The sequence below is a fragment of the Allomuricauda sp. CAU 1633 genome, assembly GCF_017313225.1.
Classification (GTDB): Bacteria; Bacteroidota; Bacteroidia; order Flavobacteriales; family Flavobacteriaceae; genus Flagellimonas.
In genome coordinates this window covers 456,034-571,376 of record NZ_JAFLNE010000003.1, presented here as the reverse complement: position 1 = coordinate 571,376, position 115,343 = coordinate 456,034, and the positions used below count along the sequence as shown (strand labels likewise).

At 41.9% G+C, this 115,343-nt stretch carries 104 protein-coding genes, 1 tRNA gene and 1 pseudogene (2 of these 106 only partly in view); 67 read left to right on the top strand and 39 right to left on the bottom strand.

What is annotated here, in order from left to right:
* From J0X14_RS12020 to J0X14_RS11945, 17 genes and pseudogenes are all read left to right on the top strand, one after another.
* Positions 1–930: the 3' portion of a SusD/RagB family nutrient-binding outer membrane lipoprotein gene (locus J0X14_RS12020; RefSeq protein ID WP_207098019.1), read on the top strand. Its footprint begins 486 nt before the window's first position; only the last 930 of its 1,416 coding nucleotides appear in the window; its start codon lies off the left edge, out of view; its stop codon occupies positions 928–930.
* A 239-nt stretch (positions 931–1,169) separates the two neighbouring features.
* Positions 1,170–1,796, top strand: a pseudogene (locus J0X14_RS19250) (S10 family serine carboxypeptidase-like protein); the annotation flags it as partial.
* Positions 1,797–2,160: 364 nt separating this feature from the next.
* Positions 2,161–2,253 carry a hypothetical protein gene (locus J0X14_RS19245; RefSeq protein ID WP_410548706.1) on the top strand — a complete coding sequence of 31 codons (93 nt, stop codon included), beginning with the start codon at positions 2,161–2,163 and terminating at the stop codon, positions 2,251–2,253.
* 526 nt (positions 2,254–2,779) lie between these two features.
* A complete protein-coding gene (locus tag J0X14_RS12010) occupies positions 2,780–4,330 on the top strand; it encodes an amidohydrolase family protein (RefSeq protein ID WP_242528018.1) in 1,551 nt (516 codons plus the stop codon).
* A gap of 130 nt (positions 4,331–4,460) precedes the next feature.
* Complete coding sequence (locus J0X14_RS12005; RefSeq protein WP_207098016.1) at positions 4,461–5,645, top strand: proline dehydrogenase family protein; 1,185 nt, start codon at positions 4,461–4,463, stop codon at positions 5,643–5,645.
* 366 nt (positions 5,646–6,011) lie between these two features.
* The gene (locus J0X14_RS12000) at positions 6,012–6,545 is read left to right on the top strand and encodes a sigma-70 family RNA polymerase sigma factor (protein WP_207098015.1); all 534 of its coding nucleotides are present in this window, start codon (positions 6,012–6,014) and stop codon (positions 6,543–6,545) included.
* 95 nt (positions 6,546–6,640) lie between these two features.
* Positions 6,641–7,810 (top strand): FecR family protein, encoded by a 1,170-nt coding sequence (locus J0X14_RS11995; protein WP_207098014.1) that lies wholly within the window; start codon positions 6,641–6,643, stop codon positions 7,808–7,810.
* 273 nt (positions 7,811–8,083) lie between these two features.
* Complete coding sequence (locus tag J0X14_RS11990; protein WP_207098013.1) at positions 8,084–11,446, top strand: SusC/RagA family TonB-linked outer membrane protein; 3,363 nt, start codon at positions 8,084–8,086, stop codon at positions 11,444–11,446.
* Between the two features lie 10 nt (positions 11,447–11,456).
* The gene (locus J0X14_RS11985) at positions 11,457–12,992 is read left to right on the top strand and encodes a SusD/RagB family nutrient-binding outer membrane lipoprotein (RefSeq protein ID WP_207098012.1); all 1,536 of its coding nucleotides are present in this window, start codon (positions 11,457–11,459) and stop codon (positions 12,990–12,992) included.
* A 32-nt stretch (positions 12,993–13,024) separates the two neighbouring features.
* A complete protein-coding gene (locus J0X14_RS11980) occupies positions 13,025–14,524 on the top strand; it encodes a mandelate racemase/muconate lactonizing enzyme family protein (protein ID WP_207098011.1) in 1,500 nt (499 codons plus the stop codon).
* 113 nt (positions 14,525–14,637) lie between these two features.
* On the top strand, positions 14,638–15,591 hold the full coding sequence (locus tag J0X14_RS11975) for an RraA family protein (protein WP_207098010.1): 954 nt from the start codon (positions 14,638–14,640) through the stop codon (positions 15,589–15,591).
* Positions 15,588–16,040, top strand: coding sequence for a nuclear transport factor 2 family protein (locus J0X14_RS11970; RefSeq protein ID WP_207098009.1), 453 nt, complete (start codon positions 15,588–15,590; stop codon positions 16,038–16,040). The genes J0X14_RS11975 and J0X14_RS11970 overlap by 4 nt, the downstream gene beginning before the upstream one ends.
* A gap of 50 nt (positions 16,041–16,090) precedes the next feature.
* Positions 16,091–17,026, top strand: coding sequence for an RraA family protein (locus tag J0X14_RS11965; protein WP_242528005.1), 936 nt, complete (start codon positions 16,091–16,093; stop codon positions 17,024–17,026).
* A gap of 16 nt (positions 17,027–17,042) precedes the next feature.
* Complete coding sequence (locus J0X14_RS11960) at positions 17,043–18,323, top strand: mandelate racemase/muconate lactonizing enzyme family protein (RefSeq protein WP_207098008.1); 1,281 nt, start codon at positions 17,043–17,045, stop codon at positions 18,321–18,323.
* Positions 18,324–18,343: 20 nt separating this feature from the next.
* Positions 18,344–19,453: a bile acid:sodium symporter family protein gene (locus J0X14_RS11955; protein ID WP_207098007.1), complete on the top strand. Its 1,110-nt coding sequence runs from the start codon at positions 18,344–18,346 to the stop codon at positions 19,451–19,453.
* A 127-nt stretch (positions 19,454–19,580) separates the two neighbouring features.
* Positions 19,581–20,627: a sugar kinase gene (locus J0X14_RS11950; protein ID WP_207098006.1), complete on the top strand. Its 1,047-nt coding sequence runs from the start codon at positions 19,581–19,583 to the stop codon at positions 20,625–20,627.
* A gap of 11 nt (positions 20,628–20,638) precedes the next feature.
* Entirely contained in the window at positions 20,639–21,310 is a 672-nt protein-coding gene (locus tag J0X14_RS11945; protein WP_207098005.1) for a bifunctional 4-hydroxy-2-oxoglutarate aldolase/2-dehydro-3-deoxy-phosphogluconate aldolase, read from the top strand.
* Positions 21,311–21,318: 8 nt separating this feature from the next.
* Here the strand turns inward: J0X14_RS11945 and J0X14_RS11940 are convergent, their stop codons facing one another.
* Positions 21,319–22,161 carry a hypothetical protein gene (locus J0X14_RS11940; protein ID WP_207098004.1) on the bottom strand — a complete coding sequence of 281 codons (843 nt, stop codon included), beginning with the start codon at positions 22,159–22,161 and terminating at the stop codon, positions 21,319–21,321.
* 198 nt (positions 22,162–22,359) lie between these two features.
* Positions 22,360–23,163: a hypothetical protein gene (locus J0X14_RS11935; RefSeq protein WP_207098003.1), complete on the bottom strand. Its 804-nt coding sequence runs from the start codon at positions 23,161–23,163 to the stop codon at positions 22,360–22,362.
* Between the two features lie 58 nt (positions 23,164–23,221).
* On the opposite strand from J0X14_RS11935, the gene J0X14_RS11930 reads away from it, so the two are divergent.
* The 9 genes from J0X14_RS11930 to J0X14_RS11890 all read left to right on the top strand — a co-directional run bounded on the left by J0X14_RS11930 (position 23,222) and on the right by J0X14_RS11890 (position 33,639).
* The gene (locus J0X14_RS11930) at positions 23,222–24,103 is read left to right on the top strand and encodes a helix-turn-helix domain-containing protein (protein ID WP_207098002.1); all 882 of its coding nucleotides are present in this window, start codon (positions 23,222–23,224) and stop codon (positions 24,101–24,103) included.
* 101 nt (positions 24,104–24,204) lie between these two features.
* A complete protein-coding gene (locus J0X14_RS11925) occupies positions 24,205–25,731 on the top strand; it encodes a serine hydrolase domain-containing protein (protein WP_207098001.1) in 1,527 nt (508 codons plus the stop codon).
* A gap of 5 nt (positions 25,732–25,736) precedes the next feature.
* Positions 25,737–27,197, top strand: a complete 1,461-nt coding sequence (locus J0X14_RS11920; RefSeq protein WP_207098000.1) for an amidohydrolase family protein — start codon at positions 25,737–25,739, stop codon at positions 27,195–27,197.
* Between the two features lie 325 nt (positions 27,198–27,522).
* On the top strand, positions 27,523–28,458 hold the full coding sequence (locus tag J0X14_RS11915) for a DJ-1/PfpI family protein (RefSeq protein WP_207097999.1): 936 nt from the start codon (positions 27,523–27,525) through the stop codon (positions 28,456–28,458).
* A 2-nt stretch (positions 28,459–28,460) separates the two neighbouring features.
* The gene (locus J0X14_RS11910; protein ID WP_207097998.1) at positions 28,461–29,774 is read left to right on the top strand and encodes a sialidase family protein; all 1,314 of its coding nucleotides are present in this window, start codon (positions 28,461–28,463) and stop codon (positions 29,772–29,774) included.
* Positions 29,775–29,911: 137 nt separating this feature from the next.
* A complete protein-coding gene (locus J0X14_RS11905) occupies positions 29,912–30,655 on the top strand; it encodes a TolB family protein (RefSeq protein WP_207097997.1) in 744 nt (247 codons plus the stop codon).
* Between the two features lie 159 nt (positions 30,656–30,814).
* Positions 30,815–31,273 carry a DoxX family protein gene (locus tag J0X14_RS11900; protein WP_207097996.1) on the top strand — a complete coding sequence of 153 codons (459 nt, stop codon included), beginning with the start codon at positions 30,815–30,817 and terminating at the stop codon, positions 31,271–31,273.
* Positions 31,274–31,589: 316 nt separating this feature from the next.
* Positions 31,590–31,979: a response regulator gene (locus J0X14_RS11895; protein ID WP_207097995.1), complete on the top strand. Its 390-nt coding sequence runs from the start codon at positions 31,590–31,592 to the stop codon at positions 31,977–31,979.
* Between the two features lie 202 nt (positions 31,980–32,181).
* Complete coding sequence (locus tag J0X14_RS11890) at positions 32,182–33,639, top strand: sensor histidine kinase (RefSeq protein ID WP_207097994.1); 1,458 nt, start codon at positions 32,182–32,184, stop codon at positions 33,637–33,639.
* Here J0X14_RS11890 and J0X14_RS11885 read toward each other — a convergent pair.
* From J0X14_RS11885 to J0X14_RS11875, 3 genes are all read right to left on the bottom strand, one after another.
* Positions 33,631–34,578 carry a threonine/serine dehydratase gene (locus J0X14_RS11885; protein WP_207097993.1) on the bottom strand — a complete coding sequence of 316 codons (948 nt, stop codon included), beginning with the start codon at positions 34,576–34,578 and terminating at the stop codon, positions 33,631–33,633. The two genes, J0X14_RS11890 and J0X14_RS11885, sit on opposite strands and share 9 nt — an antisense overlap.
* Before the next feature lie 54 nt (positions 34,579–34,632).
* Positions 34,633–35,538 (bottom strand): universal stress protein, encoded by a 906-nt coding sequence (locus J0X14_RS11880; RefSeq protein WP_207097992.1) that lies wholly within the window; start codon positions 35,536–35,538, stop codon positions 34,633–34,635.
* Between the two features lie 83 nt (positions 35,539–35,621).
* Positions 35,622–36,257 carry a Crp/Fnr family transcriptional regulator gene (locus tag J0X14_RS11875; protein ID WP_242528004.1) on the bottom strand — a complete coding sequence of 212 codons (636 nt, stop codon included), beginning with the start codon at positions 36,255–36,257 and terminating at the stop codon, positions 35,622–35,624.
* Positions 36,258–36,431: 174 nt separating this feature from the next.
* On the opposite strand from J0X14_RS11875, the gene J0X14_RS11870 reads away from it, so the two are divergent.
* The 9 genes from J0X14_RS11870 (at position 36,432) to J0X14_RS11830 (ending at position 46,448) form a co-directional block, all read left to right on the top strand.
* Entirely contained in the window at positions 36,432–38,816 is a 2,385-nt protein-coding gene (locus J0X14_RS11870; RefSeq protein ID WP_207097990.1) for a heavy metal translocating P-type ATPase, read from the top strand.
* 59 nt (positions 38,817–38,875) lie between these two features.
* Positions 38,876–39,085 carry a cbb3-type cytochrome oxidase assembly protein CcoS gene (gene ccoS / locus J0X14_RS11865; protein ID WP_207097989.1) on the top strand — a complete coding sequence of 70 codons (210 nt, stop codon included), beginning with the start codon at positions 38,876–38,878 and terminating at the stop codon, positions 39,083–39,085.
* A gap of 2 nt (positions 39,086–39,087) precedes the next feature.
* On the top strand, positions 39,088–41,286 hold the full coding sequence (gene ccoN / locus J0X14_RS11860; RefSeq protein ID WP_207097988.1) for a cytochrome-c oxidase, cbb3-type subunit I: 2,199 nt from the start codon (positions 39,088–39,090) through the stop codon (positions 41,284–41,286).
* 95 nt (positions 41,287–41,381) lie between these two features.
* A complete protein-coding gene (locus J0X14_RS11855; RefSeq protein ID WP_207097987.1) occupies positions 41,382–41,570 on the top strand; it encodes a CcoQ/FixQ family Cbb3-type cytochrome c oxidase assembly chaperone in 189 nt (62 codons plus the stop codon).
* Between the two features lie 4 nt (positions 41,571–41,574).
* Complete coding sequence (locus tag J0X14_RS11850; RefSeq protein ID WP_207097986.1) at positions 41,575–42,531, top strand: cbb3-type cytochrome c oxidase N-terminal domain-containing protein; 957 nt, start codon at positions 41,575–41,577, stop codon at positions 42,529–42,531.
* A gap of 52 nt (positions 42,532–42,583) precedes the next feature.
* The gene (ccoG, locus tag J0X14_RS11845; protein ID WP_207097985.1) at positions 42,584–43,993 is read left to right on the top strand and encodes a cytochrome c oxidase accessory protein CcoG; all 1,410 of its coding nucleotides are present in this window, start codon (positions 42,584–42,586) and stop codon (positions 43,991–43,993) included.
* Positions 43,994–44,004: 11 nt separating this feature from the next.
* Positions 44,005–44,451 (top strand): FixH family protein, encoded by a 447-nt coding sequence (locus J0X14_RS11840; protein ID WP_207097984.1) that lies wholly within the window; start codon positions 44,005–44,007, stop codon positions 44,449–44,451.
* Positions 44,452–44,453: 2 nt separating this feature from the next.
* Entirely contained in the window at positions 44,454–45,164 is a 711-nt protein-coding gene (locus J0X14_RS11835) for a sulfite exporter TauE/SafE family protein (protein ID WP_207097983.1), read from the top strand.
* 15 nt (positions 45,165–45,179) lie between these two features.
* Positions 45,180–46,448: an acetyl-CoA hydrolase/transferase family protein gene (locus J0X14_RS11830; protein WP_207097982.1), complete on the top strand. Its 1,269-nt coding sequence runs from the start codon at positions 45,180–45,182 to the stop codon at positions 46,446–46,448.
* Between the two features lie 94 nt (positions 46,449–46,542).
* On the opposite strand, the gene J0X14_RS11825 is transcribed toward J0X14_RS11830, so the two are convergent.
* Together J0X14_RS11825 and hemN are read right to left on the bottom strand one after the other, a co-directional pair.
* Positions 46,543–47,364 (bottom strand): universal stress protein, encoded by an 822-nt coding sequence (locus tag J0X14_RS11825; RefSeq protein WP_207097981.1) that lies wholly within the window; start codon positions 47,362–47,364, stop codon positions 46,543–46,545.
* An 18-nt stretch (positions 47,365–47,382) separates the two neighbouring features.
* Entirely contained in the window at positions 47,383–48,741 is a 1,359-nt protein-coding gene (gene hemN / locus J0X14_RS11820) for an oxygen-independent coproporphyrinogen III oxidase (protein WP_207097980.1), read from the bottom strand.
* Positions 48,742–48,902: 161 nt separating this feature from the next.
* Between hemN and J0X14_RS11815 the strand changes: the two genes are divergently transcribed.
* Together J0X14_RS11815 and J0X14_RS11810 are read left to right on the top strand one after the other, a co-directional pair.
* Positions 48,903–50,747, top strand: a complete 1,845-nt coding sequence (locus J0X14_RS11815) for a CBS domain-containing protein (protein ID WP_207097979.1) — start codon at positions 48,903–48,905, stop codon at positions 50,745–50,747.
* A gap of 2 nt (positions 50,748–50,749) precedes the next feature.
* Positions 50,750–51,925: a succinylglutamate desuccinylase/aspartoacylase family protein gene (locus J0X14_RS11810; RefSeq protein ID WP_207097978.1), complete on the top strand. Its 1,176-nt coding sequence runs from the start codon at positions 50,750–50,752 to the stop codon at positions 51,923–51,925.
* A 56-nt stretch (positions 51,926–51,981) separates the two neighbouring features.
* Here the strand turns inward: J0X14_RS11810 and J0X14_RS11805 are convergent, their stop codons facing one another.
* The 3 genes from J0X14_RS11805 to J0X14_RS11795 form a co-directional block, all read right to left on the bottom strand.
* Positions 51,982–52,707 carry an energy transducer TonB gene (locus J0X14_RS11805; RefSeq protein WP_207097977.1) on the bottom strand — a complete coding sequence of 242 codons (726 nt, stop codon included), beginning with the start codon at positions 52,705–52,707 and terminating at the stop codon, positions 51,982–51,984.
* Between the two features lie 89 nt (positions 52,708–52,796).
* On the bottom strand, positions 52,797–53,519 hold the full coding sequence (locus tag J0X14_RS11800) for a DUF2490 domain-containing protein (protein ID WP_207097976.1): 723 nt from the start codon (positions 53,517–53,519) through the stop codon (positions 52,797–52,799).
* A gap of 90 nt (positions 53,520–53,609) precedes the next feature.
* Positions 53,610–54,587 carry an ROK family protein gene (locus J0X14_RS11795; RefSeq protein WP_207097975.1) on the bottom strand — a complete coding sequence of 326 codons (978 nt, stop codon included), beginning with the start codon at positions 54,585–54,587 and terminating at the stop codon, positions 53,610–53,612.
* A 194-nt stretch (positions 54,588–54,781) separates the two neighbouring features.
* Between J0X14_RS11795 and J0X14_RS11790 the strand changes: the two genes are divergently transcribed.
* The 6 genes from J0X14_RS11790 to J0X14_RS11765 all read left to right on the top strand — a co-directional run bounded on the left by J0X14_RS11790 (position 54,782) and on the right by J0X14_RS11765 (position 61,451).
* Positions 54,782–55,573 (top strand): universal stress protein, encoded by a 792-nt coding sequence (locus J0X14_RS11790; RefSeq protein WP_207097974.1) that lies wholly within the window; start codon positions 54,782–54,784, stop codon positions 55,571–55,573.
* 27 nt (positions 55,574–55,600) lie between these two features.
* On the top strand, positions 55,601–57,436 hold the full coding sequence (locus J0X14_RS11785; RefSeq protein WP_207097973.1) for an SLC13 family permease: 1,836 nt from the start codon (positions 55,601–55,603) through the stop codon (positions 57,434–57,436).
* Between the two features lie 18 nt (positions 57,437–57,454).
* Positions 57,455–59,071 (top strand): phosphoenolpyruvate carboxykinase (ATP), encoded by a 1,617-nt coding sequence (pckA, locus tag J0X14_RS11780; protein ID WP_207097972.1) that lies wholly within the window; start codon positions 57,455–57,457, stop codon positions 59,069–59,071.
* 12 nt (positions 59,072–59,083) lie between these two features.
* Positions 59,084–60,403, top strand: coding sequence for an ATP-dependent 6-phosphofructokinase (locus J0X14_RS11775; RefSeq protein WP_207097971.1), 1,320 nt, complete (start codon positions 59,084–59,086; stop codon positions 60,401–60,403).
* Between the two features lie 78 nt (positions 60,404–60,481).
* Complete coding sequence (locus J0X14_RS11770) at positions 60,482–60,781, top strand: HPF/RaiA family ribosome-associated protein (RefSeq protein ID WP_207097970.1); 300 nt, start codon at positions 60,482–60,484, stop codon at positions 60,779–60,781.
* A gap of 40 nt (positions 60,782–60,821) precedes the next feature.
* On the top strand, positions 60,822–61,451 hold the full coding sequence (locus J0X14_RS11765) for a hypothetical protein (protein WP_207097969.1): 630 nt from the start codon (positions 60,822–60,824) through the stop codon (positions 61,449–61,451).
* A gap of 247 nt (positions 61,452–61,698) precedes the next feature.
* Here J0X14_RS11765 and J0X14_RS11760 read toward each other — a convergent pair whose 3' ends face one another.
* Complete coding sequence (locus tag J0X14_RS11760) at positions 61,699–63,090, bottom strand: sugar porter family MFS transporter (RefSeq protein ID WP_207097968.1); 1,392 nt, start codon at positions 63,088–63,090, stop codon at positions 61,699–61,701.
* Positions 63,091–63,122: 32 nt separating this feature from the next.
* Complete coding sequence (locus tag J0X14_RS11755; RefSeq protein WP_317194447.1) at positions 63,123–64,367, bottom strand: 3-deoxy-D-manno-octulosonic acid transferase; 1,245 nt, start codon at positions 64,365–64,367, stop codon at positions 63,123–63,125.
* A gap of 79 nt (positions 64,368–64,446) precedes the next feature.
* On the opposite strand from J0X14_RS11755, the gene J0X14_RS11750 reads away from it, so the two are divergent.
* From J0X14_RS11750 to J0X14_RS11735, 4 genes are all read left to right on the top strand, one after another.
* On the top strand, positions 64,447–65,601 hold the full coding sequence (locus tag J0X14_RS11750) for a DegT/DnrJ/EryC1/StrS family aminotransferase (RefSeq protein WP_207097967.1): 1,155 nt from the start codon (positions 64,447–64,449) through the stop codon (positions 65,599–65,601).
* A 1-nt stretch (position 65,602) separates the two neighbouring features.
* Positions 65,603–66,619: a UDP-glucose 4-epimerase GalE gene (galE, locus tag J0X14_RS11745; RefSeq protein ID WP_207097966.1), complete on the top strand. Its 1,017-nt coding sequence runs from the start codon at positions 65,603–65,605 to the stop codon at positions 66,617–66,619.
* Between the two features lie 131 nt (positions 66,620–66,750).
* Positions 66,751–68,028 (top strand): metal-dependent hydrolase family protein, encoded by a 1,278-nt coding sequence (locus tag J0X14_RS11740; protein ID WP_207097965.1) that lies wholly within the window; start codon positions 66,751–66,753, stop codon positions 68,026–68,028.
* A 32-nt stretch (positions 68,029–68,060) separates the two neighbouring features.
* On the top strand, positions 68,061–68,417 hold the full coding sequence (locus J0X14_RS11735) for a hypothetical protein (RefSeq protein WP_207097964.1): 357 nt from the start codon (positions 68,061–68,063) through the stop codon (positions 68,415–68,417).
* An 8-nt stretch (positions 68,418–68,425) separates the two neighbouring features.
* Here J0X14_RS11735 and J0X14_RS11730 read toward each other — a convergent pair whose 3' ends face one another.
* On the bottom strand, positions 68,426–69,526 hold the full coding sequence (locus J0X14_RS11730; protein WP_207097963.1) for an acyltransferase family protein: 1,101 nt from the start codon (positions 69,524–69,526) through the stop codon (positions 68,426–68,428).
* 209 nt (positions 69,527–69,735) lie between these two features.
* Between J0X14_RS11730 and J0X14_RS11725 the strand changes: the two genes are divergently transcribed.
* A complete protein-coding gene (locus J0X14_RS11725; RefSeq protein WP_207097962.1) occupies positions 69,736–72,534 on the top strand; it encodes a 2-oxoglutarate dehydrogenase E1 component in 2,799 nt (932 codons plus the stop codon).
* 22 nt (positions 72,535–72,556) lie between these two features.
* Complete coding sequence (gene odhB, locus J0X14_RS11720) at positions 72,557–73,774, top strand: 2-oxoglutarate dehydrogenase complex dihydrolipoyllysine-residue succinyltransferase (RefSeq protein WP_207097961.1); 1,218 nt, start codon at positions 72,557–72,559, stop codon at positions 73,772–73,774.
* Positions 73,775–73,884: 110 nt separating this feature from the next.
* Here odhB and J0X14_RS11715 read toward each other — a convergent pair whose 3' ends face one another.
* A complete protein-coding gene (locus J0X14_RS11715; RefSeq protein ID WP_207097960.1) occupies positions 73,885–74,325 on the bottom strand; it encodes a retropepsin-like aspartic protease in 441 nt (146 codons plus the stop codon).
* Positions 74,326–74,447: 122 nt separating this feature from the next.
* On the opposite strand from J0X14_RS11715, the gene J0X14_RS11710 reads away from it, so the two are divergent.
* The 11 genes from J0X14_RS11710 to J0X14_RS11660 all read left to right on the top strand — a co-directional run bounded on the left by J0X14_RS11710 (position 74,448) and on the right by J0X14_RS11660 (position 81,405).
* Entirely contained in the window at positions 74,448–74,978 is a 531-nt protein-coding gene (locus J0X14_RS11710; protein ID WP_207097959.1) for a hypothetical protein, read from the top strand.
* 44 nt (positions 74,979–75,022) lie between these two features.
* The gene (locus J0X14_RS11705) at positions 75,023–75,790 is read left to right on the top strand and encodes a TatD family hydrolase (protein WP_207097958.1); all 768 of its coding nucleotides are present in this window, start codon (positions 75,023–75,025) and stop codon (positions 75,788–75,790) included.
* Positions 75,791–75,792: 2 nt separating this feature from the next.
* Positions 75,793–76,824 carry an asparaginase gene (locus J0X14_RS11700; RefSeq protein ID WP_207097957.1) on the top strand — a complete coding sequence of 344 codons (1,032 nt, stop codon included), beginning with the start codon at positions 75,793–75,795 and terminating at the stop codon, positions 76,822–76,824.
* 67 nt (positions 76,825–76,891) lie between these two features.
* A tRNA-Ser gene (locus J0X14_RS11695) sits at positions 76,892–76,979 on the top strand.
* Positions 76,980–77,057: 78 nt separating this feature from the next.
* Complete coding sequence (locus tag J0X14_RS11690) at positions 77,058–77,786, top strand: MotA/TolQ/ExbB proton channel family protein (protein WP_067037742.1); 729 nt, start codon at positions 77,058–77,060, stop codon at positions 77,784–77,786.
* A 26-nt stretch (positions 77,787–77,812) separates the two neighbouring features.
* Positions 77,813–78,250, top strand: coding sequence for a hypothetical protein (locus tag J0X14_RS11685; protein WP_207097956.1), 438 nt, complete (start codon positions 77,813–77,815; stop codon positions 78,248–78,250).
* Positions 78,251–78,262: 12 nt separating this feature from the next.
* Positions 78,263–78,868 (top strand): ExbD/TolR family protein, encoded by a 606-nt coding sequence (locus J0X14_RS11680; protein WP_207097955.1) that lies wholly within the window; start codon positions 78,263–78,265, stop codon positions 78,866–78,868.
* Between the two features lie 14 nt (positions 78,869–78,882).
* On the top strand, positions 78,883–79,365 hold the full coding sequence (locus J0X14_RS11675; RefSeq protein ID WP_207097954.1) for an ExbD/TolR family protein: 483 nt from the start codon (positions 78,883–78,885) through the stop codon (positions 79,363–79,365).
* A gap of 161 nt (positions 79,366–79,526) precedes the next feature.
* Positions 79,527–80,147 (top strand): ExbD/TolR family protein, encoded by a 621-nt coding sequence (locus tag J0X14_RS11670; protein ID WP_207097953.1) that lies wholly within the window; start codon positions 79,527–79,529, stop codon positions 80,145–80,147.
* A 12-nt stretch (positions 80,148–80,159) separates the two neighbouring features.
* A complete protein-coding gene (locus tag J0X14_RS11665; protein ID WP_207097952.1) occupies positions 80,160–80,633 on the top strand; it encodes an ExbD/TolR family protein in 474 nt (157 codons plus the stop codon).
* Positions 80,634–80,754: 121 nt separating this feature from the next.
* Positions 80,755–81,405 carry a porin family protein gene (locus tag J0X14_RS11660; RefSeq protein WP_242528003.1) on the top strand — a complete coding sequence of 217 codons (651 nt, stop codon included), beginning with the start codon at positions 80,755–80,757 and terminating at the stop codon, positions 81,403–81,405.
* Here the strand turns inward: J0X14_RS11660 and J0X14_RS11655 are convergent.
* From J0X14_RS11655 to pyrH, 6 genes are all read right to left on the bottom strand, one after another.
* Positions 81,400–82,002 carry a hypothetical protein gene (locus J0X14_RS11655; protein WP_207097950.1) on the bottom strand — a complete coding sequence of 201 codons (603 nt, stop codon included), beginning with the start codon at positions 82,000–82,002 and terminating at the stop codon, positions 81,400–81,402. The two genes, J0X14_RS11660 and J0X14_RS11655, sit on opposite strands and share 6 nt — an antisense overlap.
* Positions 82,002–83,459 (bottom strand): RNA polymerase factor sigma-54, encoded by a 1,458-nt coding sequence (gene rpoN / locus J0X14_RS11650; RefSeq protein ID WP_207097949.1) that lies wholly within the window; start codon positions 83,457–83,459, stop codon positions 82,002–82,004. Before rpoN ends, J0X14_RS11655 begins: the two co-directional genes overlap by 1 nt.
* A 46-nt stretch (positions 83,460–83,505) precedes the next feature.
* Entirely contained in the window at positions 83,506–84,939 is a 1,434-nt protein-coding gene (gene asnS, locus J0X14_RS11645) for an asparagine--tRNA ligase (protein ID WP_207098060.1), read from the bottom strand.
* Between the two features lie 90 nt (positions 84,940–85,029).
* Positions 85,030–87,426: an efflux RND transporter permease subunit gene (locus J0X14_RS11640; RefSeq protein ID WP_207097948.1), complete on the bottom strand. Its 2,397-nt coding sequence runs from the start codon at positions 87,424–87,426 to the stop codon at positions 85,030–85,032.
* A gap of 74 nt (positions 87,427–87,500) precedes the next feature.
* Positions 87,501–88,055 (bottom strand): ribosome recycling factor, encoded by a 555-nt coding sequence (gene frr, locus J0X14_RS11635; protein WP_207097947.1) that lies wholly within the window; start codon positions 88,053–88,055, stop codon positions 87,501–87,503.
* Between the two features lie 42 nt (positions 88,056–88,097).
* Positions 88,098–88,805 carry a UMP kinase gene (gene pyrH / locus J0X14_RS11630; RefSeq protein ID WP_207097946.1) on the bottom strand — a complete coding sequence of 236 codons (708 nt, stop codon included), beginning with the start codon at positions 88,803–88,805 and terminating at the stop codon, positions 88,098–88,100.
* Between the two features lie 188 nt (positions 88,806–88,993).
* Here pyrH and J0X14_RS11625 point away from each other — a divergent pair, with 188 nt between their 5' ends.
* From J0X14_RS11625 to J0X14_RS11610, 4 genes are all read left to right on the top strand, one after another.
* A complete protein-coding gene (locus tag J0X14_RS11625; protein WP_207097945.1) occupies positions 88,994–89,521 on the top strand; it encodes an RNA polymerase sigma factor in 528 nt (175 codons plus the stop codon).
* Positions 89,518–90,315: a HEAT repeat domain-containing protein gene (locus J0X14_RS11620; RefSeq protein ID WP_207097944.1), complete on the top strand. Its 798-nt coding sequence runs from the start codon at positions 89,518–89,520 to the stop codon at positions 90,313–90,315. The genes J0X14_RS11625 and J0X14_RS11620 overlap by 4 nt, the downstream gene beginning before the upstream one ends.
* A gap of 62 nt (positions 90,316–90,377) precedes the next feature.
* Entirely contained in the window at positions 90,378–91,241 is an 864-nt protein-coding gene (locus J0X14_RS11615; RefSeq protein ID WP_207097943.1) for a DUF4097 family beta strand repeat-containing protein, read from the top strand.
* A 12-nt stretch (positions 91,242–91,253) separates the two neighbouring features.
* Positions 91,254–92,054 (top strand): DUF4097 family beta strand repeat-containing protein, encoded by an 801-nt coding sequence (locus J0X14_RS11610; protein WP_207097942.1) that lies wholly within the window; start codon positions 91,254–91,256, stop codon positions 92,052–92,054.
* A 69-nt stretch (positions 92,055–92,123) separates the two neighbouring features.
* Here the strand turns inward: J0X14_RS11610 and tsf are convergent, their stop codons facing one another.
* The 4 genes from tsf to rplM form a co-directional block, all read right to left on the bottom strand.
* Positions 92,124–92,948: a translation elongation factor Ts gene (gene tsf, locus J0X14_RS11605; protein ID WP_207097941.1), complete on the bottom strand. Its 825-nt coding sequence runs from the start codon at positions 92,946–92,948 to the stop codon at positions 92,124–92,126.
* Between the two features lie 76 nt (positions 92,949–93,024).
* Positions 93,025–94,200 (bottom strand): 30S ribosomal protein S2, encoded by a 1,176-nt coding sequence (gene rpsB / locus J0X14_RS11600; protein ID WP_207097940.1) that lies wholly within the window; start codon positions 94,198–94,200, stop codon positions 93,025–93,027.
* Positions 94,201–94,410: 210 nt separating this feature from the next.
* Positions 94,411–94,797: a 30S ribosomal protein S9 gene (rpsI, locus tag J0X14_RS11595; protein ID WP_067746428.1), complete on the bottom strand. Its 387-nt coding sequence runs from the start codon at positions 94,795–94,797 to the stop codon at positions 94,411–94,413.
* Positions 94,798–95,253 (bottom strand): 50S ribosomal protein L13, encoded by a 456-nt coding sequence (gene rplM, locus J0X14_RS11590; protein ID WP_207097939.1) that lies wholly within the window; start codon positions 95,251–95,253, stop codon positions 94,798–94,800.
* 339 nt (positions 95,254–95,592) lie between these two features.
* On the opposite strand from rplM, the gene J0X14_RS11585 reads away from it, so the two are divergent.
* A complete protein-coding gene (locus tag J0X14_RS11585) occupies positions 95,593–98,148 on the top strand; it encodes a DUF5916 domain-containing protein (RefSeq protein WP_207097938.1) in 2,556 nt (851 codons plus the stop codon).
* A gap of 164 nt (positions 98,149–98,312) precedes the next feature.
* Here J0X14_RS11585 and J0X14_RS11580 read toward each other — a convergent pair whose 3' ends face one another.
* The 6 genes from J0X14_RS11580 to hppD all read right to left on the bottom strand — a co-directional run bounded on the left by J0X14_RS11580 (position 98,313) and on the right by hppD (position 104,555).
* Complete coding sequence (locus J0X14_RS11580) at positions 98,313–99,413, bottom strand: pyridoxal phosphate-dependent aminotransferase (RefSeq protein WP_207097937.1); 1,101 nt, start codon at positions 99,411–99,413, stop codon at positions 98,313–98,315.
* A gap of 23 nt (positions 99,414–99,436) precedes the next feature.
* A complete protein-coding gene (locus tag J0X14_RS11575) occupies positions 99,437–99,862 on the bottom strand; it encodes a c-type cytochrome (RefSeq protein ID WP_207097936.1) in 426 nt (141 codons plus the stop codon).
* Positions 99,863–99,872: 10 nt separating this feature from the next.
* Positions 99,873–100,742: a flavin reductase family protein gene (locus J0X14_RS11570; RefSeq protein ID WP_207097935.1), complete on the bottom strand. Its 870-nt coding sequence runs from the start codon at positions 100,740–100,742 to the stop codon at positions 99,873–99,875.
* 144 nt (positions 100,743–100,886) lie between these two features.
* Complete coding sequence (gene fahA, locus J0X14_RS11565; RefSeq protein ID WP_207097934.1) at positions 100,887–102,107, bottom strand: fumarylacetoacetase; 1,221 nt, start codon at positions 102,105–102,107, stop codon at positions 100,887–100,889.
* Between the two features lie 92 nt (positions 102,108–102,199).
* Positions 102,200–103,357, bottom strand: coding sequence for a homogentisate 1,2-dioxygenase (locus J0X14_RS11560; protein WP_207097933.1), 1,158 nt, complete (start codon positions 103,355–103,357; stop codon positions 102,200–102,202).
* A 64-nt stretch (positions 103,358–103,421) separates the two neighbouring features.
* Entirely contained in the window at positions 103,422–104,555 is a 1,134-nt protein-coding gene (hppD, locus tag J0X14_RS11555) for a 4-hydroxyphenylpyruvate dioxygenase (RefSeq protein ID WP_207097932.1), read from the bottom strand.
* 177 nt (positions 104,556–104,732) lie between these two features.
* Here hppD and J0X14_RS11550 point away from each other — a divergent pair, with 177 nt between their 5' ends.
* The gene (locus J0X14_RS11550; RefSeq protein ID WP_207097931.1) at positions 104,733–105,182 is read left to right on the top strand and encodes a MarR family winged helix-turn-helix transcriptional regulator; all 450 of its coding nucleotides are present in this window, start codon (positions 104,733–104,735) and stop codon (positions 105,180–105,182) included.
* A gap of 47 nt (positions 105,183–105,229) precedes the next feature.
* Here the strand turns inward: J0X14_RS11550 and J0X14_RS11545 are convergent, their stop codons facing one another.
* Together J0X14_RS11545 and J0X14_RS11540 are read right to left on the bottom strand one after the other, a co-directional pair.
* Positions 105,230–106,909, bottom strand: a complete 1,680-nt coding sequence (locus J0X14_RS11545; protein WP_207097930.1) for a sulfatase — start codon at positions 106,907–106,909, stop codon at positions 105,230–105,232.
* 42 nt (positions 106,910–106,951) lie between these two features.
* Positions 106,952–107,701: a sulfite exporter TauE/SafE family protein gene (locus J0X14_RS11540; protein WP_207097929.1), complete on the bottom strand. Its 750-nt coding sequence runs from the start codon at positions 107,699–107,701 to the stop codon at positions 106,952–106,954.
* Positions 107,702–107,874: 173 nt separating this feature from the next.
* Here J0X14_RS11540 and J0X14_RS11535 point away from each other — a divergent pair, with 173 nt between their 5' ends.
* Positions 107,875–108,438 (top strand): hypothetical protein, encoded by a 564-nt coding sequence (locus J0X14_RS11535; protein WP_207097928.1) that lies wholly within the window; start codon positions 107,875–107,877, stop codon positions 108,436–108,438.
* A 46-nt stretch (positions 108,439–108,484) separates the two neighbouring features.
* Here the strand turns inward: J0X14_RS11535 and J0X14_RS11530 are convergent, their stop codons facing one another.
* From J0X14_RS11530 to polA, 7 genes are all read right to left on the bottom strand, one after another.
* A complete protein-coding gene (locus tag J0X14_RS11530; protein WP_207097927.1) occupies positions 108,485–109,231 on the bottom strand; it encodes an SDR family oxidoreductase in 747 nt (248 codons plus the stop codon).
* A gap of 67 nt (positions 109,232–109,298) precedes the next feature.
* Positions 109,299–109,868, bottom strand: a complete 570-nt coding sequence (locus J0X14_RS11525; protein WP_207097926.1) for a Crp/Fnr family transcriptional regulator — start codon at positions 109,866–109,868, stop codon at positions 109,299–109,301.
* 32 nt (positions 109,869–109,900) lie between these two features.
* A complete protein-coding gene (locus tag J0X14_RS11520; protein WP_207097925.1) occupies positions 109,901–110,497 on the bottom strand; it encodes an SET domain-containing protein in 597 nt (198 codons plus the stop codon).
* A 169-nt stretch (positions 110,498–110,666) separates the two neighbouring features.
* Positions 110,667–111,308: a DMP19 family protein gene (locus tag J0X14_RS11515; protein WP_207097924.1), complete on the bottom strand. Its 642-nt coding sequence runs from the start codon at positions 111,306–111,308 to the stop codon at positions 110,667–110,669.
* A gap of 86 nt (positions 111,309–111,394) precedes the next feature.
* Positions 111,395–112,561: an MFS transporter gene (locus J0X14_RS11510; protein ID WP_207097923.1), complete on the bottom strand. Its 1,167-nt coding sequence runs from the start codon at positions 112,559–112,561 to the stop codon at positions 111,395–111,397.
* Between the two features lie 19 nt (positions 112,562–112,580).
* Positions 112,581–113,243 (bottom strand): hypothetical protein, encoded by a 663-nt coding sequence (locus J0X14_RS11505; RefSeq protein ID WP_207097922.1) that lies wholly within the window; start codon positions 113,241–113,243, stop codon positions 112,581–112,583.
* Positions 113,244–113,278: 35 nt separating this feature from the next.
* Positions 113,279–115,343: the 3' portion of a DNA polymerase I gene (polA, locus tag J0X14_RS11500; protein WP_207097921.1), read on the bottom strand. 770 nt of this gene lie beyond the right edge of the window; the window shows 2,065 of its 2,835 coding nt (coding positions 771–2,835); the start codon falls outside the window, past its right edge; the stop codon is at positions 113,279–113,281.

Below are 115,343 nucleotides of genomic sequence, written 5' to 3'. Positions count from 1 at the left end.
ATCTATGCAGATTTAATCTCCAGATTAACCACTGCGGTGGGGGCTTTGAATGCATCTCAAGGATCCTGGGACCAAGACCTATTGTATAATGGAGATGTGGCTAGCTGGACCAAGTTTGGTAACTCCCTACTTTTACAAATGGGAATGCGTGTTATTGATGCCGACCCAACTTTGGGAGAACAGGCCGTAACTACTGCATTGCCCAATGTATTTACTTCCAATGAGGATACTGCGGATATGGAAATGTTGGCTTCTCAGCCCAATACTTCTGAGCTATATGTGGACATTGCTGTTGGAAATAGAAGGGACCTTGTGGGAAGCGAACCCTTTGTGAACTATATGAATGACCTTGAAGATCCCAGAAGAGCAATTTACTTTCAGGAAGTGGATGGAACCGACGGTGTTTACTTGGGATCCCCATCTGGTCTTACGGTAGCTTATTTCGATTTCTCCAGATATGGGACTTTGTTCTACGAACCCACAACAGCGGTGATATTTTTGGATTATGCATCTGTTGAGTTTTTTCTTGCAGAAGCTGCTGAAAGGGGTATCGGTTCTGTAACGGATGCCGAAGCACACTATAATGCAGCCATTTCGGCTTCTTTTGAATATTATGGCGTGGATGGTATAGATGCCTATTTGGCACAACCTGAGGTTGCTTACACTACAGCTGAAGGTACGTGGGAGCAGAAAATTGGAATGCAAAAATGGTTGGCACTTTTTAACCAAAGTCCAGAGGTGTGGACAGAATACAGGCGTTTGGATTATCCAGAGCTTACCGCACCACCTGAGTCTTTTGTTCCAACCGTTCCGGTGAGATTAACATATCCTATTTCAGAACAGACGTTGAACAGGGCCAACTACGAAAGTGCAGACGCTTCCATAGGTGGAGATTTATTGACGACCAAGCTGTTTTGGGATGTGAACTAAACGTATAATACTTTGCTCAAGAGTAGTTTAATTTTCAAGTTGTTTGTTTTTAATAATTGTGGTTTAGTTTGAGTTAGCTAACGTGAAAGGGCAAAAGTATGGTTGTTGTATGCAATTGTCTTTTGCCCTTCACAATGCTAGCTTATAATAAATGAATAAAGCAAATTTTAAAATCTTTGAAGACCCCCTTACCGAATAAAATAATAATTGTACAAAAAACTGAACTATACATAAATCACATGAAAATGAATCGAATTTTAGCAATTGCCCTGCTGTGCCTTGTTTTTCCTTTACAGGCACAACAACTCAACACCGATATGGATTCCACCGTTACCACCTATGGGCAGGTGACCATAAAGGGAACCCCGGTTAAGTACAAAGCCGTTACGGGGAAACAACCCGTATGGGATGAAAAAGGAAAAATTATAGCCGGTCTCTTTTTTACGTATTATGAAAGAACTGGAATCAGCAATAGAGCAAAAAGACCTTTGGTCATTTCCTTTAATGGAGGCCCGGGTTCGGCATCGGTTTGGATGCACATTGCCTATACGGGTCCCAAAATTCTTTCCATTGACGATGAAGGCTACCCTGTGCAACCTTATGGGATTAAAGACAATCCTTATTCCATTTTGGATGTGGCGGATATCGTATACGTCAACCCAGTAAATACAGCATATTCCAGGGCCATCGATAGTATGGACAGTAAAGAAGTATCAAAGCGATTTTTTGGGGTAAACCCAGATATTGAGTATTTGGCAACTTGGATCAACACCTTTGTGACCCGTCAAAACCGTTGGGAATCCCCAAAATATTTGATCGGGGAGAGCTACGGTACACCTCGTGTTTCAGGGCTTTCATTGGAACTCCAAAATTCCCATTGGATGTACTTGAATGGGGTCATTTTGGTATCGCCCACCGGTTTAGGGATTGAACGAGGAACGGCAGTGGAGCCAGCCAACTACCTTCCCTATTATTCAGCAGCGGCATGGTTTCACAAAAAGCTGCCGTCGGATCTTCAATCCAAAGATTTAACCGATATGCTGCCGGAAGTTGAAAAATATACGGTGGAAGAGCTTATTCCCATTATGGCCAAAGGAGGGTCTATTTCCGAAGCCGATCGAAAAGCAACAGCAAGTCGTTTAGCACGGTACACCGGACTCTCAGAGAAGGTGATTTTGGAACATAACCTAAGAATTCCAAAGCGATTTTTCTGGAAGGAATTGCTTCGGGATGAGGGCTATACCATTGGTAGATTGGACTCCAGATATTTGGGATTGGATAAAGAGGATGCCGGGGAGCGACCAGATTATTCCCCAGAGCTGACTACTTGGTTGCATTCTTTTACGCCAGCCATCAATTATTACATAAAAAATGTGCTCAAATACGATACAGATTTGCACTACAATATGTTCGGACCTGTTAGGCCATGGGATAGAAGTGGCAATGAGACTGGTGACAATTTGCGTCAGGCCATGTCCCAAAATCCTTACCTACATGTAATGGTTCAGTCTGGATATTATGATGGAGGTACAGATTACTTCAACTCCAAGTACAACCTTTGGCAAATGGATTTGAGCGGTAAGTTAAAAGATAGGATGAGTTGGATAGGATACCGTAGTGGGCACATGATGTATCTCCGAAAAGAAGACTTGGAAAATGCCAATGAGCATATCCGTGAGTTCATTGAAAAAACTATTCCGGCTGTGGGGCAGCCCGCCCAATATAAAAGATGATTCCAAGGATGAATGCAACAAAAGTAGGTTGTATCTTGACTCAATTATAAAAACTAAAACAGAGTTATATGAAAATTGCAAAGAATGGTTTCCTATCCCTTGTGTGCCTGTTGCTAATGCAAAGTGGTTTTGGACAAATTGAGAAAGCTCCCGAAAGGTCAGAAGGTGAGGGGCCGTGGTCCCAATTGATCATTCGGGGTGCTACCATGATCAATGGAAATTTGGCACCTCCTGTTGGGCCAGTGGATATTGTTGTGGAGAACAATCGCATTGTTGATGTGAAAACCGTGGGGTATCCCGGGGTTAAAATCAAGGATGACAGACGTCCAAAATTAAAACCAGGGGGGAAGGAACTCCAAGCTGAGGGAATGTACATTTTACCTGGATTTGTGGACACCCATGCCCATATTGGTGGGAAAGCCCAAGGTACAACCGCAGAGTATGTCTTTAAACTGTGGATGGGCCACGGAATTACCACAATTGCCGATCCTGGAAGCGGAAACGGATTGGATTGGACACTGGATCAAAAGAAAAAGAGTGCAAGCAATAAAATTACCGCCCCAAGAATAAAAGCCTTTACCTTTTTTGGAGCCGGTTCGGAAACACCTATCTCTACACCAGAGCAAGCTAGGGAATGGGTGCGGGAAAATGCGAAAAGTGGTGCCGATGGCATTAAGTTCTTTGGAGCACCGCCCAAAATTATGCAAGCAGCCCTTGAAGAAAACAAAAAACTGGGATTGCGATCAAAGATGCACCATGCCCAAACCTATGTGGGTGAATGGAATGTATTGAACAGCGCCAGAGCTGGACTTACGGCCATGGAACATTGGTACGGACTTCCCGAAGCCTTGTTCCATGATAGAACCGTACAGGATTATTCCTTGGATTACAACTACCAAAACGAGCAGGACCGTTTTGGTGAGGCAGGTCAGCTATGGGCACAGTCCGCACCTCCATTTTCTGATAAATGGAACAGTGTAATGAACGAGTTGCTCGAACTTGATTTTACACTTTCCCCTACCATGGTCATTTATGAAGCCAACAGGGATTTGACCCGGGCACGAAGGGCCGAATGGCACGAGGAATATACCTTGCCTTCCCTTTGGGAGTTTTACGCGCCGAGTAGAGAATCGCATGGGTCGTATTGGCATACCTGGGGAACCGAAAAAGAGGTGACCTGGAAAAAGAACTATGAGCTTTGGATGACTTTTATCAATGAATACAAAAACCGTGGGGGACGGGTCACTGTAGGTACCGATGCAGGATTCATTTATGAACTCTACGGTTTTGCTTATCCACGGGAAATGGAGCTATTACGCGAAGCAGGATTCCATCCGTTGGAAGTAATTAAAGCAGCCACATTAAATGGGGCAGAGTCTTTAGGGATGGACGATGAAATCGGAACCATAGAACCCGGCAAACTGGCCGATTTTGTGATTGTAGAGGAAAATCCAGTGGCCAATTTGCAAAGTTTGTACGGTACGGGAACCATCAAGCTTACTGATGACAATACCGTGATCCGTGCCGGAGGGGTGAAGTATACCATCAAGGATGGGATTATTTATGATGCCAAGAAATTGCTTTCAGACGTAAAGGCCATGGTAGATAAGGCCAAAGCAGAAGAAGACTATAAAATCGTTCAACCTGGACTAAAAGGATCAGAATAAGCCTTGGTCCCACTTTAAAGTAAACCAACCTAACACTAAATCGTCGGCAAAAAGTGGCATTTGTGTTCTTTTCGTGAATGTCACTTCATTTGTCGATATGTCTGTTCCCAGAAATTATTTTGCAATTGCTATGCAGAACACCCTGAATTTTGAAAACACCCAAATTGCATTTTCATCGAAGTCAAATAGGCAGTTAAAAAAAGCGGAATGGTTATTTTCCGTGGTAAAAAAAGCATGGCTCACCAATTTGGCCAAATCCACAACAAATTTTTTGCTGCGTATTGGATTTCCCATAGAACCCATTTTAAAACATACCGTTTTTGAACAATTCTGCGGAGGTGAAACCATTGTGCAATGTGAAAGTACGGTCAATGATTTGTTTCAAAATGGAGGGGTCCACTCTATTTTGGACTATTCCATAGAAGGTAAGGAAACAGAGGATTTTTTTGATGGCACCTTGGAGACCATGCTCAAAATTTGCGACTATGGAGATGGTTCGCCAGAGGTTCCTTTTCTGGTTTTTAAGCCCACGGGAATGGGGCGTTTTAAAATCTATGAGAAAGTCTCGGCCCATTTGGATTTGGATGCAGATGAAGTGTTGGAGTGGGGAAGAATCCAGAAAAGATTCGATGCCATTTGCAGTGCGGTTGCCACAACCAACTTCCTTAAGATCATGGTAGATGCCGAAGAATCCTGGATACAGGAAGCCATTGATACATTGGTGGAGGAGATGATGGTAAAATACAACACCGAAAGGACCGTGGTCTTCAATACCGTGCAGATGTACCGATGGGACCGATTGTCCTATTTGCAGCGAATGCATTCATTTGGTCAAAAGAACAACATCCGTGTAGGTGTAAAACTGGTGCGCGGCGCCTATATGGAAAAAGAACGGGAACGGGCTTTGGAGAAAGGATATAAAAGCCCTATTTGTGAAGACAAGCGCGCCACGGACCTAAATTTTGATAAAGGAATACACTTTTGTCTGAACCATTTGGATGTGTTCGATATTTTTGCAGGTTCCCATAATGAGATGAGCTGTCAAAAACTTTCCCAAAGCTTAAAAGAGGACGGTATTTCCAAAAATGATGAAAGAATTTGGTTTGGTCAGCTGTATGGTATGAGCGACCATATTAGCTTTAATCTGGCCAATAACGGCTATAATACGGCCAAGTATGTTCCCTTTGGTCCGGTAAAGGAAGTTATTCCCTATTTGTTCAGGAGGGCAGAGGAGAATACTTCTGTTGGATCACAAACTTCACGGGAACTGTTCTTTATCAAAAAGGAATTGCTCCGAAGGAAAAATGAAAAGTAGCTCATAAAGAACTATCCTTATTCTCTTTTTGACCGATAAATCTGTCGGGTTCCATAATTTACGGAATCGTTTGCGTAAACCGTAGGGCAGCTGTGTAACATTACGCCTATAATATGTGAAATTCAGGAAGGTTCGGTCTGCCCTCAAAATTCTTCAAGGCCCTAATGTACATCCTTGTATTACTGCTATTCATTAAAATTGAGTGTGCGGTTAAATTAACATTAAGCGTACTCTTTTTTATGTAAATTTTATGAAATCAAAAATATTTGAATATATTAGAGTGGTTTTTTTAAAATAATCACGCTTATTTTTATGCATTCTTCAATGTAAATAACCCCGGTCAGTACAGATGTATTTTTAAGATCAATGAAGAATCAAACCGAAGATACCATAAGAGGAATATTCATAAAACACTATCAGGAATGGTGTGTTCTTTCTTTCTCATTCCTTCATAGCATGCCCGAAGCGGAGGATGTTGTGCAAGACATCATGGTAAAACTTCTGACCCGAAAAGATGTACACACTATTGAAAACCTTCCATCCTATATTCGCGTTTCCATTAAGAATGCGAGTCTCTTAAAAATAAAATCTGGACAAAAGATTCGCCGATTGGATGAAACAGTGAGTTTGTATGATACTTCCTACGAACAGGAGCTTATTGATAAGGAAGGTCAGGTTGAGGTGCAAAAGGCGCTTAATATTTTACCCGAACAGAGCAAAAGGGTTTTTGAGCTTTGCGTGATTGAGGGACTTCAATATAAAAATACGGCCGATGTTCTCGGAATTTCCACAAACACAGTGAAATACCATCTGAAAAAGGCCTTCAAAATTCTTCGCCATAATCTTAGTAGTTCGTATTTTTTTAGCTTCATTATTATGATTGTCTCTTTTTTTTGCTAAAAAAATTGACATTTTAACAATTCGACACTACCCGTTTTTCCAATTTTGTAATTATATAGGTAAATGGTGGAAATACCACTTAGTCATTTAAGCCTATGGAAGTCGCTTCGCTGATTTATAAAAAACTTACTTCAAAACTTGATGAGTCCGAAAAATTGAAACTCAGCGAGTGGCTGTTGGCCTCTGAAGAAAATCAGACTATATACAATAACATTGAAACCTTCTACAATAAGGGTGGGGATATATCGGGGCTGATGAAATTGAGCGCCCAAGACGCTTGGGATAAAGTTTTGAAAAGCAGTAGGGCGGTCAAGAGACAAAATCGCACAAAACATATTATTCAATCAACCTATAAATATGCGGCCGTGCTCCTTTTTACCCTCATGGCCGGATATGTGTATTGGAATTACAACAACGCATCTGGGTCCATTACAAATGAGAATAGTCAGGATGAAGGCATTGTGATCGTTTTTGACAATGGTGAAAAAATTGAGCTGTCTTCAGATAAGACAAGGGAGCAATTGTTAGACAAGGACGGTAACCAGATAGGGGAAAGAAATGGGGATCAACTGGATTATTCCGGGAAAGAAAACTTGGGCGAGTTGGTCTACAACACATTGTCCGTACCCAATGGAAGACGTTTTGATATTGTTTTATCGGACAATTCACATGTTTTTCTTAATGCCGGATCTTCCCTTCGTTATCCCGTAAACTTTATTCCAGGTAAAAAAAGACAGGTGTTTTTAGAAGGAGAGGCCTTTTTTGAGGTTTCCGAAGACAAGGAACACCCTTTTGTGGTAACCAGCGGGAATATGGACGTTGAGGTTTTGGGAACAAAGTTCAACGTAAATGCCTATCCTGAGGAAACCAATATCAATACCGTATTGGTGGAAGGTTCTGTACAGTTGAATGTGACCGAAGCTGAGAAAAATGCCAATTCTTTATCCGTGTTGTTGGAGCCAGGTCATATTGCCCATTGGGACATAGATTCCAAATCAGCACAGATGGAAGAGGTTGATACCGAATTGTACACCAGTTGGATGCAAGGAAAACTTGTACTTAGGGGGATGCGATTCAAAGATATCATGAAAAAGCTGGAAAGGCACTACGGCGTGTCTATCCAGAATAAGAATAGAGAGCTGGAGAACCGTGTGTTCACCGCCACATTTGATGTGGAGACCATTGAGGAGGTGCTCAACACATTTGTTTCTGAGACCGACTTTGATTATTTGATAGAAAAAGATCAAATAACCATTTTAGAATAAATAACCAAAAAACCAAAATTATACGCCTATGAAATAAATGCACATAAAAAAATCGGGAGATGCTGCAACACCTACCCGATTGAGATTATTAACTCAAAAAATTAAGTTAACTAAAAACATTACAAAGGTATGAAAAATTACATCAAGAGCACTCTGCCTTGTCTAACTAACAACTTGTCGCTGACGGTGAAACTAACTGCACTTTTTTTGATAGTTTCTTTTTTCTCGACACATGCAAATTCCTACTCCCAGAAGACCAAACTAAGTTTGGATATGGAAAATGTAGAGATTGCACAGGTGTTCGAGCAGATTGAGTCTGTTTCAGAATTCAAGTTCTTTTATGACAACAGAAAAGTAAATGCTCAAAGAAAGGTCTCTATTAATGTAGACCAAAAATTGATCACAGAAATACTGGACAAACTGTTCCAGGGAACAAACATTTCTTATCTTTTTAACAAACAACAAATTGTTTTAAAAACCAGTAACGCAATCGATGTCGCTCCTATGGAAGCAAGTCTTTCCTCGCTTCCTGAAGACGATTTCCAAGCCACAATTTCGGGTACAATTACAGACTCCAATGGTGTACCAATACCGGGGGCTTCCGTGGTTGAACAAGGTACTACCAATGGTGTTGCCGCCGATTTTGATGGGGTCTACCAAATTACGGTTTCAAGTTCAAATGCCGTTTTGGTGGTAAGTTCCATCGGATTTGCAAGAAGAGAAGTTCCTGTGGGTGGATCTACTTCCCTCGATATTGTATTGCAAGAAGACACCCAGAGCTTGAATGAAGTAGTGGTAACTGCTTTGGGTATCAAGCAAGAGACCAAAAAATTAGGATATTCCATTGCCCAAGTTGATGCTGATGAGGTTAATGTGAACCGATCCTCCAACTTTATGAACACCCTTCAAGGTAAGGTGGCCGGTGTTAACATTTCTTCATTGAGCTCTGGTCCTGGTGGGTCATCCAAAGTTAGGATTCGGGGTCAATCATCCATTTCAGGAACCAACAATCCGCTCATCGTTGTAAACGGTGTGCCTATTGATAATACTTCTTTTGGTACCAGTCCAGGTAGCTCAAGCTCAGAAGTCGGAACTAATAGTGGTGGTGTTTATTCAGATGGAGGTGATGGTTTTTCCAGTATCAACCCAGACGATATAGAAAGCATGACCATCCTTAAAGGAGCCACAGGTGCTGCACTTTATGGATCTAGGGCAAAAGATGGTGTTATTATGATCACCACAAAATCCCGTGGACGCCAACAAGGATTGGGAGTTACCTATAACATCAACGTTACAGACCATACTCCTTTGGATTTTACAGATTATCAATATGAATATGGGCAAGGTGAAAACGGGGTTAGGCCAACATCTGCCAACCCAACTTCTGGGCAGTGGTCCTTTGGTGAGCGTTTTCAACCAGGAATGACACAGGTTCTTTTTGACGGTGTTGAGGTTCCTTATGTTCCTGTACGTGACAGAATCAAGAACTTTTACAGAAATGGTACCGATATCACCCATTCCATATCCATTTCAAGTGGATCTGAAAAAGGTGGTTTCAACCTGTCCCTTTCCAACTTGGGCAGTAAGGGTATAACCCCCAACAATGAGTTCAATAGGAAAACGGTAAACTTTGGAGCCAACTATGATCTATCGGATAAACTTAGTATTGAATCCCATATCAACTATTCCTATGAGAAAAATATAAATCCACCTAACGTTGGGCAGCAGGATAATACCATTTCGGTTGCTTTGTACAATATGGCAAACTCCATGCCTTTGGATTTATTGGATGAGAAAAAGTTCAATGCCGATGGAAACGAATTTGTGTACAGTAGGTTTAGAAACCGTACCAATCCTTATTTCACACTTTCTGAGCAGTTCAATGAAATTAGAAGAGACAGGATTTTTGGAAACGTTTTAGCTAGATATGAATTTGCCCCTTGGTTGATTGGTCAAGTTCGGGTAGGTCAGGATTACTGGTCACGTGCCCAGCAGTACAATGGGTACCCAACCGGTCAAGCTTCCAGACCATCAGCTCCAGCTCCATTCTTTAATGGAACCTTTACACAAACCGCCAGAAGGTATAGGGAAACCAACGTTGACTTCCTTCTTTCCGGTAATGTTAACGTAAATGAAGATTTGGCCGTAGGGTATAATGTTGGTGGAAACCAGATGAGAAGAAGACAGGATCTAAATCGTGTTGATGTAACCGATTTCGTTATCCGTGATTTGTATACTGTACAGAACGGTAGGGTAAAAAACCCAACTTATTCGTTGTCGGAAAGAGGTATTAATTCCTTGTATGGAGCGGTTGATCTATCTTATAAAGACACGTATTTTTTAAGTGGTACAGCCCGTAACGATTGGTTCTCAACCCTATCCAAAGAAAATAGAAGTATCCTGTATCCTTCGATTTCTGGTAGTGTTCTCTTTTCCAATTGGTTGGAAGGTAAAGCAGAATGGCTAACATTAGGTAAAATAAGAGCTGCTTACGCTGAAGTGGGTAGTGATACGGACGTAAATCCGTATTCAGATGCCTTGTTTTATGACATTAATGCCAACTTCTTCCCTGGGCCAGACGGATCACCTAATCCCGTGGCAGGGGCCAATACGTCAACACTTCCAAACCCTAACCTGCGCCCGATGAGTGTAAAGGAAACGGAAATAGGTGTCGATTTAAGAATGTTTGACAACCGAGTGGGATTGGATTTGGCCGTGTATCGCAAGACAACAATAGACCAGATTATTCCAGCCCAGATTTCCAACTCTTCTGGATTCATAAGCCAGTTGATCAACAGCGGTGAAAGTAGAAGTGATGGTATTGAAATGTTATTGAACCTAACACCTATCCGAAACGATGATCTACGATGGGACTTCAATTTCAATGCGTCTTACAACAAGACCAAAGTAATCAGTCTTCTAACCGATGAAGAAGATGAGAGCATTTTGGTGGGGAACCACATTTTTAATGGATTCCTATACCAAGTTGTGGGAGAGGAAATCGGACAATTGGCCGGTTTTGGGTATCAGTTTGATGACCAAGGAAGACAAGTATTTGCAGATGACGGTAGACCTCTAAGATCAGATGAGATTAAATTCTATGGTAGTGCATTGCCCAAATGGGTTGGAGGTATTACCAATACCGTGAGGTACAAGGATTTCAATCTGTCCTTTTTGATTGACTTCAAATTGGGCGGTAAAATGATTTCCGGTACCAACTTTAATGCCGTTAGACACGGTCTTCACAAGATGACGCTACCTGGAAGGGATACTGGAGTTATCGGAGATGGAGTAAACCAGGCTGGACAGCCTAACACTGTGGCTACAGAATCCCAAACCTATTGGGAAGTTGTGCGTTCGCAGCAGTTAATTGAACCTATTGTGTACAATTCCGGATACTGGAAATTGAGACAAGTGACTTTAGGCTATGATTTTAGGAAGTTTATTCCTGAAGATTCCCCCGTGCAAGGGGTGACCCTTAGCTTGATCGCAAACAATGTGGCTATGCTTAAAAAATGGGTTCCCAATATTGACCCTGATTCTTTTAGCTTCAGTTCCGATAACGTTTCTGGACTGGAATCCACAGGTGTACCGACCACAAGAAGTATCGGGTTTAACCTTAACGTCAAATTTTAAATAAGACATCATGAAAAATATAGGGAATAAAATCATAATTTTTGTAATCCTGATAGGCTTATTGGGATGCGAGGAGAATTTTGATGAACTCAATACCAATACTGTAGATCCTACCAGTGAAAGTGTAGACCCCGTGTTTCTATTGAACAATGCAATAGTTGGGTTGGCCTTTGCAGCTGGTAGCAATATCTACTATGACGAAGCTATTGTTCAGCAGATTGTAACCCCAAACTCTGGATTTGTGTCTGGGGCCAACTACAACCAAGACAATAGGAACAATACTGGTAACCAATGGGACGATTACTTCCAAAATGTTATTAAACATACGAGTGATGTAATCTTCCAGCTTAACAGTGTAGAATCAGACCGCTCAAACTTGTTGCAAATGGCCCGTATTTTGGAAGCCTATGCTTTTATGGTCCTTACCGATGAATATGGGGATATCCCTTATTTTGAGGCGGGTAAAGGATTGTCCGAGCAAATAGTATTGCCAAAGTATGATCCCCAAGAGCAAATCTACCCAGATTTGATCACAGAGTTGACCGAGGCCCGAGATGCTTTAAGTGCCTCTGCTCCGGCGGAGAATGGAGAAGCCTTGTATGCAGGTGATTTGGATCAGTGGAGAAAACTGGCCAACTCCCTTTTGGTAAGGGCTGGTATGAGACTCTCCAATGTAGACGCAACTTTGGCCCAACAAACCGTTGCAAGTGGGTTTAATGGAGGTGTTATGGAATCTAACGATGACAATTTTGTTATTCGTCATGATACCAATTTCTCCAATCCGTACTTTGGTGTTTTCAACGGAACAGAAGCCAATAACTTTTATTTGGTAGATGTTTTTGTAGATTACTTGAGTTCCAATGATGACCCAAGATTGGCTTCACTGGCAATACGCTATGTTGGAGCTACCTCAGGACCGGAACAGACTGTGGATATCGCCTCCAAAGACCCTGCAGATCAGGTTGGAATGCCTATGGGATATGACAACAGTACTATTGGCACTGTAGTTACCAATTTGGGGCTAGCCAGTTTCTATGACTTTACCCAAATGGATAGGTTTACATTTGGAGCACAAGCTGCACCATCATTCCTATGTACCTATGCCCAGACCCAATTGTTGTTGGCAGAAGCAGCTGCAAACGGTTGGATTACTGGAGACGCTGCCGAGTTCTACGAGAATGGAATACGGGGCAACATGGAGCAGATAGCCGCCTATGGTGAAAGTGTGGCCATTGCTGATGCTGATATTGATACCTATATAGCGGCCCATCCATTGAATTTGGCCAATGCCGCAGAGGAAATCAATACACAATATTGGGTGGCTTCCTTTTTAAATGGACCTGAACTGTTTGCCAACTTTAGAAGGTCTGGTTTTCCAGATTTAACCCCTAACCCATATCCGGCACAAGACATCACAGGTGATTTCATAAATAGGTTAACGTATCCTACTGCCGAAATAGCCGTAAATCAGGCCAACCTCCAAGAAGCGGTTTCCAGAATGGGACCAGATAACTTGGATACCAAGGTTTGGTGGGATGTAGATTAAAAAATAACCGAAATTATAACATAGATTAAAGCATGAAATCAGTATTAAAACAAATCATTGCTAAAAGCAAGCAGGAGGAGAAAGAGTATAGCTTGTCTAGGCAGGCGGAAATTGATAATCCCAAAACAACCGACGACAGAAGAAACTTTCTGAAGAAGACGGCTTTGGGGGGTATTGCCATGACTGGTATGATGGGGCTTGGTATTGAAGATACCATCGCCCAGACCACCTCTAAGGTGAGCAGGATGTCCGCTCCGTCCGATCTTAAGATCACGGATATGCGATACGCCCTCACCAATGTTATGGGAGGTACCGCCATTATTAAAATTGAAACCAACCAAGGGATATATGGTCTTGGAGAAGTAAGGGATGCCGCCGATGTGCGGTATGCCCTCTTCTTAAAGAGCAGAATCTTAGGAAAAAACCCTTGTAACGTTGAAAAGATATTCAAGAGCATTAAGCAGTTTGGAGGCCCTGCTCGCCAAGCCGGTGGTGTCTGTGCTGTTGAAATGGCTCTTTGGGATATCTGTGGTAAGGCCTACAATGTTCCTGCATGGCAGTTACTGGGAGGTAGGTATCGCGATATGGTGAGACTTTATGCGGATACACCCCAGGCCAGAAGTGCTGAGGAGCAAAAGAAGTTGATCGACTTTAGAATGAATACCCAAGGGTACACTTGGTTGAAAATGGATGTGGCCATTTCTTCCCTTCCGGCAGATTCAGGAATGTTGGTGAATGATAAATTCTGGAGAGATGACAACGGACGCTTATCCCAGTGGGGCGATGCTAGGAACTATATGTCTTATGGTAATACTGCGCATCCCTTTACACAGATTCAAATCACTGAGAAAGGTTTGGAAATGTTGGCACAACGAGTTGCCGATGTTCGTGAAATGGTAGGTTGGGAAGTTCCAATTTCAACCGACCACTACGGACACTTCGATTTGAACAATGGTATTCGATTAGGGAAAGCATTGGACAAATTTAGACTAGCTTGGTTGGAAGATATGGTGCCATGGCAATATACAGAGCAATGGAGAACCATCTCCGAAGCTTTGGAAACGCCTACCACCACAGGTGAGGATATCCATTTCTTGGAAAACTTTAAACCTATCATCCATAACAGGTCGGTAGATATTGTACACCCAGACTTGGCATCTTCCGGTGGTCTTTTGGAAACAAAACGAATTGGTGATTATGCTGAGGAGTTTGGTATTGGAATGGCCATGCACCAAGCTGGAACACCAGTTTCCTTCATGTCAAACGTACACTGCGCAGCAGCTACCCAAAACTTCTTGTCTTTGGAGCACCACTCTGTGGATTTACCTTGGTGGGAAGATTTGGTGACGACCGTAGGAGGTTTTAAAATGATTGACAAAGGATTTGCAACTGTTCCGTTGACAGCCCCTGGTTTGGGTATTGAATTGAATGAAGATGTGGTCAAAGAACACTTGCATCCAAGAGATAAGAGTTTCTTCAAGTCTACAGACGAATGGAACGAACTCAGATCGCACGATAGGACTTATAGTTAGTAGCTCAAAGGTTACTTAAGTTGTTTAGTTTTTTTTAAAAGTCGGCCTGGGATTAATGCTTTGGAGGTCTTGGGCCGACATTAAAAATTTTGTAAACCAATCTAATAGTAGATATGAAATACATTCAAGTAAAGATGATGGCATTGTTGCTCTGTTTAATGGCAACGATCAATGGCAATGCGCAAAGGGTCGCTTCATCACCAGATTATATAAAGGCCCTTACCAGTGAATGGGATGGTGAACGCTTCGATGATGGAAGGCCGAAAGTATCGGATGCCTTACTTTCAAGATTAAAGAAGATACGAATAGAAGAAGCCTGGGGCTATTTGCGCCAAAGGGGTTTCAACAACCAATATGAGGGAGGCTGGAAGATCATACACCCAGAAGGGGTTATGACCGGTCGGGTTGTAACAGCACAATACGTTCCCTTACGACCAGACTTAAAAGAATATGTAAAACTGCAAGGCGCTAAAGAAAAGCGTGATACCATTGGTGGCAGCAACTCATGGCCCATTGAGATTTTGGTAAATGGCGATGTGTATGTGGCCGATGGCTATGGAAGAATCATAGACGGAACCCTGATTGGCTCCAATCTTGGTAATGCCATTTATGCCAACTCCAAAAATGGAGTGGTGTTCGATGGGGGAATTCGTGACCTTGGAGGACTTTTGGAAATTGAAGGATTTAATGGTTGGTACAGGGATGAAGACCCTTCCTATTTAATGGAACAAATGTTAACCACTATCAATGCACCTATTCGTATAGGTCGTGCTACGGTTATGCCTGGTGATGTGGTTTTGGCTAACCGTCATGGAACCATTTTTATTCCATCACATTTGGTGGCACAATTGGTAATTTCTTCTGAAGTTGTGGCTCTTCGTGACGAATTTGGATTCCAAAGACTACGAGAAAAAACCTATACTGCAGGACAGATTGATACCCGTTGGACAGACGAAATCAAAGCAGATTTCTTGGATTGGCTCAAAAAATATCCAGATGCCAAACTACCCATGACCAGAAAAGAACTGAACGATTATATCGCGAACAGTAGATATTACCAACCATGATAAGCATCAAAATTTTCAAAAATATCCTTGCCGTATTGGTAATTGGCCTTGCTGTTTCCTGTACCTCACAAGGTGCCGGAACATTGGACCAACAATCTGTTTTGGAAGCTTTGGGAGAACTGGACCAAGCATTAATTGATAGGGACTCAGAAACCTTATCTTCCATTACAGCGTCCAATCTAACCTATGGACACTCTAGCGGAAACATTCAAGACAAGCAAGAATTTATTGATGATGTAATGAACGGGCCCTTCCGATTTGTTTCCATAACCAATGAAGACCAGAGTGTTGCCATTTCAGGCAATACAGGCATTGTTCGTCATATACTTTCTGCAGATGCCACCAATGCTGGAAACCCGGCGAAAGTTCGTATCGGCATTGTAATGGTGTTTCAACAAAATGAAAATGGAAAAGTGGTTTTGTTGGCCAGACAAGCTTATAAACTGTAGATCTGGATACATATAAACTGGATATAAACTAACTAAAAGCAAACTAAACTATGTTAAAAAGAGGATTCATTTTAATGCTGTTCCTTTTTGGACTGGTAGGGCAGGTTTTGGCCCAACAGATTTCAAAGGAAGAACTGATTTTTTTGACCCCTGAGTGGAAAGGTGAACGATTTGAGGATGGTAGACCCAAAGTATCGGATGCTATCCTGGAGCGGATGAAACAGGTAAGTATAGAAGAAGCTTGGGCCGTGATGAAAAATGCTGGGTACAGGTATCAAATTGCCGAAGACTGGAAGCTTATCAACCCAGATAGCGTATTAGTGGGTCGTGCCCTTACTGCTACCTTCATGCCCGGTCGACCTGCGGTATGGAAAGCCATTGATGATAGGGGCAAAGCACAGGGAAAAAGAGGTCAAAACACATGGCCAGTAGATCTTTTGGTAAAAGGAGATGTGTATGTGGCAAATCAGTTCGGTGCAGATATTGATGGCCCAACAATCGGAGATAATGTGGGGAACGCCATTTATGCCAATTCTGGCAATGGTATTGTATACGATGGTGCTTTAAGAGATGTAGAAGGCCTCATGGAAATTGGTGACTTTACCTCTTTCTATACCAGTTATGATGCATCACACCACAATCCCCCCGGAGATTTGAATACCATGATTATTGGAATCAACCAACCCACACTGATTAGAAAAGTAACGGTTATGCCAGGTGATGTAGTGTTGGGCAAGTTGGGCGTAGTGGTATTCATTCCTCCTCATTTGGCGGAAAAAGTAGTGACTACCTCAGAAATTGTGCGCTTGCGTGACATGTTTGGTCACCAACGTATCCGAGAAGGAAAATACACAGCGGGTCAGATTGATACCCGATGGGCAGATGATATCGAGAAAGATTTTAGCAAATGGCTTAACGATCATATCGATGAACTTCCCGTACCCAAAGAACAAATTCAAGAAATATTAAAAAGTAGAACCTGGTAATCAAAAACTATATAAAGTGAAAAATTCAAGAAGATCATTTATCACAAAATCAGCATTGGCAACTGCCGGTTTGGGAATGGTATCCAGCACCTATGGTAATGAATATGTGCAGGCAATGGATAAAAACCCAAAGCTTTCCGCACCCTCAGACTTAAAGATAACCGATGTCAAGTGCGGTTTCATTCGTAGAGGTAGTGGCTTGTTCGTAAAAATACATACCAACCAAGGAATTTATGGATGCGGAGAAGGTGTAGATGCTGTACCAGGTACCTATCATTTGGTGAAGCGAATGGGCTATTTTTTAAGAGACCAAAGCCCGTTCAATGTGCATAAAATTTTTGAGGATATCCGTAGAGCTGGCCATTTCGGAGGTGGACAATCAGGGACTTATGTTGCGGTGCTTTCAGCTATTGAGACAGCATTGTGGGATTTGGCAGGTAAAGCCCTCGATTTACCAGTTTATAAACTTTTGGGAGGTAAATTCCGTGATAAAGTCCGCGTATATTGTGACACGGCCCTGTACCGAGTTCGCTTTCCCTCTCCAGAGGATTTTGCCACAGCAGCTACAGGTGCCATCAAGAACTGGGGATTTAACGCCTTAAAATTTGATTTGGATTATGCCAGTGATCCCGATAAATACGATCGATATAACTGGACTGCCAGCCCTGGTGAGATTTCAAGAATGTATAACCAGCTTGCGGCAGTAAGGGAGGCTGTTGGCCCTAAAATAGACCTGTGTGTCGACATGCACGGACGTTACGATCATGTAACTGCCCAAACGATAGCCAAAAAAGTGGAAGACCTTAACCTAACTTGGTTAGAGGAGCCTATACCCGCTGAGAATTTTGATGCTTTCAAGACTTTATGCGAAGAAACAAGTACTCCCATTTCGGCAGGCGAAAACGTTTACCTTGGTCATGGCTTCAAGCAATTATTGGACAATGGAGTTGATATTGTCATGCCTGACTTACAAAAATGTGGTGGGCTTGGTGAAGGTCAGCGCATTGCGAACTTGGCCAACCTATATTATGTGCCGTTTTCGCCCCATATGGTGGCTTCCTTCTTGGGTGCAATGGCATGTGCGCACGTTTGTGCCACCGTACCAAACTTCCATTTAATGGAATGGCAATCTTATTTCCATACCGATCCAATGTTCAAGGAAATTGTAACCTATGACGAATCCGATTGGGTAAAGGACAGTTTTGTAACTGTATCTGAAAAGCCAGGCATTGGTGTGGACATTAATGAAGAAGCCATGAAGAAATATGCTCCAGAAGGAATACCCTTCTTCGAATAAGAATTGATAAAACCAGATTTGTGAAGTCTATATATAAATATTTTCTTGGGGCGGCAGCGATATTGGCCATAGTTACAGCCTATTTTTATTTTACTGGCCAGTTTTCCACTTTTGGAATTTTACTCACCTTCTTTTTCCTTGCTTTATCGTTTGGGTCTAGGGGGCATCATGTTACAAAAGGCTTTTCATTTGCCTTGCTCATTTTTGCAGGAGTAACCATGGCGATGACCTATCCCAAAATGTTTACTAATTTGGGTGGTTTTGAGTTAAATGCCCTTATTGTGCCCCTTTTACAGATTATCATGTTCGGTATGGGGACCACAATGAGTCTCAAGGATTTCGGCGAGGTAGTAAAAAGTCCAAGAGCAGTATTTATAGGGTTGGTTTGTCAGTTCACCATAATGCCCTTAGTTGGGGCAAGCTTGGTGTTCTTGTTCAAATTTCCACCCGAGATAGCTGCAGGTGTTATTTTAATTGGTTCCTCACCTAGCGGTTTGGCTTCTAATGTGATGGCGTATATCGGAAAGGCCAACCTGGCGCTTTCGGTTACCTTGACCACTGTGGCCACGCTGTTGGCACCTTTTGTAACGCCTATTTTAATGAAAACATTTGGCGGTCAATTAATCCCCATTGATCTATGGGGAATGATGTGGAGTATAATCAAAATCACTATAATACCTATTGCAGGCGGACTAATTTTCAACAAACTTTTTCACGGAAAAACGGAATGGCTGGACAAAGCCATGCCATTGGTTTCCATGGGAGGAATTGCCTTGATCATCACCATCATTACAGCAGCAGGTCGTGACAACCTGTTGACTATGGGTGCAGTGCTCATCTTGGTGGGGCTTATCCATAATTTATGTGGTTACTTTTTTGGGTATTGGGGATGCAGGATTTTCAAGCTCGACGAGCGTTCGTGCAGAACCATTGCCTTTGAGGTGGGCATGCAAAATGCTGGCTTGGCCTCTGGCCTTGCCAATGAAATGGGCAAAGTGGCCACAGTGGGGCTGGCCCCTGCGGTCTTTGGCCCAATGATGAACATTACAGGATCCATATTGGCATCCCATTGGCACAAGAATTCACCCAAAGATGAAAAAACATCAACCTTGGAAACAGCAAAAGAATAAAAATAGTTGTTTGAGTTAGTTTAGTTATCCAGTGAAGAACGTGCTACATTTGAAGCACGTTCTTCTTTTTTTTCCATAAAAGGTGGAACAATGATATTTTTACATAAAGATTCAAAATAAATATAATATGAAGAAAGTAGTGACCTTTGGTGAGATTATGCTTCGCTTGGCACCTCCCGGCTTTTTGAGGTTTTCGCAAACAAATAGTTTTGATGTAGTGTACGGTGGCGGCGAGTCGAACGTTGCGGTATCCCTGGCCAATTATGGTGTTCCAGTGGATTTTGTGACCCGCTTGCCAAAGAATGATATAGGAGAATGTGCGCTTATGGAGATGCGAAAGCGGGGAGTCGGCACGGACAGAATAATCTTTGGCGGTGACCGCCTCGGAATCTATTTTCTGGAGACGGGAGCAGTGAGCCGCGGGAGCAAGGTGGTCTATGATAGGGCCCACTCTGCAATGGCCGAGATTGGCCCGGGAATGATCGATTGGAAGAAAGTTTTTGAAGGAGCACAGTGGTTCCATTGGACGGGGATTACCCCGGCCATTTCCCAAGGCGCGGCCGATGCTTGCATAGAAGCTGTTAAGGTGGCCCGGGAAATGGGCGTGACCATATCAACGGACCTGAATTATAGGGCCAAGCTCTGGAAGTATTGTGATGATGCAAAACGCGAAGAAATCATGTCGGAGCTCACCGCGCATTGTGATATTGTGTTGGGGAACGAGGAAGATGCGGAGAAGCACTTTGGCATAAAGCCCGAGGGGCTGGACATCACCACCCAAGGGGAACATGTGAAAGCAGAGGCTTTCCTGTCCGTCTGCAAACAGATGATGGAAAGGTTCCCGAACGCCAAGAAGGTGATCACCACCCTTAGGGGTTCACTGTCGGCCTCGCACAATACTTGGGCCGGGGTGCTCTATGATGGAAAGGAACTTTATAAGTCAAGGGAATACCAGATTACCCATATCGTTGACCGCGTGGGTGGCGGGGACTCCTTTATGGGCGGATTGATCTATGGACTGATCAAATACCCAGAGGACGATCAGAACGCACTGGATTTTGCGGTGGCGGCCTCCTGCTTAAAACACACCATAAAGGGTGATGCCAATTTGGTGACCGTAGATGAAGTTGAGAAATTGATGGGAGGCGATGCCTCTGGGAGGGTATCACGATAAAAAAGGATAAAATGGCAAGATATACGCGCATAGAAGTAGTGAGCACAATGATGGGGACCGGAATGGTGCCCTTGTTCTACCACCCAGATGTTGAGTTAGGAAAAAAAGTACTGAAGGCCTGTTACGATGGCGGCGCCCGACTGATGGAGTTCACCTCACGGGGAGACTTTGCCCATGAGGTGTTCGCAGAGTTGAACAAATATGCCTTGAAAGAACTCCCCAGAATGATGATGGGCGTTGGTTCGGTGACCGATGCCGCAGCGGCCTCGCTCTACATGCAGTTGGGAGCCAACTTTGTGGTTACGGCCTCACTACGGGAGGACGTGGCAATCGTCTGCAACCGAAGAAAAGTATCCTACAGTCCGGGCTGCGGTTCCCTTACGGAGATTGCAAGGGCGGAGGAACTGGGTTGTGAGATTGTGAAGCTGTTCCCTGGCTCTCTGTATGGCCCCGGGTTTGTAAAGGCCATAAAGGGTCCCCAACCTTGGACAAGCATTATGCCTACTGGAGGTGTGAGTACAGATGAGGACAACCTAAAAGGGTGGTTTGGTGCAGGAGTGACCTGTGTGGGATTGGGCTCACAACTAATCAGTAAGGAGGTCATACAAAATGGGGATTTTAAAGGATTGGAAAAAAGTGTGAGCGAAACGTTGGCCCTTATAGCCAAGATTAGAAAAGGCTAATTTGGGTTTTATGGCTTGGCCTTATTTTTTGAAACATAAATATTGCTCATCCCATTGATTTCTCTGAAGGGTTTTCCACTTGAAAAGAAAAAGTGACTGCTGTCCGCAGTAATGAAAGCACTGTCTTCATAGAATTTGGAGTTGATGGAATCGTTCAGTAAAATAGGTTCTTGCCAAGAGCCTTTGCTTTTGTGGGATATGTAAATATCATCACCTCCAATCCCACTTTTTCGGATGGAACTGAACCATAAAACAGAATTGGATCGGCTAATATGGCTGGGCCATTCACCACTTTCATTTGTGTTGATGGGATGGTCTAATTTTTCAATTCTTTCAAAAGAATGGTTCACATATTGGGCGCTGTAAATGTCCCAAGTACCGTCCCTGTTGGATGAAAAATAGACGTTCCCGTTGGAATTCATGGTCAAACAACAGTCTTGATATTTGGAGTTAATGGGACTGACCAATGGTTTGGCGGTTTCCTTCTTAAATTCATACTTTTCATCAAGCTCAATTTCCCAAATGTTCCAAAGGTTGGTACTATCTCCTTCCTTAAGTTTAAATTTATTGGTAAAAAAGGCTTTGGATTTATCGGGACTAAAAGCAATACCAGCTTCATATGAGCTTTCAGTAAGTTTTATTTTGGTTGGGACGGTCCATTGACCCTCTAAAAAGCGTGAGATATAGAGCCCCGATTGCTCGTAATTTTTATCGCTTCGCGTAAAAATGATGACATCCTTTTGAGGGGATATATAGGAAAGACCTTCGTGGTTTTCTTGCGTTGAAATCAACCCTTCTTCAAAAATATGGGTGCCTTCTTGATATTGTCCCAATGAATCTATAGGCTTCATCTGTTCGCATGACATTGTCAGAAACAGGAATGCTCCAACTAAAAAAATGCAAAAAATCTTCGTTTCAGAAAGCATTCGCTTTATCCTATTGATGAACGTGCGCTGTTGTTCCAAACTGTTTTCTATATTTCAATTGTTTTGGAGAAGCACTGAAATCCAAGATATGCTTTGGGTGGACAGGTTGTGCTTTTTCATGGTTTAATTTTTGAACCAATAAGATGCTCCAAAGGCTTTAGGGTCGAAAACCTTGTCGTCTAGATCTGGATGAAGGTCAATATCGTTGTACCGTTCCGTTTGAATAAGGCGGCCATCCACATGGAACTCAATCCAAGTTTCTATCCAATGCCCTTCAATGTTTTTAAAATCATCATATTTTACTTCGTAAAGTTCCCCTTGTTTGCCTTGACTGAACCTTCGGACCACGTAAAGTTCTTTGGCGTCCACCCAGATTTGAGGTTTGCTGGTGTCATCAGCGGTAGACCCTAAAATATAAACCGGTTTTCCGTTGTACTCCGAGGTATTCAAAATTGAAGTGTCAATCCCCAAACTCTTGAGCCTTTCCAAAGTTTCTGCTGTAGAATAATGGAAGAGTCCCCCTTCCAGAATCAAAAATTCCTGAATTTCCGGACCGGAATGCACTAGGGAATCCTTTCGGAATACATAAATGCTGTCGTTACGGTTAATATTGGCATTTCTATTTTCGGGGTCTCCAAAATCTATTCGAAATTCTGTGGGATATCGAATGGCCTCATACCATGTTGAGGTATCCTGTGGTTGACCTTCTTCATTAAAATGTACCGTTTCTTGCACAAAGGTGAACTCAGTGATTTGATCTTCACTTTTTTGGGTTTTCATAAAATCTATCAATGCCTCAACCGAAGTGATGGGACTTTCACCTTTTGGCGCTTCTTTCTTGTTTTTGCATGAAATCACATAGAGGAATAACAATACAAGCCCCCAGATTAGAGGTTGTTTTTTGCTTGTCTTTAAGGCATTTTTCATAAGCTACTGTTAAAAAATTTCAAAATTAAGAAGGGAGTTAGGTAACAAATTGTACTTTTTGGACAGATGTAAAACAGAATCCAAGGAGTTCATGTATTGCAAGGAATATTATCCAGATCAGTTTTTTTCGCGATATATCGACAGTTATTTTACGGTGGATACGTCCTTGGTCTATGAGGATATCACCGATATTGTGGTGCCCGATGGCACATTTGGTTTGCTGTTTATTGATTCCCAGAATTCCATCAAAAGAAACACTTCAACAGAGGGTCAACCCATAACGTTGGGCCGTACCAGTTTGTTCGGACAAAGAACCAAACCGGTCAACTATTACTATTCACCCGGGAAAACAACATCCTTTGGAATAAAAATCAACCCGGAGGGATTTCCCCTATTTTTGGATTACAGCTACAAAGAACTCAACAACATTTTTGTGGGACTGGACGGTATAGCGGATAGGGGTTTAATGGAATTGGAGGAGCAGGTTTTTGAACAACCTAGTGTGAAAGGCAAAATAAAGGTTGTGGAATCGTTTCTTTTAAAGCGGATTGTTAAGCTCAATTCGGATGATGATTATATGCTCTATTCCGCTATTGTGGAATACATTAAGATAAAAAAAGGGGAGATTCGTTCCAATGTATTGGCTGCACATTTTAATATCAACTACAAGAAAATGGAGCGGCTCTTTAAATTTTATATGGGCATTGCGCCGAAAACCTACATAAGGATTATACGCTTTAATGCCGCCATTCACCTACGGGGGCAATTGACCGATTTAAATCTCACCCAATTGGGCAATGAGTTGGGCTTTTTTGACCAATCCCATTTTATTAGGGAGTTTAAATCATTTTCTTCATTGACACCCAAGGACTTTTTTGGCAAAAAACTGTCAAGTTCAGAGGAAGTCCTTATGGGCATCATTGCGCAGCGTTGGAGCTGATTCCTGTCTAATTTTTACAATTTTTAGATACTTCCCAGAGGTAGATTTGCCTTATGAGCTATATTTAGGGCAATTACAAAATTGAGGAGCAACCACCAAGCATGATACAAAACAGAAAAAAGAAGATTCTTAAGGGACTTCTAGCGTTTTTATGTTTCCAAACTCTGGTTCAAGCGCAAGAATTTTACAGCCAACTGGAATCCGAACTTCAAACTAAGTTAAATTCCATCGTTCGAGAAAATAATCTCCCAGGAGTTACTTTTTCCCTGCTGCTTAATGAGGAACATCAAATTACATTGGCAGCAGGCTTTTCCGATACCGAAGAAAAAATTCCCATGAGGCCCGATAGCAAAATGCCAGCCGGTAGCGTTGGAAAAATCTTCTTTGCAGCTGTTGCCTTAAAAATGATTCAGGAGGGAAAATTGAATTTGGACGATAAGGCTTCCTCTTATTTGGGCGATACGGACTGGTATTCAACTTTTCCCAATCATGACGATATTAAAATCATCAATTTGATGAACCATACTTCAGGTTTGCCACGGCATTTGTTTCAGCCTGAGTTTATGGAGGATTTTGTAAAGGACCCAAAAAAGAAAAGGGCTCCGGTGGACTGCATTCAATCCATAGCCAACAAAGAACCGGTACATCCTGTGGGAAAAGGATGGGCGTATTCAGATACCAATTATATTTTGTTAGGTCTGATTGTAGAGAAAATAACAGGACGGGATTTTTATGATTTGATTCAAGAGCAAATTCTAGATCCCTTGTGGTTGGATTTAACGGTTCCGCAGCGAAGTGATCAAATAGAAGGATTGGCGCAAGGATATGTGGGACCTAATAATCCCTTTGGTCTTCCTAAAAAAGTTGTGGACACTGATGGAAACTTTGTTTTAGACCCTTCTTTTGAATGGGCCGGAGGTGGCTTTGTCAGCAACCCAAAGGATTTAACCAAAATGGTAAAGTTTATCCAAGAGGGGGAATATCTGGATGAAGACACAAAGACCAAGCTTAGGAAGGCGGTGAGTATGTCCACTGGGCAAGCTTTTGATAACGGATATGGATTGGGAACTTTTGTTTGGAGCAAGAGGAACGATACCAGATATGGGCATTCGGGCTTCTTTCCCGGTTATGTGTCGCATGTGGAGTATTCCCAAAATAGACAATATGCCTTAGCCATTCAAGTGAATGATGATGGAACCTATGCTTATTTGCAGCAATTTTTATTCGATTTGGAAGAAATTGTGGACAACTACTTGGGTAGTATCGATGATTATACTATTCGGCAGAACTTCAAAAAACAGGAGGACTGTTGGAACAATTCCAATATAGAATGCTATATGGAGGCCTATGCCAAAACCGAGCCTATACAAACCGCTTCTCAGGGCGGAATAACCTATGGTTATGATAATATTATTGGGAATTATAAAAAATACTTTCCCAAAGAGCGCATGGGTGAGTTGTATTTTGATAACATCAATACACGACGTTTGAGCGACCATTTGTATTTTGTCACAGGTCGCTTCAACCTAAAATTTCCAGGTAGGGAAGAACTGGCCCAAGGATGGTTTTCCGTCAACATGAAAAAGATAAAAGGAAAATGGTACATGATTACCGATCACTCAAGTTAAGTCCCATGAAGAAACTGTTTTTTGCTGTCTTTTTAGGTTTTCTGCTGATATCATGTGAGAAAAAGGAAACACTTTCCGGAACTGTTTTGGTTGAGGATGTACATGTGGTGGATGTGGAGACCGGGGAATTGGTTTCCGATCAGAATGTGTTGCTTCAAGGAAATAAAATCTTGGATATTCGGGCTGCGGATGGGAAAGTAAACTATGAAGCAGGTACTGTGATTGATGCTAAAGGAAAGTATATCATTCCTGGTTTATGGGACATGCACGCCCACCCAGATGACCCTGAGGTGTGGCGAATGAACCCCAAAGAGGAAGAAAAAGACCGATTGATGCCCTTGTTTGTGGTGAACGGGGTAACAGGCATCCGCGATATGGGGGGCGATATAAAATTAGTACAACGATGGCGAGAGCTATACAAGGATGGAAAACTATTGGCCCCAAAAATCTACGCCGGTGGCCCTTTGTTGGACGGTCCCAATCCCATGTGGGATGGATCAGTGGGCATTAATGCGCCCGAGGATGCCAAACAGGTGGTGGATTCCTTGATCAAGGAAGGGGTTGATTTTCTAAAGATTTATTCCCTTTTGCCTAGGGAAACCTACTTGGCGGTGAGTGCCTATGCCAATGAAATTGGTTTTCCGTTTGTGGGCCACGTGCCCTACACAGTGCCTCCATCCAAAGCGGCCGAAACTGGGATGAAAAGCCAGGAGCATCTGTTGGAAATCCTCAAAGAATGTGCTGATACGCCATCGGAGGAATTTATGGCGTCCCTTCAAGCTATCGATGACCGCATTGAACGTTCCAATCAACTTAATGATTTTAGGTTGAATACATTCAATACTTCCAAAGCCGATTCACTGTACGGTGTTTTCAAAAAATATAATATATGGCATTGCCCCACTTTGAGCATGTGGTTCAAAAATGCGTGGTATGAAGATGAACTGCGGAAAGACGGTGACTTGGTGGCATATCTGCCTCCCTATTTGAAGGCCTATTGGACCCCTGACCATAACGACCATCTTCAAAATCGAGATAAATTGGGCTATATCGATATCAAAAAACGTTTATATCAACTGTATTTGGATATGGTGAAAAACATGAACGAGCAGGGAGTGATGTTTTTAGCAGGTACCGATGTTGGTGCCAATCCCTTATGCCACCCTGGAGTTGGTGTTCACAACGAATTGGAAGCTTTCACCCAAGCAGGACTGACTCCCGCAGAAGCTTTAAAAACAGCTACCCTGAATCCAGCCTTGTTTTTTGATATTCAAGAAAAATATGGAACGGTTTCCGAAGGAAAAATAGCTGATTTGGTTTTGCTCAACGACAATCCTTTGGAGAGCATCAATAATGTGCGAAAAATTGAATTGGTGATTCGGGAAGGGCAGGTGATTGATGCTGTCAAAATTCAGGAAATCAAGAATTCCATCAAAAAGGAAAATGCATACCCTTGGAAGGAATAGCTTTTTCCTCCGGAAAAGCTGTTTGCAACATCAGAATACGTTGTTAATGAAGGGTTAATGTCCAAATTATACAATTTAAGGTAGTGTACAGGCAGTAAGTTGGTCGGATATAATTTCTACCAACATGTTAAAAAACGTACTTTTTATTTGTCTGCTGGGTGTTTTTCTTACCACCCATTCTCAAAGCTTTGCCCAAATACAAATCCCAAAATATAGTGTGCAATATGTTTGCCCGCCCTGCGGGTGTTCCAAAGATGGACAACATTTTGATGCACCTGCAATTTGCAGCGAATGTAATATGGCATACACGTCTCAATTAAAAGGAATGGAAGATAAACCTAGAAATGGAATTACGAGAAAGACTGTGGCCATTTTGCTGTTTGATGGAGCGGATATTATGGATGTAACAGGACCTATGTCGGTATTTGAACATGCTGGGTTTCATGTGGTCACTGTGGCCAAAAACAGCGAAGCAAAGGCAATTGGGATGTACATGAGGCTATCTCCGGATTATACGTTTGCAAATCTTCCGCAAGTGGATGTGATAACGGTTCCAGGTGGTGGAGCGGCAGAATCCAACCAGGATATGGAAATAGTTCAATGGTTAAAAGAAAGAGATGGCGAAACGGATACCCTATTTTCGGTGTGCAGCGGCGCTTTTTTTTTAGGGTTGGCCGGACTACTGGATGGTAACGATGCCACAACCTTTGCTTCATTGATACCAACCCTTAAAACACAGTTCCCCAATGCCAAGGTTTTGAATGATGTAAAATACACCAATAATGGACATATCATTACGTCATCTGGACTCTCTTCCGGAATTGATGCCTCTTTTGAGGTGGTCGCCAAGTATTATGGAGTGGGAAGAGCCCAAGATGTGGCCAATAGAATGGAATATCCTTGGAAGCGCAAACATGATTACGCCCGGTCGCAATTGGCGGACAATTTTATCCTAAGCATTGGGGATTTGGTCAGGCGTTTTGCCACGAAATACCATTTCTCCGAAGGCGATATGAATACTTGGGAATACAAATACCTGCTTTGGGAGGGGGTGGATGTTTACGAGTTTATGAAATTCATGGCAGATGAGTTACAGAAGCTTCCGGAGTTTGCCTTGGAAAAAGAGACTCGTAAAGAATTGATAGGGGAATACGTCCATCCTGTTTTGGGAAGAGGTCGGGTTGAGTTGAAGCTACAAAATACAGACAATGGTATGGAAGCTTCATTGAGTGCGCAGCGAATAATGAATCCTAATTCTTGAGAATGGGAACCAGGTCAAAAATTTATATCAGTGGATTTCTTTTTGTGCTCTTGGGATGTTTGGGAAAGGCGCAGACTATTCCGGAGTTTGTCAGTTTGGATTCTTCAAAAGATGCATTTCCAGGGAAAAATATCGCCATTCCATCACAATTTGAGACATATCCCATAGTAGAGCCCACTATTGCTTCCCATCCTTCGGACAATGATCATTTACTTGCGGCAGCCATGGTAGTTACAAATAGTAATGACCCTTATCAAAGTTGTAGGTTGTCCAGTTTTGTTTCCAAAGATGGGGGCGAAACATGGAAAGAGACAGCACATGATTATTGGGGGTATGACCCATGGGTGGCATTGTTGCCCAACGGAAAAACCGCTTTAAGTTGGCTAGGTACCCCAAAAAGTTTTAAAAGCCAATTTCCCCTTGCTGTTTTTACTTCAAATGACGGTGGAGAAAATTGGGATTCAAATGTTCAAGTATTTCAAGGTTTGGGCCATGGTCATGACGGAACAAAATTGGTGGGCTCTAAAGATGCATTTTATTTAACAACGGTACGATTCAATGCCAATATGGGAGCAGATGTTGTGCTGTATGAATCGATAAGTAATAGAGGTTTCAAGGAAGTAGGAGCAATTGAAGGACAAGGAAGACGACTTAATTTTTGTGAGCCGGCCATTCTTACCAATGGAACGGTAGTAGTCCCCACCATGCATGGCCAGGGAAAGATTTGGGCCAATGTATACAACCCTGAAACACAAGAAATTTCCGAAACTTATATCGTTTCAAATAACCCTAGGTTGGGAAGGGGGTATTCTAGAATGGCTTCGGATATAGGCAAAAACTCTGATTTTACGGACAGGATTTATTTTGTGAGGGCAGTGGCAGATGGAACACGCTCACAAGGTGTTTGGCTCAATTACTCCAAGGACGAAGGAAAAACATGGACTCCAGAAAAGCGAATTGACCTATTTGAAAATAAAAGACCAAGTAAAGCCAATGTGGCCAGTGTGGCGGTGAATAAAAATGGGGTAGTGGGCATATCTTGGGTAGATGGGCAATTTACAGAAGATCAAAAATCCTATGATGTGTTTTTTTCTATTTCAAAAGATGGAGGGGAGCGTTTTCAACGCCCGATTCGGATAACCGAAGTCAGTTCCAACCCTAGAACAAATGAAAATGGCGATGTGGCCAATAAGTTTATTGGAGGCGGGCATTATTTGGGCATTACTGCCAAGCCCGATGGAAGCTTTCAGCTCATTTGGAGTGATAGCAGAACAGGAATGTTCAAGCTCCAAACCTGTAATGTGAAAATCAAATGAGGAGGTCATGCATTGTTTTTTGCGGATTTCTGTTCATAGGGTTTTTTGGATTTTCCCAAACATTTAGGCCATTTTCAGAAAACCATAACCGCTTGGTGCAGGGCGTCAGTTTTTCACCAGATGGAAAGGTACTTTACATGGCAATTCCGCATAAAGAACGTTTGCAGGCCCTGGGTAAAATAGATTTTAAGGATGCTCCAAGGTTGGCCATATATTGGTCCAAGCAAACCGAAATAGGATGGGGAAAACCTGTCCTTTGGAAGCATTCAGGGACATACAAAGATTATGAACCTACGGCTTCCCCTCTAGGAGATGTTCTGTTTTTTAACTCAAACAGGCCGTTGGAAGGCAGTCAAACCCATGAAAAAAACAATATTTGGTATTCCAGATTCAAAAATGGCGATTGGGAACAGCCCACCAGTCTTTGCAACATAAACACCCCAGAGGAGGAACAGTCGTATCCGACCCTGTCAAAAAAAGGGAAACTTATTTATACTACTGAGGAAAATCAAAATGGGAAAAGTGTCTTTGCTTTGTTCGAAACCGTATTTGAGGGACGTATGACGGAGGCGGGGAAGAGGATACGGTTTCCTAATTTTCACCTAGATGTTTCAGACCCTTGGGTTTCACCTAAAGGTGACTATCTCATATTCACGGCTTTTGCCACCGGGGATTGGCAAAATACGTGTGACCTTTATATCTCTTTTCGCAAGAATGGACAATGGACGAAACCAATCGCCATGACGGAACTCAATAGTTCAGGGCCGGATTTTTCACCTACAGTTTCATCCAATGGTAAATGGATTTACTACCGCAAAAATCATGAGTTTCTAAAGTTGCCCTTTAAAAAGCTGCTCAAGAAATACTCAAAAATGGAATAGCTCTGTTAGTGTCCAATAAGTACAATTTTTATGAGGACCGAGGCGCTATATTTCCTTCAATATTAACTCTTGGTTGGTTGATTGCTTGATTGCTGATTGCCCGTTTATCCAAGTAAACGGGCATTCTTTTATTTGATGAATAAAACGGATATGAAAGGTATGGTACAAAGAATTCTGGCTACAAATATGGATATAACCCCGACTATTTTACGCATTGTTTTGGGGTGCGTAATTTTTGCTGATGGGGCCCAAAAGCTCTTTGGGGTTTGGGGTGGACATGGTCCTTCTTGGACCGTTGCGGCATGGCAACAATGGTGGAATGTTCCTTCTTTTTTAACCTACACCGTAATCTGTATTGAATCTTTTGGAGCTGTTCTATTGGTTTTGGGATTGTTCACCCGGATTTGGGCCTTCTCTATCGGTTTAATAATGTTGGTTGCGGTTTACTTGGTGCACCTTAGATGGGGTTTTTATATGAATTGGTATATGCAACCCCAAATAGGCGAGGGATTTGAATACCATCTTTTGGTTTTGGCCATGGTAATTGTCCTCATACTTACGGGAGGTGGAAGGTGGTCCTTGGATAGATTTTTCATAAAAAGAAACCAAACCACTTAGAAGACAAACAAGGTTAGTATTACTTCAAAATAAAGTAGGGCTGCAATGGATTGCACACGACTGCAAGGGTATAATTTCTGAAAAAACTCTTTTAAAAATTTCTCATAGTTTCCATAATCCGGTACAGCAGGATGTGGCGCTTATAAAAAGTAAGAAAAAGGTTACTTTTCTTTCAAAAAAATGCTTTCTTACTTCTCAAATACAATAAATATTGTCAAATGATGTTTGATTTAGTTGACAAAAATCATTTTTTTCGCTGATTTAACATATCTTTAAAAAAGCGATTTGCTTAACCAAAACTATATTAACTGACTATATGTACAAGGAAATTTATTTGGTCGATGACGAGGACCTTGTGAACACCGTGAATGCAATCCATTTCAGAAGAATGGGAATGGAGGATAAACTAAAAAGCTTTACCAACCCAGAACTGGCACTTGATGATTTAAGGTTTAGGGAAGACCCAAACGTTAAAACATTGATTCTTCTTGATATAAATATGCCGGAAATGAGCGGATTTGAATTCTTGGAATTTATGATGCTTGAAAATTTTCCAGAAACGAACAAAGTTTTGCTCGTTACATCTTCAGAATCGGACGAGGATAGGGAAGAAGCCAAAAAATACGATAAATACGTAAAGGAATTTATTACAAAACCATTACATATCGAACATTTGGAAGATTATCTGCAGGGTTCTTACTTCTAAGTTAAGCGATTTTTATCCAAAATATCTAAAGCTATATCCTTTATATTTGTTTTTAGTTTATTGATATTGCACAGCATTGCTACTTTGTTGAAATTGCTGGTTTATTGCCAAAAATTTTGACAAAAGAGACTTTATGCTGAAAAATCTCGTTAATGCGTTGTCCCCCTTTATAATAAACTGTATGCTAATAAAGTTTTGAAAGGTGAAAAAAAAGCAAGTTCGCATTCAAGATGCAATAGAAATCTTCGAAGACAGTAGTGATGTGGTATGGACCATGGATAAGGAATTCCAGTTGACCACTTTCAACCAAATGTTTGAAAATAAGTTCAAGGAAGAATTTGGCAGAGCTCCAGAGAAGGGCGAAGACCTAAGGGAAGCATATGCCAAGAGTTGGTTTTTTAGTGTTTGTTTGAAAGGCTGTGAAAGGGCATTGAACCACTATCCAACAACTGCAAAGCACACCTTGGTCAAAAATGGTTCTTTCCGAGTTCATGAGTTTGTTTTTCAACCTTTTATGGATATTTCTGGCAAAGTGATGGGGTGTTGTGTCTGGCAAAAGGATATCACCCATGAAGTTGATAACATTCATAGGCTGGAAGATATTGAATCCAGATACAGCGAGGTTCAAAAAATAACCAATGTGGGACATTGGAGCTGGGATATGCATAAAAATGAGATAACATGGTCCAATCAACTGTTTAGGATTTTTGGTCAGGTTCCCGGCGAGTTTGAAGCTACTTTTGAGGCTCTAATGGAAATTATTCACCCAGAAGATCGGGAAGTTTTTAATAAGGATGTTGAGCGATGTATCCAAAAGAATGAGCTGCACGATATTGTCCATAGAATCGTAATCAATGGCGGTGAGGTAAGGTATGTTCATCAAAAAGGTACTGTTTATTATGATGAGAACAACAAACCCTACCGTATGTCGGGCACTACCCAAGATGTGACCAAGGATGTGTTGGCCAATGAGCAGATCGTACAGCAAAACAATGAGCTTCAGAATTTTGTGCGAATCATTTCACATAACCTCCGGGGCCCCATCTCAAACCTCTTGATGTTGGCAAAAATATACGAATGGGGCAAAGATGAGATGAATGATGACATTGTAAAGAAGATTGAGCATACTACAGAAGCCTTGGACCATACTATAAAAGACCTTAATCTTTCTTTGTCCATGAAGAATACGGATAAGGAAAGATTCCGAAAAATTAGATTGGCGGAGGTGATGAAGGATGTGGATGGACTACTTTCCGAAGAAATGGCGAAGACCAATGCCACCATAAAAACCGATTTTTCCAAAGCCGGTTCCTTCCTAGGCCTAAAAAGTTATTTTGTCAATATTTTATATAACCTTATTCTTAATGCCATCAACTATGCCAAGGAAGACGTAAAGCCCATTGTTGAGATTTCAACCCAAGCAACAGATGATGCCTTATTGATCCAGATTAAGGACAATGGAATTGGCATGGAACTTACCCCGGAAAGGGAAAGGAAGATTTTTACGATGTACGGTAGGCTTAGCGGAGAGACCCTCGGAAAAGGGTTGGGACTGTACTTGGTAAAGACCCAAGTGGAGGCCATGGATGGGAAAATTGAGGTGGAAAGTGAAATAGAAATCGGTACTACCTTTACAATTACGTTTCCTAAGTCAGCCTAGCCTTTTAAAAGGTAAATTACCAACGTCAACATTTCCCCCAGAGACGATCACCCCTACTTTTTTGCCGCTAAACTTTGCTTTTTTGGTTAAGATTGCTGCAAGGGCCACTGCGCTGGAAGGTTCGCAGACAATCTTGAGCCGTTCCCAGATTAATTGCATGGCAAAAACGATTTCCTCTTCTGTTACCCGAATTATTTCTTCCACATGTTTTTGGATAATGGGAAAATTTCTATTCCCCAACTGGGTTTTAAGACCATCGGCTATGGTATTTGATGTGGAATTCTGCTCTATTTTTCCACTTTGTAGGGAGCGATATGCATCGTCAACCTCAAACGGTTCGCCCCCAATGGTTTTGCATTCATTTCCAAAGTAAAAAGCGGCAAGGGCGGTTCCTGCGATCAATCCCCCACCACCAACAGGAGTCACCACGTAATCTAAATCAGGATGGAACCCCAATAGCTCCATACAAGCTGTGCCCTGACCTAGGATTACAGCATCATCATTAGAAGGATGAATAAAAGTTGCTCCGTATTTTTCCTGAATCTGTTTTGACTCTCGCTCACGAGCTTCCAAGGTAGGCTCACATTCAATAATCTGACCTCCGTATCCTTTTACCGCATTTTTCTTTACTTGGGGAGCATTTTCCGGCATCACAATATAAGCCCTCACCCCAAGACTTTGTGCAGCCAAAGACAGAGCTTGGGCAAAATTCCCCGAAGAATGGGTCACTACCCCATTTTGCTTTTGCTTTTCGGAAAGTTGCATAATGGCATTGGCAGCTCCACGCATTTTAAAAGCACCCATGCGTTGAAAGTTTTCGCACTTGAAAAAAAGGGCTGCCCCTACCATTTCATCAATGAGACGGGAAGTTAAAACAGGGGTGTTGTGGATAAAGGGCTTTATCCGCGCATGACATTCGATCAGCAATTGTTTGTCCATGAAAAATCCTTATGCTTTATAGCATAAAGATAGGAAGCCAAACGCTATTTATTGCTATTGATACGCCTGTTGCTCCACCTTTTCATCAGAACTGGAAGAAACCCCTTCCATGCCCAATTCGGGAATCACGAACAATGGTATTTGCGTGTGGAACGCTGCTCGTTTTACAATGGGCTCCCGTGTCATTTTTTCCATATAACTGTGCTGATAGTTCAACAAAGCCAACAAATGGATATCCAGTTCTTTGGAGAAGATTTCCAAAGTTTGGGACACCGAATTGATTTCAGAAACTGTGTGTACATAATGTTCCACACCTTTGAGATACCTTCGCAACATGTTTAGATTAAACTGCTGTAGCTCGGAAAGTGCCTTAATGCCATATTGCACATGTACAATGCGTATGGCCGAATTGAACATCCTGGCCATTTCTATCAACGGCATTAATTCTGAAGTGGTATAAAATCGGGTAAAGTCAGTTGCAAAAGCAATTTCTGAAGGCGTGGTATAATCATAATTGTATGGAATGGCCAAAACAGGACATTTTTTGGTGTTCTTTATGATGCGAACCGTATTACTGCCCATAAAAACTTCATCAATACCAGAAGCACCTTTGGTACCAGTGACCACTAAATGGATTCCCAATGAGTCAACAAGATCTTTGACTTCTTCAACCAAAAGATTAAAGGAGGATATGGTTTCAAAACTATGGTTGGGATTACCATATTTGCTCTTGATTCGGTCTACCGTTTTCTTTAGACTCTTTTCTGAAGTGTCCCTTACCGCATCTACAATGCGTTCACCATCAATCATTTTGGCCATAAATCGGCTGCTGGGAATTACTGGTGTATATGTATTCAGCAAATAAAATGTACAATGCTTGTTACGAAACAATTGCATGGCATAATCAATGGCATTCCATGCATTTTCCGAAAAATCCGTAGGTATTAAAATCTTTTGCATCGGACTAAGTTTAAGATGCAATAAAATTACCGCTATGCCTAAGGGGATTCTATGACAATTATCAGCTTTTGAAAAATGAAACTTTAAAAGCCTTCAACAAGCTCCATGAGTTTGCGTTCATCTTTAATGCCGATTTTTTTCCCAGAAGTATGGATGTACCCTTTTTTCTTGAATTCAGAGATTATTCTGATAGCAGATTCGGTAGCGGTGCCCACTACATTGGAAATATCTTCGCGGGAAAGTGTTAGAGCCAAAAAGCCCTCTTCATCTTCGCCAAAGTTGTTTTTGAGGTAAAGAAAAGCCTCTGCAATTCGTTGTTTAACGGTCTTCTGTGAAATATTAACTATGACGTCATCGGCCTCCTTAAGATCATGGGCCATATGGCGAAGTACCTCAAGGGTAAAGTTGGGATTCGATTGTAGGGTATGGGTAATGCTTTCCTTGGGAATAAAGCAAACCTCCATATCACTTACTGCAATGGCAGACAAATTGGTACACTCCTCAGAGATTACGGATCGTTGCCCCATTACCTCACCTTTGGTGGCCAGCTTTACAATCTGGTCCTTGCCATTTGCGCTCAATTTGGAAAGTTTGGAAACACCATTTCGGACACAATACACTCCATTGAGTTTATCGCCTTCCTCAAAAAGGGGCTCCCCCTTTTTTATGGTTCTTGTGGTTTTGGTGTCAGAAACTTTTTTTAACTCCTCCTTGCTCATGGCACGTAAAGAGTTAAACTGCCTGATTATACAATTTTCACACCTGCTTTCCATAACTGATTAGTTTACCTGATGGAACAAAATTAATGGATACCAGCCTGTAATTTACTGATAAATATCATATTTTTAAGGAGAAGAGTATTACAAATTTGCATCAGGTAAAGCAAATGTGAAATGACAGACTCAACCTGCTATCATTGTGGGGACGAATGCGGAAAAAGCTCTGTTCAGTTTGATGATAAAGATTTTTGCTGTAATGGCTGTAAAACAGTTTACGAGATTTTTACATCGAACGGCCTGTCCACTTTTTATGAAATAGAGGGCAAGGCAGGGACAACCCCGAACGAGATTCGTCAGAAATACGATTTTTTGGACAACCAAGAAATCGTACAACAGCTCTTGGAATTTAATGAAGACGGTGTACAGGTGGTCAGTTTAAGCATTCCAACCATTCATTGCAGCTCCTGTATTTGGGTTTTGGAAAACCTGAACAAGTTGCATTCCGCCATTAAAGTTTCACAGGTTGACTTTCCCAAAAAGACCATTCGAGTCACTTACAAAACAGAAGATTTTTCATTGAAAGCCTTGGCGCTTTTGTTGGGGAGCATTGGGTACGAGCCCTATATCTCTTTGGAGGAGTACAATAAGAAAGGAAAAAAAGTAGACCGTTCCCTGATATACAAGTTGGGCGTATCAGGTTTTGCCTTTGGTAATGTGATGCTGTTTTCGTTTCCCGAGTATTTTGAGGTGGAGGAATTTTGGTTAGATCAATACAAACATGTTTTTCGTTGGTTGATGTTTGCCTTCTCCCTTCCCGTGGTCTTTTATGCTTCGCAAGATTATTTTATTTCGGCTTATAAGGGTATTCGTTCCAAATTATTGAACATTGATGTGCCCATTGCCTTGGGTATTTTGACCCTGTTCCTTAGGAGTACGGTTGACATTATTTTTGATTTGGGATCGGGATTTTTTGATAGTCTAACAGGCTTGGTTTTCTTCTTGTTGCTGGGGAAATTTTTTCAGCAGAAAACTTACGCCTATCTATCCTTTGAGCGGGATTACAAATCCTATTTTCCAATAGCCGTTACCCGTCTGAAGAAAAACGGGGAAGAAGAGAATGTTCAAATTTACAATATTGAAGTAGGGGATAGGGTGCTGATACGTAGCCATGAGATTATTCCTGTGGATTGTATCCTCATCAAAGGAACTGCCGAAATCGATTACAGTTTTGTAACGGGTGAGTCCGAAGCTGTTTTTAAAGAATCGGGTGAAAAATTGTTTGCGGGAGGAAAACAACTTTCGGGTGTTCTGGAGGTTGAGGTGTTAAAATCCGTATCCCAAAGTTATTTAACCCAACTATGGGGCAACTCGGTATTCTCAAAAGACAAAGCGAGTCAATTCCAGGCCCTGACAGACAGTATTGGAAAACGATTTACCATCGCGGTGTTGAGCATTGCTACTTTGGCCACCATTTTTTGGCTGATTTTTGATCCGAGCTTGGCACTCAACGTGTTCACATCAGTATTGATTATTGCCTGTCCCTGTGCCATTGCGTTGGCAGCTCCGTTCACATTGGGCAATATGCTCCGCATTTTTGGGAAGTATAAATTCTATTTAAAAAATACCAACGTAATTGAACGCTTGTCAAAAATTGACACCGCTATTTTTGATAAAACGGGAACGCTCACCACCAATCAAAAAGATACCATACATTATGAAGGTATGGAACTTACGGAGGAAGAAACAGCACTCTTGAAAACCACATTGCGGGCATCCAACCATCCACTGAGCCGATCCTTGTATAATATTCTAAAATCCAATGCCATTATGACCCTTGAGGAATTCCAGGAGCATACCGGAAAAGGCATCGAAGGAAAATACAATGAGCATTCCATAAAAGTGGGTTCCGCATCCTACGTGGGGGAAAGCAAATCCAATGCATTGACCAATACCACGGTTTATGTAAGTGCCGATGAAGATGTAAAAGGAAGGTTTGTCTTCAAGAACACCTATCGAGATGGAATGAGCCAAATATTTGACGAGTTGTCGGCAGATTTGGAACTGGGCATTCTTTCGGGCGATAACGATGGTGAAAAAGAGCAGCTTCAAAAAATGCTTCCTGAAAAAACAACGATGCTATTTGACCAAAAACCAGAGGATAAGTTGGAATACATCAAAAGTCTACAGGAAAAACACAAGGTTTTGATGGTTGGCGACGGATTGAATGATGCAGGAGCCTTAGCCCAAAGTGATGTAGGTTTGGCCGTTTCGGAGAATATCAACGTGTTTTCGCCAGCTTGTGATGGCATTTTAGATGCCAGCAAGTTGCGAATGCTACCAAAGTTCATAAAACTGTCCAAAAAATCCATTGGAATCATAAAAATGAGCTTTTTGTTGTCGCTCTGCTACAATGTGGTGGGATTATATTTTGCTGTCACAGGCCAGTTACAGCCCGTGATTGCAGCTATTTTAATGCCCTTAAGCTCTATTAGTATAGTGGTGTTCACCACCTTGGCCACAAATTATTTCGGTAAAGAACTAAAAAATTTAGAAAGCTGATATATGTCATTTTTTGCGCAATACCATCACAGTAGTTTTACCGCTAAATTCAGGCAGGTATGAGTGTTATTTATGTGTTGTTGGCCATAAGCATAACGGTGGCCCTAGTCTTTTTTGTAGCCTTTGTTTTTTCGGTGAAAAGCGGACAATACGATGATACCTATACCCCATCAGTAAGAATGTTGTTTGAAGATGAGGTGGTCAAAAACAAGGATAAATCGAACCTAAATAAGAAGGAAATCAAACAAACTAAAAGCACAAACCAATAAATATGGAAATACAACAGTTCCGTTACGATAACAAAATCGTACAAAAGTTCTTATATGCCACCATCCTATGGGGAGTGGTAGGTATGGCCGTAGGTCTCTTGTTGGCCTTTATGTTTTTGTTCCCCAATGTTACAGAAGGTATCTCTTGGTTGAGTTTTGGGCGTTTACGTCCATTGCACACCAATGCCGTGATCTTTGCATTTGTGGGGAACGCCATTTTTGCAGGGGTGTATTACTCGCTACAACGTTTGTTAAAAGCAAGAATGTTCAGTGACACCCTGAGTAACATCAACTTCTGGGGCTGGCAATTGATCATTGTGGCAGCAGCCTTGACCTTGCCTTTGGGATACACAACTTCCAAAGAATATGCCGAATTGGAGTGGCCGATAGATTTAGCCATCGCAGTCGTTTGGGTAATTTTTGGTTGGAACATGATCGGCACCATCTTAAAAAGAAGACAAAGGCACTTGTATGTGGCCATTTGGTTCTACTTGGCCACGTTTGTCACCGTAGCGGTGCTACACATCTTTAACAGTTTGGAATTGCCTGTAACTGCATTGAAGAGCTATTCAGTGTACGCTGGTGTGCAAGATGCGCTCGTGCAATGGTGGTACGGTCACAATGCCGTGGCATTTTTCTTGACCACACCTTTCTTGGGGTTGATGTACTATTTTGTTCCCAAAGCGGCAAACAGGCCTATTTACTCCTATAGATTGTCCATTGTCCACTTTTGGTCGTTGATATTCATTTATATCTGGGCAGGCCCTCACCACTTGTTGTATTCTTCTTTGCCCGATTGGGCGCAGAATCTGGGTGTGGTATTCTCCGTAATGTTGATCGCTCCATCTTGGGGTGGTATGATCAACGGTTTGTTGACCCTTCGGGGTGTTTGGGATAAAGTGCGTACCGATGCCACATTAAAATTTATGGTAGTTGCCATTACCGGTTATGGTATGGCCACTTTTGAGGGTCCAATGCTATCGTTGAAAAACGTAAACGCCATTGCGCATTTTAGTGACTGGATTATTGCCCACGTTCACGTAGGGGCCTTGGCCTGGAATGGGTTCCTGACCTTTGGTATGATCTATTGGTTGGTACCTCGAATGTTCAAAACAAATTTGTACTCCAAAGGATTGGCCAATTTCCACTTCTGGATTGGAACCTTGGGTATTGTATTGTATGCCCTACCGATGTACGTGGCAGGATTCACCCAAGCCTTGATGTGGAAAGAATTCAACCCAGATGGTACATTGGTGTACGGTAACTTCTTGGAAACTGTTACCCAGATTATCCCAATGTATTGGATGCGGGCCATTGGTGGTTCCCTATTTATCTTGGGGATGTTTATACTGCTCTATAATGTGGTGATGACCATAAGGTCAGGCAGCAAGGTTGAAGATGAAGCAGCAGAAGCTCCGGCATTGGAACGCGTTACTAAAAGACGTGTGGCTGGTGAAACCTTCCACAACTGGTTGGAAAGAAAACCCGTTCAATTGACCATCTTGGCTACAATTGCCATATTGATTGGAGGTATTGTGCAGATAATCCCGACCATTTTGGTGAAATCCAACATCCCTACCATAACAAGTGTCAAACCGTATACACCATTGGAATTGGAAGGAAGAGACCTTTATATCAGGGAAGGTTGTGTGGGATGTCATTCGCAAATGATCAGACCGTTCCGAAGCGAAGTGGAGCGTTATGGCGAATATTCCAAGGCAGGGGAGTTTGTGTACGACCACCCATTTTTGTGGGGTAGTAAGCGTACTGGCCCTGATTTAGCTAGAGAGGGTGTTTCAGGTAGACTTCATGGCGGTAAATCTGACAGTTGGCATTTCAAACATATGTATGATCCTAGGTTGCTAGAAGATAAGTCCCTGATGCCTGCATATCCATGGATTATTAGAAATGAGCTAGATAAAAGCGACACACAAAAAAAGATGCGGGCAATGGTCAAGCTTGGAGTTCCTTATTCGGAGGATGATATTGAAAATGCCTATGAATCGATGGAAACACAAGCTTTGAAAATAGTTGAGAACCTAAAAGTAGACCCAGATTTAGAAGTGTCATTTAGGGAGGATAGACAAAGAGCCCAAGATGAAGGTGTTGAATTTATTGAAATTAAAGATCGAGAAATCGTAGCCTTGATCGCCTATCTACAGCGATTGGGCACCGATATTAAGATAACTAATGCTGAATAATAAAAAATCATGAAACCAGAGTCAAGAACCAAGACACAACTAAAGCAGACTTCAAAGTCCTGTGTCTTGATTCTTGTCTCTAAAATCTAATAACCATGTTGAAATTTGTAAAAGAACATATGGAAACCATTGATGGGATAGCGAACTACCCCATGGTTTCTCTCCTCATCTTCTTTGTGTTTTTTGTTCTCTTGTTTTGGTGGGTGGTAACCGCTACCAAGGAGCACATAAAGGAGATGTCTGAACTCCCCTTGGATAACGAAGATCAACACAACAAACTATAATAGTATGAGCACAAAAACACCTTGGTGGATACGAGTCCCGGTTTTATTCTTTTTGATCTTCGGATTGATGGAATTCTTTATAGACTCCGGTGAGAAACCCGCAATAATTGAATATCCCATCACGCAGTTTTTTATGCTGTTGGTGCTGATGATTCTTATTGCCATAGAATTGATTTTAGCTTCCATTGAGAACATTATGTTCCAGACCCTTTCAGAAGAAGGTAAGGAGCGCTATTTGGAAACTAAAAGCAAGAAATACGAATGGACATGGGTCAAAAACCTCTATAAAAAGCTTACCAAAAGTCGCTCCATAGAACGTGAGGGAGAAATTATCATGGACCATAATTATGATGGTATCCGTGAATTGGACAACGTACTGCCTCCGTGGTGGGTGTACTTTTTCTATGCAACCATAATATTTGCTGTTGTTTACATGATACGTTTCCATGTTATTGGAGATTATGACCAAGCACAGGAATACGAACAAGAAGTGGCCGAAGCGCAAGCAGCTATTGAGGAATACAAAAAAACAGCTAAGGATTTAGTGGATGCCAGTACGGTGGAATTTTTGTCTGATCCTGCTGATTTGAGTGCAGGTGAGAAGATTTTTACAACCAATTGTGTGGTTTGTCACATGGCAGATGGTGGAGGTGGCATTGGCCCCAACCTTACCGATGAATACTGGATTTTGGGAGGGGGTATCAAAAATGTCTTTACCACAATTTCCGAAGGAGGTCGTGATGGGAAAGGAATGGTCGCCTGGAAACAGAGCTTTAAGCCAGCCGAAATTGCACAGGTGGCGAGCTTTGTGCTTACATTGGGCGGGACCACACCCGCCAATCCAAAGGCACCTGAAGGGGAAATTTGGGTAGACCCCAATGCCCCTGAAGAGAGCGGAACAGAATCTGCACCATCAGAAATGGAGCAGGCCACAGATTCAACAGATGTTGCCATGAATTAGCCCTAATCAGGGACGTCTATGGTAGAATAATGAATGGATAAATCACAGTTCGATGGAAGAGAATTTTAGGGATTCCATAGGCACAATCACACAAGAAGGCAAAAGAAATTGGATATTTCCAAAGAAACCCAGTGGACGGTACTACGATTATAGAAAGTATGTGAGTTACTTTCTGCTGATTTTCTTGATAGCAGCTCCTTTTGTTAAAATCAATGGGCATCAATTTTTGATGTTCAATGTGTTGGAGCGCCGGTTCAATATTTTTGGACTTCCGTTTTGGCCCCAAGATTTTCATTTGGTGGTGGTTTCCATGATCATTGGCGTAATTTTCATTGCCCTGTTCACCGTCGCTTACGGACGAATATTCTGTGGTTGGATGTGTCCCCAGACCATTTTTTTGGAAATGGTCTTCCGTCGAATCGAATATTGGATAGATGGGGACAGGGGTGCGCAAATGCGTTTGGCCAAAGCACCTTGGACGGGTAAAAAAATCTGGAAAAGGGTGTTGAAGTGGAGTGTCTTTTTTATTATTTCATTTCTAATAGCCAATGTCTTTTTAGCCTACTTGATTGGCAGTGACGAACTGATTGCCTATATCACTGATGGTCCCGTGGCCCATTTGGGAACTATGATTCCACTGCTGATTTTCACAGGGGTGTTCTATTTCATTTTTGCATGGTTCCGGGAGCAGGTGTGTATCATTGCCTGTCCATACGGTAGATTGCAAGGAGTTCTGTTGGACAATAAATCCATTGTGGTGGCCTATGATCATAAACGGGGCGAAGGTGAAAACGGACGTAAAAAGTTCAGAAAGAACGAGGACCGGGAAGCGCTGGGACATGGTGATTGTATAGACTGTTTCCAGTGTGTGAACGTTTGCCCTACGGGAATTGACATCCGCAATGGAACCCAGTTGGAGTGCGTAAACTGCACCGCTTGTATTGATGAATGTGACCATATTATGGATAGCATCGATAGACCCAGAGGGTTGATTCGCTATGCGAGTGAGGACGAAATCACCAAAAAGGCCAAGTTTAAGTTTACGCCTCGAATGAAAGGATATACAGCAGTGCTTACGGTATTGACCGGGATTTTGATTGGCATGTTGTTCTTGCGAAATGAAGTTGAGGCCAATATTTTGCGATTGCCCGGCCAGTTGTACGAGCGTAAAGAGAACAACATCATCAGCAATGTGTATACCTACAAATTGGTGAACAAGACCACTAAGGATATCGAAAATGTTTCCTTTGAACTAATGTCGCATAATGGGGAGATTAAGATGGTGTCCCAAGATACGTTCACGGTTCCCGCAGAGGAATTGGCAGAAGGCACCTTGTTTATTGAAATAAATGCATCAACGTTGAACGGCGATAAGGATAAATTGAAAATTGGCGTGTATAGTGGTGATAAACTCATAGAAACTACAGTAACCCAGTTTTTGGCACCAAGGAGTTATAATTAAAAAAGATTGAGATGAAAATTAATTGGGGAACAGGAATCGTATTGGCATTTATAGGTTTTATCACCTTCATTCTATACTTCGTCTTTAGAATGAGCACGGATGATAGGGCCAACCATGATCTGGTGACAGAGGAGTATTATAAAAAAGAATTGTCCTATCAACAGGAGATAGATGCCTCAAAAACAGCATCAGAAATGAAGGCCAACCTAACCATTGAAAAAACAGATGAAGGCCTAATGATTTATTTTCCCGAGCGTTTCGAACCTAAAAAAATAAGTGGTACAGTGTCCCTTTATAGACCGTCTAACAAGCACTTGGATTCTAACTTTCCTATAAGTTTGTCCAATACACATTTGCTCATACCTGACAATCGCTTGGTAGACGGTCGCTGGGACATTTCCATAAGCTGGGAATACGAAGGTAATTCCTTTTTACATAAAGAAAAATTGGTGTACTGATCATGTTAACATCCGCATTGGTATTGGGTCTTTTGGGAAGTCTGCACTGCTTGGGCATGTGCGGGCCAATAGCTTTTATGCTGCCCTTGGACCAGGCCAACAATGTAAAGAAGACTGCACAGTTGTCCATTTATCACTTGGGTAGGTTGCTGGCCTATGGAGTCATTGGGGTGCTTTTTGGCCTTTTGGGTAAGGGATTGTCCTTGTTCGGAATTCAACAGAAGCTTTCCATTGGTATTGGTGTACTTATGATTGTTCTTGTTCTACTTCCAAGCAAATACATGAGCGGTCACAAACTATTTTCGCCCATATATTCCATAATTGGAAAGGTGAAGTCCAAACTTGGGTCCGAACTCAAAAAGAAGACACCGGATACCTTTTTGACCATTGGCTTTTTGAATGGATTTTTGCCCTGTGGCTTGGTGTATATGGCCCTTTTGGGAGCCATAGCCATGGGAAATGCATTGGAGGGGGGATTTTACATGATGATTTTTGGTCTGGGAACGGTACCCCTCATGTCTTTTGTGGTCTATTCCAAAGGAATGTTCAGTACTTCCATAAAAGCTAGAATACAAAAATTGATACCGGTATTTGTGGTCATTATTGGCCTATTGTTTATTATACGTGGACTGGGATTGGGAATACGTTATGTTTCTCCTAAACCAGCTCCTGCAAATGCAATAACGGCGACCATTGAGTGCCATCAACCTTAAAAAATAAAATCTAAAATGAAAATAACATCAGCGGAAGAAGCAGTAGGAATTGTTAAATCAGGAGACCGGGTCTTCTTCCAAGGAGCAGCCATGACCCCTAACGAATTGATTGATGCTTTATGCGACAGGCATGGAGAGCTTAAAGATGTAGAGATAATTTCCATCCATACCGAAGGGGATGCAAAGTATACGAGAAAGCCGTTTTGTGAAGCTTTCACCCTGAATTCATGTTTTGTGGGGGGCAATGTAAGACCCTTCGTCAATACGTATATGGGGGATTATATTCCCGTTTTTTTGAGTGAAATCCCTTGGTTGTTCGCTGATGAATATTTGCCATTGGATGTGGCCTTTGTGCAAGTTTCACCACCAGATAAACACGGGTATTGTTCTTTGGGAGTTTCAGTTGATGTGGCACTACCGGCTGTACGAACGGCCAAAAAAATTGTGGCACAAATAAATCCCCAGGTGCCCCGAACCCATGGTACTGGGATTGTGCATGTGGATGAGATTGTTTTTGCTACAGAGGTAAATAGACCTATTCACGAACATGAACCCACTGAAATATCAGATACCGAACATAAAATAGGGAAACACGTGGCCTCATTAATAGAAGATGGCGCTACCTTGCAAATGGGAATAGGGAATATACCCAATGCGGTGCTATCCAACTTAGGGAACCATAAAAACCTGGGTATCCACACCGAAATGTTCTCTGATGGCGTATTACCTTTGATAGAAAGTGGGGTCATCAATGGAAAGGAAAAAGCGGTAAAACGAGGCAAAATTGTGAGCTGCTTTGCGGTAGGCTCCCATAAACTCTATGACTTTATAGATGACAATCCCATCTGTGATTTTAGGGATTCTGGGTATACCAATGACACGGCTAGAATCCGGAGAAATCCAAAAGCAACAGCTATCAATAGTGCCATAGAAATTGACCTTACCGGTCAAGTTTGTGCGGATACCATTGGCGGCTACCAGTTCTCTGGAGTGGGTGGGCAAATGGATTTTATGCGGGGAGCGTCGCTTTCACCAGGTGGAAAACCCATCATAGCCATGTCATCCAGCACAAAGAAAGGAGTCTCTAAAATAGTACCCTTTCTAAAGCAAGGTGCAGGGGTGACCACCACTCGTGCCCACATGCACTACGTGGCCACAGAATATGGTGTGGTAAATCTTTTTGGGAAAAATCTGCAACAACGAGCCAAGGCTTTGATTTCCATAGCGCATCCTGACCATAGGGAATCCTTGGAAAAAGAAGCCTATAACCGATTTCACGGATAAGTTTCTATTTGAATAATGAACTAAAAAAGGGGAGCCGGTTTAAACTGACTCCCCTTTCTTGGATTGCATGAAACCAATCAAAAAAATGCAACCATCAAATTTTAAAGGTCATTACAGGGATGTTGGAATGATTGGCAATATCTTCCCCAATACTTCCCATAAAAAAGTGGGACAATCCCCTTCTACCGTGGGTGGGTATGCCAATAATGTCGGCCATTACCTTATCACAATAATTGAGGACTCCTTTTTCAACAGTGTAGTCGTTATAGATTTCAACTGTTAAGCCAAGCTTGGCCGTATCCAAAAATTTGGAGACTTTTTCATAGGCATCATCGGTGCTCAAAAATTCATCCCCAGGTGTATTGATGTAGATCAACTGTAATTTGGATTTCAAAAGTTTGGCCATTTCCACAGCTTTTTTAAGAGCAGGAACATTTTCTTCCGAAAAATCGCAGGCAAAAACAAAGTTTTTGGGCTTAAATCCGTTCATTTCGCCTTTAATGACCAGTACAGGGACATCAGAGGTGCGAACAACACGCTCTGTGTTAGATCCTATAAAGATTTCTTGGAGTCCATCGGTACCATGGGAACCCATGACAATAAGATCGGCGTTGTGCTTTTCGGCAACTTCGTTTACTTCACTAAAAACTTTGTAATGTTTAATGACGGGGACAATGTTGACATCCTTTAAATAAGGTTTGTCCAAAAAGTCGGCAAATCGTTTTTCGCCAATTTTAATCAAGTGGACCACTTGTTCTTGGGACACATAGCCCGATTCGCTCATAATGGCCGGTGAAAGCTCCAACATGTGGAGCACCAACAACTCGGCCTTGTTTTCTTTGGCCAAGGATGCAGCCACTTTTAGGGCGTTTTCAGATTGTTCTGAAAAATCTACGGGTACAACTATACTTTTCATTTGTTTGTTTTTTATAGGTTAAACGGTCATGGAAAATATTCGGGTTTCCGGTTTCTTCCGGTGTAATTTTAAGTCAAAGGCCATACTGATGTTTCTCACAAAAGGCCTACCTTTTTCGGTTACTGAAATCTTATTTTCTCCTATCTCCACCAAACCATCAGATTCCATTTCCGATAGGTTGTTGATGATACTTTGAAAATCGACTATCTTAGCTTCTTCCATCTCCCAAGAAGTTTCAAATCGGCACATGAGATTAAGAATGTGCTTTCTTATGATTTCATCCTCTTGGTTAAGGATATGTCCCCTAAAAATAGGGATAACTCCGTGTGAAACCAAATGTTCATATTCTTCCAAACTTTTTACATTTTGGGCAAATCCATACCAACTATCACTGATGCTGGATACACCCAGACCAATCATTAATTTGGTCTTGGATGGGGTATAGCCCATAAAATTTCGATGCAAGGTTCCATGGGTCAAGGCGGTATACAGGTCATCAGTAGGTAGGGCAAAATGGTCCATTCCCACATCTTTATACCCAAAATCCGTCAACATTTTTTTGCCCATTTCATATTGTGCTTTTTTCACCACGGAAGAGGGAAGGTCGGCCTCTTTGTAGCCTCGTTGTCCATTTCCTTTGAGCCAAGGCACATGGGCGTAACTGTAAAATGCTATGCGATCCGGTTTAAGGGCATTGGTTTTTTTAATGGTTTCCTCCACGTGAACACAATCTTGAAATGGGAGTCCATAGATAATATCATGCCCCACAGAGGTATACCCAATTTCTTTGGCCCATTCAGTCACATTTTTTACATTTTCAAAGGGCTGGATTCGGTTGATGGCCCTTTGAACGGTCATATTATAGTCTTGCACACCGTAACAGACCCTTCTGAACCCTACATCAAAAAGGGCCTGTAGATGCGCTTTGGTTGTATTGTTGGGATGCCCTTCAAAACTGAATTGGGCGTTTTCAGCCTTTTTGCTTTGCAAAAGAATCCCATCTATCAATAGTTGTAAGTTTTCAGGAGAAAAGAATGTGGGAGTTCCCCCGCCCAAATGAAGCTCTTTAATGATGGGTTTGGTGCCCAACAAATCTACATATAAGTTCCATTCCTTTAGAACACTGTTAATGTAGGGAAGTTCCAACTCATGTCTTTTGGTGATGCGCTTATGGCAGCCACAAAACGTGCACATGCTCTCACAAAAAGGAAGATGTATGTATAAGCTGATTCCTTCTTTGGGATTTTCCTGAAAGGCCCTCAATACAGTCGATTTCCAGCGTTTACCTGAAAAATCGTCCAAATCCCAATACGGAACCGTTGGGTAACTGGTGTACCTTGGGCCAGGCACATTGTATTTCTGTACTAATCCACACATAACTCATACCATTATATTACAAGACCAAAATTAGTGGCAGGACTCAGTATAAAACATGATAAATGTCAGTCCATTACAAATCAATACCTGATAACTGTCATTTTTTGGCTCTGCTGCACTTCGTAGCTTTAACATTCCTAACACGTTCAATTACCATAACAATGGGAGAGCATATCATTGAAAGCAAGTTTAATGAGGAAGAACGCAAAGCGTTCGTTCAGCATTTAATTGAGGATATAAGAGCTCTGGAATTAATGATGATGGGGGGCTTGATAGAGGATGATATACGCCGAATAGGCGCCGAACAGGAAATGTGCCTTATTAACCGGGAATATAGACCAGCTCCCTTATCCCTAGACATCATTAGGGATATTGATGATTCCCACTTTACAACCGAACTGGCAAGTTACAATCTAGAGGCCAATCTTGACCCTGTAAAACTCGAAGGTAATTGCTTTGCAGCTGTTGAGAAGCAGCTGAATGGATTATTGGGAAAGGCCAAAACCCATGCAGCAAAGCACGGTGCAAAAGTGTTGTTGACAGGAATCTTGCCCACCATTTCCAAAGATGAGTTGGGGATGGATTTTATGACCCCCATTCCCCGGTATTATAGGATAAATGATGTTTTAAAAGCATGGCGGGGGGATGATTTCACCCTCAGGATCAAGGGAGTGGATGAATTATCATTGCACCATGACTCCGTACTTTTTGAGGCCTGCAACACCAGTTTTCAACTTCACTTGCAGGTCAAGCCTGATGATTTTATAAAGAGCTACAATTGGGCACAGGCCATAGCTGGACCGGTTTTGGGGGTTTCCTGCAACTCTCCTCTACTGTTGGGCAAGGAACTTTGGAAAGAAACCCGTATTGCCCTTTTTCAACAAAGTCTGGACACCCGTAAATGGACCAATGCCGTAAAAGAACAGGTAGCCAGGGTTTTCTTTGGGGAACGATGGCAAGAAGAATCGGTGGTTCAAATCTTTAAGGAAGATATTTCCACCCATCGCATTGTTCTTACCAAACCCATTGAGAAAAACTCCCTCCAGCTTTTGGAAGAAGGAAACATTCCAAAACTGGAGGCATTACACCTTTTCAATAGCACAGTGTACCGTTGGAACAGACCTTGTTATGGGGTGGGCAACGGAAAACCGCATCTGCGGATAGAGAATAGGTACATTCCCTCAGGCCCTTCAGTAATTGATCAAATGGCCAATTTTGCCTTTTGGATAGGATTGATGGTAGGGCGGCCCAAAAAGTTTGACAATATGCCAGCCATTATGGATTTTAGGGAGGCCAAGCTCAATTTCATAAAATCGGCCATGAACGGAAGACAAACCGTTTTTACCTGGTTGGGTATGCCCATAACCCTTAAAAAATTGGTGATAGGTGAACTGCTTCCCATCGCTTATGAAGGGTTAAAAAAGGTAAATATTGACGAAGGTGATATTCAAAATTTGCTAGGAATTGTGGAAAACAGAGTGCGAATGGGCACGGGAGCGGAATGGCAAATTGGAAACTACAGGGAGCTCAGAAAACAGATGAAGCAAGATAGCGCATTGGTACAGTTGACCAAGGCGATGTATACCAACCAGAAAACCAATAAACCTGTACATGAATGGTCTTCCATCAAGGAAATTACCAAGAAAAGGGAGTCCTTTAAGTGGGTGGGGCAAATTATGTCCACCAGACTCATGAAACTCTATGCGGATGATTTTGCCAACTTGGCCATTTCCATTATGCAGTGGAACAACATCCATCATCTGCCCGTTGAGAACACCAAAGGTGAGTTAGTGGGACTATTGACCTGGAGTCACATAGAGAAATTGGGAGAAATCGACATAAATGGGGCTAGAGTATCTGATATTATGATTAAAGATGTGGTCACCGTGCAGCCCAAAACAGAAATCAATACAGCCAAAAAAATAATGAAAGAACACCAAATAGGGTGCTTGCCAGTTTGCGTGGACTCCAATGTGGTGGGAATCATAAGCAAAGTTGATTTATGATCATGCAGGAAGTACAAAAAAATGACCTAAAAGAGACAACAACGGTTGAACGAATTATTGGTCATTTATCAGGAAATAGAGAGGGGCCAACCGTGGTTTTCTTTGCAGGTATCCATGGCAATGAACCTGCAGGTGTGCTTGCCCTAAAACAGGTCTTTAAAAGGCTAATAGCAAAGAAGGTTGATTTAGAGGGTGAAATATTTGCGGTGGCCGGTAATCTGGGGGCGCTTAAAAAGCAGGTAAGGTTTCAGGCTGTGGATTTAAACCGTATCTGGTTTCCGGAACGAATAAGCAATATACTATCCGACGAGCACAATAATAATGCAGAGGAAGAGGAGTTGAAATTACTTTATGGCGTACTCTGCAAAATATTGGAAAAAGGAAACCCTCCTTTCTATTTTATTGATCTGCACACCACTTCCAGCGATACAACGCCTTTTATAGTACTCAATGACAGTTTGTTGAATAGAAAGTATGCATCAAACTATCCATTGCCCATTATTTTGGGGATTGAAGAATATCTTGAAGGAGCTTTATTGAGTTATATCAACGAATTGGGATATGTGTCCTTGGGTTTTGAAAGTGGTCAGCACAATGATAGTAAAGCCGTAGAAAATTGCGTGGATTTTATTGAGTTCACCCTACAACTGACAGATGTGGTCCGTACATCGAAAAGCGATGGAAATGGATTTAATAATGCCAGCCATACGTTTTATGAAATCTATCATCAGCACACCATCGGTGCAGAAGATATATTCAGAATGTTCCCTGGATTTACAAACTTTCAGGAGGTTCCAAAAGGAACGGAGATTGCTGTGAATAATGATGCTGTGCTGAAGACCAAAAAAAGAAGACAGATTTTTATGCCCTTATACCAAGATCAGGGCGGGGAGGGTTTTTACTTTATTAGGCCCATTCCCAAATTTTTGTTGTGGTTGTCCAAAGAGCTACGACGTTTTAAAGTAGACCATCTTTTAGTAAAATTGCCCGGAGTCCAATGGAAATCAGACAAAAAAGATACTCTTCTCGTCGACCAAAGAATTGCCCGTTTTATGGCAAAATCCATTTTTCACTTATTGGGCTACAGAGCCAGACAATTTGATGAAACCCATTTGGTGGTCAAGAGTCGGGAAATAGCCTCTAGGAACAATGAATATAAAGGCGCTGGCTGGTTTTAAATAAAAAAGCGACTCAAAATTAATTGAGCCGCTTTCTCCAATTTTGGTGTTAATCATCAATTCATTACAAAACTTATGGGTATGCTGTATTTTACACTAACAGCTTTTCCGCGCTGTTGTCCAGGCTTCACATTGGGCAATGCGGCTATAATTCTAGCTGCTTCGTCTTCCAATAAACGGTCAGGACCTCTCTTTTGGATATTGGTCACATGACCTTGGGAGTCAATGACAAACTGTACATAGACCCTTCCGGTAATTTGCATTTCCAATGCACTTGGAGGGTATTTGAAGTTTTTCATAACATGCTCCTGTACTTTTTCGTTAAAGCATGCTTTGCGCTCAGCTTGGGTTTCGTAGACTTCACATCCTGGGAAAACAGGCACATACTCTATAATCGCAAAGGGAACAATAACCTCTTCCTCAACCTCTTCAACCTCCACATCTTCCACGCTAACAATAGCATCTTCAATATAGGTCTCCTGGCTACTCTCTGTACTTTCAATAACAGTTTCTTCAACCTCTTCAACATCCTCCACAATTTCTATGACATCTGGCGCAGATGGTGGAGGGGGTGGTGGAGTGGTACGCAACATTTCTGTAACGGGAACATCTTCCTTAAGGTCATCCATGACTTCAACAACATCTGAAACCTTGGACTCCTTCTCATAAATTTTCACTTCCAAGGATTGCCATGTAAGGAACAAGACCGAAGTAAGGCCTATCATGAAATAAAGACTGCTATTGCGTCCTATTTCTGCGTTTGGGTTCTTTTTTGGTTTCATGACTTTTACTATTTGATTGAGATAAAGGTAGCTAGGTCACTACTCAAAAAATATGATAAAAATCAGGTTACAACTTGCAAAATGGTATTTTACGGATTTGCTTCCGCCAGTAGGGCAAGATCCTTTTTGGTAAGGTCAATATAGAATGATAACCCAACCTGTACCATATCTTCCCTAACTTTTGAAAACTGTCGGTTTAAATAACCAATATCCATGCTTAGTGATGGAGTAAGTTTTTGCCCCATACCAATGAAAAGCCGGTTTTGGTTGAAGGTTTCTTCCTCTAGATTTAAAATGATTTCATTATAGCATTTAAAATAAACGTTCTTGTGTACAGGTCTTACAAATTGCAGGCGATATCTGACTCGGTTATTTGGAGAGGCATTTTCAGAATGGATGGGCCTGTAATTCTCCACACGCCATCTTTGGGAAATAGAGCTCTTTCCAAACTTGGACTTTAGGCTATATTCTCCATAAATCCAAAATTGGCTACTATTTTTTGGCGATGTAGTGTCTGTATAGCTATTCATGTTTAAGAAGGCCACTCCCCCGGTAAATGTTGATGAAGCATCAAGGTTGAAGGATGCTCCTGTCCGTACAAAAGAGAATCCATAGTTTTCCCAAATGGTATTGTTCTTTATAATCGCAACGGTGGGAATGCTCCATTGCTCGTGAATTTTTGTGTTTCCGGAGAGGACAAACCATGAACCAGGTTGATGTTCGCTAAAATCTTGTCCATAAAGGCAGTTTTGGGAAGCAATTAGGAGTACAACTGAACAAAGTACACTAAAATAACACTTTGTAAACCCCATACTTTACGGCTTTGAAGGTTGGAGTACAAAGTTTTGTTCTAAAAATCCTTTAAAAGTATGATACTTATCAGCTTCTAGATTAAATTTAGATTACGCATTGGAGTTGACCCTATTTTTTTGATTTTCCCAAATCAATGCGGCGGCACCGCAAATGGCTGCCGTTTTGCCTTCCATTTCTGAGTACATCAGTTTTACCTTGCTCTTATATACTTGCAAAAGATTGGCATTGAAATATTTTTCCAAGGGCTCCATGATCCATTTCCCACTATTGGTGAGCCCTCCCATTAAAATAAAAGCTTCAGGCTGGGTGAATGCCGTAAAGTTGGCCAAGGCCAATCCCATTATTTTAGCTGTATAATCAAATGCCTTTAGAGCAATTTCATCGCCTTCTTCCGCCGCTTTGGTAATATCCTCACCATGGAGGTCATTATAGGCCACACTTCTAAATCTGCTGTCCACCGTATACTTGCTCATCATATATAGAATAGTGCGTTTTAAGCCAGTGGCGGATACATAGGCTTCCAATCCGCCCCGGACCCCAAGCCCGGTCAACCTGCCATCGCCCAAAGTCATGTCCACGTGGCCCAACTCGCCGGCAAAACCATCGTACCCATCAATTAATTGGCCATTGGCCACAATACCGGCGCCAAAACCAGTGCCCAAGGTGATTACAATAAAATCGGTCATATTCCTAGCTCCGCCAAAGAGCATTTCACCCAAAGCGGCAGCACTGGCGTCGTTCATAATGCGCATGGGCATGGGCATACGTTCCTGTAACTTTTTAAGGATGGGAACACTTTCTTTCCACACCAAATTACTGGCATTTTCTATGGTGCCATTTTTACTAGAGGCATTTGGAGCTCCAATGCCACAACCCAAAACGTTGACCTCATTTCCCATTTTTTGGATGAGTTCGTCTGATTTGGTCTTGATTTGGTCCAAATAATCGTTCAGGTTTGGGAAGTCCTTTGTCCTAAAAAAAGTTTTTTCAAGGCATTCCCCGTTTTGGTCGACCAGCCCTATCTTGGTTTTGGTTCCGCCAATGTCCACACCTATTACAATATCCATAGTTAAACTAGCATGCTTTTGTTGTTTTTAAATATAACCATTATCATTTCAAAAAATAACTCTGAAGGCTTTTAAATAGGGAGATTTTTTGTTAATATGGTTCAAAAGTTAGAAACCTGACTTCTGTCATATTTTAGGTCGCAGGACGACTCTACTTTTGAAATGAAAGTTTTGAATAATTTAAAATTTGAGGTATGAGCAATATTAAAAAAATAGTAGTCCCTTTCGATTTTTCAGAAGCCTCTTTGAATGCATTGGAGTACGTGGCCAATTTTGTGGGATCAGACCGACCCATTGCCATTTTAGCCTTATACGTGGGTGTAATGCCAACCAGCAAAGCGGAAGAAGATGAACTAAAGAAGGATTTTGCAAAAGTGCTGGAATCCTTCAATGTAAGGTTGAAGGTAGAACCTGATTTTCAAACTGCTACTGGTGATTTGATCAGTACCATCCTAAAAGTGGAAGAGGAAAGCAATGCAGATTTGATCATGATGGGCACCATGGGAGACAAAATCACCGATGAGGCCATTACCAATACCTCTAGATTGGTACTCGATGCCAATTGCCCGGTAATATCAATCCCTTATGGATGCAGCATCAAAGAGCCTAAGGACATTGCTTTGGTCATGGGCGGCGAAAAAATTGACGATAAAGAGGTGTTGACCACCCTCTTGGACATTGCCCGTACCTTTGACTCCAAAGTCCACGTCTTGACCATTTATAAGGAATCGGTTTATGCGGAGGAATCTATAGTGGACAGCACAGAGAACTTGTTGGAATACTACTTGGAGCATTTTTATGTGGAACATACATTCAATAAAAATGAAGATGTGGAAGAAGGTATTTTGGATTACATCAATGAAAAGAACATTGATATGTTGGCCATTTTGCCCAGAAACCATACCGAAAAGAGTAGCCCGTCCGAGGGTCGTTTAACAAAACTGTTGACGTTGCATTCAGAGATTCCGGTTCTGGCATTGGACTGATACACTAACCCCAATCAATAAGAAAGCATGCTGCCACTGCTGGTTATTTTGGGTATTACGATCATACTATTCGTTTGGGGGAAGTTTCCTCCAGACGTGGTGGCCCTGATGGCCATGCTTTCGCTCTACTTGACCGGGATATTGGATATTGGGGAAACCTTGACGGGCTTCAGCAACCCAACGGTGATAATGATTGCCGCCTTGTTCATTATCGGTGAAGGACTTTCCAGAACTGGTTGGACGGCAGTTGCAGGCCAGTGTTTCGTTAGATGGGCAAAAAAGAAGGTGCCCAGATTGTTGGTCATCATAACCTTGGGATCCAGTTTGCTCTCTGGTTTTGTGAGCAATACGGGAACGGTAGCTGCGTTATTGCCAGTTACGGTCACCGCGGCTTGGAATGCAGGTACATTGCCTTCAAAATTATTGATACCTGTAGCTTTTGGCTCAAATACGGGTGGGTTGCTCACCTTAACAGGAACCCCGCCCAACATCATTGTGAGCAATGCACTGGAAGAAAATGGGGTCACAGGATTTTCGTTCTTTGAATTTGGATTGATAGGCGTCCCTTTATTGGTCATATCCATACTCTATTTTCGGTATTTGGGATATAAACTGCTCCCCAATCACCGAACAGACAATAGACCTATGGCCATAGACCAAGAGATGCATAAATGGATCAAGAACTACAGTATTGGCGACAATATGTATCGTTTGCGGGTTAGATCCATGTCCCAATTGATCAACACCAATATAGGCGATTGGGATTTTGAGGAAACCCACAAAGTGTCCGTAATGCGATTAAAACGAAGGCACCCCAATCCACTTCAAGGCATACCCCAGTTCGTGGAAATGCCCGGTGATGATACCGAAATGCGCTATCACGATATTATTACGGTAAAGGGAAAAGCTGAAGATGTGGATAAATTGGTTTTGAAGTTTCATTTGGGGGTAGTGCCGTGGAAACCCGAAAAAGACACCCTCAAAAGAGAGTTGATCAATCAAGAAGTAGGTATGGCCGAAATGATTATTACCCCAAACTCCGTTTTTGTGGGGAAAACCATTCCATTGGGACACTATTTAAGCCAAGCTGGAATACAGTTGTTGGCCGCCTCAAGACACAATCGCCCTTTGGACGGAAGAATAAAGATTGAGGCAGGCGATGCATTCATCATTCGTGGCCAATGGGATAATATTGAGGGACTCACATCGATGTATGAAAATTTGGTGATTTCTGGAAGTCCAGAGGCCCTGGCCAAAAATGTGGATGTGCTCACTCCAAGAAGCTATATTGCTCTTGGCACGCTTATTTTAATGATACTGCTTTTGGTGCTAAATATACTTCCTGGGGCAATTGCAGCTTTGATTTGTGCTGGAATTATGATGTTGACCGGTTGTGTGCCCATCTCGAAAGCTTACAAGGGTATCAGTTGGACCAGTGTTGTAATGATTGCGGCCATGATTCCCATGGGATTGGCTTTGCAAAAAACGGGCGTGGCCCAATTGGCAGCCAATAGTTTGGTGGAGAGCTTGGGAGCCATACACCCATCAGCACTTTTGGCCGGGATATTTTTGTTGACCGCTGCGTTCAGTCAAGCCATTAACAACTCAGCCACGGCAGTTTTAATGGCACCTATTGCTATTATGGCATCAATGACATTGGGAGTATCACCAAAACCGTTTATGATTGCCGTCGCGGTAAGTGCATCAACCGCTTTTTTAACCCCAGTGGGTACAACCACCAACGCCATGGTGATGGCAGCGGGGGGATACAAATTTTTGGATTATGTAAGAGTGGGAGGACCATTACTTCTCTTATTTTTTTTGGCAACACTACTATTGGTTCCATGGATTTGGAACTTCTAACCTATAAAAACAACAAATATGAGCACAACTAAAGACTTAAGTAAGTACGGATTAAAGGATGTTACTGCCCATTGGAATCTTAATGCCGAAACCCTTCAAAAAATAACGGTGGAAAAGGGGATGGGTGTTGAGACGGAAAATGGTACCCTTTGTGTAAAAACTGGAAAATTCACCGGACGCTCTCCCAAAGATCGTTTTTTGGTGAAGGACGACTATACAAAAGACAAGGTTTGGTGGGGCCGGATCAATAAACCGATTTCCCCTGAAAACTTTGATGAACTTCACAGTGAGATTGTTAAGTATCTAAGTGGGAAGGAAGTCTATGTGCGCGATGCCTACGTCTGCGCCGAACCCAAATATCGCATGAATGTAAGGACTGTTACCGAATACCCTTGGTCCAACTACTTTATTAAAAATATGTTTTTGCGGTTGGATGAAAGTGAACTGGAAAACTTTGAAGAAGAATGGTTAGTGCTTTGTGCTCCTGGCTATGAAGCGCCCAATCCTTCGGAAGTAGGAATCCTAAGTGGCAATTTCTCCATCTTGAATTTCACCAAGAAAATAGCCTTGGTCGGAGGGTCGGCCTATACCGGTGAGATGAAAAAAGGTATTTTTTCGGCCCTAAACCTTATTCTACCCATAGAAAAAGAAGTATTGCCCATGCACTGCTCGGCCAATGTGGGTGAAGCAGGGGACACCGCCATTTTCTTTGGACTTTCCGGAACTGGAAAGACCACCTTGTCCGCAGACCCGGACCGTAAACTAATCGGGGATGATGAGCATGGCTGGACCAAGGAGGACACCATATTCAATTTTGAAGGAGGTTGTTATGCCAAGGTAATTGATCTTACCGAGGAAAAGGAACCCGATATTTTTCGGGCCATCCGTCCTGGTGCGCTTCTGGAAAACATCGTTTTCAAGGAAGGGACCAAAGAAGTGGACTATTTTGACAGCAGCATAACCCAAAATACCAGGGTGAGCTATCCCATTGACCATATTGACAATATTCAAGTGCCTTCGTATGCATCCAACCCAAAGAATATCTTTTTCCTCACCTGTGATGCCTTTGGCGTATTGCCCCCGGTCTCCAAATTGACACCAGGTCAGGCGGCATACCATTTTATCTCAGGTTATACCGCCAAGGTAGCAGGTACCGAAGCGGGAATCAATGAGCCTGTACCTTCGTTTTCAGCTTGTTTCGGAGAACCTTTTATGCCCTTGCATCCTGCAGTCTATGCTGAAATGTTGAGCAATAAGATGACTGCTGCAGGAGTAAATGTCTGGTTGATCAATACCGGATGGAGTGGTGGCCCTTATGGTGTGGGATCCCGAATAAAGTTAAAATATACCCGGGCAATGATTTCCGCCATTCTAGAAGGGAAATTGGATGATGTTGATTTGGATGTACACCCTATCTTTGGATTACATATGCCCAAATATTGTCCAGGTGTGCCATCGGAGTTGTTGGACCCCATGAACACTTGGTTGCAAAAAGGAGCCTATGTGAGCAAGGCCATTCAATTGGCACACTCCTTCCATTTAAATTTTGATAAGTTTGCGAGTCAAGCTTCAGACGAAATCCTAAATGGAGGGCCGCTGATTGATTCGCATCACAGCTTGACCGAACATTTTTAAGAACAGACCAAAGTGGATAGCAAAAACCAATTTCAAATAGAAAACCTAGGCCCGGCCAAATTCAAATCCCCCTTGCAATTGAGCGAGGTTAAGGGAGATAAGATTTTTAATTTCATCAGAGATGCGGACAGGTTCGTCTTTGATTTGTCCCTGGAAGGGTACAACCAATGTCTTCAAAAGGGGGAAGAACCGTTGTGTTTGGAAAAGGCAGGTCCTAGGCAAGATATCTTTTTTGAGCCCGGAAAAACCTCGGCTGCAATTGTTACCTGCGGTGGTTTATGCCCGGGAATCAATAATGTGATTCGAGGTGTGGTTATGGCGCTGCATTATTTCTACGGCGTAAAGCGGATTATTGGTATACCCTACGGGTATGAAGGACTCAATCCGGAAAAGGGCCATCAATTTGTGGAGTTGACACCAGACAAGGTAAAGGACATCCATCAATTTGGAGGAACCTTTTTGGGATCTTCACGCGGAGGGCAAGATGTTTCGGTGATGGTGGATACTTTGGAAAAGAACAAGATTGACATGCTATTTGCCATTGGCGGAGATGGAACACTGAAAGGGGTCAATGCCATTGGTGAGGAAATTATGAAGCGAAATTCAAAAATCAGTGTGGTGGGGATTCCAAAAACCATTGACAACGATATTGACCTGATTGATGAATCTTTTGGATATGAAACTGCGTTTGATGTGGCCAGTCCCATCCTACGGGATGCCCATAATGAGGCAACTGGGGCGTATAACGGCATCACCATCATAAAATTGATGGGCAGGGATAGTGGCTTTATTGCTGCTTCAGCTGCTTTGGCCATGCCCGTAGTTAACTTTGTGCTCATTCCCGAAATGGATTTTACTCTGGGAGGTGATGACGGTTTCCTAAAGGTTTTGGAGCGCCGCTTGGAACAAAAAAAGCATGCTGTAATTGTTGTGGCGGAAGGGGCAGGTCAGCAATTGTTTGAGGATGAGAATAGGGTCAAGGATGCTTCGGGCAATATAAAGCATAAGGATATTGGTCTATTCTTGAAAGAGAAAATAGCGGAGCATTTTCAGGATACATCGGTCACCATAAAATATATCGACCCAAGCTATATTGTACGGAGTGCACCGGCCAATTCCAGTGATAGTGTGTATTGCAGTCGTTTGGCGTATCATGCCGTACATGGTGCCATGGCTGGGAAGACCAAATTTGTAGCCAGTAAAGTCAACAACAAATATGTGTATGTACCCATCGCCGAAGTGACCAAAAAACGGAAAAAGATAGATTTAGAGGGCGAATTTTGGTTTTCAGTATTGCAGAGCACGGGACAACCCTTCTCCTTGGGACAATAATGCAATTCTAAGCTGACATTTGTCATTTAATTTACTCTTTAAGTATTATAGATTTGAATATAAATCAAAACAATTATCATGGAAGTACATGTTCAATATCAAAAGATGCAAACCAGTGAATCATTAACACAACTTTTAATGAAAAAACTGGAAGGTTTGGAGAATAAGTACAGTTGGTTGATCAAGGCCAATGTACTATTTAAGCAAGAAAATGATAAAACCGGTGAAGGTAAGGTGTGCGAAATCGAGCTGAGTGCACCCGGTCCCCGGATTTTTGCTAAATCCAACTCCGATGATTTTGAGAAATCCATGGCTAAAACAGTTGAAGATTTAAGAAGGCAGTTGGAAAAAAGACAAGAAACATTTTCAACGTATTAAAATATATCTTTGCTGCGCATGAAGTTTTAAATTCATTCCAATGAAATCAAAAATAGGGGTCATCGGTATTTTACTCCTCATGAGCTGTTCCAGTACCAAGCTTGTAAGCACCTGGAAGAATCCAGATATTGTGCTTTTTGATGCCCACAAGGTTCTGGTAGTGGGTTTGGCACAGGATGAGAATATCCGCATGGAGTTTGAGAGTAGATTGGCCGATAAGTTGGAAGAAAAACAGATTGAAGCCATGCGCAGCATTGATGTTTTTGATGTTGAATTTACATCGGCGCAAAGGTCTGAAGAAGAAATTGCCTTAGTGGAGCAACAATTGTTGGATAAAGATTTTGATGCCATTTTGTTTACCAAGGTGGTTGCTACTGAAAACAAGAGAACGCTAAAGGAAAAGGTGCACAACATTGATAGAATGTTCATGCGTTTCAGCACGGACTATCTGGAGCATCAAGATATTTATTATGACCCTGAGTCTTATGACTCATTCAATATATATCACGTGGAAACCTCCTTGTATTGTATTTGTGATGGGAAGGAAATGGAATTGATTTGGAGGGGTGATCTTGACGTTACCGAGACGGTAAAGGTTGATAAGACGATTGACACCTATATTAAACTGATAACGGACAAAATGGGGGAACAGGAAATCATTTTTTATTAAGAGGATAGGCCAATCGCTTCCAAAATGCCTAAAAAGTCCAACAAGATACAAACGGGTATTGCAATCAAAATAATGATGAGGACAAAGACCATTATTCGTAAAAACCCAACCATAAGTTTATTCCCAAAAGAAATTTCATCAGACATAATAGTGTAATTTACTCCAATGTACGGAATTATTCAGTTATTGCCCCTAACAACCAAAGGGTTATTCGATTAAAGGTTGAATTTATAGAGTAGTGGTTGTGTTAACTGGATTTACCGTTTTTGCTACTCAGCATTTTTCCCAATTCCTCCAAACTCACCCCTTTGGTCTCGGGCATCATAAAAATGACCCAAAGCAACTGGAGCACCATCATAAAGGCAAAAAAGATAAAGATGGGCCAAGGGTTGTCCTTAAAAATTCCTATCTCCGAATCCAGAAAGGTTGGGGTCAATAATGTGATTAATGCCGCAAATACCCAGTGGGTTCCCGTTCCCCAAGACTGACCATAAGAGCGAACCTTATTGGGAAATATTTCTGAGATGAAAACCCAAATTACGGCCCCTTGTCCAATAGCATGGGAGGCAATAAATACTAATATGAAGATCAGCAGTAGCACAGAACTGGCACCCGAATAAAAACTCCAGCCTACCATGGCCAAACTTATAATATAGCCAATGGAACCAATATACATCAATTGTTTACGACCCAATTTGTCGATTAATGCTATCCCCACAAAAGTGAAGATCAAATTTATGATTCCAATGGAAATGGAACTGAAAAGGGATTCGCCAGTGGCCAATCCGGCACGTTCCAAAATTTCTGGGGCGTAGTAGAGCACAAAATTGATTCCCGAAAGTTGGTTGAAAAAGGCAATCAAAAAGGCCAGCACCAAAGCTTTGTTATATTTCCCTGAAAAAAGATTTTCCTTATGCTTCTCGGCAGTGTCCTGCAAGGCCACTTTTATTTTGGTAAGGTGAATCGTTGCCTGTTCCGTATCAATTCCTAACAGGGTCAATGACTGGATGACCACAGATTCTTCCCGGTCTTTCATGAGAAGCCATCTAGGGCTATGAGGAATCTTAACCACCATTAAGGTATAGATCAAGGCCGGTAATCCTTCCATGCCCAACATCCAACGCCAAGCTATGCTTTCGTCAAAAATGACCCCGATTAAATAATTGGAGATAAAAGCAATCAGAATACCAAAAACAATATTAAACTGGTACATGGCGGTCAACCTTCCCCTGTTTTCGGCCGTTGAAATTTCTGAAATATAGACAGGAGCAGCCACAGAAGAGGCACCAACCCCAACGCCACCAATAAACCTAAAAAATGAAAAACTATAGGCTTCGGGCGCGAAAGCAGAGCCTACCGCAGATGCTAAATAGAGAATTCCAATCCAAAAAAGGGTTTTTTTTCTTCCCAAGCGGTCAGTGGGAATACCTCCTAAAAGTGAGCCCAAAACGGTGCCCCAAAGTGCCATGGACATGATAAAAATGCCGTGAAAAGTGAAAATGGAATCGCCCAAAAACCAATTGGTGCCCCAAAGCTCTTTAATGGGTTGGTTAGCCCCAGAGATAACCACAGTATCAAAACCAAATAAAAAACCCGCTAGGGCAGCGGTTACAGAAATTCTAAAAATACGCTTGTCCATATTGGCTCAATTTTGCTAAAGCTAACTAAAATTTAGAGAATTTCTTTAATATGATTCATTGCCAAAGTGGTTGCGCCCAAATTGGTATTGATGTAATTTGAATTGATTTTTCCAGTTTTCGTGACGGATTCAGGATGGGTAACAAAACCATTCATCAAATCAGTGAAGTTTTCTTGATTCTGGATAGGTAAAATGCCTTTTTGGGCCACAAGATCATCAGCTTCTTTGAATCCTTTAAAATTGGGGCCGATGATAACGGGAATACCAAACACAGCAGGTTCCAAGGTATTGTGCAGTCCTGTGGCAAATCCACCTCCCACATAGGCCACATCGGCATAGCTGTAAATTTTGGTCAGCAGGCCAATAGTGTCAATAATGAGCACATCGTATTTGGAAAGGTCTTCATTGCCCAATTGGGTATAGCAGATGGTCTTTTTGGAAATGGCGCTGGTAATATGGTCAATATGGGCTTGTTTTATTTGGTGAGGTGCTATGACAAATTTGATCGGATGCTTGGTGCTGTTGATAAAATTGATCAAAATTTCCTCATCCTCTGGCCATGTGCTGCCAGCTACTACGCAAAATGCATCCCCTTTGAATTTGGACATGAAATCCAGATGGTTGTCCTGCTTTAAAATTTCAGAAACTCGGTCAAAACGAGTATCTCCGCTGACAGTTGTGTTTTTAAAATTGATGGATTCCAATAGGCGTTTCGACGTTTCATCTTGCACAAAGAAATGGGAAATGGCTTTTAAGCTGTTCCGCATAAAACCCCCCAAGGGTTTGAAGTAAATCTGTTTTTTTAAAAAGCGGCCAGATACCAATAAGGTAGGAATGTTTCTTTGCTGTAATTGGTACAGATAATTGGGCCAAATCTCGTATTTGATGAAAATGGCAAGTTCAGGATTAGTCTTATCCAAAAACTTGGAAGCATTTGAAAGCGTATCCATGGGAAGATATACCACAACATCGGCAGCAGATGTGTTTTTCTTCACTTCATATCCAGATGGAGAGAAAAAAGTCAATACAATTTTATGATTGGGGTAGGCGCTTCGAAGCTGTTCCAAAATGGGCAGACCTTGTTCATATTCACCCAATGAAGCCACATGCATCCAGATGGACTTGCTTCCTTCCAGAAGAGTGGCTTCCAGTTGAGCAAACGTCTCCTTTCGCCCAGAAACAAACAATTTTATCTTCGGATTGAAGAGAGCAATCACTTGTAGGGCGTACCAGGACAGCTTTACCAACATCGAATAAACAAAACGCGAGAGCATCATATTTTGCTAAAATACATTCTTTCATCAATAGGGCATTATGGCATCTTTATTTCTTAATTTTGAAGCATAATTTATTCGGATGAAAAAAATACAAATGGTCGACCTTAAAGGTCAATACGAAGGCATAAAAAATGAGGTCAATGATTCCATTGCAGAGATTTTGGATTCCTCGGCATTCATAAACGGACCCCATGTGCATGCTTTTCAAAGGGAACTGGAGGAATATTTGGGTGTAAAACACGTAATTCCCTGTGCCAATGGTACCGATGCCCTTCAAATTTGCATGATGGGACTTGGTTTGCAGCCGGGAGATGAGGTAATCACCGCCGATTTTACCTTTGCCGCTACTGTTGAGGTCATTGCTCTGCTAAATTTAACTCCGGTTTTGGTAGATGTGGAACCAGATACCTTCAACATCGATATAAAAGCCATTGAAAAAGCCATTACCCCAAAAACCAAGGCCATTGTTCCTGTTCACCTATTTGGACAATGTGCTGATATGGATGCCATTATGGAGCTGGCCGAAAAGCATAACCTTTATGTGATAGAAGACAATGCCCAGGCCATTGGTGCTACTTATACTTCCGCAGATGGAAAACAACAGAAAGCAGGAACCATGGGTCATGTGTCGTCCACCTCGTTTTTCCCATCCAAGAATTTAGGGTGCTATGGAGATGGCGGCGCCATTTTTACCAATGACGATGATCTGGCCCATACCATTCGGGGAATGGTAAACCATGGCATGTACAAAAGATATTACCACGATGTAGTTGGGGTAAACTCTCGTTTAGACTCCATTCAAGCTGCGGTTTTACGGGCAAAACTTCCCAAATTGGATATGTATAATAAAAAGCGATGGGAAGCCGCATCAAAATACAGTAAGGCTTTTGAGGGACAGGAAAACATTGTGGTGCCAAAAATCACATGTGTCTGTGAAGGAGGAAATAGTACCTGTGATTGTCATGTGTTCCACCAGTATACCATCAAAATATTGAATGGGAAAAGGGACGGATTGGTACAACATTTACAGGATAACAACGTTCCCTGTGGTGTGTATTATCCAGTTCCGTTGCACAAGCAAAAAGCGTATGCGGATGACCGTTACAATGAAGAGGATTTTCCGGTGACCAATCAATTGGTACAAGAAGTGATCTCGCTCCCCATGCATACCGAATTGGATGATGAACAGATTCAATTTATTACCAACTTGGTCATTGACTTTGTAAATAAATAAGATGAAAATACTTGTTACGGGAGGATTGGGTTTTATTGGTTCCCATACCGTTGTTGAATTGCAAAATGAAGGCTTTGAGGTGGTTGTCATTGATAACCTTTCCAATTCATCCATCGATGTGCTGGATGGGATTGAGGCCATTACTGGGAAACGTCCCATTTTTGAAGAATTGGATCTGAGGGAAAAATCCAAAGTCCAAAATTTCTTTAAAAAGCATAGCGATGTTCAGGGCGTAATCCACTTTTCGGCATCAAAAGCTGTTGGGGAAAGTGTGGAAAAGCCTTTGTTGTATTATGAAAATAACTTGGGAGTGTTGGTATACATCCTTCAAGAGTTAAAGAAAAAGGGAGGAGCCAGCTTTATTTTCAGTAGTTCATGCACAGTGTATGGCCAAGCGGATAAAATGCCAATTACCGAAGACGCTCCTGTAAAACCCGCCGAATCACCTTATGGAAACACAAAACAAGTTGGCGAGGAAATTATCCGGGATACGTGTAAGGTAAATCCAGATATTAAAGCCATTGCCCTTAGGTATTTTAATCCTATTGGAGCACACCCCAGTGCCAATATCGGTGAGTTGCCCTTGGGAGTGCCTCAGAACTTGGTTCCTTATATAACCCAAACAGGAGTTGGATTACGGGAACAATTATCGGTTTTTGGCGATGACTATCCAACACCGGATGGTACCTGTATTCGGGATTATATCCACGTAGTGGATTTGGCAAAAGCGCATGTAAAAGCATTGCAGCGTTTGCTCAATGACAAAAATGAAGACAATTATGAGGTTTTTAACCTTGGAACTGGGACCGGTAGCTCGGTATTGGAGGTAATCCATAGTTTTGAGCGTGTGTCTGGAAAAAAATTAAACTATAAAATCGTGGACAGAAGGTCTGGAGATGTTATCCAGGCCTATGCAGATACTTCAAAGGCCAATGAGGTCCTTGGATGGAAAGCGGAATCCACCTTGGATGAAGCCATGAAATCGGCATGGGAATGGGAGAAGAAGGTGAGAGGTTAACAACCTTAATATCATAGTGGCCTGTCTTTTTGGACAGGCTTTTTTTGAAAATCAATTGTACTCTAAGCTCTTTTCCATGGAAATGAGGGAATGTATATGTATTTTAGGGGTCTAACTAATTAACCCCCATCATGAAACATCTGATTACCCTTTTCCTTTCGCTTTTTACTACTATTTTATTAGGCCAAGAAACGTATCTGCATTGTGGTCGTTTGGTTGATGTCAATTCAGGAAAGATTCTTACCGAAAAGACAATAATAATCTCAGGCAATACGATTAAATCCATAGGTAATGGATATCAAACAGGCGTTGCTGATGCTGCGGTAATCGACTTAAAAGATAAAACAGTGCTCCCGGGTTTTATTGACATGCATGTGCACATGGAAGGACAATCCAGCCCAAATACCTATATACAGAAGTTTACATTGAATGAAGCTGATGTGGCACTTCAATCCACAGTCTACGCAAAGAATACCTTAATGGCTGGGTTTACCACGGTTCGTGATTTGGGCGGAAGTGGTGTAAACATTGCTTTACGGAATGCCATTAATAAAGGAGCCATTGTTGGCCCAAGGATTTTTACAGCCGGTAAGGCCATTGGAACTACCGGAGGTCATGCAGACCCAACCAATGGTATGAAAAAAGATCTTATGGGAGACCCTGGACCAAAGGAGGGGGTGGTCAATTCTCCGGAAGATGCCAGAAAGGCCGTAAGGCAACGTTATAAAGATGGTGCGGATGTCATTAAGATTACGGCAACGGGAGGTGTTTTAAGTGTGGCCAAAAGCGGTCAAAATCCTCAGTTTACCATTGAGGAGATAAAGGAAATAACTTCAACGGCCAAGGACTATAATATGCTCACAGCTGCCCATGCCCATGGAGATGAAGGGATAAAAAGAGCTATTTTGGGCGGTATAAATACCATTGAACATGGAACTTTAATGAGTGAAGCTACCATGGATCTAATGGTGGAGCACCATACCTATCTGGTGCCTACCATATCTGCAGGAAAAGAGGCTGCTGCCAAAGCTGAGATTCCAGGATATTATCCAGAGGTTGTTGCCCAAAAAGCCAGAGAAATCGGTCCTAGAATAGAAGCCATGTTCAAAATGGCCTATAAAAAGGGTGTCCCAATAGCTTTTGGTACGGATGCTGCGGTGTTTCCCCATGGTGAGAATGCCAGTGAGTTTGTATATATGGTAGAAGGAGGTATGCCCATTATGGAGGCTCTTCGTTCTGCTACGATAACCAATGCGAAACTCTTGGGTATGGAAGATAGTTTAGGGCAGATCAAAGAAGGTTACATCGCCGATATTGTTGCGGTTGAGGGGAATCCCGAAAAAGATGTGAGCACGCTAAAAAATACGGTCTTTGTAATGAAGGAAGGAAAAATATATAAATCCGAATAAACCCTAAGATACATTTTGGTCGTAAATTAGGTATGCTATCCAACATAAACAATAGTCTGGAATTATTGGAGACGGCCCAAAAGGAGCAGCTCTATAAAAAATTGGTGCTTCAGCTGAAAAAGGATTTTGAACTGGCCAACGTTCCCATTAAACTTTCTGTTGATATTCCTCCTGCTGAACTAAAAGCCCTTCTTCACGAAAAAGTCTATGTGTTGATTGTTGAAAAGTTTGATCAGTACCTCAATCTTTTGTATGTGGTTGATATTTCAGAAAATGAGGTGCGAAAGATTTCAGCATCTGATGCTGTGGACATTTCAGCCGAAGTTTCTTTTTTACTCCTAAAACGGGAATGGCAAAAAGTTTGGTTCAAGAACAAATACAGCTCTTAAAAGAAACCTTACACTTTCACGTAGATTCCCTTTTTGTCCATAAAATAGCCTACTGCCCAGCAGGTAAACATGATCCAAAGGGCAAATAAAAGGGAGCCCATATAACCTCCAGCAACTGAAATAAATATGTTGTCCGAAATCCATCGGTACAACGAACCTCCCTCAACAGGTATGGAGAACAGACTTATCACAAATATTTCGGAAAGTAGGTAAATGAATAGGGTGTTCTTTCCAAAGACTTCAAAAAAGTAACTCCAACCTTTGGTTTTCTTCATGTCCAAAAGGTAAACCAAAATGGCTATTGCAAAGAGGTCAATGCCGCTTGTAAGTAGCACAAAGGAGCTTGTCCATAATTTTTTGTTGATGGGTAGCAACAGGTCCCAGGCCAATCCCGCAAACACAAGGATAAAGCCCATCATCATCAATTTGGCCACGGTTTCAAAATTTTGGCCATTCTTCTGAATGAATTTCCCAGTAAGGTATCCCGCTACTACATTTACAATGGCCGGTAAGGTGCTCAACAGGCCTTCGGGGTCAAAAGCAATGCCCTCCCCATGGTACATGTGGTTGGGTCCAATGAGCCAAGTATCCAGTTTCAGTACGGCATTTCCGGTGAGGGTTAGGTCCCCAAAAGCAATCAATATAATATGATAAAGCACCAAGGCCGCAATACTGAGGATGATTGCCGTTTTCGTTTTCACGTAGTGTAATAAAATGGAAGCAAACAAATAACAGAGGGCAATGCGTTGCAATACCCCAAAAATGCGTGTCTCGGCCAAGGGTTTTAGTTGACCATTTTCAAAAAATGGATACCAGTACATCAAAAATCCGAGTAGGAAGATAATCGCAAACCGTTTCAAAATCTTTTTGAAAAAGGCTGAGTTGCCCATCTCTTCGTACTTTTTCATGCTAAAGCTCATGGAATTTCCCACAACGAACAAAAAAGTGGGGAAAACCAAATCGGTCAGGGTAAAACCATTCCACTCGGCATGGAGTAGCGGTGAAAAGGTGGTTTTTCCATTTCCAGGGGAGTTTACAATAATCATTAGGGCAACATCCAGTCCCCTAAAGACATCCAAAGAGAGGTATCGGTTTTTCAGCTTGGACATGGTTGGTTATTTTGGCTGGGAAACCAAGGTATGCTTTTTTTAGAAAATTGACATATAATTTCATAATTGTTGTTTTAAGATGGATTCGACCCCCTAGTTGTGAAATCATCTTTTTTTAAGACAATAATTTGGTTAAAACGCTCCTATATAAAAGGCAAAACCCGTATTTTTGACAAAATTTTCCATAAAGTTTTGGAAATACAGGAATAATGGACAAATATTCATTTTTAAATGCTGCGCATACCTCATTTTTTGCGGAGCTGTATGATAAATACCTAACGAACCCTGATAGTGTTGAGCCCAGTTGGAGGGCTTTTTTTCAAGGGTTTGATTTCGGTTTGGAAGGTTCGTTGGAGGACTTGGGGATAGAATCCGAGAGGAATGGAATGGCGGTGCTTTCCAACGGAAAGCAAGTGGAGATGCCAGAGACCTTGCAAAAGGAGTTTCAGGTCATCCGTTTGATTGATGGCTACCGTTCCCGAGGTCACTTGTTCACCAAAACAAATCCCGTACGCGACCGAAGACAATATGAGCCTACCTTGAACATTGCCAACTTTGGCTTGTCCCAAGAAGATATGGATACCGTTTTTGATGCCGGTAAAATCCTTGGTATTGGTTCCACTTCATTAAAGGAGATTGTTGCCCATTTGGAGCGCATTTATTGTGATTCCATTGGCGTGGAATACATGTACATCCGTACCCCGGAACGTATTCAATGGATTCAGGATTGGCTCAATGTAAACGACAACCATCCTAATTTTTCAGCTGACGAGAAAAAGAATATCCTTCGAAAGTTGAACGAAGCGGTTTCCTTTGAAAGCTTCTTGCACACCAAATATGTGGGGCAGAAGCGATTCTCTTTGGAAGGTGGCGAATCCTTGATTCCCGCGTTGGATGTCATTATTGAAAAAGCTGCGGATAAGGGCGTAAAACAATTTGTGATGGGAATGGCCCACCGGGGCCGATTGAATGTGCTCACCAATATCTTTGGAAAATCGCCCAAGGATATTTTTAGTGAGTTCGATGGCAAAGATTACGAAGAAACCATCTTTGATGGGGATGTAAAATATCATTTGGGTTGGACCTCCAAACGGGAGACGGATTCCGGGAAAATGGTCAATATGAACATAGCTCCCAACCCATCGCACTTGGAAACCGTTAATTCCATTGTTGAGGGAATTTCCAGGGCCAAGCAAGATCGCGACCATGCAGATGAAATCTCGGAGGTATTACCGATTCTGATTCATGGCGATGCTGCCTTTGCAGGACAAGGTGTGGTATACGAATTAATTCAGATGGCGCGCTTGGAAGGGTATACTACAGGGGGTACCATTCACATTGTGGTGAACAACCAGATTGGATTTACTACCAACTATTTGGATGCAAGATCGTCTACCTATTGTACTGATGTGGGTAAAGTGACCCTTTCTCCCGTACTTCACGTAAATGCCGATGATGCTGAGGCCGTGGTTCACGCCACAACTTTTGCATTGGAATACAGAATGCGCTACAAGCGAGACATTTTCTTGGATTTGTTGGGCTATAGAAAGTACGGTCACAATGAAGGAGATGAGCCCAAGTTTACCCAGCCACTTTTATATAAGTCTATTTCCAAGCATAAGAATCCAAGAGATATTTATGCCGAAAAGTTGATTGCTGAAGGTGTCATTGACGAGAATTACGTAAAGGAACTTGAAGAAAAATACAAGAACGATCTTGAGGAAGATCTTTTGGACTCCCGCAAAATCGAAAAGACCAGAATAACTCCTTTCATGCAAGATGAATGGGAAGGATTTGAGCAGGTCGCCGAAGACGCGATGCTGAAATCCATGGACACTACCTATGACCTTAAGAAGTTGGATGAGGTGGCCAAGAGCATCACCAAACTTCCTGAGGATAAAAAGTTCCTTAGAAAATTGGTTCGATTGGTTGAGGCTCGTAACGACATGTACTTCAAGGACAATAAATTGGATTGGGCCATGGGGGAACTGTTGGCCTATGGGTCGTTGATTGAGGAAGGATATGACATTCGGATGACGGGCCAAGATGTGGAAAGGGGAACTTTTTCGCATAGGCATGCGGTCATCAAAACAGAAATGCACGAAGAAGAAGTGGTGTTGTTGAATGAGATGGGGAAAAACCAAAACGGACAGTTCCATATCTACAACTCCCTGCTATCAGAATATGCCGTAATGGGATTCGATTATGGCTACGCTATGGCAAGTCCAAATACGCTCACCATTTGGGAAGCGCAGTTCGGGGATTTCAGTAATGGTGCCCAAATCATTATAGATCAGTATATTTCTGCTGCTGAAGACAAATGGAAGTTGCAGAATGGATTGGTGTTGTTGTTGCCCCATGGTTATGAAGGTCAGGGGGCGGAACACTCTTCCGCTAGAATGGAAAGGTACCTCCAATTGTGTGCCAAGGACAATATGTTTGTGGCCGATGTGACCACTCCGGCCAACCTGTTCCATTTGTTCCGTAGACAAATGAAGGCCAAATTCCGTAAGCCCTTGGTGGTATTTACACCAAAGAGCTTGTTGAGACATCCTAAAGTGGTATCCACTAAGGAAGAAATGGCTAACGGAAGTTTCCAAATGGTCATTGACGATGGGGAGGCCAAAGTGAACAAGGTGAAGACCCTCGTGTTCTGCACCGGTAAGTTCTACTATGATCTTGTCGACAAAAGGGAAGAACTCAACAGAGATGATGTGGCCTTGGTGCGTGTGGAACAATTGTTCCCATTGCCTGCTAAAGAAATGCGTAGCATCATCAAGAAATACAAAAACGCAGACGATATTGTTTGGGCCCAAGAAGAGCCGAGAAACATGGGGGCATGGGCCCATATGTTGATGCACTTGGATGAAGCCAAACAATTTCGGGTAGCTTCCCGAAGATTTTACGGAGCCCCGGCCGCTGGTAGTGCCGTGCGTTCAAAAAGACGTCATGCTCAAGTATTGGAGTACGTTTTTGACAAGAGTAAGGACAATATGTTAATAAGATAATACACGTATAAACTATAACAGAATGGTTTTAGAAATGAAAGTTCCCTCACCTGGGGAATCCATTACAGAGGTTGAAATAGCCGAGTGGTTGGTTGAAGATGGCGATTATGTGGAGAAGGACCAAGCCATCGCCGAGGTGGACTCGGACAAGGCAACATTGGAACTTCCGGCAGAGGAAAGTGGAATAATCACCCTTAAAGCCGAAGTCGGGGATGCTGTAGCCGTTGGTGAAGTAGTATGCCTTATCGATACAAGCGCAGAAAAACCAGAAGGTGATGCGCCCAAAGCTGAAAAGAAAGAAGAGCCCAAAAAAGAAGAACCTAAGGAAGCTCCAAAAAAAGAGGAACCTAAAAAGGAAACCTATGCTTCGGGAACACCTTCTCCGGCGGCCAAGAAAATACTGGATGAAAAAGGAATTGAGCCTTCGTCCGTTTCTGGTTCTGGAAGGGATGGAAGAATCACTAAGGAAGATGCTGTAAAAGCGGTTCCATCTATGGGAACCCCAACTGGTGGAAACAGAGGGGAGACTCGTTCCAAATTGTCCATGCTTCGTAGAAAAGTAGCCGAACGGTTGGTTGAAGCAAAGAATGAAACCGCAATGTTGACCACCTTCAACGAAGTGGACATGTCACCCATTTTTGAGCTTCGGGCCAAGTACAAAGAAGAATTCAAGGAAAAGCATGGAGTGAGTTTGGGCTTTATGTCCTTCTTTACCAAAGCGGTCATCCGAGCCTTGCAAATGTATCCAGCGGTCAATTCCATGATTGATGGTAAGGAGATGATTTCTTATGATTTCTGCGATATCAGTATCGCAGTTTCCGGGCCCAAAGGTTTAATGGTGCCCGTTATCCGAAATGCAGAGAATCTTACCTTCCGTGGTGTAGAAGCTGAGGTAAAACGATTGGCACTACGTGCCCGGGATGGACAAATCACTGTGGATGAAATGACCGGTGGTACTTTTACCATTTCAAATGGGGGAGTGTTCGGTTCCATGTTGTCCACACCGATTATCAACCCACCACAAAGTGGAATCTTGGGGATGCACAACATTGTTGAGCGTCCAATTGTTCGAGATGGTGCCATTGCTATTGCCCCTATCATGTATGTGGCACTTTCGTATGATCACCGAATCATTGATGGAAAAGAATCCGTTGGGTTCTTGGTTGCTGTAAAAGAAGCTTTGGAAAGTCCAGAAGAATTATTGATGGACGGCGATGTGAAGAAAGCATTGGAGTTATAACCAGAATTTATAAAACACCCCTAAAGTCCCCTCAAGGGGACAATTACAGTTAGAAATAAAGAATAATTCCCCCTTTGAAGGGGGTAGGGAGACGTAAAATGCAAAGGCCTTTACTTTTTTAAGTAGAGGCTTTTTTTATCGTAATCAATTACGGCTTTTCCTTTTTTAAGGATGTCGGCGCCAATAATCCCATCAACGGGAAGAGCATTGTGCGAGGTAAGGGCGCTGTTCACATGGGAGAGGTCAAAAAGCACAATTTTCTGCCGACTTTTTTTCCAATCCCCGATCTGGATTTTGTTTTTCGCGGAAACCAAGGTTTCCATTTCGGTGGCGCCTGCACCTGCCGCTTTAATATCCGAAGTTTCAGAAAGCATCTTGAACATTTCTATTTTATCTATTCCCACACAGGTATTCGAGGCACCGGTATCCAGAATAAATTTGCCCGTCACGCCATTAATGGTAGCGGTCAGTTCAAAGTGATTGGTTTCGGTGAATACCAAAGGTATTTTGATATAGTTTTTGGATTTCAGGAACTTTTTAAGTGATGCCATTATTCGTTATTTGGGCTTTGTCATCCTGAGCGCAGTCGAAGGATCTGGGTGTATAATCAGAAACAAAATTTTGGGACATCTAAGATAAAGCTATTTTTGTGATCGATAGTATCTATGTTTTGATGAGCCGAATAGTTTTGTTTTTTTCATTCATTTTGATTTTGTTAAGCTGTGCCGCGACCCAAAATAGCCACCAATCCAATTTTATAAAAGAAGATGATTCTGTCAACCTTTATGCATTCGTAGGTGAAAAAGTCTCTATTGTTGAGATTGATGCTAATGAGTATAACAAGAGAATAGAAATAGATTCGATTACCGGTGATACTATAATTCGTATGACATATGTAATGGATAATGCATTCAAAGCGAAGTATAAAGTGATTAAAAATGTATTTAATAGTGTTGACTTGGATACGGTTGAATTTATTGTTTACGATCACTATGGTCGTCCGCAATTTGAAGACTTGCAAAATGTCCTTTTATATGTTTCTTTAAATGAGGAAAGGGGTGTGTACTATCATCAGAAATATCAGTTTGATGCAGTTGAAAAGAATAGGCATTCGGAATGGAAGGGGGAGAAGGGACAATCTTTGCAAGAATTGTTCTTAAAGAGAAAACAGGAAGTTTTAATTAACAGAGGTTTATTTGAATAAAGAAGTATTTAGATTCAAACCTAAAGAAACACATTGCATACGGAATGATCATAACCGACACCCACACCCATCTCTATAGCGAAGCCTTTGAACAGGATCAAAAAGCAATGATGCAACGTGCATTGGATACCGGAGTGAAACGCTTTTTTATTCCCGCCATTGACTCTTCGTACACCCAAGCCATGTTGGATTTGGAATCCAACTATCCTGAGAATGTTTTTTTGATGATGGGATTGCACCCCACCCATGTGAAGGAGAATTACAAAGAGGAGTTATCTTTAGTTGAAGAATGGCTCTCCAAGCGAAAATTCTACGCAGTGGGTGAAATCGGTGTCGACCTATATTGGGATAGAACATTTTTAAAGCAGCAACAAGAAGCTTTTGTATATCAAATCCGATTGGCCAAAAAATACCAGTTGCCTATTGTGATCCATTGTAGGGATGCCTTTGATGAAATCTTTGCGGTTTTGGAGCAAGAAAAAGGCGAGGACCTCTTTGGGATTTTTCATTGTTTCACGGGAACTTTGGAACAGGCGCACAAAGCCCTATCCTATAATATGAAACTGGGCATTGGGGGCGTGGTCACCTTTAAAAATGGAAAGATTGACCAGTTTTTGGACCAAATCGACTTAAAGCACATTGTCTTGGAAACCGATTCCCCATACTTGGCTCCAACGCCTTACAGAGGAAAACGGAATGAAAGTGCATACATTAGTAATGTATTAAAAAAGTTATCTTCCATATATAATGTGTTCGAGGAAGAAATTGCGGCAGTGACCACAGAAAATTCCAAGGAAGTATTCGGCATCTGACCATGAAAAAGAAAACCAACATACTGCTCATTTATACTGGAGGGACCATTGGTATGGTCAAGGATTACAAAACCGGTGTGCTTAAGGCTTTCAATTTTGATGAGCTGGTCAAGAATATCCCAGAGTTAAATCAATTGGATTGTGTTCTAAAGGGAGTTTCTTTTAGGGAACCGATTGATTCTTCCAAAATGAACCCGAAGTATTGGGCCTTGATTGCATCCCTCATTGAAGAAAACTACGAAGCGTTTGATGGGTTTGTGGTGCTTCATGGTAGTGATACCATGAGTTATTCCGCCTCGGCCTTGAGTTTTATGTTAGAGAATTTAGCAAAACCGGTCATTTTTACAGGATCACAACTGCCTATCGGGGATTTACGGACGGATGCCAAGGAAAATTTGATTACCTCCATAGAGATAGCATCGCTTCAAGAAAAAGGAAAACCGGTGGTGCAGGAAGTGGGGCTGTATTTTGAGTACAAACTGTATCGGGGTAACCGTACCACCAAAATCAATGCGGAACATTTTGAAGCTTTCGCCTCACTCAACCATCCTCCTTTGGTGGAATCGGGAGTGCATTTAAAAGTACATCATCCAAACTTGTTGAGCCGCCCGCTGCGGAACAAACAGCTTCAGGTGCACAAGAAGATGGATAGTAGGGTGGCCATCTTAAAATTGTTTCCAGGCTTAAATCAAGATGTATTGCAATCAGTCTTGAATATTCCTGGATTGAAAGCCTTGGTTTTGGAAACATACGGTGCGGGAAATGCTCCTATGGACGACTGGTTCTTGGAAGCATTAAAAAATGCAGTTGAAAGAAATTTACACATTATAAACGTTACCCAATGCTCTGGCGGGAGTGTTTCCATGGGGCATTATGAGACCAGCGAAAAGCTGAGGGAGATGCAACTTATTAACGGAAAGGATATTACAACCGAAGCGGCCATAACCAAAGCGATGTACCTATTGGGAACTGGGGTTCCCGACAAATTGTTCAAGACAATTTTTGAGACACCACTCCGTGGTGAAATGGTGTAAAATTAACGCGTCAAATTTCTATAACTGATTATTTTTTTGTTTATTGGTCGGCCTAACTGGAGGAAATAGAGAGGTGGCCGAGTGGTCGAAGGCGCACGCCTGGAAAGTGTGTATACACCAAAAGTGTATCGAGGGTTCGAATCCCTTCCTCTCTGCTAGGTATTTTAGTTTTTCAATTATAAAATTTTTATATCTTTAACATTATTAACTAACTAAATTTAAGTTTAAGAAAAATGAAAAAAGTATCCTTTACTCTGGCCGCTGCCGGAATGTTTGTTTTGGGAACTACCACTGCATCTGCAGCAATGTTGCAAGAAGAAGCTGAAGCCAGCAAAGGTTTCACCCAAGTATTGAAAGAACAGTTTATCCAAGGAGGTCCTGCCTTTATGGGAATTGTACTTCTTTGTTTGATTTTGGGATTGGCAGTTGCCATTGAAAGAATAATTTATTTGAATTTGGCAACCACGAATACCGCTAAGTTGAAGCAACAAGTTGAAGATGCTTTGGCTTCCGGTGGTGTTGAAGCTGCCAAAGAAGTTTGTAGAAACACTAAAGGACCCGTTGCTTCCATCTACTACCAAGGTTTGGATAGAGCTGGAGAAGGATTGGAGTCCGCTGAAAAAGCTGTTGTTGCCTACGGAGGTGTACAAATGGGACAGTTGGAGAAAAACGTTTCTTGGTTGTCTTTGTTCATCGCCATTGCTCCCATGCTTGGGTTCATGGGTACGGTAATCGGTATGATTCAGGCCTTCCAGAAAATTGCTGCGGTTGGTAACTTGAGTGCCTCTTTGATCGCTGGTGATATTCAGGTGGCGTTATTGACAACAGTATTTGGTTTGATCGTTGCGATCATCCTTCAGATTTTCTATAACTATATCATTGCTAAAATCGATAGTATCGTAAACGACATGGAAGATTCTTCCATTGCCTTGATTGATATGTTGGCAGCTCACAAGAAGTAATTACGAATTAAAAACTATCGAGAATCATGAATAAGATAATTAAAATAGCACTCATAGTCATCGGGTTGATAGCGGCCGTTCTTTGGTTCTCTTTGCCATCAGCTGATGATCCAGATGCCATCAACAGTGGTGCAATGAACTTCATGTTCATTATCATGTACATCTTGTTGACAATAGCGGTTGTGGCGGCATTGTTTTTTGGACTTACCAAACTTTTCACCACACCCGGAAGTATTAAGAAGGCCCTTTTCGCCCTTGGTGGATTGGCCATTATAGTCGCTATCTCCTATGGACTTTCTTCCAACAACGCAGCTGTTGTTGAAGCGATGTCCGGTAGAGGTATAGAGACTACGGAAGGTACTGTTAAGAACATAGGAATGGGATTGAATGTTTTCTTCATCCTTACAGTTATTGCTGTTCTTCTTATGGTTTTGCCAGGTTTGAAGAGAATGTTTGTTAAGTAAAAAAGTTGAATTATGCCTAGAAGAAAAGGAGCTCCGGAAGTAAATGCCGGTTCCATGGCAGACATTGCGTTCTTGCTGCTTATCTTTTTCTTGGTGACCACCACCATTGAAACAGATGCAGGATTGGACCGTATGTTACCGCCCATTGAGCCGCCAGAAGAAGACGTTATCATTAAGCAGAAGAACATTTTTACGGTGAACATCAACAAAAATGGACAATTGCTTGTTGAGGATAACTTGATGAAATTGGAAGACTTGAGAGAGGCAGCTATAGGATTTCTTGAAAACAATGCGGATGGGACTTGTACCTTTTGCAAAGGAAAAAAGAATCCAGCTTCTTCGGATAATCCCTCAAAGGCCATTATTTCTTTGAAGAACGATAGGGAGACCAAATACAGTACCTATATTACAGTTCAGAATGAATTGGTAGGGGCTTATAATGATCTTCGTAATCGGGAAGCCCAAAGATTATACGGTAGGGATTTTACCAAAATGGAGGCAGAGTATTTGAACCCAGAAACACCTTCATCAGTGCGGGATGACCTCAAGGATAAAGTGAAGCGGGTTCAAGATATGTTTCCTCAAAAGCTTTCAGAAGCTGAAACATCAACCAATTAAAACTAGAGATTAGTATGGCTAAGTTTACAAAAAAGAAGGATGGTGATTTACCTGCAGTATCTACGGCCTCATTGCCTGATATTGTATTTATGCTACTGTTCTTTTTTATGACAGTGACCACTATGAAAGATAGTTCGTTGTTGGTTGAAAATACACTTCCCAATGCAAGTGAAATAAAGAAATTGGAGAAGAAAGATCGTGTAATTTATATCTACGTTGGAAAACCAACCCAAGAATACCAGAAGGTTTTTGGGACGGAACCAAGGATTCAGTTGAACGATAAATTTGCCAGAGTGGACGAAGTAGGTACCTATATTCTGGCTGAGCGTGCAAAAAAACCGCAAGAACTTCAAAACGTATTGACTACTGCACTTAAGGTTGATAAGAATGCCAATATGGGTCTTATCGCCGACATAAAACAAGAATTGCGAAAGGTGAATGCCCTTAAGGTCAACTATACGACCTATGAAGGAAATGCTTTTAACAATCTACAGTAGGCAATAACTTAGATTTAGTGGGAAACGCTCCAAATGACAATTTGGGGCGTTTTTTGTTTTATCAATCATAGTTCTGTTCAAAAATGTTTTTGGAATAGTTGTTGTATTTATCTCAATAACCCCGGGTAAATAGAATCATTAATCCAACAAAACATTACATTATGGACAGAGACAGAAAAATCCCAGAAGTGAATGCTGGGTCAATGGCTGATATAGCCTTCTTGTTATTGATCTTTTTCTTGGTCGCCACATCAATTGAAACCGATGTTGGCCTTGATAGAAAATTACCTCCGAACGATACAAGCCCTCCTATTCCTATAGCAGAACGTAACATTTTTAGAGTGGCCCTGAACAAGAACAATGAGCTTTTTGTTGAGGATGGAATTATGCAGCTCAAAGATTTACAGGCCGCAGCAATAGCTTTTTTGGATAATGGCGCAGGTACGATAGGCAGCAAAGAGTATTGCGATTATTGTCAAGGGGAAAGGAATGCTGAATCTTCTGAAAATCCGGATAAGGCCATTATATCCTTTAATAGTGATAGGGAAGCCTCCTATGGTATGTACGTCAGTGTGCAAAACGAACTTACTTCGGCATACAATACGTTGAGAAATAGAGAAGCCGTTAGGCTTTTTAATCAAGACTATGTAAGTATGGAAAAGGCCTATTATGCTCCAGAAACAGCAGTTGAAGCCAAGATTTCTTTAAAAAAGAACATTGAACAGATACGGCAAATGTTTCCTATGAAACTTATAGAGGCAGAAACACATAAAAAAGGTTAAAAGAAGCGCGATATGAAAAATTCAAGAGAAACCAGAAAAGAAATACCGGCTATTTCAACAGCATCTTTGCCAGATATTGTTTTTATGATACTGTTCTTTTTTATGACCGTTACCACTATAAAAACCAATCCGCTTTTGGTCGACAATAATTTACCAAAAGCAGATCAAGTCAAGAACTTGGAAAAGAAAGATAGAGTCATTGAAATCTTTGTGGGAAAACCGTCCCAAGAATTGGCTAAAACGTTTGGTAATGAACCAAAAATCCAGCTGGATAATAGGTTGGCAAATGTAAATGAAGTGGGTCCTTATGTGCTGGCCGAACTGGCCAAAAAACCGGATGCCATTAGAAATTTGGTCACTGTTTCATTAAAAGTGGACAAGGATGTAAACGTGGGTATCGTTTCGGACATTAAACAAGAGCTTCGAAAAATCAATACCCTTAAGGTCAATTATACCACGTATCAGGGCAACTCTTTGGAAAACTAAGAAATAATACAACTTAGATTGAGCTTGAGACAATCCAAATGTGTAATTTGGATTGTTTCTTATTTTTGGTACTAGTTCAATGAGGTGTTTTTTTATCTTTTTTATTTTCTGCGTATTCAGTTTGTCACAGCTGTTTTCTCAAGCAGTAGAGGAGGAAGTATCAGTTGATTCAAATTATCTCGAAGACCAATTTTATATTGGTTTCGGGTATAATGTTTTGCTGAATAAGCCTACCGATGCTGTGCAGCGGAATCTGTCCTTTAATCTGCAGGCAGGTTTTATTAAGGATATCCCATTGAATACAAGAAGAAACTTTGGTATAGGGATTGGCTTAGGGTATGCTGTGAATTCATATTACAGCAGTATAGTTGCCTCTGAAGTAGGCAATGCTATTGCATATGAAGTACGTAGCACATCAGATTTCAATAGAAGTAAGTTGGAAACCCACGCCTTGGAAATCCCTTTTGAATTTAGATGGAGAACTTCTACGGCCGAAGATTACAGTTTTTGGCGAATTTATGCCGGCGCCAAATTGGGCTATGTCTTTTCAGGAAGGTCACGAACGGTGACCGATGCTGAAAAAATGGTATTTTCCAACCCAGACATCCAAGATTTACAATATGGGCTTATCCTCAGTTTTGGCTATAATACCTGGAACGTACATGCTTATTACGGTCTAAACCCCTTATTAAAGGAAGGTACAAGTCTAGAGACCGGGGAGTCATTGGATTTGAAGGTTTTACGTATAGGAGTTATTTTCTACATCCTATAACCAATATTTCAAAATAATCAATTGTGAGCAGCAACCTACAAGGAACCCAATAAAGAGTTCGGCTTTGTTATGAGCTTTAAGGTACAATCGAGATGTGGTTACCAATCCTGTAAAAAGTACAAAAATGCTAATGGCAAGGGTAATATTCACTTCAAAATGAATGCTGAGTCCAACCATAAACATTAAAATGCTACCCATACCCAATAGATGCATGCTGGTCTTAAACTTTAGGAAAAGAAGAATAAGAGCGGTTGCAGTGGCTGTTAAGAGTCCCGTAAAAAAGTAAAATAGCTCGTGTACGTAGTTATTTGGAATAACCTTGTACAAGATCATCAAAAACAAGATGCAACTGATGTAAAGCGGGTATTTGCGTTCCTCTAGGGTAGGCAGAAAAATGGAGTGTATGACCCCAAGATTCTTCAAGATCAGGAAAAAGATGATGGGGATGATTACGGTCAAGATAAAAATGGGGAGGATGTTGCCACTTTGCGTCTCAAGGGTGCTATACGGAGCAATGATGAAGTAGAGGATGGTACCACCAAAGGGAATGAACAAAGGGTGAAAGAGATAGGATACAATGTTGAAGAAATGGCGCATCAGATTTCCTTTCTTAGCCTGGCAACGGGAATTCCCAATTGTTCCCGGTACTTGGCCACGGTTCTCCGTGCTATGGGGTAGCCACGTTCTTTCAGAATTTTGGCCAGCTTATCGTCCGTTAATGGCTTTCGCTTTTCCTCATCCTTGATAACAGTTTCCAATATCTTCTTGATCTCTTTTGTGGACACATCCTCGCCTTGTTCATTTTTCATGGCTTCAGAGAAGTAATCCTTTATGAGTTTGGTGCCATAAGGGGTGTCTACATATTTGCTGTTGGCCACTCTGGATACGGTGGAGACATCCATGTCGATTTCATCCGCTATGTCCTTTAAGATCATGGGGCGCAATTTTCGCTCATCGCCAGTCATAAAGTACTCCTCCTGATAGTTCATGATGGCATTCATGGTAATGTACAAGGTCTGTTGACGTTGTTTTATGGCATCGATGAACCATTTGGCTGCATCCAACTTTTGTTTGATAAAGAGTACAGTATCCTTTTGCGACTTGGATTTTTCCTTGGCATTTTTGTACCCCTGCAACATATTGTTGTATTCCTTGGAAACATGCAATTCTGGAGCGTTTCTACCATTAAGGGTGAGGTCGAGTTCCCCATCCACAATTTTAATGGAGAAATCTGGGACAATATGTTCTATCATTCGGGTATTGCCCGAATACGAACCCCCAGGTTTGGGGTTCAGCCGTTCTATTTCGGAAATAGCCTCTTTGAGTTCTTCTTCACTGATGTGGTATTTTTGAATGAGCTTGGCATAATGTTTTTTAGTGAATTGATCAAAGGACTTCTGTAAAATGGTTATGGCCAATTCTACGGAAGGTTTCTGTTCCTTTCGTTTTAGCTGAATAATCAAACATTCATCCAATGATCGGGCTCCCACACCGGGAGGATCCAACTCCTGCACCACCTTAAGGACAGACTCAATTTTTTTCTCCTCTACATAAATGTTTTGGGTAAAAGCCAAATCGTCCATGATATCCGTAATGGGTCTTCGGATATAACCACTTTCATCCACACTACCTACCAAAAATTCGGCGATGGCCCATTCTTCATCATCCAGATATACCGTGTTAAGTTGGTTGATTAAATATTGATTAAAGGATATTCCAGCAGCATAAGGAATGCTCTTTTCATCATCATCCGGGCTATAGTTGCTGGTCTGGGTCCTGTAATCCGGGACTTCGTCATCACTTAGATAATCATCTATATTGATGTCCTCAGCGGAAATGGTCTCGTTGTCTGTAGAATCATCATAGGCGTCCTCGTAGGTATCATCCATAGTCTCGCTCTCCGCCTTTCCACTTTCCAGTGCAGGATTGTCTTCCAACTCCTGTTTTAAGCGCTGTTCAAAAGCCTGGGTAGGCAATTGAATGAGCTTCATGAGCTGAATCTGCTGTGGAGACAGTTTTTGGGAAAGCTTAAACTGTAGATGTTGTTTCAGCATACAGATTGATTTACAATCGTCTTACTTATAAAATTAAGAAAACCAATTAAAACTCAGCATTCTGGGGTGATCTAGGGTAGGGGATTACGTCCCTGATGTTGCCCATGCCTGTTGTAAATTGGACCATTCGCTCAAAGCCAAGTCCAAATCCACTGTGCACTGCGGTACCAAAACGTCTAAGATCCAAATACCACCAGAGTTCTTTTTCGTCAATGTCCAGTTCCTTTATTTTTTGTTGAAGCACTTCCAAACGCTCTTCACGTTGGGAACCTCCCACAATCTCTCCGATGCCTGGGAACAGGACATCCATGGCCCGAACGGTTTTTCCGTCCTCGTTCAAGCGCATATAAAATGCCTTGATGTTGGCCGGATAATCAAAAAGGATAACCGGACATTTAAAGTGCTTTTCCACTAAAAAGCGTTCGTGTTCGCTCTGTAGGTCAGCACCCCATTCATCAATGGGATATTGAAATTTTTTCTTCTTGTTGGGTTTGCTGTTTCGCAATATTTCAATGGCTTCGGTATAAGTGACCCGCTTAAAGTTGTTCTCTACCACAAACTTTAGTTTCTCTGTCAAGCTCATCTCGGAACGCTCATTTTGAGGTTTGGTTTTTTCCTCATCCAGCAAACGTTTCTCTAAAAATTCAAGATCATCTTTACAATTGTCCAGTACGTATTGAATGATGGACTTGATGAAATCTTCGGCCAAATCCATATTGGCATCCAAATCATAAAAGGCCATTTCGGGTTCAATCATCCAAAATTCAGCCAAATGTCGAGAGGTATTGGAGTTTTCCGCCCTAAACGTGGGGCCAAAAGTGTACACCTTACCCAAGCCCATGGCATAGGTCTCGGCCTCTAACTGACCAGAAACGGTTAGGTTGGTCTCCTTGCCAAAAAAATCTTCAGAATAATCCACATTACCTTTTTCATCAAGAGGAGGGTTTTTGGTGTCCAAAGTGGTCACTTGGAACATCTCTCCTGCACCTTCGGCATCAGAACCGGTAATGATCGGGGCGTGGAAATAATAAAATCCATTTTGCTGAAAATAGCTGTGGATGGCAAAAGACAACGCAGAACGTACCCGCATAATTGCCGAGAACGTATTTGTCCTCACCCGTAAATGGGCTTTTTCCCTTAGAAATTCCAAAGAATGCTTTTTAGGCTGAATGGGGTAGGTTTCTGGATCGGCAGTGCCATGTACAAAGATATCCGAAGCCTGAATCTCCACACTTTGGCCTTTTCCCTGACTTTCTTCCAGCGTACCCGATATTTTTAGGGCAGCACCAGTATTGATTTGTTTGAGTATGGCATCATCCAAATTTTCAAAATCCACAACACATTGAATATTGTGTATGGTTGAGCCATCGTTTAAGGCAATAAATCGGTTACTCCTAAATGTCTTTACCCATCCATTTACTTCAACAGGTTCTCCTACGGGCTGCTTTTCCAGCAATTCTTTTATGGAATAAGATCTCATCGTCAAGCTATCGTAATTTAGGCGGTAAAGATAGGTTTTTGATAAAAAACGAGGGCAATGGAATCGCCATATTTATAGCCGTTCCGCAGATTATTTATCCTTGATGGAATCTTCTTCTTTGGGTAAAATATCGATTTGTGGTTTTTTAAGGACTTGTTTGTTGGCAATACTTCTTTCCAAAGAAAGGAGTAGGGATGGCAACAAAATCAAATTGGAGAGCATGGCAAAGAGAAGGGTTGCGGATACCAATCCCCCTAATGCCTTGGTGCCTCCAAAACTGGAAATGATGAAGACCGAAAACCCAAAGAAAAGAACAATGGAAGTGTAGAACATACTCACCCCGGTTTCTCGTAATGCGGCATACACCGATCTTTTGATATGCCATTTATGTGCGGCAAGTTCTTGCCTATATTTTGCCAAAAAGTGAATGGTATCATCCACCGAAATTCCGAAAGCAATGCTAAAGACCAAAATGGTGGATGGTTTTATCGGTACGCCCAAATATCCCATGACTCCTGCTGTGATCACGAGTGGGAGCAAGTTGGGGACCAAGGAAATGATTACCATTCGGAAGGAACGGAACAAATAGGCCATGAAAAGGGAAATCAATCCAATGGCCAAGGCCAAAGATAGCAGTAGGTTTTTGACCAAATACTTGGTGCCTTTTAAAAATAGCAGCGCCTTCCCGGTCATAAAAACCTTGAATCGCTCCGAAGGAAAAAACTTATCGATGGCCTGTTGTACATCCTGTTCAATTTCCTCCATGCGGTCTATTTTAACATCGCGCATATAGGTGGTCAAACGGGCTGTTTGCCCAGTACTGTCCACAAAACTTTTTAGAAGATCACCATCGCTGGATGATTTTCGGGCCACATCCATAATGAATGTGTTTTCCTGTGAAGTGGGTAATTGGTAGTATTTTGGGATTCCGTTGTAAAAGGCCTGTTTGGAATATTTGATCAAATCCACCACTGATAACGGTCTTGACAATTCCGGGATTTCATTGATGACCGTTCCCAATTGGTCCATACGTTTTAGCGTAGCGGGTTTAATGACTCCGTTTTTTCGTTCGGTATCCACTACAATTTCCATGGGCATGATGCCATCAAATTCTTGTTCAAAAAAGCGGATGTCCTTAAAAAAGTGGGTGTTTTTGGGTAGGTCTTCAATCCGACTTCCGGTAATTTTTATTTGATAAATACCAATTATGCTCAATACCAATACTGCAACAGTAACAATATAAACAGCTATTCTATGGTTCCGAACGATGCTTTCCATCCGATTCACAAAAAAGTCAATCCACCTTTTGTTGAGATGCTTTAAGTGCTTGGTCTTCGGAAGCGGCATAAAACTGTAGATGATGGGAATGATCAACAGGGAAAGGATAAAAATCCCCACAATGTTGATGGAGGCCACAATACCAAATTCTTTGAGTAAATCACTATCCAAAATAATAAAGGTGGCAAATCCGGAAGCTGTGGTGATATTGGTCATTAGGGTGGCATTCCCAATCTTTGAAATGACGCGCTGTAGTGAAAGTGCTTGGTTTCCGTGCTTTTTGACCTCTTGTTGGTATTTATTTATGAGAAAGATGCAATTGGGAATCCCAATAACAATGATCAGAGGTGGAATCAAAGCAGTTAGAATGGTAATCTCGTATTGCAACAATCCCAGGAATCCGAAGGCCCACATTACACCAATAATGACCACACACATGGAAATAAATGTGGCCCTAAAACTTCTAAAGAAAAAGAAGAAGATGAGTGAGGTGACCAAAAGGGCGGCTACGATAAAAATTCCTATTTCATCCACAATGGATTTGGTGTTCCATGTTCGGATGTAGGGCATTCCAGAAACATGGACATCCAGTTGGGTCTCTTCCTCAAAACCTTTCACCAAATCACCAAGATCATTCAGTATAAAGTCATTTCGGACATTGGTGCTCATGATATCCTTGTCCAAATAAGCAACAGTCTGAATGGTGCCGCTTTTAGGATTGTAGACCAAATTATCGTAAAAGGGAAGCTCGTTGAAGAGATGATTTACAAGGGTGTCCACCTCTTGTTTGGTGGCAGGAGGGTTTTTGATGAAGGGTTCCATGACAAAAGCTTGCGCTTCATTGTCTTTGACCAAAACCCTGAGATTATCCGTGGATACTACAAAATCAATTTCAGGAAAGGCCTCCAGTTGTTTGCTAAGCTTGTTCCAACGGTTAAAGTTTTCGGGAGTGAACAAGGCAGAATCCCGAACAGCAATGACAATGGCATTGCCCTCTTCGCCAAATACTTTGGTAAAGGCCTTGTATTCAATGGTGGCAGGGTGATCATCGGGTAGAATATTGGCTTCGGTATTGGAAAACTGCATGTTTTTCCACTGAAGCGCCAGAAAAACTGTGAACCCGGCAATGGCAATGAGAATTAAAATTCTATTGCGAAGAATAATGCGTGCGACCTTTGGCCAAAATCCTTTAGTGAGCTTTGCTACCATTTGGGTTTTGTTGGGCGCAAAGGTAGAAAATGATCGGCTGTGTTCCTAGGAAACGCAAGAATCAATTGGGGGTTTTACACCTTCATGATTTCAGCCTCCTTGTTGGCTAAAATGGCATCTATTTTTTTGCTGTAGGAATCGGTAAGTTCCTGTACATCCACTTCGGCATTGCTCAACAAATCTTCGGAAATATCCAAAGCTTTAAGTTCTTTATTGGCATCTTGTCGTGCACTTCGAACACTCACTTTGGCATCTTCAGCCTCTGCTTTGGCTTGTTTTACCAATTGTACACGTCGTTCCTCGGTCAATGGGGGGACGTTGATAATCACCATTTCACCATTGTTCATGGGATTGAAGCCTAAGTTGGCGTTCATGATGGCCGTTTCAATCTCTCCCAAAAGATTTTTTTCCCAAGGTTGCACCGAAATAGTTCGTGCATCTGGGGTATTGATGTTGGATACTTGGGATAATGGAGTCTGGGAGCCATAATATTCCACCATTACCGTGGAGAGCATCATTGGACTTGCTTTTCCAGCACGAATTTTAATCAGCGCTTTTTCCAAATGGGAAATGCTCGCATCCATACCTTCTTTGGTGGTGTCCAAAATAAATTTAACCTCTTCGTCCATAATTTTTAAATTTTATAATCCAAAATCAAAGCGTGTGCCAATCTAAATATTGACCACGGTTCCAATATTTTCACCGGAAACTATTTTCATAAGATTACCCCTTGTGTTCATATCAAAAACAACAATGGGCAGCTCGTTTTCTTGACTAAGTGTAAAGGCAGTGGTGTCCATAACCTTAAGCCCTTTTGAAAGTACCTCCTTAAAGGAAAGCGAATCAAACTTGGTGGCATTTTTGTCCTTTTCGGGGTCGGAAGTGTAGATACCATCCACCCGGGTACCTTTTAAGATAACATCGGCATTGATTTCAATAGCTCGCAATACCGCAGCAGAATCTGTTGTAAAATAAGGGTTGCCGGTGCCACCACCAAAAATTACGACTCTTCCTTTTTCCAAATGGCGAACTGCTCTTCTTCGGATGAAAGGTTCGGCCACTTCATTAATTTTGATGGCAGACTGCAAACGGGTCTCAACCCCTTGGTGCTCCAATGCACTTTGCAAAGCCAAACCATTGATTACCGTGGCCAACATACCCATGTGGTCTCCTTGAACACGGTCCATTCCCTGGCTGGTTCCCGAAAGACCCCTAAAAATATTTCCGCCGCCAATTACTATGGCCACTTCAACACCTTTGTCCACAACGGATTTGATGTCTTCGGCATATTCCGCCAATCGTTTGGCATCAATGCCGTATTGCTGTTCGCCCATGAGTGCTTCACCACTAAGTTTTAACAGAATTCTTTTGTATTGCATTGAGGGTGTCTTGAAGTTCGGACAAAAATAATCAAAATTATTTATGGGAAACCATTGAAAAATGGACAGGACTTCGAATCAGTTGCACAAAAAATCCCTACATTCTGTAACCTTTTTAAAAAACTACAGTATATCCTCCAGTAGACCAAAAGACCAAGGAATTGCAAAACCTAACCGACAACACTTTAATGATGCAAGTAAGAGATGGGGACTTGGACAAGTTGGGCTTGCTCTATGAGCGACATAAGAAAAGGCTATTCGGATTTTTCTACAATTTGGGCAATAATCCATCAGTTAGTGAGGACTTGGTGCAAAATGTTTTTATGCGCATACTGAAGTATAGAAAGTCCTATTCGGGGGAAGGTTCTTTTGCGGCATGGATGTTTCAAATGGCGAGGAATGTCAATTACGATTATCATAAAAAAGTGTCCAAGTCAGGAATTTCAAGAGGAGTTGCTCCCGAAGACGCCAATGCAGGTTCAGAAGATAGTCTGAATGAATCCTTGGAGCAACAGGGTAATACGTTCTTGGTGAAAAAGGCACTTAATCTTTTGCCTACTGACAAAAAGGAAATATTGCTGTTGAGCAAATACAGGGAATTGAAATTCCATGAAATTGGGGAGATTTTGGGCTGCACGGAAGGGGCAGCCAAGGTGAGGGTGCACAGGGCACTAAAGGATTTAAGAACCATTTTTTTACAATTGGAAACAAGATGATGGATCAAGAAAAGTTTGAAATACGGGCGATGGATTTTATGAGCGGGACAATGTCACCCGTGGAGGCCAAAGACTTTGAAAAGTTTCTTGCCGAGAATCCAGAATATAACGAGCAATATAAAGACTTGCTGGTTACATGGGAAATGATGGAAAATCTAGACGCTCCAGAAATTTCATCGCAAATGGATGAAGCTTTCTTTTCCATGCTTTCTGATGAGAAGGAAAGAAACAAGAAGAAGGAAACCAAAAATCCATTTTGGGGTGGGATTTTCACGGTGTTCAGGCCGCAACTGGCATACGGGATTCTTCTGTTGGCAATAGGGTTGGGAATGGGGTATTATTTGAGTTCTTCCCAACAACCTAAACCTATTGAAACTACTGTTTCCAATGCCGAAACTGAGGAAGTACGCCAAAAATTGGTCTTGACGCTCTTGGAACAACCTTCGGCCAATCAGCGATTACAGGGCGTAAGTGAGGCCAACAAATTTGAGAATGCCGATGAAATTGTAATCCAGGCGCTTTTACAAACCTTGAACAATGATTCCAATGTGAATGTTCGGTTGGCCGCCATTGAATCTTTGACCAATTATGTGGATAACCCTGTGGTGCGCCAAGGGTTGGTGCAGTCCATACCCAACCAAGAGTCGCCCATTTTACAGATAACCTTGGCCAATCTCATGGTGGCCTTGCAGGAAAAAGCATCGGTTGAACCCTTCAAACAATTACTGAAGGAAAAGGAATTGGACACCACTGTGAAGAAGCGCATTGAGAGTAGTATAGAATCAATCATATAGTTTATTTATCAATCTACCCTAAAGGGTAAAAATCAAATTACGAACAGTTAAATTTTAGAAAGATGAAACAGTTAGTTATGATGGCGTGTCTGTGCCTGTGGGTATGGTCGCCAAGTGTAAGAGCACAGCAAAAGGAATTTAAGGAGACCATCAGCAAGGAACTTTCGTTCAGTAATACCACAGATAATACGGTTGTGGTGAAGAATGTATTTGGTTCAATAAATGTTGAAGGTTATCAGGGGGACAAAGTTCTCGTGGAAGTGGAGCGCAAGATCACAGCAGACAATTCGCAAGATTTGGAACTGGGGAAAAAGGAATTGCAGTTGAAAATCATTCAAGAGGACAATAGGATCATTTTTCATCCGGATGCACCTTACATTAATTTTAAAGTTGATGGACTTCGTTACAGTTGGTGCAACAACAATCAGAATGTTCCGTATGATCATGCCCTGACCTTCAACTTGAAGGTTCCCCATTCAGTTCAAGTTAATGTTAGCACAGTCAATAATGGTGTAATCGATGTGGAAAATATCAGAAGTAAATCCATTGTTGCCGAAAATATCAATGGAGGCATCACCCTCAACAATATTTCTGGAAAGACCTGGGTGAGCTGTATCAACGGTCCTGTGGATATTTCCTATGCGGAAAATCCCAAGGAGGAATCCGTGTATCATACCATAAATGGAGATATTACAATTGCTTACCAGAAAGCACTTTCGGCCAATATAACTTTTAAAAGTATGAATGGGGAAATGTATACCGATTTTGATATTAATAAACAGTTTGTGAAAACTATTAAAAATACGGGTGATACAGGAAAACCAAAACATAAGTTTGAAGCCAATCCAGTGGTACAAATTGGAGGTGGGCAAGTGGATTTTGATATAGAAACCTTGAATGGGGATGTATTCATTAAAAAAATATAAGCGATGAGAGCAATGAAAACAATGTTTATAGTAATGCTACTTCTTGTGGCAAATGCAGTGGTAGGGCAACAAAAAGAAATAGATTTATTCACGGTACCATTGAGTAATCCAAGCAAAGCTGGAAAGTTGGAGCTAGACCAAATTAGTGGTTCCATATCGGTAACGGGCTATGAAGGCAAGGAAGTGATTGTAAAAGTTTTGGTGATGGATGGCGACAACTCATCCAACAGCACCAAAAATGGAATGAAGCGTGTTGGTAGTTCTGGATTGAATATCAGTGCTGAGGAAAGCAATAATGTGGTGCGGATTAATAATGAAGCCTGGAATCGGAAAACGGATTTTGAGATTAAGGTACCCTACAATTTTTCGTTGAAATTGGAAACTGTTAATAATGGTAGTATAAAGGTCAGTGGAGTGGCCGGGGATTTGGAAATCAGTAATGTAAACGGAAGCATCACTCTTGAAAATGTGGAAGGTGCGGTTTCAGCAGATACCACCAATGGCGCTGTAAAGGTTGATTTTAAGGCGATTGACAATTCAGCCAATATGGTTTTCAGCAGTTTTAATGGTGATGTGGAGGTGACTTTCCCAAAATCGCTTAAGGCAGATGTAAAGGCGAAATCCGATATGGGTGATGTATATACTGATTTTGATATGACCCTTGCCGAAAGCAAACCTGAAGTGGATAAAAAACAAGGCTCGGGACGATACAAAGTGACTATGGAGCAATGGGTGAGGGGTAAAATCAATGGCGGTGGCCCTGAATTGTTGTTCAAGACCTTCAATGGCGATATCTTGATAAGATCTAAATAAGGAGGAAGATTAACAAATAAAAAAAGCACCTTGAAAAAGGTGCTTTTTTTTATAAATGATATTTGGAGTTTAACCCAAGGCTACTCTTTTAAATCCAGTAACTTCCAAGCTGGAATCTACAGATTTAACGTATTGGGCAACACTCTGCTTGCTATCCTTGATGAAATCTTGGTTTACCAAAGTGTTGTCTTTGAAGAAACGCTTTAATTTACCTTTAGCGATGTTGTCCAACATTTCCTCTGGTTTTCCTTCTTGACGCAATTGGTCTTTTGCAATTTCAATCTCTTTATCAATCACAGATTGATCAACACCTTCTTCGTTCAAGGCAACAGGATTCATAGCAGCAGCTTGCATGGCAACATCTTTTGCAGCTTCAGCGGCACCATCTACATTGGCAGACAATCCAACCAAAGTGGCAATTTTGTTTCCAGCATGGATGTACGAACCAACAAAAGGAGCGCTCAATTTCTCAAAGCTGGCAATCTCAATTTTTTCTCCGATAACACCAGTTTGCTCAGTCAATTTTTCAGCTACGGTCATGCCATTGAAAGAAGCGGCAAGAAAATCATCCTTGCTGTCAAAACCCAAAGCCAGATCAGCCAAATCGTTGGCCAAATTCACAAAACTTTCGTTTTTAGCAACAAAGTCAGTCTCACAGTTCAATGAGATGATAACACCTTGGGTGCTATTGTCATTCACTTTTGCGATGGCCGCACCTTCAGAAGAATCTCTATCAGCTCTGTTGGCTGCAACTTTTTGACCTTTCTTTCTTAGAATTTCAATTGCTTTGTCAAAATCACCTTCAGCCTCAACCAAAGCTTTTTTACAATCCATCATTCCAGCTCCGGTGGTCTGTCTCAATTTATTTACCTCAGCGGCGGTAATCTTTACCATTTTTTATGCTTTTTAAAATTTATGTAAAATAAAACACTATTAAGGTGTTTCGTTTTAGGACAATGTTAAATCAATCTTAGGCTTCAACCCCACCTTTGGCGTTGTCTTGCCATTCTTTTAATTCATCCCACTTGCCATCAGCGGCCATTTTAGCCTGTTTTGGCCAAGATGTTGGATCTAAATGAGCCAAATTTGAACTAGCCTCGGTCAAAACTTCCTTGATTTTTTCAGGATCAGCTTTTGCCAATTTAGCGTAGGTTTCAATACCACTGCTCACGATAGCTTCAGCTGCTTTGGGTCCAATACCTTCAACTTTGGTCAAGTCGTCTGCTTTAACAGCTTCCTCTTTTTTAGCAGGCTCAGCGGGTTTTTCAGCTTCTTCCTCTTTCTTTTCTACGGCCTTTTCTTCTTTTTTGGCTGCAGGTTTTTCCTCTTTCCTAGGTGCTGGCTTTGCTTTCTTAGGTGCTTTTTTCTCAGCTACGTCATCATCATCGTCATCAGAAACAACAGCTTTTGCTACTACTTCCTCCTCTTCATCTTCTTTGTCGTTCTGCTTGTCATTTTTACGCTCAGCCAAACCTTCAGCAACGGCTTTGGTCACTTCTTCCAAGATAGCCTCGATGGATTTTCCAGCATCATCATTGGCAGGAATCACAAAATCGATGGGTCTTGGATCTGAGTTGGTATCGACCATGGCAAAAATTGGAATGTTCAATTTTTGGGCCTCTTTTACGGCGATGTGCTCACGCATGGTATCCACAATAAAGATAGCGCCAGGCAAACGGGTCATATCGGCGATAGAGCCCAAGTTTTTGTCCAATTTTGCACGAAGACGGTCAACCTGTAATCTTTCCTTTTTGGAAAGGGTGTTGAACGTACCGTCTTTTTTCATACGGTCAATAGCAGCCATTTTCTTAACCGCTTTACGGATAGTGACAAAGTTGGTCAACATACCACCAGGCCATCTTTCAGTGATGTATGGCATGTTCACTTTGGATACTTTGTCAGCAACAATGTCCTTAGCTTGTTTTTTTGTGGCTACAAAAAGGATTTTTCGTCCAGAAGCAGCAATTTTTTTAAGGGCCTCGTTGGCTTCCTCAAGTTTTGCTACCGTTTTGTAAAGGTTGATAACGTGGATACCGTTACGCTCCATGTAGATGTAGGGAGCCATGTTGGGGTTCCACTTTCGTGTTAGGTGTCCAAAATGCACACCTGCTTCCAGTAAGTCTTTTACTTCAATTTTACTTGCCATTTCTTGTACTTAGTTTACGTTCCGTTGTAGTAGCAATGGGTTGGTGGTCACTTACGTTCGCCCAGCCCATTTAGATGCTAAACTAAATTCCAAAAAGTCGAATTGTTTTTCCTTTTTGGAACAACGACAACTTGGTTAAAAATTTAACCCTGAAATAGGTTTCCAGGGTTTTCAATGAACTTATATAGTGGTGCCAAAGACACCGAAATATTAACGTTTGGAGAACTGGAATTTCTTACGGGCTTTCTTCTGTCCGAATTTCTTACGTTCCACCATTCTTGGATCCCTGGTCAATAGACCTTCGGGTTTAAGAACAGCTCTGTTCTCAGCATCGATTTCACACATTGCTCTGGACAATGCCAATCGAATTGCTTCTGCCTGACCTGTGATACCACCTCCGTAAACGTTAACTTTTACATCGTAAGCATCTTCAGTTTCAGTCAAGGTAAAAGCTTGTTTTACCTTATATTGTAGTGTGCCAGTGGTAAAGTACTCATTCAAGTCTCTTTTGTTGATGGTGATGTTTCCTTTTCCTTCAGAAACATATACCCGTGCCACAGCAGTTTTTCTTCTACCTATCTTATGAACCACTTCCATTTATTTGTAGTCGTTTAAGTTGATTGCTTTTGGTTTTTGTGCTTCTTGACCATGTTCAGCACCAGCATATACCTTTAGATTTCTAAAAAGGTCGGCACCCAATTTATTTTTGGGCAACATCCCTTTTACAGAATTTTCAATGATACGCTCTGGGTGTTTGGCCAAAACCTCCTTGGCGGTAGCGGAACGCTGCCCACCTGGATAACCTGTATATCGAAGATATTCCTTATCGTCCCACTTGTTGCCGGATAGACTTATTTTCTCGGCATTAATGATTATCACATTATCACCGCAATCTACATGGGGAGTAAAATTGGTCTTGTATTTTCCCCTAAGCAACTTGGCTACTTTTGACGCCAATCTTCCCAAAGTCTGTCCTTCAGCATCAACCAATAACCATTGCTTGTCAACGGTAGCTTTATTGGCGGAAATAGTCTTATAACTTAATGTGTCCACTTCTCTAAAAATATTGATTTAATAACCTATCCCGATAAACGGGCTGCAAATGTACAATTATTAGATTGAATTACAAACGGTTGATTGGGAATATTTTTTCTCTTTTTTCATTTGAGCTTCCAGCAGCCAAAATTAAGGCCCCGACCTTTGGCTGTCCTGTTAAAAAAAACCTAAAAAAAGACATACATGTAACAGTTTGCTATTTTGCTGGTCTATCAATTACATCAATCAATCAACAACGAACCAGTGAAGCAACTCTGCCTTTTTCTCACTTGCCTCCTTTTTTCCGTATTTATCCAAGCCCAGGATTCCACCAATGTAGTTCCCAAAAAAATATATATGACCCAGTCTTTGGGTTCGGAACCTGCCCCTGTTATTGATGGAATGTTGAATGACCCTGCTTGGGATTTGGTACAGTGGGGCGACAATTTTATTGAGCAACGACCCGATGAGAACACGCCTCCCGCCCAACAAACCGCATTTAAAATACTGTATGATGAGAAATCTCTTTATGTGGGTGTGCGCTGTTTTGATACCGAACCGGAGAAAATTGTAAGGCGCTTGTCCAGACGTGATGGCTTTGATGGCGATTGGATAGGGATTTTCATAGATAGTTATCACGATAAGCGGACGTCATTTGGATTCATTGTTACGGCAGCAGGGGTTAAGGGCGATGTGTTTGGCTCCAACAATGGTCAAGAGGATGACAGCTGGAATCCCATTTGGTATGTAAAGACCCGTACTGATGAAGAGGGGTGGACTGCTGAAATGCGAATACCGCTCAGCCAGATTAAATTTGGGCGGGCGGAAGATCAAGTATGGGGGTTGCAATTTATGCGGCGGTATTTCAGGAATGAGGAGCGCTCGGTTTGGCAACGCCTTCCGCGTGATGTTGCCGGCTGGACGAGTGAGTTTGGGGAGTTGCATGGACTAAAAAATATGGAACCCCAACGCCAATTGGAAATCCAACCCTATACCGTGGCCAAGACCGAAACCTATGAAGCAGAGGAAGGAAATCCTTTTGAGGATGGTAGTGAAAGCGATATTACCGTGGGTTTGGATGCCAAAATTGGAATCACCAATGACCTAACTCTCGATTTAACCGTCAACCCAGATTTTGGTCAGGTGGATGCCGACCCATCCGCCATTGCCTTGGATGGATTTCAGATTTTCTTTCAAGAGCGACGTCCATTTTTTGTGGAGAACAAGAACATTTTCGATTTTAATGTATCCCAATCCGAAGCAGGCAACACCTTCGGCTCAGACAATATTTTTTATTCTAGGAGAATTGGAAGGAGTCCGCAAGGCTATCCAGATACGAATGACGGTGAATTTGTGGACCAACCGGATAATACGCCTATCATTGGTGCGGCCAAATTCAGTGGAAAGACCAAAAATGGTTGGGCCATTGGGGTTCTGGAAAGCGTTACCGCCCAACGAACGGCCACCATCGTCTCAGATAATGGAGGTCCAAGAAAAGAAATGGTGGAACCCTTGACCAATTATTTTGTGGGAAGGCTCCAAAAAGATTTTAATGATCGAAACTCTTATATAGGTGGAATTTTCACGGCTACCAATCGAGAACAACTCCCTGAGGAGCTAAATTTTCTCCACAAGTCGGCGTTTACGGGTGGAATCGATTTTAAACATCAATGGAACAACAGGGACTGGTATTTTGAAGGGAATTTCAATTTCAGTCATGTAACAGGAAGTGAAGAAGCCATCCAGAACACCCAAGAATCCATTACGCATTTGTTCAATCGGGTGGATGCCGATTATTTGGAGTTGGACCCAAATCGAACTTCTTTAACGGGTACCGCAGGGAATCTTCAAATCGGGAAACTGGGAAAAGGCAATTTTCGATTTGAAAGCGGGGCCACTTGGCGTTCCCCAGAGTTGGAATTGAACGATATTGGTTTTCAACGGCAATCTGATGATATTCGACACTACACCTGGATTGGATATCGAACCCTAAAACCTGATAATACTTTTCGGCAGATAGGGATTAATTACAACCATTGGACGGCATGGGATTTTGGCGGCAACCATAATTATACGCAGTTCAATACCAATAGCTGGCAAAATTGGAAAGGGAATTGGTTCACCAATATTGGATTTAATTATGCCCCTATTGACTACTCCAACTTTGCCTTGCGGGGCGGCCCACGATTACGACAATCTCCCTGGGTAAGTTTTTGGAACAATACGGAAACGGATAATCGGAAAAAACTACGATTTGCTTTCTTCCATAATGGGAGAAAAGCCTTGGACAATTCGTACAAATCCTATTATATGGAGGGAGGAATCACCTACCAACCCATAAATGCATTGCGGGTTTCGGTATTTCCGTCCCTGAACATCAACAACGATAAGCTTCAGTTTATAGATAATTTGGATGATGTCAATGGCTCGCCACGATATCTTAATGGGGAGATAGACCAACGGACCTTGAGCATGTCAGTTCGGTTGAATTATACCATAAATCCTAATTTAACCATTCAATATTGGGGGCAACCTTTTATTTCCCGTGGACGATATTCCAATTTTAAGCACATCACCAATCCAACCGAAAAAGTATTTGAGGACAGGTTTGTGACTTATGGGACTGACCAAGTTTCATTGGCCGATGGGGTATATTCAGTGGATGAGGACATGAACGGTGTGCAAGACTTTAGTTTTGATGATCCCGATTTCTCTTTTGTGCAATTCCGCTCCAATTTGGTAATCCGGTGGGAGTATATTCCAGGTTCTGAAATATTTTTGGTTTGGTCCCAAGATGTGTCTCGGGATGGAGACCCAACCAATGGCCTTTTACCTAGTTTAGGCGACAATATTTTTGGCCAAAAACCGCAGAATATCTTTCTGTTGAAGGCAACCTATCGATTTGTGCTTTAATTGTCATTCCTGCGAAAGCAAGAATCCAAATAATCTAATCGTCAGTTCGAGTGTTTTCCTTTAGGAAAATGTATCGAGAACTGGTTTTGGGAGAATGAAATTCTAATTCTCGATATAATTTTTTCGTTTTTTACATCAAAAATCATTCGAATTGACGAATTTCTTTAATGTTGCATAATTTTCCGCAACGCCTTGACCAAAGCGGCATTCGCCTCAGCATTACCTATGGTAACCCGTACCTTACCGGGAGCGCCAAATTGAGAGACGGGTCTCACCATAATCCCTTCATCCATCATCTTGTCCGTGAATTCCATTTCGGGTAAAGGAGGGTCGATGATAAAAAAGTTGGCCTGGGTTGGCCAATATTGAATTCCCAATTCGTCAAATGCTTGGGCGAGGTATTCCCGACCTTCCAAAACCGTTTTTACGGTTTGAGCAATAAATTCGGTATCATTTAAGGCTCCAATGGCCGCTTCCATGGAAGTCAAGGGCAATAAAAACGGTTTTTGAATCAAGCGGATATAGTTGGCGATGGTTGCTGTAGTGTAGCAATAGCCAATCCGCTGTCCGGCCAAACCATAGGTTTTTGAAAAACTATTGAGTCCGATCACATTATGACCTTGCTCAACATAAGGTAATGCGGTGACATAATCCTCGGCATCCGCAAAATGACGATAGACTTCATCAAAAACGATAACAATGTTTTTGGGAACTCGATTGAAAAAATCATCCAACACCGGTTTAGGAATATAGGTGCCTGTTGGGTTGTTGGGGCTGGTCAAAAAGATGATTTTCGTTCGTTCTGTAATGGCATTCAAGATGCCCTCCACGTCCAAATCGTAATGGGGAGCCAAAAGAGGAACATCCACCTGATTGGCACCGTACCAACGTGAGAAAACCGAATAAGGCAAAAAACAGGGATTGGAATAGATGACCTCATCCCCTTCATTGATAAAGGCCCTTAAAATCATATCAATGACTTCAGAGCCACTGTTCCCCGTGATAAATTGCTCGGCAGATAGTTGTTCATCAAAATCTTTGACCAAAGCCTCACGCAATCGCATATCCGTTTGATCGGGATACAGGTCTATCCGGTCTGCAGCTGCTTTAACAGCTGCCTTGGCTTTGGGCGAAGCCCCCAATGGATTTTCATTGGAAGAGAGCTTATAGATTTTTTTATCCGAAGGCGGGATGTTTTTTCCACCTTGATATACCTCTTTGGGAACCAAATGGGGTTTAAAGATGGATTGGATTTCTTTTTTCATTTTTTACGGAAACCTTTGATGCTCTATTTTAAATATTCAATTAGGCTTTTTAAATCTTGTTTCGAATAGTTGAAGTTGTGGTTGTTCGGTTGATTTCCCCATTCTTTTTTGATAGCTAAGGCTAACTTGTCTTTATTTTCAATTAGAGAATCTTGTTTTGTTAAGTAGAGAATTAGATATTCTTCACCCATTTTATTGACTACATTACCTAAATAATTGTGGAGCTTGTTTTTGGTGACATGGCATTTTCCACAATCTCTTAAAAAAATATTTAAACCATTTTCAAATTCAGATGTTCGTTCCGCATCCTTTGACACCAATGGCTGATATTCAACCTTCTCGGAGTCAAAGATTTTAACGCCATTGACTTTTAATATCCAAATAAGTATTGTAGTTCCTGTTAGGAGAATTAAGATGAATCCAATAATAATCTTTTTTAGATTTTTCATCTTTTGTTTTCTACAAGCTCTCCCCAAACAACAAATACGCCATCGCCTTTTCTGTATCGCCCTCTTCCAATAGTTGTTGGGCCAAGGTATGTAATTCGGTCTTGGAGGCATTTAGCAAACTTTCCTTTTCAATAATCGCTTTAATTTCCTTGGTAGAAGGCACACCTTCCAAATTTCCCAATCGGCCTAAATTATTTCCTGTGAGAATCTCGCTTTCCCGAATGCCCTTAGGCAATGCATCCACTCCAATTCCGTGGGTGCGGAGAGGCTTTGGGACTTCAAACAGGGATTCTTTAATGGCCCGGATATACCAATTACCACCCATTCGACCTACCAAATCCAATTTTTCGGTGTCAAGTACACCATCTGTAAAATAAGCTTCATTCACATGGATGAGTTCCACCTTTACAATAATGAGATTACCCGCTCCTGGGGTCTGGGCCAATTCAATGACCTCCATCACAGAACACTCAAAAGAAACTGGAGCCTCACCTACGCGCGGTGGTTTCACTTTTTCACTGGGGACTTGGGTAAACCCTGCTTTTCCAAACTCGTTCACTCCTTTGTCATAGGCCGTACTGGAAAGCGACATTTGCTCCACCATGTCATGGTTCACAATATTGATGGTCACTTCAGGTACTTCCACGATATTTTCATGGGTGTGTTTTAGGGAATTATCCCGACCACTTCGGGATGGCGAAAAAATCATTACCGGCGGATTGGAACTGAACACATTAAAAAAACTGAAGGGACTCAGGTTAACGTTCCCTTCTTTGTCCACCGTACTGGCAAAACAAATGGGCCGTGGTGCCACAGCCGTCAATAGAATACTATGAAGTTCGGGTTGGGATACTTGGTTAGGGTCTATGGTTTTGATCATTAAGTTAGTTTTTGTCATTCCTGCGAAGGCAGGAATCTATCTTATTGTTAGCTTAGCCGATTGGACTAATTCGAAGTCACGATTCTAGATTCAGTAGCTTCGACTACCTGCCCGTCCGGCAGGCGGGCGCTCAGCTACCAGAAATTATTTAGCGGGTAACACTTTCGTCGTTACCTCGCCAAATCCAACCCGAATATCGCCATTTTTAGCGTAACCCCGAAGCGTAACCGTATCTCCATCATGGATAAATTTTCGTTCCGAACCATCCTTCATTGTAACCGGTTTGGTACCCATCCAAGCCAATTCCAGCATGGAGCCGTAACTTTTCTCATCTTTCCCGGAAATGGTCCCGGAAGCCATCACATCGCCCACATTGATGTTACAACCATTGACCGTATGATGGGCCAGTTGTTGGGCCATGTTCCAATACATGTGTTTAAAGTTGCTATGGCAAACTGTAGTTTCTTCACTTCCCTCTGGAGTGATGCCCACTTCTAAGTTAATGTCGTAATTTTTATCCCCTGGATATTCCAAATAGAGGAGCACTTTGGGTTCTTGTTTGGGCCCAGCTACTCGGAAAGGTTCCAGAGCCTCCAAGGTCACAATCCAAGGAGAAATGGAAGACGCAAAATTCTTCGCCAAAAAGGGTCCTAACGGCACGTATTCCCATTTTTGAATATCTCGGGCGGACCAATCGTTGAACAGTACCAAACCAAAAATATAATCCTCAGCTTCGGCAGTGGAAACGGAATCCCCCAAGTTCGTGTCTTTTCCGCAGACTAATCCCATTTCCAATTCAAAATCCAGGCGTTGGGTAGGACCAAAAACAGGCGCATCGGCATCTTTAGGCAAAGTCTGTCCTTTAGGGCGATGGATAGGTTGTCCGCTTACAATAATTGAGCTTGCCCTACCATGATACCCCACGGGAATGTGCTTCCAGTTGGGCAAAAGGGCATTTTCGGGGTCGCGGAACATTTTGCCCACATTGGTGGCGTGCTCTATGCTGGAATAAAAATCGGTATAGTCCCCAATTTGGATGGGCATGTGCATCCGGGCATCGGATTGTTTTACAAAAAGTTTTGGTTTCCCAGCTAGCTCGGATGTATCATCCTTGAGCCAGTACTGAATCTTTTTCCGTACTCGGGATGTAATTTCTTTTCCCAATGAAATAAAATCGTTGAGCGTATCCTTTTCCAAGACTGCTGTATTGAAATCAAATACATCCAGTTCGGCAACGGCAGCCAAATCCAAAATATGGTCACCCACAGCGACGCCTACACGAGGACTTCTGTCTTCGGTGGAAAAAATCCCAAAGGGAATATTATGAATTGAAAAATCTGAATTTTCAGGTATGTTTATGATCATGTTTTATTTAGATGTTAGATATGAGTAGTTAGAAGTTAGATAGTTTGAATTGATAATGTCTTATTTCTATAATCTAACGTCTACTTACTTGATTACTCTACCCAAGAGCTATAATATTTGCCATCATCAATCTTGAGGGCATTTTCAGTAACTTTTAGGGGTTTGAACGTGTCTATCATCACGGCCAACTCTTCTGTTACTTTTTTCCCGATACTGGCCTCGTAGGTTCCGGGGTGTGGGCCATGTGGAATTCCAGCTGGGTGCAGTGAAATGTACCCTGGACCAATTCCCGTCCGACTCATAAAATCACCATCCACATAATACAGCACTTCATCAGAATCTATATTGGAGTGGTTGTAGGGTGCCGGAATGGCCTTGGGATGATAATCGTACAGCCTTGGGCAGAACGAACAGATGACAAAGGCACCCGTCTCAAAGGTTTGATGTACTGGTGGCGGTTGATGTACACGTCCCGTAATGGGTTCAAAATTATGGATGGAAAATCCGTAGGGAAAGTTGTAACCGTCCCAACCCACTACATCAAACGGGTGCGTGGCATAAACGAGTTGGTGCAGCATACCCTGCTTTTTGATTTTCATCAAAAACTCACCTTTTTCGTCATGAGCCTCCAAATCCTGTGGCAATTTATAGTCCCGCTCACAGAAAGGAGAGTGCTCCAACAATTGCCCGAACCAATTTCGGTACCGTTTTGGGGTGTAAATAGGATGGAAGGACTCGGCATACAAAATGCGGTTGTCCTCCGTATTAAATTCAATCTGATAGATCATCCCTCTTGGAATAATGAGATAATCCCCATATTCAAAAGGAATATTGCCCAAAAAGGTTTTTAACGTTCCAGACCCTTTGTGGATAAAGAGCATCTCATCCGCATCGGCATTTTTATAGAAATATCCAGTGATGGATTCTTTGGGAGCTGCTAAACCTATGTGAACATCATTGTTCACCAAAAGGGGTTCACGGGCCTCCAAGAAGTCATCTTTGGGTTGAACATCAAAACCAATCAATTTTCTACTGGTGATGTTCTTGTCCACTGCAATTTTGGGGCTAACATCCAAGGCTTTTCCAATTTCCTTCACCTGTGTAGGGCGATGGATATGGTAGAGCAGGGATGACATCCCATCAAAACCAATGGTTCCAAAAAGCTGTTCGTAATAGAGACCGCCATTGGGTTTTTCAAATTGGGTATGCCGTTTTTGCGGAATTTTCCCGAGATTGTGGTAAATAGGCATGGTGTTACGTTTAAGTTCAAATTCAAGAATCAAGTGCAAGCTCAAAAACTATGAACCACCAATGTTAATGCAAAGTGCCTCGAAGTTCTTGCTCGCGTTCTATGGCTTCGAACAGTGCTTTAAAGTTACCTTTTCCAAATGATTGTGCGCCCTTTCTTTGTATAATTTCGAAGAACATGGTGGGTCTGGGCTCCACAGGTCTGGTGAAAATCTGAAGCAGATAGCCTTCATCATCACGATCTACCAAGATGCCCAACTCTTTCAAGGGAGCAATATCCTCATCAATTTCTCCCACACGGTCAGTTACGGCTTCATAATAGGTTTCAGGTACACGCAAGAATTCTATACCACGACTCTTCAAATCGCGGACGGTTTTGATAATGTCATCCGTAGCTACGGCAATGTGTTGAATGCCTTCGCCTTCGTAAAAATCCAAATATTCCTCAACCTGCGATTTTTTCTTGCCTTCGGCTGGTTCATTGATGGGGAATTTGATGCGTCCGTTGCCGTTGCTCATCACCTTGCTCATCAAAGCGGTGTACTCAGTAGAAATGTCCTTGTCATCAAACGAAAGGATGTTTTTGAAACCCAATACATCTTCATAAAAATTGACCCAGTGGTTCATTTTGTTCCAACCCACATTGCCTACCATATGATCTACATATTTTAGGCCGGTAGAGGTAGGATTGTAATCTGGGGTTTCCCATTTTTTGAACCCGGGAAGAAAAACGCCTTCATAATCTTTTCGTTCCACAAAAATATGGACCGTCTCACCGTAGGTGTAGATTCCAGAACGAACCACTTTTCCGGTTGAGTCCTCTTCCACTTTGGGTTCCATATAAGATTTGGCACCTCTTTCCATAGCGGCATTGTAGGCATAGGTGGCATCATCCACCCAAAGGGCCACGACTTTTACGCCATCGCCATGGGAATCGATATGTTTGCCGATTTCAGTACCACTTTTAAGGGGAGAGGTCAGAACCAAGCGAATTTTATCCTGTACCACCACATAACTTTCGCGGTCTTTAAGGCCTGTCTCCAATCCAGCGTAGGCTAAGGACTGAAATCCAAAAGCAGTCTTGTAGAAATGCGCCGCTTGTTTGGAGTTGCCTACGTAAAGTTCAATGTAATCTGTACCATTAATGGGCATAAAATCCTGCGCTTTGCCCGATGATTTTGGAAGTGTTGCTGTTTCCATATTTGCGTATTTTTTATGTGCTGAGTTTATATTGTTGCTAATGCAACAAAAATAACTTTTTTTCGGATATAGCAATGCGTTCTGAACTAAATTTTAGGTTAAAATTGGCTTTGTTGACTAGTAGACCATTGAATGTCATCCAAAATGAATCCCTATTTTTGTGGGAACTGTTTATAGATGCTCAATCATATAGATGAAATACAAGGGATAGGACTGCACTTGGATTTGGTGCTCCGAAAAATCCAGTTCGCCTATTTGCGTGCTTTTGAAGAATTGAATGTGGAAATGACCATTGAGCAATGGGTCATTTTACACCGGATTTATGAATTGGGGGATGAAGCCAGTCAGCGGGATATTGTGCAGAGCAACTTCCGAAACCGAGCCACAACATCGCGGGTAATTGGCGGACTGGAACGCAAAGGTTGGGTAAGCAAAACCCGTTTTGAAGGCGACCAAAAACGATTTAAACTGGAATTGACTCCTGAAGGGCAAGAGGTGATTGATTTGGTGATGCCAAAAGCCCTTCAATTGCGAAAATTGGCCGTTAAAAACCTACAACCCTCTGAATTTGCCACTTTTTTGGCTGTATTGGACCAACTGGGAGAAAATTATTCCCTTGAGGACTAGTTGATTTCAGAGCCAAAAAAGCATCAGCTGTTGTATTCCGAATAATTTTAGGGTTTAAAGGTTATGGTATCACTTCGTTTATAGCCAATTCGATCTGCAACGATTTCAACTTTTTGGCTTTGAAGAACCTGAATGGGACTATTATAGATTTTCCATGACTCATCTGAATTAAACCGATATCCAATTGATGCTCCATCGGTGGAACATGAAATATGTAATACACCATCTTTAAACTCCAGTTTTGGGATTGAGGTCAAGGGTTGCTCTTGGTTGGGCCAGAAACTTTCAATGAGTTCGTTTTCGGGCTGCAATCCTGTATCCCCAATTTCTTTGACCCAATCGTTGCAGGCCAGCCTCATCTTTTCCAATCGGTCTTTATATTCTGGATTTCCAGCTAGATTATTGAGTTCATGGGGGTCATTTTCCAAATCGTAGAGCTCTTCTTCGGCTTTTGGACTGTTAAACCATAAGGCTTGTGTTGGCGTCAATTGATTTTGATTCTTTAATTGTAACAATTCTTGCATTATGGGCATTTGTTTCCGATAAGCCACATCAGAATAGACCGGTTTGTCCAACTCATAATTTTTAATGTATTTAAACTTTTTGTCCCTTACGGAACGCATATGATCGGTAAATTCATCAAAACGGTCAGCTGCGCCAAAGGCATATTCAGGTTCTTCGGTTCGCATATAGTCCCCCAAGAAAGCCTTGCCCTCCATATAATTTGGAGGCTCAATCCCGGCAAGGGAAAGTACGGTTGGCGCCAAATCAATAAAACTTATAATTCGGTTATCCCTGAGTCCATAAAATTCCCCGTTGGGGAAACGAATAATCATGGGCACTTTTAATCCGCTATCGTACAACAACCTTTTTTGTCGGGGCAAAGGACCTCCATGGTCCGTATACCATACCACAATGGTACTGTCTAGTAGTCCATCTGTTTGTAAATCCTCAAGAATTTGACCGACCTTATGATCCATCTCCAAAATGTTGGAGTACATGCGCCTAAAATCCTTTTTGCCCACTTTTGTATCGGGAAGATAGGGGGGTACTGAAACCTCCAAGTTTTTATCCACCCAAAGGGAATCAGTTGCTTTTGACCAAATTCTAGATTCGTGGGTCACCTCAATATTAAAGACGGAAAAAAATGGGGTTTCATCAGGTCGATTTCTCCAATGCGCCTGATCACTGCTTTCATCCCAAGCGGTCATTGTTTTTCTAAACTGGTAATCTTCTTTTTTGTTATTGGTACAATAATACCCTGCACCACGCAGGTATTCCGTAAACATTTTCACCTCAGCAGGAGGAACAGCTTCATAGTTGATATTCTCAATAGGTTTGGATGCGTAGTTGTTGATTACCTCGTCAGAAACAGTGTCACTGAACCAAGGCCCAGTACGCATGTGGCTGGCTCCAATACTATTGGCATACATCCCGGTGATGATTGCAGCGCGAGCGGGAGCACAAACGGGATGGGGCGAAAAAAAATTATCGTAGCAAACGCCTTCGGCGGCCAATTGATTCAAGGCTGGGGTTACAATAGTGCTATCGCCAAAAGCTGGAATATAAGGACTTAAATCTTCGGCGACAATCCATACGATATTGGGTTTAAAATCCAATTTAGGATTGATGATTTGTGGTGGTTTGTCTTCAACTACTTGTTTTTCAGAATTTTTACAACCCAAGATGAAGGTGATAAGTGCTAAACAGAGTATAATTTTTTTCATGGGTGTATAGGTTGATGAACTTTTAGTCAATAGTATGGTATATTAAAATGCGAGTTGCCCCCAATGCTTTATGGTCAACTGGACAATGGTAGCCAAACCAATGAGCAGTACAAAAAGCAAACTTAATTTCCGGAACCGTTCTTGGGGAATATAGACTAAGATTCTTTTTCCTAAATACGTTCCTATCAAACCAATGGCAAAAAGAAAAGGAAGATAGGTGAGTTCTTGCTTGCCGATATACCCATTATCGTAATAAACAAAGGTCCGGGAAAAATCAATCAAAAAATCAATAAAGGCCGAAGTGGCGATAAAGGCATTCTTTTCCAGATTGAAGGCGGCCATGGTCAGTCCCCGAATTGCACCACCTGTGCCTAACAATCCGGCAGAAAAACCAGAAAGTGTACCGCCAATAATGGCGTTCTTTTTATTGGGGAGTACTACCACCTCACTTTTAATCAGGAAGAATAGGCTAAAGACCACCAAGAATACCCCTAACACAATGGTGAGCATAAGTCCATCCACAATTTTCGATAGAAATCCACCGATGATAACAAAAAGTACAGAGGGAGCACCAATGTACAGCAGTAACTTTTTGTCCAATCCTTTTTTAAAGAGGAAAATCTTACTCACGTTACTGGACAAATGAAAAATGGCCGTCATGCCGAGTACGGAGTAAAAATCAAAGTAAAAATTACCCAAGGGCACAAAAAATACCGATGACCCAAAGCCTCCAACAGTACCAATAATCTCTGCCAAAAGGGCCAATAACAAAAAAATGTAGTTGATTTTCATGTCATTACACAGTTGAAGGATAAAGATAGAGACACTTTTTTGTAAAATTTTAACCTAAAATAAACTTAAAAACAATATTTAGGACAATACAGCATAGAAACTGGTGAATTTTATAGAAGCACGGGCAGAAAATCAGCCGCAATTTTGCAGTGTATAATTTAATATACAGTGTTATGGAAAAAAAGAGAATTTATCCGAATAAGTGGCAGAGTGTACCATTCTCATTTGATTTGTTGAATCAAGTGGAGAACAGGGATAAAGCTGTCAAAGAATTGATTTTGAAAAGCGAAGCCGCAACAGAGCTTCATGTTTCCGATATGATGTTGAACATTACCCAGTTTTCTGCTTTTGATGCAGCGGGTAATGAACATACGGTTGCAGATTTTCCGGGCCAAAGTGCAGTTACCCTTCGAGGGATTTCATCTGGACAGTTTTTGCGCTCCAAAAATGTGGTTTCACTTCCTGAAGGAACGTATACCAAGTTGCGTTTCTATTTGGCAAATGAAGGCAACCAGTTTCGATACTGGGATGGTGTGCAAGAATCGGCCGATCACTTTGGTCGTTTGGACTTTATCATTGAAAATGGACTTCAGATAGAAGGCAATGAAGGACCGGAGGTAAAATTGTGGTTTGATTTTGTTCCTTATAAATGGAGCAGTCACTTTAAACCCTTTTTGGACCTATTTAAAGGAAACAAAACCCCAAGGCCAAGATTGGCAAACAGTTTTGGGAATTAATATTGCTATGAAATAGAATGAAAAAGGCACCTTAAGGTGCCTTTTTTTATGCGTCCTTTAGAGTATTCACCTTTTTGAAGGCAAATTTTGGAGCAATTCTGGATATCCAATACAGTAGTTTCACCCCTGCGATTCTGATTTCTTGTTTTCCTTTATTTAATCCAGCGAGCATGTCATCAACAGCTCTGCTGGTTGATATGGCGATTTTTGGTGGCTTGCCTTTGTGCCAAGGCGTATCCACCGCAGGGAACATCACTTCCACGATGTCAACTTCGGAGGTTTTGGTACTTTTCCGAAAGATTTGGGTGAAGGAATGGAGGGCTGCCTTTGTGGCATTGTAAAAAGGATAGGCGACCCTAGGGGTGTATATTAATCCTGAGGTAATATTGACAATTTTAGCGTTGCCGTTCTTTTGGAGTTGTGGATAAAGGCCATGTATCAATCGGATGGGCGCCATAAAGTTAGTTTCCATTTCAAGTTCGGCCATTTCCATGATGTTATCCGTGGTCAAAAAATCTACTTTGTGTACAAGAGCCGCATTGTTGATAAGGACATTAATGTCTGGATAATGAGTTATAACCCATTGCACCAAATTTGTACATTCCACTTTATTGGATAGGTCGCATTGTACAGTTTCAAGTTGAGGAAGTTGTTTTTTGGCCTCATTTAGTTTGTACTGTGAACGCCCGCAAATGATGACCTTGTTCTTTTGCTGGATTAATCGTTTGCTGAGTTCCAGGCCAATGCCCGAACTTCCGCCGGTGATTAAAATGGTGTTACCAGATAGTTTCATTGTTTTGGATTTATGATTACTATGCAGCTAAAGTATATGCACAAAACCAGCGGTGCATTGATGTATGTTAAGAGAGCATATTTTTTCGAAGACGACTTAAACTTTCGGGCTGTATCCCCAGATAGGAGGCGATTATGGTTTGATTGATTCTTTTCTCGATACCCGGATATTCCTCCAAAAAGTCTTTATATCGAGTTTTGGCATTCAACAATAAGAGATCTCGTTCCCTTTTTTCTTTTTTGGAAAATCCTTTTTCAATCGATTTTAGCAAAAACTTCGTCCAAAAAACGTCTGTTTCCATCAAAACAAGCCATTTTTGGTAAGAAATGGTCAATATTTCCGCATTTTCCATGGCCTCAATAAAAAAATGGGAGGGAGAATTGGAGGTCATTGCCGAGTAGGAGCTGATGAAATCATGTTCCATGATAAGGCCCTTGGTAAATTCGTTCCCTTTTGGGGTAATGTATACATATCTAAAGAGTCCGGAAATCACAAAGGCAAAATTTTTGGGTACTTCCCCTGCTCGGATAAAATATTCGTGGGCCTTTAGGGTTTTAGGCTGACTTATAGCCAGCAACTCAGTCTCCTTATCCTTGGGAAGTAAGTTTTGCAAGACCTGCTCATTTTCTTGAATCATGGGCGAAAATTGTACTTGTAACAAGTTACCCATTATTTTTCTATGTTCTCATCATAAAAATTGGTAAGGATGGAATCCAGTTCCTCCTTTCCTGCAACAATACGCTCAACCTGATTCCATAAGCCTTTGGTAAGCAGGGGGCGTAAGGGCTGTTGCAATTTTGTGATATTCCCAAACACCTTCTCAATTTTTTTGTCCCAGACCTTGTAGTATTTCAATAGGTCATCTGGGTAGACAATTTTACGGCGGGTACCCTCATCGGCAGCTCTAAAGGGCAGGGGAATGTTGAGGTAGCCATAATCGTCTGTGAGTTGCTCCCCAGGTTGAATGTCGCGGATGGCTAGCTCAAAATCGTATGCGGTGGTGAGGCAGTTGGAGTTAAAACTGTGGTTCACATACCGTCCATTGTCCCAACAAAGAATATAGTTGCCCTTGTTGTTGCGAAAGGTATAGGTATCGAGAATGTTTTGGTAGGTAGGGTCCATTTGTTGGAGTTCCAGTGGGGTGAACTCGCGATCTAATTGGTCCAGTACCCAAGTAATGGTGCCTGCGGGAATGAACTTGGTAGCCACTACGCCATAGCCAATTTCATTGCTGATAAAACGTAATTCTGTATCGGGATGAATCATTTTATATCCTTGAATTTTTAATGGAAGGTATAAAATAGTTGGATTGGTTTTGAAGGATTTTTTAAAGAATCAATACAATGTAAATGAGATACTTATTTGCTTTAAGCCATGAATTGAAAGTGTCGATTTGTGCAAAAGTCATATCAATTTTGACAACTGTAAGGATAATTTATTCACTTCCATATTTTTCTTCCAATTCTTTCCAGAGGTCGTTTTTGTACTTTTCAATGTAGTTCATTTTTAATGTTGAAAAGTCCTCTTTGTACTCATAAAACTTTTCGTCCAGTTCATACATCTTTTCCTCTAATTTTTCATGATTATAAAGGTCAGATGATTCAATAAGCTTATTTATTTCACCAGTTTTGATTCTCTCATTACTTTTGGTAACGGTTTGGACCGCATTGAGCAATAATTGATAATTGTGTTTGGCACCAATGGCCTCCAGAGCTTCTAGGGTTTCTTCCGTATAGCGACCAGATGAATTAAAGAAAAACTGCGAAAATCCACCATTGTTTACCTCTGTTTCAAGTTCATTGATTAACCAAACTACTTGAAGGGGTTTGGGCATGTTCCGAAAAGAAGCATTACTATAATTATGCGCTTTCCTAATTTTATGGGTGTAATAGTAAAGTAATTCCTCCTTTTCCTCTTGGTTGGCCTTTTCAAATTTCTCCTTGTTGAGTTTTGCGAATTTTACACGGTAGTCCCACTCGCTTTTTCTTTCTGTTCTTTCAGGTGCCCCAAAATCCACCAATCGGGGAACCAGATATCTTAGGAAAATAATAATGGCAATAAATATGGTGAGTTTCATCTAAGGATTTTACTTAATAGCCATTAAAGTTAGCATTTTGAAGGATTGTTGATTCATCTGAATCATTCAAGCGGGAAATCACAGCTTCACTTTTTTTGAAACAAAGCCCATAAGCCCAAAATGGGACCCAAGGCCAAAACCATATAAGTGCTATTGGATGAGGTGAAAGTTAGCAACACATTCAGTAATTGAATGCTAGCAATGGTAATGGCAAATCCCACACAGTTGACAATGGTCAGGGCGGTACCTTTGAGTTCTGGGGAGGCATTTTGGGCCACCAAAGTGGAAAATAAGGGTGAATCTGCAATGACCACCATCCCCCAGAAAAGTAGAAATACCACAAATACCATTTCCGAGGTTTGGACAAATAGCAATGGTGAAACCAAGCAGCATATTCCAGAAAGAAGGAGCGCCATAAAAGCAACACGTTTGGTTCCTAGTGCTTGTGCCAAATAGCCACCCAATACGCAAGCCAGTCCACCGATGGCAATGATCAAAAAAGACAGTAAAGGAATATTGAAGGTTGCAGCGGGATGCACCATAGTATACGTTTTCAGCATGATAGGTACGAATGCCCAAAAGGCGTACAATTCCCACATGTGTCCAAAATAGCCAAAGGCTGCCGAACGAAATTTTCCATTTTGGAACACTCTTAAAAAAGCGGATAAGTGCAGTTTCTGACTCGGTTTGCGGAAGGGGCCATCCGGAACCAAACTTACCATCAATACGCCACCCAGTATAGCAAGTGATGAGGTACCCACTAAAACTGATTTCCACGGAAAGGCACGAGTCATTTCTTTTAATAAATGTGGGAATGCGGTTCCAATGACCAAAGCGCCTACCAAGAACCCAAGAGACTTGCCAAGCCCTTTTTCAAAATAATCTGCGGCTATTTTCATCCCTACGGGATAGATGCCCGCCAGAAAAAAACCAGTGCAAAATCGAAATGCGAGGATGCTTGCCAACGAATTCCCTTCCCAAATTACCCCCAAATTGAACAGAGCTCCCAATACCGCACAGCATAAGAATACTTTAGAGGGTGAAAAACGGTCGGCAATGGATAAAATGGCAAATAATAAGGTGCCTATGATAAACCCTAACTGAACTGCTGAGGTTAAATGTCCCACTGCGCTTTCAGTTAAACCAAAAGTGGTTACAAGATCCTGCATGGCCCCATTTCCCGCAAACCACAGCGATGTACAACAAAACTGGGACACCACAATAATGGGAAGAATGATTTTGGAGGGTTTCATTTGGATTTTTAGCCAATAGCTAATTCATAAACTTTATCATTGATAAAAATTGTAGCAGCATTAACCCACTAATAATCAAGGTGAAAATTGCAAATTTCTTGATATCATCAAGTTCACGCCCCTCCTTTAAGATGAGTCTCCTAAAGTCTCCTGAAATAAGACTGAACAATGCGCTCAAAAATAGCAATCCAACTGCTGCTAAAACACCATTTCCAATGGGGGTCCCATCTGTTTTTTGAAGAAAGAACGGAACAAAATCAGAGAGGAAAAGTAAGTTCCAAACCACTATGGCCCCAATAGCGAAGCCTTTTTTTATAGGAAATCCTCCCTTGACCTGTTTTTCCGCTATTGCTCTGTCCATTTGTTGCACAGAAGCATTTTGGTTACTTAGGAATCCCGTTTGTTGGATTTGCTTGATGACTTCATTCGGGTCTTTAAAAGTCCAAAAAATGACTCTCTCTTTATATGTGGAAACGTTGTGATTAATTTTTATACCCTGCCCCAGAATAGGAATCATGGTATAAGGTTCAATTGAAACAACATCCGCAGGTTGAAAAATAAGATTTCCAACAATAGAGGCATTTAACTCCAATCGATTTTTATTCACTTTTAAGGTTGCAAATGGGAAAGTTGCATTGGCACTTCCTATACGAGCTCCACCAGTAAATTGCAATTCTTCCATATTATTTTTCTATTAAACCCCAAGTGCTTTTAAGATTAGTGCGCCTCCAACCAGTTCTCACCAATACCCACCTCCACATCCAAGGGCACGGAAAGTTTGTAGGCGTTTTCCATTTCAGATTTAATCAGTTCCTTCATTTCCTCCAATTCAGGTTTGTAGCAATCAAATACCAATTCATCATGTACTTGCAACAACATTTTGGTTTTGTATTTTCCTTCGGAAAGCTTTTTGTGGATGTTGATCATCGCAATTTTAATGATGTCCGCCGCACTTCCCTGAATGGGCGCATTCACAGCGTTACGTTCCGCAGCTCCGCGTACCACTTGGTTCCCCGCGTTGATGTCCTTTAAATAGCGTCGTCGACCCAAAATGGTCTGCACATAGCCATGGTCACGGGCAAAATCGATTTGCTCACTGATGTAATTACGCAATTTAGGATAGGTCTTATAATAGGTGTCGATAAGCTCCTTGGCCTCGGTACGGCTCAAATCCGTTTGGTTGCTCAACCCAAAGGCTGAAACCCCATAAATAATCCCAAAATTCACCGTTTTGGCATTGCTACGCTGTTCGCGGGTCACTTCCTCAATAGGGACATTAAAGACTTTGGATGCGGTGGAAGCATGAATGTCCTCCCCATGTTTAAAAGCGGAAATCATGGTGTCTTCCTCGCTCAAGGCCGCAATAATCCGCAATTCTATCTGGGAATAATCCGCAGCGAGCAAAACGTAGTTTTCATCCCGTGGGATAAAGGCCTTTCGCACTTGCCGACCCCGTTCAGTTCGGATAGGGATATTCTGCAGGTTGGGGTTGTTGCTACTCAATCGACCTGTAGCGGCCACGGTTTGCATATAGTCCGTGTGCACCCGGCCTGTCTCTTTTTGAACTTCATTGGGAAGCGCATCCACATAGGTGCTTTTGAGTTTGGCAAGTCCACGGTAATCCAACACATTTTGAATGATTTCATGGTCCTTGGCCAAGTAAGAAAGCACATCTTCCGAAGTGGAGTACTGCCCGGTTTTGGTCTTTTTGGGTTTGTCCACCAGATTTAGTTTTCCAAAAAGGATGTCGCCCAACTGTTTGGGTGAAGCAATGTTGAATTCCTCACCGGCATCTTCATAAATTTTCTTCTCCAGTTCCGCAATGTCCGTTTCAAGCGCAGTTGAGAGGTCTTTTAAAAAATCCTCATTCAGATTAATGCCCTCCCGTTCCATATCGGCGAGTACACGAAGCAAGGGCACTTCAATTTCTTCAAAAAGTTTGTCGGTCTGGGCTTCCTTCAACTCCGGCCTGAACTTTTGTGCCAATTGAAAGGTAACATCGGCATCCTCCACGGCATATTCGGTTTGTTTTTCCAGAGGCACCTGCCGCATGTTCAATTGGTTCTTTCCTTTTTTACCGATGAGTTCTGTGATGGAAACGGGCGTGTAATTGAGGTAAGTTTCCGAAAGTACATCCATATTATGCCGCATATCGGGATTGATGAGGTAATGGGCCAACATGGTATCAAACAGTTTTCCTTTGACTTCCACACCGTAGTTCAGCATCACTTTGATGTCGTACTTGAGGTTCTGCCCGATTTTTTCAATGTTCTCCGCTTCAAAGAAAGGTCGCAGCTTTTCAATAAGGGGCATGGCGTCGTTCTTTGTTTCAGGAAAGGGAACATAAAAGCCCTTGCCCACTTCCCAACTAAAGGCGATACCCACCAATTCGGCTTCCAGAGGGTTGATAGAGGTTGTCTCCGTATCAAAACAAACCGAGGTTTGCTGCATCAGGTTTTTCAAAAACAATTCCATGGCCAACCCGGGCTGAACCATTTGGTAAAAATGTTCAACATCGGCAATGGTCTTTCGGCCGCTCACGTCCTTAATGGTGGCTGCGGCTTCGGTAGGGTCGCCCCCAAACAGGGTAAACTGCCCACTTCCGGCCACTTTGGCCTCTTGCTTTGCGGTTTCGGTGCTGGTCACTTGGGTAGTAGGTTCTACCTCACCTGAAAACAGTTTCACGAATTGTTCCCGCAACCTCCGAAACTCCAGTTCTTCAAAGATTTTCTGTACTTCTTCGGCATCGGGAGGGCACATTTCGTAATCTTCGGCATGGAAT

What these genes read in the sequence shown, in the direction of transcription:
- J0X14_RS19245 (WP_410548706.1), top strand. Translation starts at nt 2,161, where the DNA reads ATGAGGGCTATACCATTGGTAGATTGGACTCCAGATATTTGGGATTGG.
- J0X14_RS12010 (WP_242528018.1), top strand. Translation starts at nt 2,780, where the DNA reads ATGCAAAGTGGTTTTGGACAAATTGAGAAAGCTCCCGAAAGGTCAGAA.
- J0X14_RS12005 (WP_207098016.1), top strand. Translation starts at nt 4,461, where the DNA reads ATGCAGAACACCCTGAATTTTGAAAACACCCAAATTGCATTTTCATCG.
- J0X14_RS12000 (WP_207098015.1), top strand. Translation starts at nt 6,012, where the DNA reads ATGAAGAATCAAACCGAAGATACCATAAGAGGAATATTCATAAAACAC.
- J0X14_RS11995 (WP_207098014.1), top strand. Translation starts at nt 6,641, where the DNA reads ATGGAAGTCGCTTCGCTGATTTATAAAAAACTTACTTCAAAACTTGAT.
- J0X14_RS11990 (WP_207098013.1), top strand. Translation starts at nt 8,084, where the DNA reads ATGGAAAATGTAGAGATTGCACAGGTGTTCGAGCAGATTGAGTCTGTT.
- J0X14_RS11985 (WP_207098012.1), top strand. Translation starts at nt 11,457, where the DNA reads ATGAAAAATATAGGGAATAAAATCATAATTTTTGTAATCCTGATAGGC.
- J0X14_RS11980 (WP_207098011.1), top strand. Translation starts at nt 13,025, where the DNA reads ATGAAATCAGTATTAAAACAAATCATTGCTAAAAGCAAGCAGGAGGAG.
- J0X14_RS11975 (WP_207098010.1), top strand. Translation starts at nt 14,638, where the DNA reads ATGAAATACATTCAAGTAAAGATGATGGCATTGTTGCTCTGTTTAATG.
- J0X14_RS11970 (WP_207098009.1), top strand. Translation starts at nt 15,588, where the DNA reads ATGATAAGCATCAAAATTTTCAAAAATATCCTTGCCGTATTGGTAATT.
- J0X14_RS11965 (WP_242528005.1), top strand. Translation starts at nt 16,091, where the DNA reads ATGTTAAAAAGAGGATTCATTTTAATGCTGTTCCTTTTTGGACTGGTA.
- J0X14_RS11950 (WP_207098006.1), top strand. Translation starts at nt 19,581, where the DNA reads ATGAAGAAAGTAGTGACCTTTGGTGAGATTATGCTTCGCTTGGCACCT.
- J0X14_RS11945 (WP_207098005.1), top strand. Translation starts at nt 20,639, where the DNA reads ATGGCAAGATATACGCGCATAGAAGTAGTGAGCACAATGATGGGGACC.
- J0X14_RS11940 (WP_207098004.1), bottom strand. Translation starts at nt 22,161, where the DNA reads ATGAAGCCTATAGATTCATTGGGACAATATCAAGAAGGCACCCATATT.
- J0X14_RS11935 (WP_207098003.1), bottom strand. Translation starts at nt 23,163, where the DNA reads ATGAAAAATGCCTTAAAGACAAGCAAAAAACAACCTCTAATCTGGGGG.
- J0X14_RS11925 (WP_207098001.1), top strand. Translation starts at nt 24,205, where the DNA reads ATGATACAAAACAGAAAAAAGAAGATTCTTAAGGGACTTCTAGCGTTT.
- J0X14_RS11920 (WP_207098000.1), top strand. Translation starts at nt 25,737, where the DNA reads ATGAAGAAACTGTTTTTTGCTGTCTTTTTAGGTTTTCTGCTGATATCA.
- J0X14_RS11915 (WP_207097999.1), top strand. Translation starts at nt 27,523, where the DNA reads ATGGAAGATAAACCTAGAAATGGAATTACGAGAAAGACTGTGGCCATT.
- J0X14_RS11910 (WP_207097998.1), top strand. Translation starts at nt 28,461, where the DNA reads ATGGGAACCAGGTCAAAAATTTATATCAGTGGATTTCTTTTTGTGCTC.
- J0X14_RS11905 (WP_207097997.1), top strand. Translation starts at nt 29,912, where the DNA reads ATGGCAATTCCGCATAAAGAACGTTTGCAGGCCCTGGGTAAAATAGAT.
- J0X14_RS11900 (WP_207097996.1), top strand. Translation starts at nt 30,815, where the DNA reads ATGGTACAAAGAATTCTGGCTACAAATATGGATATAACCCCGACTATT.
- J0X14_RS11895 (WP_207097995.1), top strand. Translation starts at nt 31,590, where the DNA reads ATGTACAAGGAAATTTATTTGGTCGATGACGAGGACCTTGTGAACACC.
- J0X14_RS11885 (WP_207097993.1), bottom strand. Translation starts at nt 34,578, where the DNA reads ATGGACAAACAATTGCTGATCGAATGTCATGCGCGGATAAAGCCCTTT.
- J0X14_RS11880 (WP_207097992.1), bottom strand. Translation starts at nt 35,538, where the DNA reads ATGCAAAAGATTTTAATACCTACGGATTTTTCGGAAAATGCATGGAAT.
- J0X14_RS11875 (WP_242528004.1), bottom strand. Translation starts at nt 36,257, where the DNA reads ATGAGCAAGGAGGAGTTAAAAAAAGTTTCTGACACCAAAACCACAAGA.
- J0X14_RS11870 (WP_207097990.1), top strand. Translation starts at nt 36,432, where the DNA reads ATGACAGACTCAACCTGCTATCATTGTGGGGACGAATGCGGAAAAAGC.
- ccoS (WP_207097989.1), top strand. Translation starts at nt 38,876, where the DNA reads ATGAGTGTTATTTATGTGTTGTTGGCCATAAGCATAACGGTGGCCCTA.
- ccoN (WP_207097988.1), top strand. Translation starts at nt 39,088, where the DNA reads ATGGAAATACAACAGTTCCGTTACGATAACAAAATCGTACAAAAGTTC.
- J0X14_RS11855 (WP_207097987.1), top strand. Translation starts at nt 41,382, where the DNA reads ATGTTGAAATTTGTAAAAGAACATATGGAAACCATTGATGGGATAGCG.
- J0X14_RS11850 (WP_207097986.1), top strand. Translation starts at nt 41,575, where the DNA reads ATGAGCACAAAAACACCTTGGTGGATACGAGTCCCGGTTTTATTCTTT.
- ccoG (WP_207097985.1), top strand. Translation starts at nt 42,584, where the DNA reads ATGGAAGAGAATTTTAGGGATTCCATAGGCACAATCACACAAGAAGGC.
- J0X14_RS11840 (WP_207097984.1), top strand. Translation starts at nt 44,005, where the DNA reads ATGAAAATTAATTGGGGAACAGGAATCGTATTGGCATTTATAGGTTTT.
- J0X14_RS11835 (WP_207097983.1), top strand. Translation starts at nt 44,454, where the DNA reads ATGTTAACATCCGCATTGGTATTGGGTCTTTTGGGAAGTCTGCACTGC.
- J0X14_RS11830 (WP_207097982.1), top strand. Translation starts at nt 45,180, where the DNA reads ATGAAAATAACATCAGCGGAAGAAGCAGTAGGAATTGTTAAATCAGGA.
- J0X14_RS11825 (WP_207097981.1), bottom strand. Translation starts at nt 47,364, where the DNA reads ATGAAAAGTATAGTTGTACCCGTAGATTTTTCAGAACAATCTGAAAAC.
- hemN (WP_207097980.1), bottom strand. Translation starts at nt 48,741, where the DNA reads ATGTGTGGATTAGTACAGAAATACAATGTGCCTGGCCCAAGGTACACC.
- J0X14_RS11815 (WP_207097979.1), top strand. Translation starts at nt 48,903, where the DNA reads ATGGGAGAGCATATCATTGAAAGCAAGTTTAATGAGGAAGAACGCAAA.
- J0X14_RS11810 (WP_207097978.1), top strand. Translation starts at nt 50,750, where the DNA reads ATGCAGGAAGTACAAAAAAATGACCTAAAAGAGACAACAACGGTTGAA.
- J0X14_RS11805 (WP_207097977.1), bottom strand. Translation starts at nt 52,707, where the DNA reads ATGAAACCAAAAAAGAACCCAAACGCAGAAATAGGACGCAATAGCAGT.
- J0X14_RS11800 (WP_207097976.1), bottom strand. Translation starts at nt 53,519, where the DNA reads ATGGGGTTTACAAAGTGTTATTTTAGTGTACTTTGTTCAGTTGTACTC.
- J0X14_RS11795 (WP_207097975.1), bottom strand. Translation starts at nt 54,587, where the DNA reads ATGGATATTGTAATAGGTGTGGACATTGGCGGAACCAAAACCAAGATA.
- J0X14_RS11790 (WP_207097974.1), top strand. Translation starts at nt 54,782, where the DNA reads ATGAGCAATATTAAAAAAATAGTAGTCCCTTTCGATTTTTCAGAAGCC.
- J0X14_RS11785 (WP_207097973.1), top strand. Translation starts at nt 55,601, where the DNA reads ATGCTGCCACTGCTGGTTATTTTGGGTATTACGATCATACTATTCGTT.
- pckA (WP_207097972.1), top strand. Translation starts at nt 57,455, where the DNA reads ATGAGCACAACTAAAGACTTAAGTAAGTACGGATTAAAGGATGTTACT.
- J0X14_RS11770 (WP_207097970.1), top strand. Translation starts at nt 60,482, where the DNA reads ATGGAAGTACATGTTCAATATCAAAAGATGCAAACCAGTGAATCATTA.
- J0X14_RS11765 (WP_207097969.1), top strand. Translation starts at nt 60,822, where the DNA reads ATGAAATCAAAAATAGGGGTCATCGGTATTTTACTCCTCATGAGCTGT.
- J0X14_RS11760 (WP_207097968.1), bottom strand. Translation starts at nt 63,090, where the DNA reads ATGGACAAGCGTATTTTTAGAATTTCTGTAACCGCTGCCCTAGCGGGT.
- J0X14_RS11755 (WP_317194447.1), bottom strand. Translation starts at nt 64,367, where the DNA reads ATGATGCTCTCGCGTTTTGTTTATTCGATGTTGGTAAAGCTGTCCTGG.
- J0X14_RS11750 (WP_207097967.1), top strand. Translation starts at nt 64,447, where the DNA reads ATGAAAAAAATACAAATGGTCGACCTTAAAGGTCAATACGAAGGCATA.
- galE (WP_207097966.1), top strand. Translation starts at nt 65,603, where the DNA reads ATGAAAATACTTGTTACGGGAGGATTGGGTTTTATTGGTTCCCATACC.
- J0X14_RS11740 (WP_207097965.1), top strand. Translation starts at nt 66,751, where the DNA reads ATGAAACATCTGATTACCCTTTTCCTTTCGCTTTTTACTACTATTTTA.
- J0X14_RS11735 (WP_207097964.1), top strand. Translation starts at nt 68,061, where the DNA reads ATGCTATCCAACATAAACAATAGTCTGGAATTATTGGAGACGGCCCAA.
- J0X14_RS11730 (WP_207097963.1), bottom strand. Translation starts at nt 69,526, where the DNA reads ATGTCCAAGCTGAAAAACCGATACCTCTCTTTGGATGTCTTTAGGGGA.
- J0X14_RS11725 (WP_207097962.1), top strand. Translation starts at nt 69,736, where the DNA reads ATGGACAAATATTCATTTTTAAATGCTGCGCATACCTCATTTTTTGCG.
- odhB (WP_207097961.1), top strand. Translation starts at nt 72,557, where the DNA reads ATGGTTTTAGAAATGAAAGTTCCCTCACCTGGGGAATCCATTACAGAG.
- J0X14_RS11715 (WP_207097960.1), bottom strand. Translation starts at nt 74,325, where the DNA reads ATGGCATCACTTAAAAAGTTCCTGAAATCCAAAAACTATATCAAAATA.
- J0X14_RS11710 (WP_207097959.1), top strand. Translation starts at nt 74,448, where the DNA reads ATGAGCCGAATAGTTTTGTTTTTTTCATTCATTTTGATTTTGTTAAGC.
- J0X14_RS11705 (WP_207097958.1), top strand. Translation starts at nt 75,023, where the DNA reads ATGATCATAACCGACACCCACACCCATCTCTATAGCGAAGCCTTTGAA.
- J0X14_RS11700 (WP_207097957.1), top strand. Translation starts at nt 75,793, where the DNA reads ATGAAAAAGAAAACCAACATACTGCTCATTTATACTGGAGGGACCATT.
- J0X14_RS11690 (WP_067037742.1), top strand. Translation starts at nt 77,058, where the DNA reads ATGAAAAAAGTATCCTTTACTCTGGCCGCTGCCGGAATGTTTGTTTTG.
- J0X14_RS11685 (WP_207097956.1), top strand. Translation starts at nt 77,813, where the DNA reads ATGAATAAGATAATTAAAATAGCACTCATAGTCATCGGGTTGATAGCG.
- J0X14_RS11680 (WP_207097955.1), top strand. Translation starts at nt 78,263, where the DNA reads ATGCCTAGAAGAAAAGGAGCTCCGGAAGTAAATGCCGGTTCCATGGCA.
- J0X14_RS11675 (WP_207097954.1), top strand. Translation starts at nt 78,883, where the DNA reads ATGGCTAAGTTTACAAAAAAGAAGGATGGTGATTTACCTGCAGTATCT.
- J0X14_RS11670 (WP_207097953.1), top strand. Translation starts at nt 79,527, where the DNA reads ATGGACAGAGACAGAAAAATCCCAGAAGTGAATGCTGGGTCAATGGCT.
- J0X14_RS11665 (WP_207097952.1), top strand. Translation starts at nt 80,160, where the DNA reads ATGAAAAATTCAAGAGAAACCAGAAAAGAAATACCGGCTATTTCAACA.
- J0X14_RS11655 (WP_207097950.1), bottom strand. Translation starts at nt 82,002, where the DNA reads ATGCGCCATTTCTTCAACATTGTATCCTATCTCTTTCACCCTTTGTTC.
- rpoN (WP_207097949.1), bottom strand. Translation starts at nt 83,459, where the DNA reads ATGCTGAAACAACATCTACAGTTTAAGCTTTCCCAAAAACTGTCTCCA.
- asnS (WP_207098060.1), bottom strand. Translation starts at nt 84,939, where the DNA reads ATGAGATCTTATTCCATAAAAGAATTGCTGGAAAAGCAGCCCGTAGGA.
- J0X14_RS11640 (WP_207097948.1), bottom strand. Translation starts at nt 87,426, where the DNA reads ATGGTAGCAAAGCTCACTAAAGGATTTTGGCCAAAGGTCGCACGCATT.
- frr (WP_207097947.1), bottom strand. Translation starts at nt 88,055, where the DNA reads ATGGACGAAGAGGTTAAATTTATTTTGGACACCACCAAAGAAGGTATG.
- pyrH (WP_207097946.1), bottom strand. Translation starts at nt 88,805, where the DNA reads ATGCAATACAAAAGAATTCTGTTAAAACTTAGTGGTGAAGCACTCATG.
- J0X14_RS11625 (WP_207097945.1), top strand. Translation starts at nt 88,994, where the DNA reads ATGATGCAAGTAAGAGATGGGGACTTGGACAAGTTGGGCTTGCTCTAT.
- J0X14_RS11620 (WP_207097944.1), top strand. Translation starts at nt 89,518, where the DNA reads ATGATGGATCAAGAAAAGTTTGAAATACGGGCGATGGATTTTATGAGC.
- J0X14_RS11615 (WP_207097943.1), top strand. Translation starts at nt 90,378, where the DNA reads ATGAAACAGTTAGTTATGATGGCGTGTCTGTGCCTGTGGGTATGGTCG.
- J0X14_RS11610 (WP_207097942.1), top strand. Translation starts at nt 91,254, where the DNA reads ATGAAAACAATGTTTATAGTAATGCTACTTCTTGTGGCAAATGCAGTG.
- tsf (WP_207097941.1), bottom strand. Translation starts at nt 92,948, where the DNA reads ATGGTAAAGATTACCGCCGCTGAGGTAAATAAATTGAGACAGACCACC.
- rpsB (WP_207097940.1), bottom strand. Translation starts at nt 94,200, where the DNA reads ATGGCAAGTAAAATTGAAGTAAAAGACTTACTGGAAGCAGGTGTGCAT.
- rpsI (WP_067746428.1), bottom strand. Translation starts at nt 94,797, where the DNA reads ATGGAAGTGGTTCATAAGATAGGTAGAAGAAAAACTGCTGTGGCACGG.
- J0X14_RS11585 (WP_207097938.1), top strand. Translation starts at nt 95,593, where the DNA reads ATGACCCAGTCTTTGGGTTCGGAACCTGCCCCTGTTATTGATGGAATG.
- J0X14_RS11580 (WP_207097937.1), bottom strand. Translation starts at nt 99,413, where the DNA reads ATGAAAAAAGAAATCCAATCCATCTTTAAACCCCATTTGGTTCCCAAA.
- J0X14_RS11575 (WP_207097936.1), bottom strand. Translation starts at nt 99,862, where the DNA reads ATGAAAAATCTAAAAAAGATTATTATTGGATTCATCTTAATTCTCCTA.
- J0X14_RS11570 (WP_207097935.1), bottom strand. Translation starts at nt 100,742, where the DNA reads ATGATCAAAACCATAGACCCTAACCAAGTATCCCAACCCGAACTTCAT.
- fahA (WP_207097934.1), bottom strand. Translation starts at nt 102,107, where the DNA reads ATGATCATAAACATACCTGAAAATTCAGATTTTTCAATTCATAATATT.
- J0X14_RS11560 (WP_207097933.1), bottom strand. Translation starts at nt 103,357, where the DNA reads ATGCCTATTTACCACAATCTCGGGAAAATTCCGCAAAAACGGCATACC.
- hppD (WP_207097932.1), bottom strand. Translation starts at nt 104,555, where the DNA reads ATGGAAACAGCAACACTTCCAAAATCATCGGGCAAAGCGCAGGATTTT.
- J0X14_RS11550 (WP_207097931.1), top strand. Translation starts at nt 104,733, where the DNA reads ATGCTCAATCATATAGATGAAATACAAGGGATAGGACTGCACTTGGAT.
- J0X14_RS11545 (WP_207097930.1), bottom strand. Translation starts at nt 106,909, where the DNA reads ATGAAAAAAATTATACTCTGTTTAGCACTTATCACCTTCATCTTGGGT.
- J0X14_RS11540 (WP_207097929.1), bottom strand. Translation starts at nt 107,701, where the DNA reads ATGAAAATCAACTACATTTTTTTGTTATTGGCCCTTTTGGCAGAGATT.
- J0X14_RS11535 (WP_207097928.1), top strand. Translation starts at nt 107,875, where the DNA reads ATGGAAAAAAAGAGAATTTATCCGAATAAGTGGCAGAGTGTACCATTC.
- J0X14_RS11530 (WP_207097927.1), bottom strand. Translation starts at nt 109,231, where the DNA reads ATGAAACTATCTGGTAACACCATTTTAATCACCGGCGGAAGTTCGGGC.
- J0X14_RS11525 (WP_207097926.1), bottom strand. Translation starts at nt 109,868, where the DNA reads ATGATTCAAGAAAATGAGCAGGTCTTGCAAAACTTACTTCCCAAGGAT.
- J0X14_RS11520 (WP_207097925.1), bottom strand. Translation starts at nt 110,497, where the DNA reads ATGATTCATCCCGATACAGAATTACGTTTTATCAGCAATGAAATTGGC.
- J0X14_RS11515 (WP_207097924.1), bottom strand. Translation starts at nt 111,308, where the DNA reads ATGAAACTCACCATATTTATTGCCATTATTATTTTCCTAAGATATCTG.
- J0X14_RS11510 (WP_207097923.1), bottom strand. Translation starts at nt 112,561, where the DNA reads ATGAAACCCTCCAAAATCATTCTTCCCATTATTGTGGTGTCCCAGTTT.
- J0X14_RS11505 (WP_207097922.1), bottom strand. Translation starts at nt 113,243, where the DNA reads ATGGAAGAATTGCAATTTACTGGTGGAGCTCGTATAGGAAGTGCCAAT.